This is a genomic window from Bordetella sp. (assembly GCF_057362025.1).
In genome coordinates, this window is the sequence record NZ_JBMQQZ010000077.1 from 1 (window position 1) to 105,718 (window position 105,718).

A 105,718-nucleotide genomic window follows, 5' to 3' on the forward strand; every position below is an offset into this window, starting at 1 on the left:
CGCGCTGCCAGGACCGGATGCGGCCCCCGTCATGGCAGCCGTGCGCGGGCCCGGCGCGATGGGCAGCGGCGAACGCAGGGATTTGAACGCCAGGACACGAACGCCGGGACAGGAACGCCAGGACAAGGCGTGCCCGTGCCGGGCCATACCCATCGTCAACCAGGAGGAGAGGAACGACGCGCGGATACGCGCCCGTACCGGAGCATAAGATGAACGACAAACAGGATGCCCATTTCCACGCCTATGCGCCACGCCTGCCCTCGCGCCGCGCGCTGATCCGCGGCCTGGCGGCCGCCCCCTTCGCCGCACTGGCCTGGCGTGCGGCCCGCGCGGACGACTTCGCCGGCAAGCCCATGCGCCTGGTGATACCGTTTCCCGCCGGCGGATCCTCCGACACGCTGGGCCGGGTCGTCGCCAATGCGCTATCGCAACAGCTCAAGCAGTCGGTGATCGTGGAAAACCGCGGCGGCGCGGGCGGCAACATTGCCGCCGATTACGTCGCCCGCGCGCCCGCCGACGGCCACACGCTGTTGATGGCGGGCCAGGCCATCATGGCCATCAACCAAAGCCTGTACAAGCACCTCAGCTACGATCCCGCCACCTTTCCCTATATCGGCATGATGGGCGACAACGCCAACGTGCTGCTGGTCAATGAACTGACCCTGCCGGTCAGGAGCGTGGCAGAACTGGTGGAACGCGCCAAGGCCAAGCCGCGCGAGATTCCCTTCGGCTCCAACGGCGTGGGATCGCTCAGCCACTTGACCACGGAATTGCTGGCCAGCTCGGCGGGCGTGAAGTTCCTGCACGTGCCCTACCAGGGCGCGGCGCCGCTGGCCACCGATCTGCGCGCCGGGCGCATCGCTTTCTGCTTTACCGGATCGACCCTGGCGGTGGCGCTGGCCAAAAGCGGAAACCTGCGTCCCCTGGCCGTGACGACCGCCGTTCGCCTGCCGCAGTTGCCTGATGTGCCGACCCTGGTTGAATCCGGCTACCCCGCGCTGGACGCCCCGTCGTGGTGGGCGGCCGTCGCCACGCCAGGCACGCCGCCGGCGACGGTGGCCATGCTGCAAAAGGCCTTCGCCGCCGCCACCGGCACGCCCCAATACCAGGGCGCGCTCAGGCAGCAGGCCACGCTGCCGCATTCGATGACGCCGGAAGCAGCCCGTGTTTTCCTGGCCGCCGAGCGCAGGAAATGGGCCGCCGCGGTGAAGTCGAGCGGCGCGTCCGTGACGTCGTAGGGAATGTTCGCGTGAAGACCACTCGGAAGAGGAGCTTTCCGTTTATGGCTAAACCGGGCCCACGTCCTCTCCGAGCTTGGCCGATTGCGCCTTTTGAAAGTATTGCTGCAGGCGAGTCAGGATGGGCACAAGTTCGCGAATGTGAAGACCCAGTACGTTTGCCGGCGACGAATCTCGGCGACGATTGCCGTGTTGAATTGCATACTGCTCCCGATTAGAACTTGCCATCCTCTGGCAATACGTCAGGAATCAACAAGGGGGCGAGCGTGTCTGTCTCGATCTGTTTGCGAATCGCAGCCCCAAATCCAAAGGGGTCGTCGTCCTCAGTCGCTGGACGCAACCGCAACTCGCCAGCTATCTTCTCGACTTCTATGCCTTGGCTGAAGTCCAAGCCTTCAAGAAGAGACTTAGGAAACAGGATGCCCTGTGAATTCCCGATTTTGCGGAGTGTTAGCCGCGTGATGACGCGCTCCAAAGTTTCAGACATGGCCTTCTCCTTCTCGTGCAATTCGGACCTTTACGGCAGGGCCAAGAATTTAACGCGTTGGAACATGGACAGGGAAGCCATAGGTCGGAGTCAACCCTGTCTCGCCCGCCGCGGAAAGGCTCCCCCTTCGTACCAAGGGTCGCGTAGCATTGGCCGCCACGCTCAGGTTTCGCTCCATTCCCGCAGCAGGTTGTGATAACAACCCACCAGTTTGCTGCGGGCGACGGGGTCGCCCTGGGTCTGGTTCAGGCGCTGGATGGCATTGTCCAGGTCGTACAGCATGCTGCGCCGGGCGTCTTCGCGGACCAGGCTTTGCACCCAGAAGAAACAGCCCAGGCGCGTGCCCCGCGTGATCGGCGTGACCTGGTGCAGGCTGCTGGCCGGATACACCACCATGTCGCCCGCATCCAGCTTGACGCTGTGCAGGCCATAGGTATCGTGCAACTGGAGTTCGCCGCCGTCATATTCCGAAGCATCGCTCAGGAACAGCGTGATGGAGACATCGGTGCGCACCTTGCGTCCGGTATGCGGATGGATGCGCACGCCGCCATCCACGTGCGCGCCGAACGTCATGCCCACGCCGTAGCGGTTCACCATGGGCGGATAGGCCACGTTGGGCAGTACCGCGCTGATGAACGCGGGATTGCGCTCCACCGCGCCCAGCACGATGTCCTGCACGCGATGGGCGACGCCGGACTGCTCGTCGATCTGCTGGTTGAACTTGACGGCCGCGCCCTGGTAGCCGGCCGAGACCTTGCCGTCCACCCACGCGGGGCCCGCGTTATCCAGCAGATCCCGCAGGGCGCGCACCTGCACGTCATTCAGAACCTTGGGTATGGTGATCAGCATGGTCGATCCGGCGGCCGCGCCGGCCTATTGAAGGTGGTACGAAAGGGTCAGCATGGCGGTACGGCCCGAACCGGGCACCGCGCGCCCGCCGTCCGAGGGGATCAGCGCATCGTAGTAGTGCTTGTCGAAGAGGTTGAACAGGTTCAGGCGCACGTCGTATTTGGGCTGGTGCCAGGCCACCATGCCGTCCCACCGCGTGTATCCGCCGACCTCCACCGCATCGGTGTTGGCGGCATAGCGGGACGACGTGTACACCGGGCCGCCGCCCACTTCCCAGTCCTTCAGGAACTGGTATGTCGTCCATAGGTTGAACGTGTTCTTCGGCGTGTTGGCGGGCGTGTTGCCCTGGGTGCCGTCCGCCGCTTCGGTGATTTCGGCGTTCAGGTAGGTATAGGCGGCGTAGACCTGCCATTGCTTGGTCAGGCGGCCGGAGGCCCCGGCGCGCACGCCGTTGACGCGGACGGTGCCGTCCAGCTCGTAGACGCCCGGGCTGATCTGCGTGCGCGCGTTTTCTTTCTTGATCTGGAAGATGGCCGAGTTCAGCGAGAGGTTGCCGTCCAGCAGGTCCCACTTGCCGCCCAGTTCGTACGATTTGTTCGTTTCGGGTTGCAGGTTGTCCTGTCCCACCGTTGCCGTCAGTTGCTCCAGCGAGGGATTGAACGAGGTGCCGTACGAGATGTAGTAGGACTGCCAGTCGCTGGGCTGCCAGATCGCGCCCGCGCGCACGCTGGTGTAGTGCACGGTCTGGTCCGCCTCGGACGGCGTGGTGCTGCGCGGCATGGAGTTGGTCACGGTGGCCTGGTAGCGGTCCCAGCGCAGGCCGCCCACCAGCTTGAACTGGCGCGTCAGTTCGATCGTATCGTTGGCATAGACGCCGACCGTATTCGCGGAGCCGGTGGCGAAATTGCCGGGTACCTCGGCCAGGTCCGCCGAGGTATGTGTCGGGTCCACCATGGGCGTGCATCCGACGAAGCCGCTGTTCAGCGTGAAGCCGTCGCAGGTGCCGGTACGCGCATAGGCCTGGTTGCTGTAGTGGTCGTGGCCGAGTTCGATCCCGGTCAACAGCTTGTGCTTTATCGAGCCGGTGTCGAACTTGGTGGTGAGTTCGGTCTGGTTGAAGATGGACTCGTCATGGATGACGCGGTCGTGGCTTTGCTGCAGTATCCACAGGTCATCCAGCGGCAGATCGGTGACGTTGCCGGCGGGCAGCTGCTGGAAGCCCCTGGGCCCCAGGGTGCCGATGGCCTGCGGTGCGGTTTCGCGCGCGTCGGTACGCACGTTGTTGTACTGGGTCTGGTTACGCAGCACGACGTCGGGCGTGAACTTGTGCTGCACCGATGCGTTGACCATCGCGATATCCTGCATCGTTCGGTCGTCGTGGAAGCCATACGCGGTGTTGCGTCCGACCCCGGCGGGATGGCCGTTGACCGACTGCACGCCGTAGTCCGCCATGTCGTCGTTATGCTGCAGCAGGGCCGACAACGTCACTTCCGTCGGCGTACCGATGCCGAAGCGGAACGAAGGCGCGGCGCCGAAGTCCTTCACATGCGATTGGTCGCGCGTGGTCGCGTCGCCGTTCTGCGCCATGCCATTGAAGCGGAACGCCGACGTGTCCGACAGCTGCATGTTGGTATCGACGGTGGATCGCGTCAGGCCATTGGTCGTGACCGATGCGCTGACGTCGGTGAAATCGGCCAGCTTGGGCTTCTTGCTGACCTGATTGATGATGCCGCCCGTGGAGCCGCGCCCGAACAGCATGGAGGACGGTCCCATCAATACCTCGACTTCGTCCAGGTCGAAGGTGTCGCGGTAGTACTGGCCGCGATCGCGGAAACCATCCAGATAGATGTCGGTACGCGCCGAGAAGCCGTTCAGGTTGATGTTGTTGCCTATCGTGCCGCCCTCTGCCGCGCCCAGCGTGATGCCGGCCACGTTGCGCAGCGCGTCCTGCAGGGAATGCGCGCCCTGGGATTGCATCAGCGCCTTGTTCACCACGGTCACGGATTGCGGCACGTCGTGCAGGTCCACCCCCAACCGGGGCAATGAGGATTGCTGCGTATTGAAGTCATCCGACGGTGCGGCGCCATTGACCTGGACCGTGTCCAGCGTGGTGACCGGCGTGACGGCGGCACTCGTCGGCGCGGCGGCCGCGGCCTGCGCGTAGACCGGGACGGGACTAGCGAATACGGCCAGGACGGCCGCGGCAATCGGTGTCAGCTGCTTCATGGAAAAGGCGTGGCGCAAAGTGTCGGAACCTGGCGGCCGCGCTTCTCGCGACGAACTCCAGGGCGTTTAATTTCCGCGAATGCTAACCATTCCTAATTCCATTATCAAAATCTTTTTCAAATCTGTCGGAAGGCTTTTCCTGCGCTGTCTGCATGCTGAATGCGGGGAGAGAAAACGCGCCTTTATGCCTCGAACAGGCCGCGCTCGTCGGCGAATAGCCGGATCAGGTAATCGACCACGGTGCCGACCGCCGGGTTCTTGCGGTCCTGCCGGCGCGTCAGTATCCATATGCCGCGCGGCGGCATGGCCGGATCCAGGCGGCAGAGGCGCAGCGCGGGGTCCTGTCGTCCGATGTAGTGCGGCAGCATCGCCAGGCCCACGCCAGCCCGCGCGGCGATGGCCTGGGCAACGTGGTTGTTGGCGCGGAACGCCACCCGCGCCTGCGGATACTCGCGGGCCAGCCAGGCCGCGTCGGGCAAATCGGCATTGATCTCGTCGAAGCCCACCAGCACCGGCGCCGCGCCGTCCTCGACCTGCTTGCAGGCGTCCGGCGTGCCGTAAAAGCCATACGCCATCGTCCCCAGCGGTTTGGCGATGAAATCGCCATCCTGCGGACGGTCCACGCGGATGGCGATATCCGCCTCGTGCCGTTCCAGGCTGACGGCGCGCAGATCCGTGGCCAGGTCGATGTCCAGTCCGGGGTAAAGCACGGGCAGCGCCGCCAGCCGGCCGATCAGGAAGCCCAGCGACAGGGCCGGCGAGGCATTGACGCGCACCCGTCCCTTCGGCGTTTCGTCCGCGCCGCCGCGTGCCAGCGTTTGCACCGCCGCTTCCATATCGCCGGCCGCCGCCAGGGCACGCGCACCCGCCGGGGTCAGGATGTAGCCCTCCGGCCGGCGCTCCACCAGCTTCTCGCCCAGCGTGGCCTGCAGGGATTCGACGCGGCGCGCGATGGTGGCGTGGTTGACGGACAAGGCGCGCGCCGCGGCCGACAGGCTGCCGTGACGGCCCAGCGCCAGGAAGACGCGCACGTCCTCCCAATCGACCTCTGTGCGTTTTTTCTCAGCCATTGCGCGCGAATAGCGGATTCCGCGAAAAAGGTCACAAGCTTAGGCTACGTCCCATGCCGAATCAATACGGAGCCAGCCCGACACGGGCGCCCCGCATCCGGTCGGCACACCGACAACCCACGCAAGGAAACATCATGGATACCCAGCAAAAAGTCGCCATCGTCACCGGGGCGTCGCAAGGCATCGGCGCCGGCATCGTCCAAGCCTATCGGGCGCAAGGCTATTCCGTCGTAGCGAATTCGCGCAACATCGAGGCGGGCGCCGACGAGGGCGTCATCGCCGTCCCCGGCGACATCGCCGACCGTGCCGTGGCGCGGCGGGTGGCGGACACCGCGATCGAGCGATTCGGCCGCATCGACACGCTGATCAACAACGCCGGCATCTTCATCAGCAAGCCTTTTACCGACTACACGGCGGAGGACTTCGACAAGGTCATCGGCGTGAACCTGGGCGGCTTTTTCCACATCACGCAGTTCGCCCTGGCGCGGATGCTGGAGCGCGAGCACGGCCACATCGTGCAGATCACGACTGCGCTGGTCGAACAGCCGCTGGCCAATGTGCCGGCCGGCCTGGCCAGCCTGACCAAGGGCGGCCTGGCCGCGGTGACACGCGGCCTGGCCATCGAGTACGCCGGCCGGGGCATCCGGGTGAACGCCGTCGCGCCCGGCATCATCAGGACGCCGATGCATCCGCCGGAAACCCATGCCTTCCTGAACGGGTTGCATCCGGTCGGCCGCATGGGCGATGTCCAGGACATCGTCGATGCCGTTCTATATCTGGAGCGGGCCGGCTTCGTCACCGGTGAAACGATCGACGTCGACGGCGGCCAGCACGCAGGCCGCTGGTAATCCAGCGTATCCATGCAGCCCCGGCGCCGCCGGCCGGGGCACATTCCGGAGACCCGCCATGCCATACGTGAATATCAAGGTGACCCGCGAAGGCACCGCCCCGGGAGCGACCGCCACGACGGCGGAACAGAAGGCCGCGCTGATCAAGGGCGTGAGCGAACTATTGCTCGACGTCATGGGCAAGCCCTTGAACAGTACATTCGTCGTGATCGAGGAAGTCGAAATGGAAAACTGGGGCGTGGGCGGTGTGCCGACGCCCGAGTATCGCAAGCGCCTGCGGGAGCAGGAACGACAGGGAAAATAAGCCCCGGACGCGCGGGTCCGGAGCCTGCCCGCGCAACGCGCGCCGCCCCGCGCGCTTATTCGCCCTTGATGCCGGCCTTGCGGATCACATCGGTCCACTTGTTCATTTCGGCGTCGATAAACCTGGCGAACGCGGCGGCGTTGCCGGGGTGCGGCTCCATCCCCTGCGCCAGCAGCTTGCGCTGTATGTCCTGATCCTTGAGCGCCGCGTTGATTTCCGTATCCAGGCGGTTGACGATGGGCGCGGGCACGGCGGCCGGCGCCATGAAACCGTACCAGCCGGACGCGACCACATTCGGCAACCCCTGCTCGCGCAAGGTCGGTGCCTGCGGATAGATTTTGCTGCGCGTCTCCGACGCGACGCCCAGGACGCGCAGGCGGCCGCTCTCGACATGCGGCAGCGCCGCCGTGATGGCGGTCAGCGTGGCATCCAGCCGGCCGGCCAGCAAATCGGTATAGGCCATGACGTCGCCGCGATACTGCACCGACAGGCCCTTGACGTTGGCATCCCGCAGGAAAAGCTCCGCCGCCAGATGCGGCAGGGATCCCGTACCGGGCGTGCCGAAGGTCAGCCCATGCGGCTGCGACTTCCCATAGGCGATCAGCTCCTGCGCGGTCTTGGCCGGAGATTGCGCATTGACCACCAGGAACAGCGGGACGGTCGCGGCCATGGCGATGGCCTGCAAGTCCTTGCGCGGGTCGTAGCCCAGCTTGCCGTACAGGGCTTCCAGCGTCGAATAAGGCGCCGCCGCATACAGCAGGGTATAGCCGTCGGCCGGCGCATGGGCGACGTACTCATTGCCCAGCCGGGTGCCCGCCCCCGCCTTGTTCTCGACGATGAAGGACTGCCCCAGCCGCCGGCCCAGGTATTCGGCGAACAGCCGCGCCGACAGGTCGTTGGGACCGCCCACGCCATAGGGCGAGATGATCCTGACGGGACGGGCAGGCCAGCCGTCCTGGGCGAATACGCGCGGTGCCGCGCCCGCGCACAGGCCTGCGGCCGCCGCCCCCAGCAGCGTCCGTCGGGTCATTTTCATGGATGTCTCCTGCGTTTTCGAATAGGAATCGCGGCCCGCCCGCCATCGGGACGGCGGGGACGGGACGCCAGCTTGGAGAGGCGATGATAGAGGCCCGAATCTATTAGGACAATTTTCATTTTCTTGATGACTTAAAGGCTAAAGTTATAAATTGCGCGAGTCGCGCCACAGTCATGCGAAGGAGGCCCCATGGCGATCGAGGTAACGCTGCGCCAGCTGCGCGCATTCCTGACGGTGCTGGAATGCGGCAGCTTCTCGGAGGCGGCGGAGAACATGCATTTATCGCAGGCGGCACTGAGCGGCCTGGTGAAAGAACTGGAGAGCCGCCTCGGCGTGCGTCTGCTGGACCGCAACACCCGCAGCGTCGGTGCCTCGGAGGTCGGCGCCGCGTTCGAACCCATGGTGCGCCGGGTGCTGGCCGACCTGGACGAGGCCCTGGAAGGCGTCAGCAATCTGAAGGAACTGCGGCGCGGTCTCGTGCGCGTCGCAGCGCCGGAACCCCTGTCGTGCACGCTGCTGCCCGAATTGATCTCCAGCTATGGCGCGAGCCATCCGGGCGTAGAGGTGCGATTCGACGACGTGCCCATCGAGCAGGTCCTGGCCAATCTGCATAACGGCGGCGCGGACATCGGCTTCGGGCCGGCCGGCGTACTGGCGGACGAGGCCATCGAGGCCCACGTCATCCGCGCGGACCCGCTATGGGCCGCGCTGCGCCGCGACGATCCGCTAGCGAACGACGACACCGTCAGCTGGAAAGCCCTGCGCGACCGGCCGCTCGTCAACTATATGCCCAACCTGGCGGTCAATGTCCTGAGCAATGTGCCGCCGCGCCACCATCCCCGCGACATCGTGCCCGTGCATCGGGTCAACACCGCGCTTTCCCTGCTGCGGGTGCGGCCGGGCTACGTGATCTGTCCGTCGATGGCGCGGTCGCTGGTGGAAGGGTTCGGCCTGGAGTTCCGGCCCATACGCCAGCCCACGGTCACGTGGCGCATCGCGATTTTCGTCCGGCCCCGCGCCTCGCTGTCGCCGGCGGTCGAGCGCTTCCTGGACTTCACCCTGGAAAGCGCGAAAAGCTGGGACGAGGGCAAAGCGTAGACACCCCGGCAAGCGCCTCCGGCTGCGCCGGCACAGGCGCGTAATTAATAAGATCAACTTATAGAAAGTTCGGAAAACTCAGTTTGCCTGATAAGAATCGGGCAGGTATCTTGGCCGGTCCCCGGGATGTTCCACAGGCATCCCCAGCCGCGCCGCGCAGGCGGCGCGCCCTGTTCGACGCCACGCTGCCCATGACTTCGCCAGACCTCGATTCCTTCCTGTCGCCCCGCTCCATCGCCATCGTCGGCGCTTCGACCCAGCCGGACAAGATCGGCGCGGTACCTGTCCGCTACCTGATCGAACACGGCTACGCCGGCGATATCTTCCCGATCAACGCCCGCGCGGAGCAGGTGCAGGGCCGGCGCGCCTACCCTTCGCTGCGAGAGGTCGGCAGTCCTATCGACCTGGCCATTTTCGCCATTCCGGCATCCGGCGCGATGGCGGCGCTGGACGACGCCATCGCCGCGAAGGTGAAAAACATCGTCATGTTCTCCGCCGGCTTCGCCGAGATGGGCCCGCAGGGGGAACAGGCGCAACGCGAGTTCGCCGGCCGCGCGCGGGCGGCCGGCATCCGTGTGCTGGGACCGAACTGCCTGGGCTTCATGAATGTCGCCCGCTCCGTCTTCGCGACTTTCTCTCCCGTCGTGTCGACCGGCCTGGTCGAATCCGGCAAGGTCGGCATCGTCAGCCAGAGCGGCGCCTTCGGGGCCTATGCCTACGCCATGGCGCGCGAGCGCGGCATCGGGCTGTCGGCCTGGGTTACCACCGGCAATGAATCGGACATCGATGTGGCCGATTGCATCGCGTGGATGGCGCGCGACCCGGCCACGCGCGTGATCATGGCTTACCTGGAAGGATGCCGCGACGGCGCCAGGCTGCGCCACGCGCTGGACCTGGCAAGGGCCGCCGGCAAGCCGGTAGTGGCCGTCAAGGTGGGCCGCACCGCGCTGGGCGCCATGACGGCGGCCTCGCATACCGCCGCGCTGGCCGGCGATGACGCCGTGTATGACGCGCTGTTCCGCCAGCACGGCGCTTATCGCGCGCGCTCGATAGAAGAGTTCTTCGATGTCGCACACGCACTGGCGGTCGCGGGGCTGCCCCCCAACACGCAGGTCGGCTTGTTGACCGTGTCCGGCGGCGTGGGCGTGATGATGGCCGACGACGCGGCCGAGGCCGGCCTGGACGTCGCGGAGCTGCCCGCCGCGGCGCAGGTGCGCATTCGCACCCGTGTACCGCTGGCGGCCACCCGCAACCCCGTGGACATCACCGGCCAGGTGACCACCGAACCGGATCTGCTGGAGGCCACCGCCAGGACGATGCTGGAAGCGGGCCATGGCAGTTTGCTGATCTTCCTCGCGGCCTTCGGCGGCACGCCGGCCATGCAGCCCTTGCAGCGGCAGTTGGCGCGCGACCTGCGGCGCGATTTCCCCGGACGGCTGGTGATCTTCAGCACCTTGTCCGACGCCGCTCAGCAGCGCGCGCTGGAAGCCGAGGGTTGCCTGGGTTTCGCCGACCCGGCCCGGGCGATCCGGGCGATGGCCGCGGCCTGTTTTTTCTCCGCCGCATTCGGATCCGCGACCGCCGCTGGACCCGGGGTGGAAGCCGACGGCAGCGCCGCCGCGGCGGCCGCGATATCGACATCGACATCCGCAACGGTATCGGCAACGACGGCCACGATCAGAGGCACGAAATCGCTCGCCCTGCGTCCGGGCGCCTACAACGAGGCCGACGCGCTGGAACTGCTGCGCGACGCGGGCATCCCGACCGTCCCGTTTCATCGCGCACGCAGCCGCGATGAGGCGGTGGCCGGCGCACGCGCGCTCGGCTTTCCGGTTGCGCTGAAAATCCTTTCGGCCGACATCACGCACAAGAGCGATATCGGCGGCGTGATCCTGAACTTGCGCGATGGCGAGGAAGCCGGCGCCGCCCACGCCCGCATCCTCGCATCGGCGGCTGCCGCGGCGCCCGGCGCACGGGTCGACGGTGTGCTGGTCGCGCGCATGATCCATGGTGGCGTCGAGTGCATACTGGGTGCGCGCCGCGATCCGGCCCTGGGCGTGGTGGTGATGCTGGGCTCGGGCGGCGTGAACGTCGAACTATTGGGCGACGTCGCGCTGCGGCTGGCGCCGATCGGCCTGGACCAGGCCCGCGGCATGATCGACGAATTGAAGACCTCGCAATTGCTGCGAGGATTCCGCGGCGCGCCGCCCGCGGACGTCGACGCCCTGGCCCATGCCATCGTCCGGCTTGCCGATTTCGCGCTGTCCGCGGGCGATACCCTGGCGTCGGTCGAGCTGAATCCTTTCGTCGTCCTGCCCCAGGGCCAGGGCGCCCTCGCGCTGGATGCGGTCCTGCTTACCGCGCCCTCGGCGTCCGAGGCCGTGCGCCAGAGCGTCACGATGACCCTTCCCCTGTTCGAGATGGCGCGCATGCGCGCCGCGAACACCGCGCGCAAGCATCCCGTGCAGGGCTACGCCGGCGACAACCCGGCCTCGCGCATGCGCTGGGTCAACCAGTTCACGCACACCCGGCGCCTGCGCGGGCCGGACGACAAGGAAGTGGTCACGCCGAACAACGACACGCTGTTCACCAATGCCTGGCTGGATCTTTCCGCCGGGCCGCTGGTCATCGACGTGCCGGCGATGGGCGGCCGTTACTGGGTGCTCGGTTTCCTGGACGCGTGGACGAATCCCTGGGCCTATGCCGGCCGGCGGACCACCGGCGGCGAAGCACAGCGCCTGTTCGTGCACGGGCCCGGCTGGCAGGGCGAAGCGCCCGCCGGCATGCATGTCATCGCCGCGCCCAGCGACGACGTCTGGGTGATCGGGCGGATCCTTGTCGATGCCAACGCGCAGGATCTGGCGGCGGTGCACGCGCTGCAGGACCGCTTCGCCATCACGCGCCTGGACGGCACGCCCGCGCTATCGCGTGTCGATACCCTGATAGAGGATCGTGGCGCCGGCGTGCCGCGCGCGGAAGAATACCTGCGCGTGCTGGAGACCATGCTCGTGCGCAATCCCTCCGCCCACCCCCTGCCGGCCTGGCCCGTGCCCGCCGACGTGCTACAGGCCGCGCTGACGCAGGTCTATACCGAACTGCGGGATGTCGCCCAGGCCTCCGAACTGGGCGGCGGCTGGACCACCGCCGTCAGCGTGCGCCGCAGCTTCGGCGATGACTTCACGACGCGCGCCCGCGTGGCGCGCAACTGGATCGGGACGCTGGGGATCGAAGAGGCGATGTACATCATGGCCGAAGTCGACGACAGCGGCTCGGCCTTGAGCGGCGCACATCGTTACGTCCTGCGCTTCCCGCCGGGCGGCCTGCCCAAGGTCGGCTCGTTCTGGTCCATCACGCTCTATCGCCGCAGCGACTGCCTGCTGGTGGCCAACCCGATCGGCCGGCATTCCATCGGCGACCGCACGCCAGGCCTGCAGCCGGACGCCGACGGCGGGCTTGCCATCCACATCCAGGCCGACGACCCCGGCCCGGGAAAGAACTGGCTGCCCGCGCCGGCCGGGGAAGGCTTCTACCTGACGCTGCGCCTTTACCAGCCGGACCGGGCCCACCTGGACGCCACATTCGATTACCCGCCGGTACGGCGCATCGCCTGAACCGCAGGAGACCCCGCATGCACAAAGACGTTTATGTCGTCGCCGCCGTCCGCACCGCCATCGGCGGCTTCGGCGGCACCCTGAAGAACACGCCGCCCGCCGAGCTGGCGACCCTGGTCGTGCGCGAAGCCGTCGCGCGCGCCGGCGTCGCGCCGGAAACGGTGGGACATGTGTCGATGGGCACGGTCATCACCACTGAGCCGCGCGACATCTACATGAGCCGCATCGCGGCGCTCGACGCCGGGCTGCCGCAAAGCGTCTCGGCGTTCAACATCAACCGCCTTTGCGGTTCGGGCCTGCAGGCCATCGTTTCCTCGGCGCATGCCGTCGCCGCGGGGGATTGCGAGGTCGCGGTGGGAGCAGGCGCGGAATCCATGTCGCGCGCCGGCTACCTCGCGCCGTCGATGCGCTGGGGCGCGCGCATGGGGGATGGCGTCATGCTGGACCTGATGCTCAACGCGCTGCACGACCCCTTCGACGACATCCATATGGGGATCACTGCGGAGAACGTCGCGCAGCGCTTCGGCATCACGCGCGCGATGATGGACGAGCTGGCGGTCGAGAGCCATCGACGCGCCGCCGCCGCGATCCAGGCCGGCCGCTTCAAGGACCAGATCGTTCCCGTGCGGATCGCGACCCGACGCGGCGACATTCTTTTCGATACCGACGAACACGTGAAGCCCGACACCACGCTGGAGGTGCTGTCCGCGATGACGCCGGCCTTCAAGCGCGACGGCGGCACCGTCACGGCGGGCAATTCGTCGGGGATCAACGACGGCGCGGCTGCCCTGGTATTGGCCAGCGCCGATGCCGTGAAAGCGCAGCAGCTGGCGCCGATGGGCCGCCTGGTCGGCTACGCCTACGCGGGCGTGGAGCCGGCCATCATGGGCACCGGCCCCATCCCGGCCACCCAGGCGGTATTGGCCCGCACGGGGTTGAAGGTTGCCGATATGGACGTCATCGAGTCCAACGAGGCCTTCGCGGCACAGGCCTGCGCGGTCATGCGGGCATTGGATTTCGATCCCGCCAAGGTCAATCCGAATGGCTCGGGCATATCGCTGGGACATCCCATCGGCGCCACCGGTGCCATCATCGCCACCAAGGCGCTATACGAACTGCAGCGTATCCGCGGCCGCTACGCGCTGGTCACCATGTGCATCGGCGGCGGCCAGGGCATCGCCGCTATCTTCGAGCGGGTGTGATCCAATCGGCCGGCCGATAACGAACCAAGGGAAAAGCATGTCGAACGGATTGCAGCAACGGGTAGCCATCGTGACCGGTGCCGGTGGCGGCTTGGGACGCGCGCACGCCCTGGAGCTGGCGCGGCACGGCGCCCGCGTGGTGGTCAACGACCTGGGGGAATCCGCCGGCGCCGTGGCCGAGGAAATCCGCCGCGGCGGCGGGCAGGCCATCGCCCACGCCGGCGATGTCAGCCGGTACGAGGACATGGAGGCGATGGCCGCCGCTGCCGTCGCCGCCTTCGGACGCATCGACATCCTGGTCAACAACGCGGGCATCCTGCGCGACCGGACGTTCGCGAAAATGTCGCTCGACGAGTTCCGCCTGGTGCTGGACGTCCACGTCATGGGCGCCGTGAACGCCACCAAGGCCGTCTGGGCCGGCATGCGCGAACAGAACTACGGGCGGATCGTCATGACCACGTCGTCCTCCGGCCTGTACGGGAACTTCGGGCAATCCAACTACGGGGCCGCGAAGATGGCGTTGGTCGGCCTGATGCAGACCCTGGCGCTGGAAGGGGCCAGCCGCAACGTGCGGGTGAATTGCCTGGCGCCCAGCGCCATCACCGCGATGACCGAAGGCCTGCTGCCGCCCGAAGCGACCGCGGTCCTCACGCCGGAACGCGTCAGCCCCGGCCTGATCGCGCTGGTGGGCGAGGACGCGCCCACGCGCATGATCCTGCTGGCGGGCGGCGGCAGCTTCGAATGCGCGCACATCACCATGACGCAAGGCATCCATATCGCCGATGCGGAAGATCCGGCGGGCACGCTGGGCGCCCGGCTGGACGAGGTGCGGGCGCGGACGGAGCAGGCCGTGCCCGAATCGGGTTGGGAACAACCTCGCCACGAATTGGCGAAGGCCCAGGCCCGGCGGGGCTGAACCTCAGGCGCGAACCAGCCCGGTCATGGGCCGCGGCGCGCCGGCCCGTCCGAACAGCGCGCTTGCCGCGCGCTGCGGATCCAGCGCGAGGCTTTCGGCCGCGACGCCGGCAATCAGCGCATCCAGCGGCGTCGTCGGTTTCAGATCGCGGCCTTCGTACAGATCGCCCGGCGCCAGTCCCGGCCAGTCCGCCACCACGCGGCCGCCCGCCAGCGCCCCGCCGGCCAGCATGGCGACGGCCCCCTGCCCGTGATCGGTGCCGCCGGTGCCGTTGGCGGCCGCCGTGCGGCCGAACTCCGTCGCCACCAGCACCGTGGTCTCGCGCCAATGCGGGCCCAGGCCATCCCGCAGGGCCGCCAGCAGCGTATCCAGCGCCTTCAACTGGGCGGCCAGGCGCGGCGCCTGCGCGCTATGGGTGTCCCAGCCGCCCGTTTCGATCATCGCGATGCGCGGCCCGTCGGGACGCGCGAGGAACTCCGCGGCAAGCTTGCCCAGATGGGCCGGATCCTGCCGCGCGCCCGCATCGCCGGCCAGCCCGCGCGTCTGCATGGCTTGCGCCCACAGCGGCCCCAGTTGCGCATCGTGTTCGTACAGGCCCGACACGCGCGTCAGCAGATCGTCCGGCGCCGGCGGCAATGCGGATGGCGCATAAGACGTGGCCTGCACGGCACCGCGCAAGGCGGCGGGGATCGTCGTCGCGAAGGCAATGGCCTTCTCCCGGGTGGCAGGCAGCATGGCCGCCAGGCGGTTCAGCCAGCCGTCCTTTACCTGGTAGGGCGCGGTACCGCCGGTTTCCAGCACATTCTGGCCATCGAAGTGCGACCGATCGCGATAGGGCGATGCCACGGCATGAACGAATAGGGCCTGCCCGGCCGCATACATGCGCGCGGTGTGCGCCAGCGCCGGATGCAGGGCGAACATCCCGTCCAGGCGCGTCGCCGCCGCGGCATCGATTGCCAGGTCGCCCCGCAGGCCGGCATAGGCGGGATCCGCGTACGGCACGACGATGTTCAAGCCATCGGCCGCGCCGCGCTGGATGACGAACACGAATCGGCGTTCGGTCGCGACGTTGGCGAAAACGATACGCGGCGAGGCAATCAGGGTAGCGGCGCCCAGGCCGATAAAGTGGCGGCGGGTCAGCATCGTCTTCATCTCCGTTGGAAATCCGGCGAAACGAGCAGCAGCGCGATCGCGGTCTGGACGCTTTCGGCGCGCCCCACGGCCATGGCTGTAGCGGGACTGATGGATCCGGCCAGCAGCGTGCGCCCCAGCGCGCGCGGGTCCACCTGGCCGCCCACGCGGGCGGCCAGGCGCTGCGCGACGTCGACGCGGCGGACCAGTGCATCGGGCGCGGCCCAGCTGGCCGCGATATCGTCGTAGCCCGCCGGCGAACCGGGGCGCCAGACGGGCTGGCCGAGCTGGGCGAGCAGCGGCGCGGGACGCAGCTTGCCGGGACTTTGCCAGCCCAGGCCCCGCATGCAGGAAATCGTCCATTCCCAGGGCGTCTTGAATTTGGCGGCGGCGGGCGACCACGCCCGCGGCTCGTCGATCAAGGCGCGGTAGACCGCGGCCAGATCGCCGCCGCCGCTCAGATAGGCGGCGGCCAGGCGGTCCGTTACGTCGGCCGGCGGATCGTCGGCCACGAAATGGCGGGCCAGCTTGAAAGCGATATGGCGCGCCGTCGCGGGCGAAGCGGCAAGATCGTGCAGGACGGCCAGCGCCTGCTGTTCGCCTTGCTGCGGATAGCGGCGCCCCATGACGACGCGGACGCCGGGCTCGTGCAGCCCGGGGCGGAACACGAATGCGCCGGCGCCCGCGCCGTCCGTCCGCTGCTCGCGGACGCCCGCGATGCTCCAGCCGGTCAACGCGCGGGCGAACTCGGTCACGTCGGCCTGGGTATAGCCGGTGCGCGCGCCCAGCGTGTGCAGCTCCATGATCTCGCGGGCAAGGTTCTCGTTCAAACCGCGCCGGCGCGCCGGGTCGCGCCGCGCCGCGCGTTCGGCGGCCTTGCTGTCGGGACCCACCGACCGCGTCTGGTCCAGGAACAACTGCATGGCCGGATGCCGCTCGACGGCCACCAGCATGTCCTGGAAGCGGCCCAGCACATGCGGCCGTATCGCCTCTGCCTCGAAGGAGCCCGCCAGCGCGGCCACGGCCGGCTTCTCGGCGGAGACCGCGAAATGGTTGGCCCAGAAATGCACCAGGCGTTCGATGAACGGCGTCGGTGTCGCCAGGGCGCTATCGACGCGCGCGGCGACCGCATCCTGGTAGGTGTCGCGCACATCCATGTTCAGGGACCGGCGCGCGGCCTGCTTGTCGCCGGACGGCGCCTGCGCCACCGCCATGCGCCGCCGGGCCAGGTCGGCGGCCAGCACGGCCGACGCCGGCAGCGGCGCCCAGGCGGCGGGCCGCGCCTCGTAGCGGTCGAACTGGGCCAGCAGCCACGCCTTGGGATCGGCCGGCGGCGCGTCGTCGGCGCGCGCGCCCAGGCCGAAGCGGTTCAGGGCGATCGCCGCCGCATTCGGCTGCCTTGCCTGGGATTGCGCGGGGTCGGCCATGGCGGCGTCCTCGATTACGGATTGACCGGCCGGCGCCGCGCCGCCGCGGGCTCGCGCCACTGGCCCCGCTGCCGCAAACCGTCGACGAACTTCAGGCGTTCTTCCGGGGACAAAGTCGCGGCGAAATCCGCCACGGCGTTCTCCACCTGGGTGCGCAGCGCCGCATCCGCCGCGCGCGTCCTGGCCAACGCCGCATCCAGCGCCGCGCGATCGAGCTGCGGCGCGGCCAGCAGATCCAGCACCTCGCGGCGGGCTTCGCGCCCGCCCCGCGCGTCGTCGCGGCCCTGCCGCCGCGCCTCCCTGATCGCATCCAGGAACTGCCGCTGGCGTTCGGGGGAAAGCCGATCCGCGGCGAAACGCAGCGCGACCCGCGCCGCGGGCGCGGCTTCCTGCACGCGCTGCGTCGCGAACCACTGATAGGCACCGCCCGCGATGCCGCCCACCAGGAAAGCGTTCAGGACCAGGGATCCGACCAGGAAGAACTTCCAGCCGCGCCCGTTCATTCTTCGCTCCAATCGGCCAACGGGCTGCCGAAACCCGTCTCCAGCCAGGGCGCGTCATGGTGCTGTGGCGGCGCCGCCGCGACCATCATGGACAAGGAGACCGCGCAGGCGCCGGCGAACGCGCCCGCCGCGCCGACACCGGCGAACACCGCGCTGGACCACCAGACCCGGCTGCGCCGCCAGAACGGATGGCGCGCCGGCGCGCCCGCCACGATGCGGTCGAACATGGCCCGCGCGGGCGGCGCGACGGCGTGGCTGTCCAGCCACGCATCCAGCGGAGCCGCCTGCGCCAATATCCGATCGGCCTGGATCCGATGCGCCGACGCCCATGCCTGCGCCGCCGCGCGCTCCGCCTCGGGCCACCGGCGGACGTCGGCGCCATAGGCATCCACGATGGTGCGAAATCTTTCAGGTGTCATGACGTGTCTTCCCAATATCGCCAGCGGCCAGTCTTTCCCGCAAGCCGCGCCGTGCCCGCGCCAGCAGGCTTTCCAGCGCGTCCACGGTGATGTCCATCACCGCGGCGGCCTCGATGTTCGACAGCTCCTGGTAGTAAGTCAGGACCAGCGCCTCGCGCTGCCGCGGGGCCAGCGCCGCCAGCGCGGCCTGGATCTGCATATCGCGCGTCCTGGTCTCCACCATCGCATCCGGCCCCGGCCCGGGGTCGGGATGATCCGGCCATTCGTCGACCGGCTCCTCGCGGCGGGCGCGCAGCCGGTCATAGCAAAGATTCATGGCCACGCGATGCAGCCAGGTGTCGAATCGCGCCTCGCCTTCCTTCCAGCGCGGCGCCTGCTTCCATATCCGCACGAACGCTTCCTGCGCGACGTCCTCGGCTTCCATGCGGTCGCCCAGCATACGCGTCGCGAGCGCCAGCAGGCGCGGCAGCTTGCGGGCGACGAGCTCGCGCACGGCCGACGGGTCCTGCCTGCCGACCCGGGCAAGCAGGCCGGCATCGGGGTCGCGTTCGCGTTCGCTCAAAGTGCGGTTTGTACCGTGATAAGAGTCTTCAATAAACGTACACCGGCCGGACGTGGACCGGCCGTGCCGGCACCACGACGCAACCGCTCAACGTGGCGGCGGCCACCAGCAGGATAGCGAGGGTTTTGATCATTTTGGAATCTCCAGGTTCGGCATCCGGCGCGGGTATCGCGCGACGGACGCAGTGTCGATGCGGCGCGGCCTAGGCCCAATGGCCAGGGATCCAATGCCAATTGGGCCCACGCGCCGCCCAGTGCCCAGGCACCCAATGGTGCCCCACGCGCACGGGCCGCCAATGGCCGGCCATCCACACGTAGCCCCCATGGTCCCAGCGCCAATGCCCGCCGTCCCAGACATACCCGGCGCGCGGCGCAGGCACCACTTCCACCCGGGGAGGCGGCGGCGGGGCCGTGGGCTCCACGATGACCAGCCGGGCGAACGCGGGCGACGCCGCCGCGAACGCCACGGTCGCGATAAGCGTCTTCAGGGGAACTGCAGATTTCATGTCGGGCTCCCGGAGCTTCGAATCCAGGGCAAATCGCCCTGTTTCCCGTTGAACGGATAGAAGTGGGAAATCCCGTCGCCGGCATTTGTAAAAGTGAGTAATGCCCGACCGGCCGGAAATGCGCATTGCCGGGGACTATATCGATTTCCGCTTTTGCCGATAAGCTGAATTTTCTCGATCCGCTTGCCAGGGGGCATGAGTCCTCGATCCCGGCACATGGACGCGCGCAAGACCCGATTGACTGGCCTAACGCCCGATACGACTCACCTGCCGGATACCCACGGCGGCGATCAGGCCCATGATGGCCGCGACCACCGCCAGCGCCACGCGCAGGGTGGAATGGTGCGTAATGCCGCCGATGATCGCCGGCCCCAGCAGCATGCCGGTATAGGCCCATCGCGCGATCGCGGCGACGCCTTGCGCCGGGCTCAGTCCGGGCAGCCGCGCGCCGGCCAGGAAGAAGAACGGCATCAGGTTCGCGACGCCCAGGCCCATCAGCAGCAGGCCGGCCAACGTCCAGGCGGGTTGCGGCAGGCACACGGCGAGCGCAATGCCGGCAAAGCCCATCCACGCGCTGATTGCCAGCGTGCGGCTATCGCCGATGCGACGCCGCAGCGGATCGGCGGCGAAGCGTCCGCAGGCCATGCCGGTGGAAAACGCCGCATAGCCGTAGCTGGCCAGTTGCGGCGCGGCGTGGGCGACATCGCGCAGATAAACGCTGGCCCAGTCGTACATCGCGCCTTCGCAGATCAAGCCCAGGAAGGCGAAAAAGCCCAGCACCCACAGCGCTGCCGGAACGTGGCCACGTCCCGGCGCCGCCGCGTGTTCGTGCGTGGGCGCATCGTCGAGCAGCCGCGGCGTGCCGATGGCGATCGCCGCCAGCGCCATCGCGGCGATGCCGCAGGGATACACCCAGTGCGGCAAGGCTGCCAGCGCGGCCAGGCCGCCCAGGCCCGCGCCCACCATGCCGCCGACGCTGAACATGCCGTGCAGGGTGGACATGATGGGCTTGCCGCCACGCGTTTCCACGGCGGCCGCCTGCACGTTCATGGTCACGTCGAAGCCGGCCATCGCCATCCCGAACACCAGCAACAGTCCCAGCAATGCGGCGTAGTCGGGCATCAAGGGCACCAGGGCGGTCCCCGCCGCGTAGACGATGCCGCTGATCGTCAGCGCCCGCGCGCTACCGATACGCGTGGCCCAGCGGCCGATCGGCCCCATCGCGATGATGGCGCCGCCCGCGACGACCAGCATGGCGAACGACAATACGAAATCCGACAGCGCGAATCGCGACTTGATATCCGGAATCTGCACGCCCCAGGCGGCGAAGGCGGCGCCGTTAACGAAGAACTGCGCCATCACCGCGCGGGTCGCGGCGCGCATGCGGGCGGCTTCCAACGGGGCCGCTCCGCGGGAAGGTATGACGTTTACTGAGTCGGACATCGTGTCGGTACCATCGGTTATGCATTAGACGGTGAGGAATCGCGCGCCGCGTTCCCGCGTCTGGGTCTCCAGCACGGGCGCCAATTGCCGCACGGTACGCCGGAACTGCTGCGCCACCGGGCCCAGCGGTATCGCGCGGCGCCGGAGCAAGCCCAGGGTGCGCGTGACTTCCGGGCTGGTGAGCGCGCGTATCGCCAGTCTGGCATCGGGGGAATCCGGCAGTGCGGACAACGGCACCACGGATATTCCCAGGCCGGCCTCGACCAGGCCCAGCGCGCTGGTCAGGTGATCGATTTCCACCAGGTGGTCGCGTTGCCACCGCCACTTGCACAAAGCCTGTTCCAGCACCGCGCGGTTGCCGCTGCCCGGCTCCGACACGATCAAACGATAGGGCTTCAAGTCGTTCCAGCTGACACGGCCGCGGTCGGCCAGGGGATGATCGGCGGGGCACGCCAGCAGGAAGGGCTCGGTCAGCAAGGCATCGAAGGCCAGCCCTTCGGCGGTCCGCGTTTGCAGCGTCACGCCGAAATCCACGGAGCCGTCCCGCACGGCGGACATCACGCCGGCGACGTTGGCTTCGACGATACGGATGCGGGTTTGCGGCCGCTGGTCGTGGAAAGCGCGCAGGATATGCGGCAGCAGAAGCCGGGTGGCGGTCGGAATGCAGGCCAGGCTGAGCTGGCCGCTGCGGCTGGCCAGCCGGTCGTCGATCGCCGACAGCGCCTGCTCCAGGTCGTCCAGGATGCCGCGCGCGCGCGGCAGCAGCAGTTCGCCGATGGGGGTCAATTGCACGCGCCGCGTCGTCCGTTCGAACAGGGGCGCGCCGATGGCCGTTTCCAGGCGTTGAATGCGCCGCGTCAGCGCCGGCGCCGAAATATTGAGCTCGCCGGTTGCCAGTTGGAAACTGGCATGCCGGGCCACCGCGACGAAGCCGCGCAAGCCTTCGAGATCGATCGCGTTCAAGGAAGCCATAAGGGCATGGGAGGACAGCATCGGCAGGCGGCAGGATATGGCCCCGGCGCCTGGGGCGGCATGCGGCGTAAAGAAAAAAGCAAGACAACGCCGGCCACGAATTATTCCACTTCACGCAATAATAACGGCGCAATCGGCAATTCACAATGCGCCCGCGCCCGCCCGATACTTGCCGGATCAATGCCAATCGCCAGATTACTCAGGCAGCCTATCCCGGAGACAGCCATGGGCCACGCGCCAGCCACCGACGAAGTCCAGAATCCCTATACGCGAGGCATCGCGGAGTTCATCGCCACGTTGAAGTACGAGGACATCCCGGACCCCGTACGGGAACGCATCAAGTTGCTGATCCTGGACTCCTTCGGCTGCGCGATCTTCGGCGCCGAACTGCCCTGGAGCAAGATCCTGCTGGAAACGCTTTTGGCGGAAGACCACACCACCACCACGCCGGTCTGGGGCACCGACAAACGCCTGTCGTCGCCGCATGCGGCGCTGGTCAACGGCACGCTGGTGCAGGGTTTCGAAATCGACGACGTGCATCGCGTGGGCGTGCTGCACGTCGGCGCGGTCACGCTGCCAGCGGTGCTGGCGGCGGCAGGCAACCGCCCCGGAATGAGCGGCCGGGATTTCCTGCGGGCCTGCGTGGCCGGTTATGAAATCGGTCCGCGCGTGGGCATGTGCATGGGCCCGGAACATATCGCGCAAGGCTGGCATTCCGGCGCGACGGTGGGCGTGTTCTCCGCCGCAGCCGGCGCGGCGGCCGCGCTCGGCCTGTCCGCCGAACAGGCGGTCCACGCGCTGGGCATCGCCGGCACACAGTCCTCGGGCCTGATGGCGGCGCAATTCGGCGCCATGGTCAAGCGCATGCATGCCGGCCGCGCTTCGCAAAGCGGCCTGTACGGCGCCCTGCTGGCCGCGCGCGGCTTTACCGGCATCGTCGACGTATTCGAGAACCCCTACGGCGGCTTTTGCAGCACCCTGTCGCGCTCCACGGACCGCTTCGACCTGACCAAGCTGACCGCCGGCCTGGGCACGCAATTCGAGGTCATGCGCATCGCGCTGAAGTTCTATTCCTGCGTGGGCAGCAACCATACGACGCTGGATGCGCTGCGCACCATGCGCGCGCGCAAGCCCTTCGGCGCCGACGACGTCGAGGAAATCGTCGTGGAGGGATCGCGCGTGACCGTCGACCATGTCGGCTGGAAGTATGTGCCGCAGGGCCTGACCTCCGCGCAATTGAACCTGCCTTACTGCGTGGCCACGCTACTGCTGGACGGCGACGTTTTCGTCGATCAGTTCACGGAAGCGGACGTCACCAACCCGGACCGCATCCGCGTTTCCCAGAAGGTGAAGGTGCTCGAAGACCCCGCCATTACCGCGCGGGGCGCGGTCTATCGCCACATGGTCAATGTGAAGCTCAAGCTGAAGGACGGCACGCGGATGGAAGAAACCGTCGAGGCGCCGCGCGGCAGTGAGCATTCCTTTGCGTCGGCCGACGATGTCATCGAGAAGTTCGTCAAACTGGCGTCGCGCCGCATCGCGCGGCAGCAGGTCGACCGCGTGGTCGACACCATGATGAATATCGAGAAGCTCGACGACATCGGCACGCTGGTCGACGCGCTGACGGTCAAGCGCTAAGCGCCGCCAGACGACACGGGGCCCGGCATGCGCATGCCGGGCCCCGGTTTTTTCTGGGCTTTACGCGGTGACGTGCAGCTGCGTGCCCACCATGCCGTAGGTCGACAGCTGGGGCGCCACCGAACCGATCAGGCTAAGAATGGTCTGCGACTGGCTGTCCAGGGTCTTGCGCAGCAAAACGTTCTGCGCTTCCTGCATCGCGTTGGCCTGCTGCAGACCGACGGCGGCGCCAACGGTGGCTTCGATCGAGGAACTGTCCATGGTGGGTAGCCCGATTAGGAAAGATTCCGAAGCATACAGTATGAATACGTTATGTGGGCGGCAGTGGAGCTACTCGACAACGCCACCCCGCAAAATGTAAGCCAAACCGTACTTTCCGCTCTAAAAGATCCAAAATGTCAGTTAAAACATACACATAGATGACAGGCCTCACATAACTTATGTATGGTTAAGCTAACATTTTTGTCGAAACGAGTAGAAATGTCGGCTTTCGCATACTTTCCTGCTGCGGTTCTCCCTGCCCAGTTCGGTGCCAAGTTTCAGCGCGAGCGTAAACAGCGCAAACTCAGCCAAGCCGAACTCGCCGTAAAGGCAGGGCTCTCCAGGCAGACCATCATCCAAATCGAAAAAGGCGAAAACGTCGGGCTCCATCCGATCATGAGGGCACTGGGCGCCCTGAATTTGGGGCTACGTATCGATACCGTGACACTCAACTACGACGATGTCGGAAGGATGGACGAGGAGGAGCGCAAAGATGAAGGCGGCCGCTCTTCCGTGGCACCGCCGATGCGCTTCAATTCCCGATAGCTATGCATACCGTGCGCGCGCAACCAAGGCCAGGTACACCAGCCCGGCCGCCACGCTGGTGTGGCCGCTATAGCTGACCAGACCCAACCCCCAGCCCTGCCCGGCGACGACGATTTCGAATGCCAGGGCAAGCACGCCCCATCCCGCCAGGCGCAAGGCCCGCGTGCCGCGCGCCGGCAAGTGCCGGCCGAACACCGCTTCCTGCTGCCGTTCCGTCGCCAGCGCCAACGCGGTAAAGCCCGCGGTGCAGCACAGCAGAACCCACAGATGGATCATCGGACGGCCTCGCGGCGCGGCTGGCGATTGCCCGGCACAGGGCCCTTCCTGCGCATGGTCCGCCATGCCAGGGCCGCATGCAGGATCGCGAACGCCCACATCGTCAGGTCGAACCCCGCGTAGACCCAATCCCCCGCCGCCACGCTATGCCACAGCGGCCGTTGCGTGGTCAGCGCATTCAGCACGGGCAGCAGCGCCAGCAGGCCGGCTGCCAGCCACAGCAGCTCGATCCATGCCCGCCGGGCCGGCCGTGCCAGGGCGTACAACAGCGTCGCGGCCCAGGCCAGGAAGAACAGGTTGACCTCCGCACCGGCGCGGGCGGCCAACCCCACCGGCAGCAGCCGGTTGCCCCACAGGAAAGCCGTCATCGCCACCGACAGGCCGGCAATGGCGGCGATGTTCAGGCGCTCCACCAGGGCGAAGCCGAAATAAGGCCGCAGCGGGTCCGCCAGTTTCTGGCGGCGCTTGACGGTCCACATGACCAGCCCGGTGCCCACCATCGCCGTACCGGCCAGGCTGACGATGAAATACAGCCAGCGCATCTGCAGATCGCCGAAGCGTCCCCTGTGCAAGGCGAACATCACGCCCCGTACTTCGGCCGCGGCGCCCACGCTATCTCGGGCTTCCAGCAGTTTCCCCGTGGCACCCTCGAACAGCAGATATTGCGGGCTGGTGGACACACGGCCGGATTCGCCGCGCGTGACGGCGACGCGCGCGGCAGCGTCGCCCGGCAAGGTAACGGTGACCCGCCCGACGTTGTCCTGGCCCCAGCGCGCCTGCGCCTGGCGCACCATCGGCCCCAGCGGTGCCAGCGCGGCCTTCTGCCCGCTGGGCTCGCCCGGCTGTATGAAGGCGCTGATCTGGGACCGCAGTTCCTGGCGCTGTGCCGGTGTCTGCAATGCAAGGTCCTGGCCCCATGGCATGTACATGGCCATCAGCGTCACCAGGCCGGTATAGGTGATCATCAAATGGAAAGGCAGGCCGAATACCGACAGCGCGTTGTGTGCGTCCAGCCACGATCGCTGGCCCTTGCCCCCTCTGAAGGTAAAGAAATCGACGAAGATTTTCTTGTGCGTGATAACGCCGCTGACGATGGCCACCAGCATGAACATCGCGCACAGGCCCGCCACCCAGCGGCCCCACAGCGCCGGCATGTAGTAGAACTGGAAGTGGAAACGGTAGAAGAACTCGCCGCCCAGCGTGCCGCGTGCGGCAACGCGGTGTCCGGTGGCGGGGTCGAAGGTGGCGGACTGGAACGCGCGCCGGCCCGGCGCCTGTTGCGGCAGGCGCCAGAAGACGTCGACGGCGTTGCCGCGTTCCGTGGGCAGCTGCATGCTCCATTGGGTGCTGCCGGACGCGACGGTGCCCAGCTCATCGGCGATGCGCTGCGCGACGTCGGCCGCGTCCGGCCGATGCGCCCGCTCCGACAGCTCGGGCCGCATCCACTGCGATATCTCGTCCTTGAAATAGCTGACCGTGCCGGTCAGGAACATGGCGTACAACACCCATCCTGCCAGCAGGCCGGCCCAGGTATGCAGGTCCGACATGGACTGGCGGATGCCCCGCCCTGTGTGCGTGGCGAATACCCATATCACCGCGCCCGCATACACGGCAAAGCTGGCCAGCATGCCGGTCAGCACCGCCTGCGGCCGGCTGATCGGCAGCGCCAGCGCCGCCACGCTGGCCAGCGCGGCCAGGGCATAGCCGCCGGCCACGGCGGCGAAGATGCGTATCACGAGCGGTCCGACGCGTCCGATCCGGACCATGGCTCCCTCCCTTTCATTCGCTAGAAATCGATCTGCGCCGACAGCAGCACGGTGCGCGGCGCGGCGACCGTCGCATAGGTACCGCTGACCAGCCAGTAGTCCTTGTTGAACAGGTTCTCGATGTTGGCGCGGAACACCACCGATTTGCCCATGACGTCGGTCACGTAGCGCGCGCCGATGTCGTAGCGCGTCCAGGCAGGCACCTTGATGGTGTTGGCCGCGTTGAAGTACGTGGACGCCGTATGGATGACGCGGGCATTCAGGCTCAGGCCGCGGATCCACGGCGTATCCCAATCGACGCCCAGGTTGAAGGTGTTGCCGGGCACGCCATTGGCATCGTTGCCGTCGTTCACGCCGCCGGCGGTGCGCTGCAGCGTCGCATCGTAGAAAGTCGTGCTGGCCATCACGCGCAGACCGCGCGTCATCTCGCCATAGGCCGACAGTTCCAGCCCGCGGTTGCGTTGCTCGCCGTCGAAACTGTAGATGTTGGTCTCGGGGTCCGTTATCGCGTTGGGCCGGTCGATCTGGAACACCGATGCGGAGGTGATCACGCTACCCCAGTCGACCTTGACACCGGCCTCGTATTGCTTGGACTTGTAGGGTGCGAACACCTGGCCCGCGTTGGCGGCCGTGGCGGGCGCGATGCCGCCGCGCGTCAGTCCCGAGGTGAAGTTCCCGTACAGGGACACATTGGACAGCGGCTTGAAGACGATGCCCGCCAGCGGCGAGACCGCGCTCTCGTCATAGGAAGAGGTCTGGGCGCCCGTGGCGGTGGAATAGTTATCCAGGACCACGCGCTGCTCGCGCACACCGGCCGTGATCAACAGCCGCCCGTCCGCGAACGACAGCGTATCGGTCAGCGCAACGCTGGTCAGCGCGGTTTCCGATGCCTTGGCCGGCGATTGCCGGTCGCCCGTCACCGGCGGCAGCGGCGCCGGATGGTAAATGTTCGAAGCGGCGCGGGTCGCCGAGGTCACGTAGGCATTGCCCGCTTCCTGGTCCAGGCGGGTGGCGCCCAGGGTCAGGGTATGGCCGACGCCCCAGGTATCCAGCCGCACCCGCACGCCGACGTCGCCGGTCGTGGTCTTGCTGTACGAATCGTAGTAGGCGTTGGTGACCGTGAAGTTGCCTTGCTGGTCCACCGGCCCCGAGGGGAAGGTCTGGTCCGCCGACCCGTAGCGGTAGCCGACGGCGCCATAGACGGTGACGCGATCCGTCACGTCGTACTCCATGCGGGTGGCGATGGTGGAATCCTGCAGCTTCAGCCTGGTGCCCGGATAGAAGTTGCGATGCCCGGACGGCGGGTCCGGCAAGGATGTGACGGACGACTGGAATCCGACCTGCGGCCGGAAGTTATCGGTATCCTCGCGCTGGTCGTAGGCATCCAGCGACCAACGCAGCCGGGTCCCGCGGTAATCCAGGCCGACGGCGCCCACGGTCTGCTGCTGGTTGCCGTTGTCGATGGCCGTCGCGCCGTCGCGATAGACGCCGTTCACCCGGATGCCCCAGGCATTGTCCTCGCCGAAGCGGCGGCCAACGTCGAACTGGCCGCCCAGTTGCCCCTTGCTTTGATAGGTGGTGGTCAGGCGGGTCAGCGGATCGTCGCCGGCGCGCTTGGTGACGATGTTGATGCCGCCGCCGATGCTGCCGTTCGGGCTGATGCCGTTCATCAGGGTACCCGGCCCCTTCAGGACCTCCACGCGCTCCATGATCGCCACCGGCATGCGGCTGGCCGATGCCAGGCCGTACAGGCCGTTCAGGCCCACATCGTTACTGGCCACGGTAAAGCCGCGGATCTGGAAGTCTTCGCCGAAGCCGTTGCTGGCGGTCAGCATGCGCACCGACGATTCGTTCTGCACGACGTCGGCCAGCGTCCTGGCCTGCAGGTCCTCGATCGCTTCCGAGGTGTAGTTGGTGGTGCTGAAAGGCACGTCCATGGCGTTGGACGTACCCAGGATGCCCAGGCTGCCGCCCGTGGCGATCTGCCCGCCCGCATAGGCCGGCGGCAACCCGTTGTCGGCGGCCGTGCTGACCTTGACGGTCGGCAGTTGCACCGCGTGCGCGCCGGTATTCGCCGGCGGGCGCAGCACATAGCTGCCGTTGGCCTGCCGCCCGGCGTGGATGCCCGTATTGGCCAACAGGGTGTCCAGGCCGCCCTGGATGGTGTACGCGCCCTTCAGGCCGTCGCTGCGCCGGCCTGCGGTGACCTCAGGCCTGAATGACAGCATGATCCCCGACTCGCGTCCGAAGCGGCTCAGCGCGTCCTCCAGCGTCCCCGCGGGAATGTCGTACTCGCGGACCTGGACCGCCTGTGCCTGCGCCTGTGCCGCGGGCGACGCGGCAAGAAAAGCCATCGCGCCGATGGCGCCATGGGCGATGCGCGCGGCCGCGCATGTCAACGCGGCACGCCGGGTTAGCAATGTGAAGGGACGCTCGCGTCCGCGGACCTGATGCATGTGTGGCCTTTTGTCTGGAGTGAGGATGCGTTCTCACTTCCATGACCCGCGAAACATGAAAACGGCTCATCCGGATCCTCCCGCGGCCGGCACCAGGCGTGTCAGGCGGTGCACCCAGAACCGTGTGCGGATTTCCAGCCGCGCGCCCACCGTCGTGCCGACGGTGCGCAGGACCTCGTCGATATCGCGCAGCGGGAAAGAACCGGACACGCGCAGCGCGGCGATGGCGGGATCGCAGGACAGCGATTCGGCGCTATACCGCCCCAGTTCGGCGATGAAGTCGTCCAGGCGCATGCCGCGCGCAACGATGAAGCCGTCTTTCCAGGCCAGGCTGGACGCCTGCACCTGGCGCGGCGGCGCGATGGCGCTGGCCGTATAGGTGGCGGCGTAGCCGGCCGGGATGTCAACCGCACGGCCGTCGCCGCCGGGCCGGATGCGTACCGCGCCCGCGAAGACGGCGATTTCGGTGCCGCCGTCGCGCCGCCGGACGGTGTATTGCGTGCCCAGCGCCTGCGCCGTTCCCTCGGCGGTTTCGACCAGAAAGGGCCGCTTGGCCGGTGCGGCATCGGCGGCGGTGGCAATGAATATCTCCCCGCTCAGCAGGCGGATCCGCCGCTCGCCGGCGGTGTACCGGACGTCGATGGCGCTTCCGGTGTTAAGCACCAGCCGCGTGCCGTCGGCCAGGACCAGCGCGCGGCGTTCGCCCACCGCGGTGCGATAGTCGGCTGTCCATACACGCCAGGGCGCATCTTCCCGAAGGCCCCACGCGGCACCGCCGGTGAACGCCAGCGCCGCCAGCGTCTTGACGGCCCGGCGCCGCCCCGTCGCCGCCGGCGGCGCCAGAGACGCCCGCGCGATGGCGGCGTTCGGCGCCGACGCCAGCGGCCGCAGCCGGCCGTTGACGGCCTCGATGCGCTGCCATGCCCGCTCGTGATCCGGGTGGGCGCGGCGCCAGCGATCCCATTGCACCCGGACCTCCGCGGACACGGCATCGCCCTGCAGCTCGACCAGCCATTCCAGGGCGCGCTCGGCTACCTCCGGAGCGATGCCGGCGGCGTCGGGAGTATCGCGATACCAGGGCGAGGCGGACAAGGCGGCGTCAACCCGTAAAGGACAGGTCGGCGAAGTAGCAGCGCTGCAGGGCTTTGACGATATGGCGCTTGACCGTCGCGATCGAAATGCCCAGCGCTTCGGCGACCTGCCCATGCGTATACCCGTCCAGCTGCGACAGCAGGAAGGCCCGTCGCACGATAGCCGGCAGGCCGTCCAGCAGCCTGTCCAGCTCGACCAGCGTTTCCAGCACGATGGCACGAGCCTCCGGCGACCATGCCGTCGCCGCCGGCGCGTGGGCGAGCGCCTCCAGGTAGGCTTTCTCCAGCTTTTCGCGGCGCCAGTGATTGGAGACCAGGCGCTGGGCCACCGTGGTCAGGAAGGCGCGCGGCTCTTCGATGGCCGGCGGCACCCGGTCGCTACTCAGCAGACGGATGAAGGTGTCGTGCGCCAGATCCGCCGCCTGGTCGGCGTTGCCCAGGCGCCGGTGCAACCATCCCTTCAGCCAGGAATGGTGGTCGCTGTAGAGCGCTTCCACGGTGATGGGGAAGAAATATCCCGAGGTACCCAAGATCGAGCCTTTTTCGTCGGCCGCCCCATCCCGCCGGGCCGGCGGCAGCCAGTGCACATTCGCAAATAGTAATCGTTACCATTATCAAGTGTACACCGGCCGCGCGGCCGACATCGCGGCGTCCAGCCCCCGTGTCCCGGAATCGCCGCGCCGGGCGTGACGCTCCACCGGCATCACGGCTCCGTTATCCCGGTTTCGGCCCCGCGGGTCACGCCCCCGGGGCCGGCGCTGCTAGCCGCCCAGAGCGCCCAGGTTCAGCGCGTGGCTGCGCCCGATCCACATCGCCCTGTCGCGGTGGTCCGCCAGGGCATCCCCGGTATTGGGGTGGAGGAACACATCCAGCCCGTCGTGGTTCAGCGTCAGCCACGTCGCCACGCGGGCGAGTTCGGCCGGCGCGAAGGCCAGTTGGTAGCTCCACCGGGGATGAGGCCCGACCGGGCGCTCATGGAAGCGCCCCATGGCGACGCTATCGCCGAATACTTCGACGATGCGCTGGCGCAGCGCATGGGCGGCGTCGCGGGTGGCGGCGTCGAAATACACATGCGCGTGCCAGCCGTCCACCACGGACAAGTCGTCCTGGCTCATGACTGCGCACCGCCGGCCTGCTGCAGCTTGTCCTGCGTGCGGGTGTCGAAGTCCGTGGCGTCGTGCCGCTCGTGCAGCTGGCTGGCGGGATCGCCGTTGACCCGGTTGACCATTCTGCCCCGCCGCACCGCCGCCCGCTCGCCGATGGCATCGGCCCAGCGCCGCACATGCTTGTAGTCCTGCACCGACAGGAATTCGCCCGCGTCATACACCAGGCCCTTCGCCAGCGCGCCGTACCACGGCCAGATGGCGATGTCGGCAATGGTGTAGTCGGCGCCCGCGATGTATTCGCTCTCTGCCAGGCGCTTGTCCAGCACGTCGAGTTGCCGCTTGGCCTCCATGGCGAAGCGGTCGATCGCGTATTCGATCTTGACGGGCGCGTAGGCATAGAAGTGGCCGAAACCGCCGCCCAGATAGGGGGCGCTGCCCATCTGCCAGAACAGCCACGACAGGCACTCCGCGCGCCCGGCCGGATCGGCGGGCAGCAAGGCGCCGAACTTTTCGGCCAGGTACAGCAGGATCGCGCCGGACTCGAATACGCGGATGGGCCGCGGACCGCTGCGGTCCATCAGCGCCGGAATCTTGGAATTGGGATTCGCCTGCACAAAGCCGCTGCCGAACTGGTCGCCATCGCCGATGCGGATCAGCCACGCGTCGTACTCGGCCCCGCGATGGCCCAGCGCCAGCAGCTCCTCCAGCATGATGGTCACTTTCTGGCCGTTCGGCGTGGCCAGCGAGTACAGCTGCAAAGGGTGACGGCCGACGGGCAGTTCCTTTTCGTGCGTCGGTCCGGAGACCGGGCGGTTGATGCTGGCGAAATGGCCGCCATTGGCCTTGTTCCAGGTCCAGACTTTCGGCGGCACGTATGCGGATGAATCGCTCATTAACAGCTCCACGTAAGGGTCGGTCATGTCGATGACCGGTATTCGGATAAACAATGCCTCGCGCCGCTACCCCGGGGGGGCGCGCGCGGCCCATGCATTCGTATAGCACCCGCCGGACGCGCACCGGCCCAAACCCACACCCGGCGTGCGGTCAAGCCGCCTGCGTTACGTTATTCTCCCGGCAGTCAGTCAAACGCAAGTGGAGCAGACGTGGCGCACATCATTCCGGACGGCTGGGAACGCCAGCCGCGCAGCGGCCCGGCACAACGCGAGCTGGATACCCTGGCACGCCTGAAAGCCGGCCTGCCGGACGACTATACGGTCTACCACGCCGTGCACTGGACCAATGTCGAGGGACGCCACGCGATCTACGGCGAGATCGACTTCGTCATCGTCAACCGCGCGGGCGACCTGCTGGTCATCGAACAGAAAACCGGCGCCCTGGACGAAACGCCGGATGGCCTGGCCAAGCGCCACGAAGGCAAGGCGCGGCTGATCTCGGTACAGATGGCGCGCACCGCCGAAAGCCTGCGGGCCAAGCTGGCGCGCAGCCTGGACGGTGCCGACATCCATCTGGACTACCTGCTGCACTGTCCCGATCATCGCGTGGTCGCGCCCACGACGGCCGGGCTGGTGCCCGAACGCATCGTCGACGCCGGCCGGCGCGATCGCCTGTGCGCCATCATCCAGGAAATCCTGCCGCCCGGCGCGCCCTCGCCCCTCGCCGCGCGCGTCGATCGCTTCCTGCGCGACATCATTCGCCTGGAAGTCGACGTCAGTGCCCTCATCGGCCAGACGCGCACGCTGGTCACCCGGCTTGCCGGCGGCCTGGCGCATTGGGCGCGCCAGCTGGACATCGACCCCTATCGCCTGCGCGTCACCGGCACTGCCGGTTCGGGCAAGACCCAGCTGGCGCTGGCCGAATACCGCGACGCGGTCGAACAGGGCAAGCGTCCGCTGTACGTCTGCTTCAATCGCCCGCTGGCCGACCACTTCAACCGCATCGCGCCATCGGGCGGCCTGATCTGCTCCTTCCATATGCTTTGCGACCGCCTGCTGCGCGCGGCCGGCCGCAAGCCGGATTTTTCACAGCCGGACGCTTTCGCCCGGCTGGTCGATGAAGCCGCGGCGCAACCGGTGCCCGAAGACTTCCTGTTCGATACCGTGATCGTCGACGAGGGCCAGGATTTCGACACGCATTGGCGTGACATGGTGCTGCGCCTGGCACGGCCCGCGGCGCGTGTCCTGTGGCTGGAGGATCCGCTGCAAAACCTGTACGGCAATACGCCGCCGGAGCTGCCCGGCTGGGTGCGCTTGCGCGCGCAAAGCAACTTCCGCAGTCCGCGTCCGGTGGTCGACTTCCTGCACACCATCCTGCCCGACGATACGCGCATCGACGCGCAGGCGCCGGTGCTGGACGCCGACGTGGAAGTCCTCTCGTATCACGACGAAGAGAGCCTGGCGCGGGCCGTCAAGCAAGGCATACGCAAATGCTATTCGGACGGCTTTCGCCAGGAAGACGTGGCGCTGCTCAGCTACCACGGCCACAAGACCTCGCAGGTCCTGCGCAAGGACAGGCTGGGTCCGCACACGCTGCGCCGCTTCACCGGCCGATACGATCTTTTCGGCCAGCCCGAATATTCCGCGGGCGAAGTCCTGGCCGAATCCGTCTACCGCTTCAAAGGCCAATCCGTGCCCGCGGTCGTCTTTGCCGAGATCGATTTCGACACGCTGGACGAACAGGCCGTGCGCAAACTGTTCGTCGGTGCCACCCGGGCCACGCTCAAGCTGATCCTGATCGCGGCGGAACCCGCGGCTACGGCACTGCGGAACAAGCTGGACTGACCCGCCGCGAAGGCGGTGCGGCCGTATAGGCCGCGACCCGCAACGTCGGCGATTTCCGGCCGTGCGGCGGTCAATTTCGACGATGTTGATGTCTTCGTGCAGCGCCCCCCTGGACGCGGGCGTCAAGAGCCTGTATACTTTCCGTCTTTGCCGATGCGCCGATTGCTTTTTTTGCAACCTTTTGGGCAACCTTTTGGGCAAACGGCCGGCAGCAAAAAAAAACGATTCCACGCGTTCAATGGCGGCCTTTCCGCGGGTTCGCTTCGTTACGCGGCGTTCGCTTCGGTGACCACCGCCGGCGATGTCGACGGTCCATGCCCCGATGCCGCCACTGCGATCACGCTGCGTGATCGCAGGGATAGATCCAAGCCGATCCATTCCTCTGAACGCTCCTTCGGTTCCGACCGATCGCATGCATGGCCGCATCCGCCGCGCATGCAGGGTCCGGCATTGCCATGTCGCGCCCAAGAACCTGCACGGAGGCCCAGGCATGAACATCCGGCTGGCAAAGTACGCCGCCACGCTCACCGTCATCGCGATCGCGGTCCTGCTGCTCGCGCACGCCATCGGCGCGCAGGCATGGCGGCAGTACAGCGGCGACCTGCGCTACTACGCCGGACGGCATCTGATCCTGGTGGGCTATTCGATGGCCCTGGCCCTGGCGGTCGGCGTCCCCGCCGGCGTACTGCTGAGCCGGCGCCGCGCCGCCCGCTACGCCGAGCGGCTGATGCAGGTCTTCAATGTGGGCAACACCATTCCCTCGCTCGCGGTGCTGGCCATCGCCCTGGGGATATTCGGAATCGGCGAACCGCCGGCCGTCACCGCGTTGTTCCTGGCGTCGCTGCTGCCCATCGTGCGCAATACCTATGAAGGCGTGAAGAACGTCCCGGCCGCCATGCTGGAGGCCGCGCGCGGCATCGGCATGACGCCATGGCAGGCGCTGCTGCGTGTCGAGCTGCCCAACGCGCTGCCCATCATCGTGGGCGGCGTTCGCACCGCGCTGGCCATCAACGTCGGCACGGCACCGCTGGCCTACCTGATCGGCGCGGACAGCCTCGGCACCCTGATTTTCCCCGGCATCTACCTGGACAACACCCCGCAGATGCTGCTTGGCGCCGCTGCCACGACGGCGCTGGCGCTGGCCCTGGACGGCATCGTCGCGGCCGCCAGCCGGTATGCCCTGGCCTGGCGCGCCACGCCCGCCTGAACGACATTCCGCGCGCACGGGCACCGGCCCCCGCGTGACACTTTCGCCGGCCGCTTCGCCTTGACCGGTGTGGGCCGACCCCGTCTTGCCGCCCGATGGCGGAAAAGGAGAACCTCGTACGATGCAGCGATCCCTCCGCAGGACATGCCGCCTGCCACGCGCGCCGATGCGCGCCCTGTTGCTTGCCCTGGCGTGCGCCATCCTGGCGCCGGGGGCCGCCCACGCCGCGAACACCCTGCGGGTCGGCGCCAAGAATTTCACCGAGCAATACGTCCTGGCCGAAATCACGGCCGATTATCTCCGTGCCAAGGGCTATGGCGTCGATGTCCGGGCGGGCCTGGGCAGCACACTGATGCGCAGCGCCCAGGAAAATGGCCAATTGGACATCGTCTGGGAATACACCGGCACCGCCGCGCTGGTGTATCTGAAGATCCCGGACGCCGTAAAGCTCGACGCCCACGCGCTCTACGAAAAAGTCCGGCAGCTCGACGCCCGGAACGGATTGGCATGGCTGGACGCCTCGCGCCTGAACAACACCTATGCCCTGGGCGTGCCGCGCCAGGTCGCGGAAAAGTGGCAGGTGCGGACCATCTCGCAATTGTTCGCGAAAATGCGCGCGGACCCGCATGGCAGGCATGTCTTCGCGATGGACGCCGAATTCGCCAATCGCCCGGATGGCCTGCGTCCCCTGGGCGCCGCCTACGGCATGCAGTTCGATCGCGCGGACATCAAGCAGATGGACCCAGGACTGGTCTACACGGCCCTGCATAACGACCAGGTAACGGTCGGGCTGATCTACACGACCGACGGCCGCGTGCGCGGCTTCAATATCGTCCCGCTGGAAGACGACAGGCACTACTTCCCCAACTACAACGCAACGCCGGTGGTACGGCGCGAGGTGCTCGATCGCAACCCCGCGCTGGCCGGCCAGTTGAATGCCTTGTCGGCCGCGCTGGACAACGACGCCATGCTGGACATGAACAAGCAGGTGGATATCGACGGCCGCTCCGTGCGCGACGTGGCGGCGGATTTCCTGCGTACCCACAGGCTGCCCTGAAGGAGACGCCATGACTCTCTACGACTACCTGTCGGCCAACTGGACGGATCTGCTCGCGCTGACACTGCAGCATATCTACCTGGTCGGGAGCGCCGTCGGCTGCGCCATCCTGGTCGGCGTGCCGGCCGGCATCCTGGTCAGCCGCCACGAATGGCTGGCCGGGCCGCTGCTGGGCATCGCGACCGTCGTGCTGACGCTGCCTTCCATTGCCCTCTTCGGCCTGATGATCCCGCTGCTGTCGAGGTTCGGCGCCGGCATCGGCGCGGTGCCGGCCGTCATCGCCGTGTTCCTGTATTCGTTATTGCCCATCATGCGCAACACCTACCTGGCGCTGCACAACGTCAGCCCCGGGATCAAGGAAGCCGGCATCGGCATCGGCATGACGTTCTGGCAGCGGCTGCGGCTGGTGGATCTTCCGCTCGCGGTACCGGTCATCCTGGGCGGCGTGCGTACCGCCGTGGTCATGAACATCGGCGTCATGACCATCGCCGCGGTCATCGGAGCGGGCGGGCTGGGCACGCTGATCCTGCGTGCCATCGGCCAGAGCAACATGATGAAACTGCTGGTGGGCGCCGTGCTGGTCAGCCTGCTGGCCATCGCCGCCGATTTCGCGCTGCAGGCCTTGCAGCGACTGCTGACTTCGAAGGGGTTACAAAAGCCATGATCGAACTGGACAAACTGACCAAGACTTTCATCCAGAAAGACGGCAAGCCGTTCAATGCGGTCGACGCGGTCAGCCTTAACGTCGAGGAAGGCGAATTCTGCGTGTTCCTGGGCCCCTCCGGCTGCGGCAAGACCACCACGCTGAAGATGATCAACCGCCTGATCGCACCGTCGTCCGGCCGCGTGCTGGTCGACGGCCACGACACCATGGCAATGGATGAGGTCGAGCTGCGCCGCCACATCGGCTACGTCATCCAGCAGATCGGCCTGTTCCCCAACATGACGATAGAAGAGAACATCACCATCGTCCCCCGCCTGCTGGGCTGGGACCGGAAACGCTGCCGCGAACGCGCGGCGGAACTGATGTCCATGGTCGCGCTGGACCCGAAAATCTACATGAAGCGCTATCCCCGCGAGTTGTCCGGCGGTCAGCAGCAGCGCATCGGCGTGATCCGCGCCCTGGCCGCCGATCCGCCGGTAATGCTGATGGACGAGCCGTTCGGCGCGGTGGACCCGATCAATCGCGAATCCATCCAGAATGAATTTTTCCAGATGCAGCGCGCGTTGAAAAAGACGGTGATCATGGTCAGCCACGACATCGACGAAGCGATCAAGCTGGGCGACAAGATCGCGGTCTTCCGGCGCGGCAGGCTGGTGCAGTACGACCATCCCGATACCCTGCTGGCACACCCGCGGGATGAATTCGTCGGCGCTTTCGTCGGCCAGGACGCCACACTCAAGCGCCTGCTGCTGGTCAAGGCGGGCGACGCCGCCACGCAGCCCGGCACCGCGCACGCCGAGACGCCGCTGGCCGATGCCTATCGGGACATGGAAGAGAACGACAACGGGCACCTGACCATCGTCGGCGCCGACAATCGCGCACTGGGCTTCGTGCAGCGTCGCGTCGCGCGCGGCGGCCAGGGGACCTGCGGCCAGCACCTTCGCGACTTCTCGGCCACGGTCGCGCCGGACGACAATCTGCGGGTGGTGCTGTCGCGGATGTACCAGTACAACTCATCCTGGATGCCCGTGATCGACGCGGACAACGGCTACGTCGGCGAGGTCACGCAGGATTCGATCGCGAATTACCTGAGCTCTGGCCGGTCGCGCCATCGGACGGGGCAGATCGCCACCTCCTGGCAGACCTCGGCGCAGGCGTAGCGGCGGGCTCAATGCGCGCTGGCTCGCGCGTAGAAGCCTTCCCTCGCCAGCAGCGCTTCATGCGTGCCGGCCTGGGCCAGCCGCCCTTCCTGCAATACCAGGATCAGGTCGGCCTCGCGGATGGTGGACAGGCGATGAGCGATAACCAGGGTCGTGCGATGCTGCATCAGCAGTTGCAGCGAGCGCCGTATGCCCAGCTCCGACAGGGTATCCAGATGCGAGGTCGCCTCGTCGAGGATCAGCACCGGCGCATTCTTGAGGAAGGCGCGCGCGATGGATATCCGCTGGCGCTGGCCGCCCGACAATTGCATGCCGCGTTCGCCCACCCTGGTCGCCAGGCCGTCGGGCAAGGCGCGCACGAAGTCGGTCAGGGCAGCCTGTTCCAGCGCCGTGCGCAGGTCGTCATCGCTGGCGTCCGGCCGCGCGAGCCGGATATTCGCTTCCAGCGTGTCGTTGAACAGATAGGTGTCCTGGGTGACCAGCGCCACGCACTCGCGCAAACCGTCCAGCTCCAGTTCGCGCACGTCGACGCCGCCCACGCGTATCGTCCCTTGAACGGGATCCCAGAAACGCAGCAGCAGGCTGGCGACCGTGCTCTTGCCGGCGCCGGATGGGCCGACGATGGCCGCCATGGCGCCCGCCGGCACGTTGAAGCCCAGATCCTTCAAGGTGTACTCCCGCATGCCGGGATAGGCGAAGCTGACGTGATCGAATTCCAGCGACAGGCCCGCGGCGGCCCGGGGCGCGGGACGCGGACCGTCGCGAACCGGCTCGGGCTCATGGTTGACGACGTGCAGCCGGCGTGACGCGGCGATGGTGTCCGCCAACTGCCGGCTGACCTGTGAGATCTCGGACACCGGCAGGAAGGTGGCCAGCGATATCAGGATCAACAGCGGCAGCATGCCGGCGTCCAGCGTGCCGGCCGCCACCTGCATCGCACCCACGACGGCGGCCGCAAGACCGCCCAGGCCCATCGCGACCTCGAAGCGTGCGGCTTGCCCCGAGAGATCGCGCAGGATGTCCAGACGGCGCCGGCCATAGCGTTCGGCCAGCGCCAGGAATTCCGCCCGTCGCCGCGCGGTGGCCTGGAACGCCGTCAGCTCGCCCAGGCCCTGGATGGTGTCGGTGGCATGCGCGCTCATTTCACCCAGCGCGGCGCGGGCCTTGTCGCCCAATGCATCCACGTGGCGGCGGCCGCGCACGGGGGCGAACAAGGCGTAGGCCAGGAAGGGGAGCAGCGTGAAGGCCACGGGCCAACTGAAGGCGAACAGGAAACCCAGCACGGTCAAGGGAACCAGCACCGCGACGATGGCCGGGGCGATGGTGTGCGCGTAGAAGTACTCGATCATCTCCACGTCCTGGGTGGCCAGCGCGACAAGGTCGCCGGAGCGCCGGCGCAGCAGATACGCGGGCGCGAGCCGTTCCAGCTTGTCGTAAAGGTTCACGCGCATGTCGCCCAGCAGGCGATAGGCCATGGCATGGGCGAGCCAGGACTCCAGCCAGTGGAACAGCGCGGCCAATGGCGCGGCGATCAGCAGCGCGATGATCAGGGTGCCGGGATCCCGGCCGTCGCGCACAGCGGCCACGACCAATGCGCTCAGCACACCGACGCCGATATACGCCGCCACGCGGGCGACGCCAAGCACGATGGTGGTGGCCAGCGTCCCGCGCCAGGGCCGCACGACGGCCAGCAGGGTGGCCACGGTCGCGCGCCAGCCGACGTGCCGCGCGTCTTCGTCGAGCGCGCGCGGTTCCGGGGGCGATTGCGTGACCGTGTTGTTCTGCGGCGCGGTGCCGGCCTGCGGGCCCGCGTCCGGGCCGGGACGAGCCGTGATGCTCGCCGCGCCGCTCCTTGCCGCCGATTCCTTCTGACGGCGCGCCTCGTCCTGTTCGCGCATCAGCGCGTAGTACAGCCCGCCCCGCGCCATCAGTTCGGCATGCGCGCCCCCTTCCGCCACCTTGCCGGCATCCAGCACCAGGCAGCGGTCCGCGCCCAGCACGCTTGCCAGGCGATGCGCCAGGATCAGCGTGGTCCGGCCGGCCATCAGACGGTCCAGCGCCTGCTGGATGATGGCTTCGTTCTCGGTATCCACCGACGATAGCGCCTCGTCCAGGATCAGGATGGGCGCATCGCGCAGCAGCGCGCGCGCGATCGCCAGGCGCTGGCGTTGGCCGCCCGACAGTTGCAGCCCACGCTCGCCGATGTGCGTGGCGTAGCCGTCGGGCAGCGCCATGATGAAGTCGTCGATATTGGCGGCGCGGGCCGCGGCGCGGACCTGCTCGGGCGTGGCGTCGTGCCTGCCCAGCCGCAGGTTGTCGTCCAGCGTGCCATGGAACAGGGTGATGTCCTGGCTGACCACCGCGATGCGCGACAGCAGGGCCTGCGGGTCCAGATCCCTTACGTCGTGGCCGCCCACGCGCACGGCGCCGTGCTGCGCCACGCATTCCCGCAGCAGCAATCGCACGATCGTCGACTTGCCGGCGCCGCTCGGACCGACGATCCCCACCCGCTCGCCCGCCGCGATGCGAAAGCTCAGGCCGCGATGCGCGGCGCGCTGCGGCGTATAAGAAAAGCTGACGTCATCGAACTCGATACTGGGGCGTAAGTCCGCCGCGCCGATACCCGCGCCGCCGGCTTGCGCCGCGGCGGAGCCGGCATTCGACGCGGCCAGGGCCGTTGCGCCGGATTCCGCATCCGTCAGGGCGTGGATGCTGGCAGCCGCCGATTGCCCCAGCATGCCCCGGTGCAACACCGCCCGCAGATCCCGCAGGGGCCGGAAAATCTCGGTACCGGCCATCAGCACGATCAGCAGCGCCTCCACGCTCATCGTGCCATGGCCGACGCGCCACGCGCCCAAGGTCAGCGCCAGCGCCGCGCCCAAGGCCACGCCCAGATCGCTGATCCCGCGCGTCAGCAGGCTCACCGACAGCACCCACATCGTGCCGTCGGACAAGCGGCGCGCCCGCTCGGCCAGCCGGCGCCCCCAGGACTTGCCCTGGCCGAAGGATTTCAGCGTGGGCAAGCCCTGCACCGCATCCAGGAAATCCTCGCCGAAATCCTGCAGCGACCTGGCGCGCTCGAGGCTGGCGCGCCGGTCCAGCATATGCACCGCCATGGGCCCCACCAGGGCGAAGATCGCCGCCGCCAGCAGCACCAGCGCCGTGGGGACGTCCCAGAACGCGATGACGGCGAAGATGGCGAAGGGCGCCGCGGCGGCGATCGCCACTTGCGGAAGATACTGGCCGAAAAAGGTCTGCAACTGCTCGACGCCATCGACCACCGTCAGCATCACGCCGCCGGTGCGCTGGTTGGCGAACCATGCCGGCCCCAGCGCAACGATGCGGTCATACAGCTTCGCGCGCAGCACCTGCTGCACGGTGGCGGCGCAGCGGTTGGCCTGGACGGTACGGCCATGGTCCAGCACAGCGCGCAAGAGCACCAGCGCCGCGGCGGCGGCAGCCGGCCGGATCCAGCTTTGCCACGGATCGCCGGCGAACACGCGCGCCAGCATCTGGCCCAGGAACACGTAGCGGCCGATGCCGGCGGCCAGCGCCAGCAGGCCCAATAGGATGCCGCCGGCCAGTTGCGCCCGCATACCGCGCGTCAACCGCCACAACCGAAAATCGAAATACATCGCGCCCGCCCCTTTCCCTTGCTCTTCACGTACCGGGATTGTGGCTTTGCCCGGGGGTACTGGACTAGTGATAGTTTTTCGATCCTGGGTAGAGTTAAATTACACCCATGTCGAACCTGCCTTTCCGCACCCCACCGCTGGCCGCGCTGCGCGCCTTCGAAGCCGTCGCCCGGCTGGGCAGCCTGAGCCGCGCGGCGGCGGAATTGAACGTGACCAAGAGCGCCGTGAGCCATCAGCTGCGCGGGCTGGAAGCCGATCTGGGGGTGGTGCTACTGCGGCGCGGGGGCACCACCCGCCGCGCGGAACCCACCGAGGCGGGCGCGGACCTGTTGGCCGCCGTGCAACAGGCCCTGACCCTGCTGTCCACCGCGTGCCGCAACGTACGGGCCACGTCCCTCGGACGGCAGGCGCATCGCGTGAACGTTTCGGCGAACCCTTCGCTGGCCGCGCTATGGCTGGCGCCGCGCATCGGCCGCTTCGCCGAGCTGCACCCGGAGATCGACGTGCAGGTGTATCTGCACGCCAACCACGATCCGGCATGGCAAGAACAAGGCATCGATCTCGCGTTTCTTCATGTCGGCGACGAAGGACCGAACCGTCCGGCGCCTGGCGACATCCCTCTGATCAGAGAGACCGTGATACCGGTGTGCAGCCCGAACCTGATCCCCGAGGCGCAGCGCGATGACCCCGCGGTATTCGCGCGCCATCGCTGGCTGGAGGAAAAACACGTTGCCAGTCCCGAGACCAGCTGGCGCACCTGGCGCAAGCGTTTGAAGCTGAACCGCGCACAATGGCAGGATCCGCTGATCCTGAGCGGGCTCAGCACGGTGGTGTCCGCCGCCGTGGCGGGCGCGGGCATCGCGCTGGGCAGATCGCCGCTGATCGATGAAGAGCTCGCGCGGGGCGGACTGGTGCCTTTGGCGCCGGCGCTGCGCATGGCGGGATCGTGGGGCTACGTGATGCGCATGCGGCCAGATCGACGGGACGATGCCGCGCTGCCGGTGCTGGTGGAGTTCCTGCTGAACGAAGGGCGACAACCGGCATTTTGCCCACCATGGCCGCGGGAATGACGGTTGCGCCCCATCCGGTGTCCCTCACCAACGATATGGAGCACCGCCATGACTGACGATCGTCCCATGGAAGATCCCACCCGCACCGCGCCCCCCGAGCCTTCCACGAAAAGCCAGGTCGACATCGCCAACGATGTGCAGGACGGTTTGCGCGAATCCCAGGACAGGACCAAAGGCCGCGCGCCGACCGCCGGCGGCAAGGCGACACAGTTCGACGGCAATCCCAACCCGGAAAGCGACGGCGAAGGCAGCGTGTTCAGTCCGCCGGACGACACCCCTTCCGTACTGCCCAAAAAAGAAGGCACCTGACGCTGCACGATGAGCAGGCGCCGCGCACAGTGCCTGCTTTTACGCGGCGCGCCACATCCCTGCGCTGATGCCTACCCCATCCTGACGGTATTCACCTCCGGGATTCATTGGCAGACTCACGTCGCCCACGCGCGCCCGACGGCATGCCGCTTGCGCCCACCGCGGCGCGTAACGTCCACACACTGCATGGGAGACCGCAATGCGCGCACTACGCTGGCATGGCAAGCACGACATCCGCTGCGACACTGTCCCGGATCCGCAGATCGAACACCCGCGCGATGCCATCGTGAAGGTGTCGTGCTGCGCCATCTGCGGCTCGGACCTGCACCTGTTCGACGGCTTCATGCCCGGCATGAAGCACGGCGACATCATGGGGCACGAATTCATGGGCGAGGTGATGGAAGTCGGCACGGAGAACAAGGCGCTCAAGCCGGGCGACCGCGTCGTCGTCCCTTTCACCATCATCTGCGGCGAATGCGACCAATGCAAACGCGGCAACTTTTCCGTTTGCGAGCGCAGCAACCGCAACAAGGCCCAGGCCGACAAGCTCTTCGGCCACACCACCGCGGGCCTGTTCGGCTACACCCACCTGACGGGCGGCTACGCGGGCGGCCAGGCGGAATACGTGCGCGTGCCTTTCGCCGACAGGACGCATATCCGGATTCCCGACGGCTTGAGCGATGAGCAGGTGCTCTTCCTCGGCGATATCTTCCCCACCGGATGGCAGGCGGCCGCGCAGTGCGATATCGAACCCACGGATACGGTGGCCATCTGGGGCGCCGGCCCGGTGGGACAGATGGCCATCCGCAGCGCGGTCCTGCTGGGCGCCAGGCAGGTGGTCGCCATCGATCGCGTGCCGGAGCGTCTGGCGATGGCTCGCGCAGGCGGCGCCATCACGATCGACTTCGACGAGGAAAGCGTGCTGGACCGCCTGCGCGACCTGACGCAGGGCAAAGGCCCGGAAAAATGCATCGACGCGGTGGGCATGGAATCGCATGCCACGCGTTCCATCGACGCCATGTACGACCGCGCCAAGCAGGCCGTCATGCTGGAAAGCGACCGGCCGCACGTCCTGCGCGAGATGATCTACGTCTGCCGGCCCGCCGGAGTACTGTCCATCCCGGGCGTGTACGGCGGGCTTATCGACAAGATCCCCTTCGGCGCGGCGATGAACAAGGGCCTGACCTGGCGCATGGGCCAGACTCACGTCAATCGCTGGACGGACGACCTGCTCAAGCGCATCGCCGAAGGACAGATCGATCCGTCGTTCGTGATCACGCACCGCGTCAGCCTGGAAGACGGACCGGACATGTACAAAACCTTCCGCGATAAAGAAGACGGTTGCATCAAGGTGGTGTTGAGGCCCTGACGCCGGATGGCACGCGTCCTCAACGCGACGACACCGCCCCCGCGCCGCCGGCCGCTTCCCATCCTCCGCCCAGCGCCTTGTACAGCGCCACGAGATCCGTCGTGACGCGCACCGTCGCGTCCGCCATCTGGATACGGCTGTTGGATAGCTGGCGTTCCGTATCCAGCACATCGATGAAGCTGTTCAGGCCGTTCACATAACCGTCGCGCGCAAGATCGAAGGCGCGCCGGTTCGCATCCAGCACGGTCGATAGCGTGTCCCGGCGTGCCTGGTCGGTGCGGTACCTGACCAGGGCGTTATCGACGTCGTGCAGCGCCGACAGCACCGTCTGCCGATAGGCGAGCACGGCCGCCGCCTGGTCGGCGCGCGCCATGGCGATCTGCGCCCGCAGCGCCCCGCCCTGGAAGATCGGCAGGCTGACCTGCGGCCCGATCGAATAGAAATGGCTGGCCCAGCGCGTCAGATAGCTGGCCTCGGTCGCGCGCAGGCCGATGCTGCCGGTCAGGGATAGATCGGGAAACAGTTGCGCGATCGATGCGCCGACCTGGGCCGTGGCCGCATGCAGGTCCGCTTCGGCGCGGCGGATGTCGGGGCGGCGGCGGGCCAGGCTGGCCGGCAGCCCCACGGGTACGGCAGGCGGCACCGGCGGCACCGCCCCCGGCGTGGAAAGCTCGGCGTCCAGCGTGCCCGGCGGTGCGCCGATCAACAGGGCCAGGCCGTTCAGCGCCGTCGTGGCCTGCTGCTCGTACAAGGGCAACTGCGACCGCGACGCGCCCAATTGCGCCTGCGCGCGCTCCACATCCGTCTGGCTGGCAAGTCCGGCCCGTTGCCGGCTGCGTGTCAGGTCCAGGACTTCCTGGTCTTCGCGGATCTGGTCGCCGACGATGCGGGCCAGCAGCTGCGCGCCGCGCAGCTGCGCATAGGTCTGCGCGACTTCGGCCTCCAGCGAGACCAACGCATCGTTGCGCGCCTCGATCGCCGATTCGGTTTGCGCGTTCGCGGCCTCGGCCGTGCGGCGCACGCGGCCGAACAGGTCCAGTTCCCAGCTGGCATCGAAGCCGATCTGGTACAGGTTGACGGGGTCCTCGATCTTGTCGATCAGCGATTTCCCGGCGGCGCTTGCCGCCGCGCCGGCCCCCGGCGCCACACTGTCCAGCGGGGATCCCGGCGCCCCCAGGCGATCGAGCTTCTGCGGCACGCCGCGCGATTCCAGCATGCCTTTGGCGCCGAGCTGCTGGTAGGTGTAGCTGCCATTGGCATTCAGCTGAGGCAGGGCTTGCGCGCCGGCGACGCGGGCCTGGGCACGCGATGCCGCGATGCGTTGCACGGCCTGCTGCAGGTCGAGATTACCCGCGATGGCGCGGTCGATCAGCGCATCCAGTTGCGCGTCGTTGAAACGCCGCCACCAGCGCGGATCCGGATCCGCATCGTCCACGACGGAGGCTCCCTCGGCCGCGTGCACGCGGCCACGATCGGCGTAGGCCGCCGGCACCTGGGGATCCGGCTCGTGGAAATCGGGCCCGACGGTGCAGGCGCTGCATAACAGTACCGCCCCGATGGCAAGTAAGCCCCGCATCAATGCCCTCCCGGCTTGCCCGACGCACGGGTTGGCGAAAACAAAAAGGTCAATGGAATAAAGCACCACGCGAATATTCCGCAGATGGCGAATACGTCGATATAGGCCAGTATCGTGGCCTGCGAAACGAACATCCGGTACATCTGCCCGGTGGCCGCCTGCGCCGCGTCGCCCGCCACCCCGGCGTAGTCGCGCAAAGCCCGCGCCACGTGGTCCAGCGTGTCCTGGTAAGGCTGGTACAGGGGCGTCATAGTGTGGGAAAGGTGTGCCATGCGTGCCTGCGTGCGCTCCCGTATGCCCGCCGTCGCCAGCGAGATTCCGATCGACCCGGCAATATTGCGGAACATGGTGAACAACGCAGCGGCATCGTCGTTCATTGCCTGCGGCAGGCTGACGTAAGCCAGCGTGCTGGTGGGCACGAACAGGAATGCCAGCGCGAACGACTGCGCCATGCGCATCAGCACCAGGGTGTTGAAATCGATTTCCGGCACCAGGTGGCGCGAATAGAACAACGCCGCGCCCAACAGCAGGAAGCCGACCGCGATAAGGTGCCGCGTCTGCACCAGCGGCATGATCTTGCCCACCACCGGAATCATGAAAGTAATCAGCAAGGCTCCCGGGGACAGCAGCAGGCCGGCCAGGGTCGCCGTATAGCCCAGGTGCTGCTGCGCCAGCTGCGGCAATAGCACCGAACTGCCGTACAGGACGCCGGCGAAGGCCGCGATGGTGATGCATCCCAAAGCGAAATTGCGGTCCTTCATGACGCGCAGGTCCACCACCGGCCGGCGCGCGGCCAGCAGCCAGGCGATGGCACCCGATATGCCCAGGGCCGCCAGCACGGCGAACACGCGGATGAAGCCGGAGCTGAACCAGTCTTCGTCCTCGCCGCGATCCAGCATTACCTGCAGGCAGCCCAATCCCAGCGCGATCAGGCCGATGCCGGGCAGATCGATATGCAGTTTCGATAGGGGCGTCGGCTTCTGCCAGGGCGGGTCCTCCACCACCTGCATGACCGCCAGCGCGGTAAGGATGCCGACCGGCACGTTGATCAGGAAGACCCAGCGCCAGGAAAAATTGTCGGTGATCCAGCCGCCCAGCGTGGGCCCGAGCACGGGCGCCACCACGATCGCGACGGCCGATACCGAGAACGCCCGGCCGCGCTGCGAGGGTTCGAAGGTATCCAGGATGATGGATTGCTGGCTGGGCTGCAAACCGCCGCCGAAGAAGCCTTGCAGCATGCGGAACACGATCAGTTCGCCCAGGTTCGTCGCCACGCCGCACAGGAAGGAACAACAAGTGAAGGCGACGATGCAGATCAGGAAGTAGCGCTTGCGTCCCAGGGTGCGCGCCAGGAAACCGGAAATCGGCAGGACCACGCCGTTTGCCACCAGATACGAGGTCAGCGTCCAGGTCGCTTCGTCATAGCTGGCCGACATGGTGCCGGCGATGTGCGGCAGCGATACGTTGACGATGGTGGTGTCCAGCACCTCCATGAAAGCCGCCAGCGTGACCGACACCGCGATCAGCCATGGGTTGGCGCTGGGACGCCAGGTCGAGGCGGATGCCGTGGCGCCGCTCATTTCACGTGCACCGTCGGTGTGACCGACAAGCCCAGCGGCAAGGGAAGCGAGGGGTCCAGGCCGTCGTCGATGACGATCTTGACCGGCACGCGCTGGACGATTTTCACGAAGTTGCCAGTCGCGTTCTCGGCCGGAAAGGCGGAAAACCGCGAGCCCGAGCCAAGCTGCACGCTATCGACATGGCCGCGCAGCCTCAGCTGCGGGTAAGCATCCACCTCGATCTGCACGGGATCGCCCGGACGTATCCGCTCCAGCTGCGTTTCCTTGTAGTTGGCGGCGATCCACACCGTGGAAGGCACCAGCGCGAACAGCGACATGCCGGCCTGCACCAGCTTGCCCTCCTGCACGTTGCGCCGGGTCACCCAGCCGTCGACCGGCGCGCGCACCTCGGTATACGACAGGTTCAGTTCAGCCTGTTCCAGCTGCGCCTGGGCCGCGCGCACCTGCGCCTGCCGCGATTCGACCAGGGCGCGGGCCTCGGCGATCTGCTGCGGGACCACGCTGGCCGCCTTGACCTCCGACCGCGCCCGCGCCACGTTCGCCAACGCGGTACGCATCTGCGCCGTCGCCGTATCGACGTTCTGCTGGCTGGTGGCGCGCGGGTCCACGTTGTGCTGGCGCCGGTAGCTGGCGCGCGCGTTGGTCAAATCGGCCTGCGCGGCCTGCTCCTGCGCCTGGGCCTGTGCAAGCTGCGCGGGGTATTGGACCTCTGCCAGCGCCAGCTGGGTCTGGGCCTGGTGCAACTGCGCGTCGGCCAGCGCCCGTTGCGCGCGCGCCTGGTCGCGCGCGGCGATGTAATCGCGCGGATCGATGCGCAGCAGCAGGTCGCCGCGATGCACGCGCGTGTTGTCGCCTACGCGCAGATCGACGACATAACCGCCCACCTTGGGCGCGATGGTGACCGCATCCCCCTCCGTGTAGGCATCGTCGGTGGAAATATCGTTACGGGTCAGGAACCACCATATGGCCCCCACGATGCCCAGGAGCACGACAACGACGATAAGAATGATCAGCGGCTTCCTGCTGCGGTGCCGCTGGCCATCTGCTGTCCCGCCGTGTCCGTCCCCGCCCTGGCGGGAATCGTCGTCCTTGCCGTTCGCTCCTTCCTGGGCGCTTTTGCTTTTTGCGCCGTTTTTGCCGTTTTCGCCTGCTTCGCCGCCCTCGGCGGGCGCGCGTGCTTCACGTCCTTGCTGGGATGGATCTGTCATACGGAATGTGCCATGGGTTGAGCACGCCGCGATAGCAAGGACCGTGCCTTTCGCGCCCAACTTTTCCCGTGGCATGATAGGCGCCTCGCATTCGACAGCGCCTATCCCTTTCCGATATGTCCAACCTGATCGTGCACGGCGGCCTTCCTCTACGCGGCGAGATCGTGCCGTCCGCCAACAAGAACGCCGTCCTGCCCATCCTGTGCGCCACCCTGCTGACCGACCGGCCCCTGCGTCTGGTCGGGGTACCCGAGATCACCGACGTCAGGAAGATCCTGGATATCTTCCGCACGCTGGGTAGCGACGTGTCCGTCGACTTCGCCACCGGCATCCTCGACCTGCATCACCGCGCGACCGCATTCGATCCGGCGGTGCACAAGCTGCCGGAGGAAATGCGTTCCTCCATCATGCTGGTGCCGCCGCTATTGGCTCGGTTCGGCGTGGCGCGGCTGGAGAACGACGTAAAAGGGTGCACGCTCGGCGTGCGAGAGATCGACCCGCACGTCGAGGTGTTCGAGCGCTTCGGCGCCACCATCGAACGGACGCCGGATTCGCTCATCGTGCGCGCGGCCGGCCGCATGGTGGCCAATCATCATTGGCTGGACTATGCGTCCGTAACGACCACCGAAAACTTCGTGCTCTGCGCGGTATCCGCCGGCGGCACATCGACCCTGGTCAACGCGGCATCCGAACCGCACGTGCAGGAGTTTTGCCGTTTCCTGTCGATGCTGGGCGCCTCCATCGATGGTATCGGCACATCTCGCCTGGCCGTGGAAGGCGGCAGCGGGCTGGGCGGCGGCGAATTCCGCTTCAGCGAGGACTTCCACGAAATCGCGACCTTCCTGGCGCTGGGCGCGATTACCGGCGGCGATATCGCCGTCAGGAATACCGCACCCGAACAGTTCCCGCTGATCGACCGGACTTTCGCGAAGTTCGGCGTGGACGTGGAGCATCGCGATGGCTGGTCGCACGCCCGCCGCGAAGGCCCGTTGCGCGTACGCAAGCCCTTCACGCAGAACATCCTGACCAAGGTCGAGGCGGCACCGTGGCCCTACCTGCCGGTCGACCTGCTGCCGATTTTCATTGCGCTGGGCGTCCAGGCCGAAGGCAGCGCGATGTTCTGGAACAAGGTATACGACGGCGCCATGGGATGGTCCGTCGAGCTCTCCAAGTTCGGCGCACACGTTTTCCTGTCCGACCCGCACCGCCTGATCACCTTCGGTGGACTCCGCCTGAGTCCGGCCAAGGTCGAAAGCCCTTACATCATCCGCGTTGCCATCGCGCTGCTGATGGTCGCCGCGAGTATCGAGGGTCGTTCCGAAATCACCAATGCGCTGCCCATCCGGCGCGCCCATCCCGACTTCGTGGAGAACCTCAGGTCAGTCGGGGCGAATGTCGAATGGACCAAAAGCGAATAAGACGGGTATTTCCGCAGAACGCCAAGCGGGCCGCCCGCGTCCATGCCGGCGCGGCGCCGGCTCCGGTGGCCCGCATCGCGAGGCCGTGCTGAACCGGCAAGCCGGTTCAGCCCTGGAACGGCATGTTGTCGGTGTCGCCGAATTTCATGTGCGCCAGCCCGCTCGGATCGCCATCGGCGCCCGCCGCCATATTGGGTTGGGCTGCATTGCTTTCCTTTTGTGCCGTGAAGGGCCGGTTATCCATTTCTTCGTTGCTGTTCATTCCCGCGGCGCGGGCTGCGCGCAGCTCCTGCACCACCTGATCGCGGGTCACATTGCTGTATTGCTTGCCGTAGACGCCCTGGAAGGGTGTGGTCTGCGCCTGCGCGACGCCCATGGCGGCGGCCGATAGAATCAAGGCGGAAACAATAGTCGTGGCTTTCATGGCGTACTCCTCGTCCGGTTGGGTCAGCGATGACCCTGCGGCGGTGCCGATGCGGTTCGCTGCCCTTCTGTATGGCGAGGATTCTGCGCGCGCGCGGCCCCCGGATAAACCCTAGCAGCGCAAATCAATTTTTCACAAAGCGGGGTAATCCGGCCGCGCGATGACAACGCCGTGAAACGTCATCGGCGCGCGGGCCCGCCGCCCGATTTCCTGCCACCGGGAAACGCGGCGCGAAGCGCCGCATGCACGCTGTCCAGCGGCCTGCGTCCATCGTCCCTGGGCCGCACCGCGTCGGCCATCCAGGGATGGGCGAGCGCCACGACATCGGCGCCCGATTCATACGCGGCGTCGGCCGCCAGCGCCGTACGGGCCAGCGCCGCCGGCACATCGCCCTGCAGGTACAAATCCCATATTTCAGGAATATGAAGGACCGTCACCGTCGACCCGGCGGCGGGCGCGTGGGCTTCGAACAGGCGCCGGACCGCATCCACGGCGGACGCGGCGGCGCAGATCACCGTGACGTCGCCGCCCTGCTCCATCGCGGCTTGCGCGAGCGATTTATCGGCGCGTATGACCGGCACGCCCATGGTCGCCGTTTCATCGACCGCGCTCCCGAGCATGGCGCACGTCACGATAACGGCGTCGGCCTGGGCGGCCAACGACCGCAGGCAAGCCTGGATCCGCGCCCGCGGCGCCTGCCCACCCTCGCGCTGCATGGCCTCGCGCAAGTCGACGCGGATCTCATGCCGCAATGCGAGGGCTGATGGCCCAAAGGTGGCGGCGACACGGTCGAATACCGCTGGATTGGTCTCGATACTGTGCAAAAGGGCGATGCGCATTGCGGACTATCTCCTTGACGATGGCAGGCGCGTGCCGCCAGCACGCGCGCCGGGGCCCGACATTCTTTTGCATCGTTGCCGCGCCAGCAAGATGAGCGGCGCTACCGGTACCCGCAGTACCCCCATGTCATCCCGGGCGCCATTCGCCATTGCAGGCCGAGGCCAGCGTGCAGGTTCCGCGCATGCGGCGGATGAAGGACAGGGTTTCGGGATCAATGGATTAGTTTTCTATCGGGAAACAGTACACAGAGGCCGAACGCCGGCGGCCAAGTGGGGCGGGGATATCGCCGGAGGCACCGTTGTAGCCCCTGGTACGCGCACCAAATCCGTGCAAAACCGCGTTATTTCGATGCAGCCGCAGGCGCTCCGCTTCCTCGCCATCGGAGAATGGCAGTGTGCGCACGCGTGGAAAAAACTGGCACACGCATTGCTTAATGGGAAACTTGTAGGAAACTTTTGGGAAACCAACCTGGGAGCACCATCGTGAGCCAAACCGCAGCGGTCCCACCCTTATCCAAGAACGCATCCCGTTCATCCGAGCTTACCCGTGTCGTCTTCGCAAGCTCCATAGGCACGATCATCGAGTGGTACGACTTCCTCATCTACGGCACGGCGGCGGCGCTCGTGTTCAACAAGCTTTTCTTCCCCCCCGCCGATCCCTTCGTGGGCACCCTGGCCGCGCTGGGCAGCGCCGCGGTGGGCTTCTTCGCCCGCCCCTTCGGCGGCGCCCTGTTCGGTTACATGGGCGATCGCCTGGGCCGCAAGTCCATGCTGCTGCTTACCCTGGCAATCATGGGCCTGGCGACCTTCGCCATCGGCCTGCTGCCAACCTACGACAGCATAGGCATCTGGGCGCCCATCCTGCTGGTAACGCTGCGGGTCGTCCAGGGCATAGGCCTGGGCGGCGAATGGGGCGGTGCGGCACTGATGGTGGTGGAGCATGCGCCGGCGCATCGGCGCGGCCTGTGCGGCAGCCTGGTGCAGACCGGCTTCCCGGTCGGCCTGATCCTGTCCACCGCCGCCTACAGCGCCATTTCCGCCCTGCCCGAACAGGCGCTGCTGTCCTGGGGATGGCGCATACCCTTCCTGGCCAGCATCGTGCTGGTGGCCATCGGCGCCTTCATCCGGCACCGCGTCAGCGAATCGCCGGTATTCCTGGAAATGAAAGCGCGCAACGAAATCTCGCGCAATCCGCTGGCCGAAGCGATAGGCCGCAACCGCAGGGAGTTCGTGGTCGCCGTCGGGCTCAAGCTGTGCGAGGTTTCCTGGGTTTACCTGCTGACCGTTTTCCTGGTGGTCTACGCGACCACCCACCTGGGCTTGTCCCGCACATCCATGCTGAATGCCATCCTGCTTGCGTCCATCATCGAAGTGGCGGCCATTCCCTTCTTCGGGCATCTATCCGATCGCATCGGCCGGCGCCCCATGTTTTTCATAGGCACCGCATTTACCATCGTGTTCGCCTTCCCGCTTTTCTGGATGATGGACACAAAGGATCCGACATGGGTCTTCTGCGCGGTGGCCATGGGCTTGATACTGGGCCAGGGCATGATGTTCGGCGTCGAAGCCACCTATTTCCCCGAATTGTTCGGCGCGCGCTCGCGCTACACCGGCGCCTCGTTCGGCTTTCAGGTGTCCGCGGCCATAGGCGGCGGGCTCACGCCGGTATTCGCGACGCTGCTGGTCGAGAAGTTCGGCGGCACCACCGGGGTTTCCGTGCTGCTGATCGGCGTGGCCCTGATCACGCTGGTCGCTGCGCTGTTCGCGCGGGAAACGAAAGGTGCGTCCATCGGCCACGGCTAGCATGCGCGACCGCGGCCAGCCCGCAACGTGCAGCCTTTTTCCCGCTACACTAGAGTTTCCCCACAGGAAACTTTCGCCGGTACAATTCGCCTTTCCATCCCCTCAGACCTCAAAGGAATAAGCCGCCATGACCCAGCCGCTTCCCCTGCAGACCGCCGAGGCGCCCGCCGCGGTGGGCCCCTACGCCCAGGGCGTACGCCTGAACGACCTGGTGTTCTGCTCGGGCCAGTTGCCCATCGATCCCGCGACCGGCGCCATCCCCGACGGGGTGCAGGCCCAGACGCGGCAATCGCTTGCCAACGTCCAGGCCGTCCTGCACGCCGGCGGCGCTTCGCTGGCCAGCATCGTCAAGACGACCGTGTTCCTGAAGGACATGAACCAGTTCGCCGCGATGAACGAGGTCTACGCATCGTTCTTCGCCGGCGCCGTACCCGCGCGCTCCACGATCGAAGTCGCCCGCCTGCCGCGCGACGTACTGGTCGAGATCGAGGCCATCGCCGCGGTGTCGAACCAAGAGAGGACCTGACAATGACGACATGGACGGGCGGCCGCCTGTTGCACATTCATATCGCCCCCGCGGCATCCTATGAAATGGAGGAGCTGCAGCGCGCCGAGCTCATCGCGGGCAAAGGCATCGTCGGCGACCGGTATTTCCTGGGAACCGGCACCTACTCGCCCAAGCCGGACATCCGGGAGGTGACGCTGTTCGCGGCGGAGGTGCTGGACGCGCTGGCGCGCAACGATCCGCCGCTGCAGGCGGGCCCCATCATCCTGAAGCCCGAAGAACACCGCCGCAACCTGACGGTCAGCGGAGTGCCGCTGGACCACTTGGTCGGCAAGCGCTTCCGCGTGGGCAATACCATCCTGCGCGGCGGCCGTATGAACTTTCCGTGCAAATATCTGGAAGAGCTCCTGGGCATGCCGCTATACCTGCCGCTTTACAACCGCTCCGGACTGAATTGCGCCATCGAACAAGGCGGCTGGATCGCCCCCGGCGATGCGATCGAACCGCTGGATTGACCGGAGAGCCGTCCATGTCTGCCCGCATCATCATGAAGCTGCAGGTGTCCGAGGTGTCGCAAGACGCCGCGGGCGTCAAGATCATCCGCTTCGTCCACCCGCACCGTCCCACCCTGCCGTCGGCGCCGGCCGGTGCGCACGTGGACGTGCATATCCCGGGCGGCAAGATCCGCCAGTATTCGCTTTGCGGCGATCCACGGCAGACCGCGCACTACACGATCGCGGTCAAGCGCAGCGACACCGGCCGCGGCGGATCGCGCTGGCTGCACGAGCACGCCGAGCCGGGGCTGGTACTGCCCGTCAGCGCGCCGCGCAGTAATTTCCCGCTGGCGGCCGAGGCGAGGCGCCATGTTTTCGTGGCTGGCGGCATCGGCATTACGCCTTTCATCTCGCTGGCCTGGCAGGCACGTGCCCAGGGCCAGGATTTCCTGCTGCATTACTGCGCACGGCAGCGCACGGCGGCACCGCTGCTCGACACGCTGCAAAGCCTGTGTGGCGATACCGGCCTGGCTACCTGGTTCAGCGGCGATCCCGGCGGGAGCCGCTTCGATGCCGCCACCCTGGGCGATCCCGCCGATGGCACCCACGTCTATTGCTGCGGACCTGCCAGCCTGATCGCGGCAGTACGTGCAGCCACGGCGCACTGGCCTGAATCCCAGGTGCACTTCGAGGTGTTCGAAGCCGCCCTGGACGAGAACTTCAAGCCCGAGCCTTTCGACATCCGCATTGCCTCGACGGGGGCGATGCTGCGGGTGCCGGCGCACGAGTCAGCCCTGGATGTCCTTCGGCGACAGGGCCACGCCTTGCCCTCTTCCTGTGAAATGGGCGTGTGCGGCGCCTGCGTCTGCGCCTACACCGACGGCACGGTGCTGCATCGCGACGCGTTCCTGAGCGCATCCCAGCGGCAGGAAAAAATGGCCCTGTGCGTGTCGCGGGCGCGCGTCGGCGTCACACTCGATCTTTGACGGGAAACATAGGCGGTAAACTCCGGTACCAGGCAGTAAACATGACTTCAGGCCAATGAAACCGGTTCGTCGACCATCGTCCCGCCGCAAAGCTAGCCCGAATAGCGACCTTCCCCTCGAGCAGGACACCGCTGACGCCGAAACCCCGGCGCACATCGCGCTGGGTGAACGCATCCGCGGCCTGCGCCAGCAAGCCAAGCTGACATTGGCGGAAGTGGCCGAACGAGCGGGTTTCGGCAAGGCCTATCTGTCGCGCATCGAAAACGGCCAGAAGGTGCCGCCGCTGGCCACCTTGACCCGCATCGCGGAAGTACTGGGCGTGGAGGCCGCCGGCCTGCTGACCGACAATGCGCCGGTGCACGACTGGCGCGGGGTCAGCCTGGTGCGCAGAAACGAAAGGCGCCCCACGGTGCTGGGCGGCACGGCCTTCGGCTACGACTACCTGTCGGTATCCAACGCCACACATGGCAGGGCGCTGCAGCCGTTTCTGTTCACGTTTCCCGATCAGATCGACAAGTACGTTTTCTTCGAGCACGACGGCGAAGAACTCATCCACATTCTGTCCGGCCGCGTCGAATGGCAGATCGGCATGGACAAGTTCATGCTGGAAGCCGGCGACACGCTGCATTTCGACTCGCGCATGCCCCATCGGGGACGCAGTCTGGGGGGGCCCGCCACCGCATTGGTGGTGATGTACGCGCCGCCCCACGGTACGGGCGAACTCGCCTAGCCGCCACCGATGAGCAGGCCCCGGCGCGCCCTCCTGGCACGCCCGTTGCAGGCCATATCCGCCCAAGGAACGGTCAGGCAAGGAGGCATCATGAGCGACAGCACGGCATCGCAACGTGAAATGGTCGAACGCCAGCTCCGGTCACGCGGCATCGAGGACGAGCGCGTGCTCGCCGCGATGATGCGGGTCCCGCGCCAGGCCTTCGTCCCGCAGGCGCTGGCCGAATTCGCGTATACCGATGCGCCTCTGCCCCTGTCGTCCGGCCAGACGATCTCCCAACCGTACATCGTCGCGCTGATGGCGCAGGCCGCCCGCCTGCATCGGTCGGACCGCGTGCTGGAAATCGGTACCGGTTCCGGCTACGCGGCGGCCATACTGGCGGAACTGGCCGACCGCGTCGATACGATGGAACGCCTGCCGGAACTGGCGGACAAGGCGCGCGCCACCCTGGCGTCACTGGATTACGGTCGCGTGCGGGTCCATACGGGCGACGGCACGCTCGGACTGCCCGAGGCCGCGCCCTTCGACGCCATCGTGGCCGCCGCCGCGGGGCCGGAGGTACCGTCCGCCTGGCGCGAACAGTTGGCGATCGGCGGACGCATCGTCATGCCGCTCGGGGCGCGCCGCGGCAGCCAGCGGCTGGTCCGGATCACCCGCGTCGGCCGCGACGAGTACGACGAAGAAGACCTGGGCGGCGTCGCCTTCGTGCCCCTCGTCGGCGCGCAGGGATGGACCGAGGACGCGGATGCCGGAGACGGCAGCCCGGGCGGCCCGGAACCGTCCCGGGTCTCTGCGGCGGCGCCGTCCCATGGGAAGCGCGCGGCCCCCGCCGGTATGGACATGCCTTCGGACCCGGCCTCCGAAGCCATCTGGGAGGCCGCCGAGGCCTTGCCCGATATCGACGACGCCCTGTTCGCGCCTTTGTTCGACCGGTTCGCGGATAAGCGTGTGGTCCTGCTCGGCGAAGCCAGCCACGGCACCAGCGATTTCTACCGCGCGCGCGCCGCGATCACGCGCCGGCTGGTCGAAGCGCACGGTTTCGACATCGTGGCGGTGGAAGCCGATTGGCCGGACGCCGCCGCCATCGACCGCTACGTCAGGCATCGCGGGCCAGGCAAGGGCGAGACCTCGGCCTTTCGCCGTTTTCCCACCTGGATGTGGCGCAACACGGACGTCGAGGCGTTCGTCGAATGGCTGCATGCCTACAACGGTGTCCTGGAGCCCGATGAACGCGCCGGCTTCTACGGCCTGGACCTGTACAGCATGTCGGCGTCGATCGCGGCGGTGCTGGCCTATCTGGACCACCGGGACCCGGAGGCGGCCAGCGTCGCGCGCGAACGCTACGGCTGCCTGATGCCATGGCAGAAAGACCCCCGCGTTTATGCGCGCGCCGCCGCCAGCAGGGGATTCCGCCAATGCGAGGAGGCCGTGCTGCGCCAGTTGCGCGACCTGCTGGACAAGCGGCTCGACTACGCACAGGAGGACGGCGATAACTTTCTGGACGCGACGCAGAATGCCCGGCTGGTGGCGTCGGCCGAACGCTACTATCGAATGCTGTACCAGGGCCCCGCGCAAAGCTGGAACCTGCGCGATACCCATATGTTCGAAACCCTCGCGCAATTGCTCGACGCGCGCGGTCCGCAATCGCGCGCGGTGGTATGGGCCCACAACTCGCATATCGGCGATGCATCGGCGACCGAAATGGGGCGCGTGCGCGACGAGATCAATATCGGCCAACTTTGCCGCCAGCGCTATGGCAACGACGCCGCGCTGGTCGGCTTCGGCACCTATGCCGGCACGGTCGCCGCGGCCGACGATTGGGACGGCCCAATGCGCCTGATGCGGGTGCGCCCGGCGCGCCCGGACAGCTACGAATACATCATGCACCGCACGGGGCAGACACGCTTTCTGCTGGACTTGCGGCCCGGCGTGCACGACGACCTTCGGCTCCTGCTGAAAGCGCCGCGGCTGGAACGCTATATCGGCGTGATCTACCGTCCGGACACGGAGCTGCACAGCCATTACGCGGACGCCGCGCTGTCCGACCAGTACGACGCCTACGTCTGGTTCGATGAAACCGAGGCGGTCACGCCCCTGCCCGTGAATCCCCGCGCCGGCATGCCCGAGACTTACCCTTTCGCCGTTTGACGCCTCCGGCGGCCTCAGCGCGCGGATCTGGCGGGTAGCGGGGCCTGCTGTCGATAGGCCACCTTCAGCCGTTCGGTCAGGAAATCCAGCAGTACGCGCACGGCGGGCGTCATACCGTGGCGGGACGGGTAGATACAGTGCAGGATGCCGATGGGCGAGTGCCAGTGCGGCAGCACCTGCACCAGCCTGCCCTGGCGGCGCTCCTCATGCGTGGCCATGACCGGCAGCAGTGCGATGCCGCGGCCGCGCAGCGCGGCTTCCACCAGGACAGTGAAGTCGTTGCACACCAGCGCGGGTTTGATGGCCACCTCCGCTTTCGCGCCTTGGTCGTCCAGCAGCGTCCAGGCGGCCGCCGTGCCGGGCTCGCCGAAATGCACGGCAGGATGGTCCGACAAGTCCGCGGGCGCGGCCGGGTAGCCCCAGCGCTGCAGATAGGCTGGACTGGCCACCAGGCAGCCTGAACTCTGGCCCAGGTGCCGCACCACGAATTCCGCCTCGGTATTCAGTTGTTCCCGTACCCGGATGGCCAGGTCCACGCCTTCGGCGATCAGATCCACCCGCCGGTTCGTCACCACCAGTTCCACCGTGATATCGGGCCAGGCATCCAGGAATTCGGGCAAGACCGGCGCCAGCATCCATTGGGCCACCGCCACCGGGCAGCTGACACGCACCGGCCCGGAGGGCGCTGCCTTCAAATGCTGCATGGCCTCGTGCGCCGCGCGCGCCGATGCGGATATCTCGCGGCAGTACTGCAGGAAGCGTTCGCCGGCCATGCTGGGCCGCACGCGCCGCGTCGTGCGCTGCAGCAGCCGCACGCCCAGTGCGGATTCCAGCTCGGAGATGCGCCGCGACAGACGGGACTTGGGGATATTCAGGGCGCGCGCGGCGGCGCTGAAGCCGCCGTATTCGATCACCTGCGAGAAGTAATAAAGGTCGTTCAGGTCCTGCATGGCGGCACCCGATTGTTCTATCGATGGAACGTAGCGTTCATCTTAACCCCCTTTTTAGGGTGAATGAGGCTGCGTAAAGTGCAGTGCATCGCAACGCAAACCCGACACCGACATATCCCGGAGATCCGCCATGAACATGCTCGTTATCCAATCCTCCATCCTGGGCAGCAACTCGAAGTCGCGCCTGGTGGCCGAACAACTGGTCAATCGCCTCGCGCAGGCCGAACCGGGCATGACCATCCGCACTCGCGATCTGGGCGCCGCCCCCTTGCCCTATGTGGATGCGGGGCACATCGGCGCCCTGTTCACCCCCGCCGGGGAGCGCAGCCCCGAGCAGGCCCGCCTGGTGGCGCTGGCCGACGAACTGATCGCCGAAATCGTCCAGGCCGATCGCGTGGTGATCGCCGCGCCCGTGTACAACTTCAGCATCCCGGCGCAACTGAAAACCTATATCGACTACATCGCCCGCGCCGGCGTCACCTTCCAATACGGCCCCGACGGCAAGCCGCGCGGCCTGCTGACGGGCAAGAAGGTTTACGTCGTCACCGCGCGCGGCGGCAAGACGGTGGGCACCGCCCTGGACCAGGCGACGTCGTACCTGACGACCATCCTGGGTTTCCTGGGGATGGACGACGTGGCTTTCATCCACGCCGAAGGGCTGAACATGGGCGCCGATGCGGCGGCCGCCGGCCTGGAACACGCCCGCGGCCAGATCGACCTGCACGCCGGCGAACTGGCTCCGGCCTGACGCGCGCGCAATGCGCCCCCCTATGCCACGATGCTGGCGGGCAGATCCAGCGCGTCGACCAACGCCTCGCGGAATAACGCCAGGGGCCGCGCCAACTGGCCCGCGGGCGGCCGGTGCAGCAGCCACGCCCGCACCTGAGGCGCGAAGGTCGGCGTGTCGATGATCCGCACATCGTCACGCCCGGGATTGGCGGCGAAGGCGGCGGGCGTCACGATGCCGATTCCCATGCCGCGCGCGACCAGGGACAGGCGCAGCTCCGCGCTCTGCACCTCCGCCGCGATATCCAGATGCAGTCCCTGCGCCTCGAAGCGGTTGCGGATATAGGAGCGGAAGCCGCAGCCATTCTCGTTCATGACCCAGGGGTAGTTGGCCAGCATCGCCAGATCGGCCGGGTTGGGTACGTCCAGCGACGCCGCCGCGACCAGCAGCACGCGCTGCACACCCAGCTCATCGCCGGCAAGCCCGTCGGGCACGGGTGCGCCATCCGGCAGGCAAACCACCGCGGCATCCAGCGCGCCATGCGTGACCTGTTCCACCAGGCAGGGAGACCAGGCCGACATCATGCGCAGGGACAGCTTGGGATAGTCGCCGCGCAGCCGGTCCAGCGGCCCCACCAACGCGGTTTCCGATAGATAAGGCACGACGCCGATCCGCAATTCGCGCCGCAGTTCGCCGCCGGGGGAAACGCCCGCCATCAGATCGCCCAGCGAACGCAGCACCTGCCGGCCATGCTCATAGGCCTGCCGGCCAGCCGTTGTCGGCTTCAGCGGCTTGGATTGGCGGTCCAGCAAGGTCGCGCCCAGGCGCTCCTCCAGGTTCTGGATGCGGCGCGTGATGCCCGGCTGCGTAACGTGCAGACGGGCCGAGGCTCCGACGATCGAGCCCGTTTCCACCACCGCCAGAAAGGCTTCAAGGTCCCGGATATTCATGCGGACTCCGCATAATCTCTATTTCGATAATTCAATTGTATTAGGATGCGCCAAACGCATAAAGTCTCAATAAATATTGCTCATTCTTTATTTCTTGAGGCCTCATGTCCCTATCCCCACCTACGGTGGCCGGCGCCGCGCTACCGCATGAACCGCCCCATGCGATCACTCCCCGGCTGACGCTGCTGTTCGCCGCCTCGGTCGCCGTCATCGTCCTTAACCTGTTCGCGCCCCAAACCCTCGTCGGGCTGATCGGCCCGTCCCTGGGGTTGCAGCCCGCGCAGAACGGCTTGGTCGCCATGGTGACGCTGCTCGGCTATGCGAGCGGCCTGTTCCTGCTGGTGCCCCTGGCCGACCTGGTGGAAAACCGCCGCCTGATCGTTACGCAATTGATCGTCGCCATCGCCGCCGCGGCGGCCGCGATGTTCTGCACCGGCGCCGAGGCCCTGCTCGCGGCCTTGTTCGTGCTGGGCGCGGCCTGCTCGGCGATCCAGGTACTGGTTCCGATCGCGGCGCACATGGCGTCGCCGGCGCGGCGGGGGCAGGTCATCGGCGACGTGATGGGCGGACTGATGGTGGGCATACTGCTGTCGCGGCCGCTGGCCAGCCTGATCGCCGACGCCTGGGGTTGGCGCGCCTTCTACGGCATCAGCGCGCTGGCCATGGCGCTATTGGCCGCGGTGCTGGCGGCGCGCCTGCCTGCCCGGCAGCCCGCCGCCAGCGCCTCCTATCCGGCGCTCATCGGTTCGCTCTGGCGCCTGTTGCGCGAAGAAAAAGTACTGCGGCGCCGCGCCCTGTCGGCCAGCCTGGTCATGGGCGCGTTCAGCCTGTTCTGGACGGCCGTCGCGCTGCGCCTGGCGCAGCCGCCCTTCGGATTGGGCCAGCGCGGCATCGCCTTGTTCGCGCTGGCCGGCGCGGGCGGCGCCATTGTCACTCCGCTGTTCGGACGACTCGGCGATCGCGGCTGGACACGCGGCGCGACATTGGCGGCGCACGCGGTGCTGCTGGGCGCGCTGGGGCTGGCCGCCTGGGCCGGTATGGCTGCGCCCGCGCCACATGCCGCATGGTGGCCGCTGCTGGCGATGGGAGCCGCCGCCGTACTGCTGGATGTGGGGGTAACGGGCGACCAGACCCTGGGTCGGCGCGCGATCAATTTTCTGCGGCCCGAGGCGCGCGGGCGCATCAACGGCATTTTCGTCGGCGTGTTTTTCCTGGGTGGTGCGGCGGGTTCGGGCCTGGCGGGCGCGGCCTGGGCCCTGGGCGGATGGAACGCGGTATGCGCCGCCGGCGCGCTGTTCGCCCTGGGGGCATTCATGACGGCCGTATCGGGGCGCGACGCGCCCCTCGGATAACATGACGGCCCGCAAGCAATCCAGGAAAAAACCATGACCTCCGTGATCCAGCCGTCCCACGTTTTCAAGGACAATCTGCGTCAATTGCCCCCTATCGACGGGATCGGCTCCATCGACCTGATCGACGCCCAGGGCAAGGTGGTGGCCAGCATCGAAAACCAGCCGGGCAAGCAAGGTTCATTGGCCGTCTACCACTACCTTTCGCACGCCTTCGGCACCTTGGACGCCAAGGCCGCGGAACACGGACTGGCCGTATTCGCCGAACACACGGCCGATGCGCGCAACCGCCCTGGCGCCCATCCGAACGTCGATCGCCTGCTGGCGACCGCCGCCGGCGGCGAAGCACTGCGCATCGACGTCAAGGCCGCCGGCTAAGCCACACGCGCGCCGCGTCCGGCCGCCGCCTACCGGCCGGCAGCCGAAAAGAATCCCCCCGCCCGCGCCGCGCGATCGACGGCGCGGCGATGCGCCCCACCGATCGCATCCCCGGGGCTACGCGCCCCATCCCTTGGTGACCGACCGCACCGTCCCCGTGCAATGCACAGGGACGGTGCCCGGCACGCCCCTTCCTCGTGCGCGCCCGCCTGCCGAAGCACCGCCTTCCCAGGCACGGCAAATTGGCATGCGCCTTGCTTAACTTGTACACAAGTTTGGATATCTATTGAGCCATCGCCGCCATGCCGACTCCTTCGCCTGACTATCCCACCCTGCCGGACCTGCCGGCGGCGACGTCCGATCCGGCGTGGATACGCAGGTTCACGGCTATCGCCGGTGCTTCGGCCGATGGGCCGTTGTCCGGCCTGCGCTTCGCCGTGAAGGACAACATCGATGTCGCGGGCCAGCCCACCACGGCCGCCTGCCCCGACTTCGCCTACGTGCCCCGCGAGCACGCCGCGGCCGTCGAACGCCTGCTCGCCGCCGGCGCGGTCCTGACCGGCAAAACCAATATGGACCAGTTCGCCTGCGGCTTGAACGGCACGCGTTCGCCGTATGGGGCCGTACCCAACGCCTTCAACGCGGCCTACGTCAGCGGGGGCTCCAGTTCCGGATCCGCCTATGTGGTCGCGGCGGGCGAGACGGATTTCGCCCTGGGCACCGACACCGCAGGTTCAGGCCGTGTGCCGGCGGGGCTGAACAATATCGTCGGACTGAAGCCCAGCCGGGGGTTGATCTCCGCATACGGGGTACTGCCCGCCGCGCAAAGCGTGGACTGCGTGTCCATCCTCGCGCGCACCGTGGCCACCGCGGTGAAGGTACTGGAAGCAGCCTGCGGCCACGACCCACGGGACCCCTACTCCCGCAAGCTGCCGATGGCCACGACCCCGCTGCCGGTGAACTTCCGCGTCGGTGTCCCGGCCCGGCCGGAATTCTTCGGCGACGCCTTGTCCCAGGCCGCATGGCAGCAGGCCCTGCGGCAAATGCAGGCGCTGGGCGGCACGCTGGTACCGATCGACTATGCGCCGCTGGCCGAAGCCGCGGCGATGCTTTACGACAGCGCGCTGGTGGCCGAACGCTATGCCGCCGTCCGGGAGTTCTTCGACATGCATCCGGATGCGGTCATCCAGCCGGTACGCGACATTCTCGCCGCGGGCCGGCGCTACGACGCGGCGGATCTCTACCGCGCACAGCACCGGCTGCGCGGCTTGGCGCAGCGCACGGACGCCATGTGGACGGATATCGACCTGCTGTGCGTGCCTACGGCGCCGACCCATTGCACCATTGCCGCGATGCGGGCCGAACCGGTCGTGCGCAACCGCGAGCTGGGCCACTACACGAACTTCGTCAACCTGCTCGACTATGCCGCGCTGGCGGTGCCGGCGAGCCTGCGTGCGGACGGCCTGCCCTTCGGCATTACGCTGATCGGCCCGGCGGGCAGCGACTGGCAACTGGCCGAGCTGGGCCAGCGCTTCCACCATGGCACGGAGCTGCCGCAAGGGGCGACCGGGACGCCGCTGCCGGCGCCCGAACCCATCGCGGCCCTGCTGCCGGGCCCCGCCACCCACCTGCCCCTGGCCGTGGTGGGCGCGCATCTTTCCGGCATGCCGCTGAACGCGCAATTGACCGAGCGGGGCGCCCGCCTGGCGGAAACGACCAGGACGGCGCCGCGGTATCGGCTGTACGCCCTGAACGGCACCGTGCCGGCCAAGCCGGGACTGCGGCGTGTGGCGCACGGCGGGGTCGGCATCGACATCGAAGTCTGGCAAGTGCCCTTGGCCGCGCTGGGCAGCTTTCTGGCGCTCGTACCGCCGCCGTTGGCGCTGGGCAGCCTGGAATTGGCCGACGGGCGCTGGGTACACGGTTTCGTATGCGAGGACCACGCGTTCAGCGGCGCCCAGGATGTCAGCACCTATGGCGGCTGGCGCGCCTACATCGCCGCGCGCGCGACGCCGCCGGTTTAGGACCTGATAACACGGGCGGGACGCGCCCGCTGATCGATCGACATTGCACCACCACAAACCGACCCAGGGGAATTCCATCATGCGCAACACCCTATCCATACCCGCTCCCGCAACGGTCGACGGCGGCCGCCGTCGACTGCTGAAGTCAGGCGCCGCCGGCATGCTGGCCATGCCGGCGATCGTGCGCGCCCAATCGACGCCCAAAATCCGCATCGGCTTCTGGCCGGTCGCCGCCGGCCTGCCTTTCTTCGCCGGCGTGGATAAAGGCTATTTCAAGGAAGCCGGGCTGGACGTCGAAGTGCTGAAGTTCGCCGGCGCCCAGCAGGTGATGGAAGCCATGCTGTCGGGCCGATGCGACGGCAGCGCCAACGGCACCGGGTCGGCCAACCTGGCCATCGGCGAGATCGCGCAGCCGGGCCTGTTCAAGATCTTCTGCACCAATCCCAGCAATGCCCGCAATGTGCTGGAAGAATTCCTCGTCGCGAAGGACAGCCCCATCAAGACCGCGGCCGACTTCAAGGGCAAGAAGATCGCCTCCGGCCCTGGCATCCAGAACGTGACGCTGGCCAAGACCATGCTGGAACGCGCGGGCGCCACCGGCGCGACGGTCATCGAACTGCCCATCGGCCAGCATGTCGCGGCCGTGGCGACCGGACAGGTGGACGGCTGCTATACGCTGGAACCCACGGGTACGGTGGGCCGGCTGAATGGCACGACGCGCGTGCTGGAAGCCGGTGTCGTCGCCCATTACGTGCTGGGCGATCCCATGGCGCCCTGGCATGGCGGTGCGGCCAGCCTGACCACCGAATTCATCCAGAAGCACCCGGACGCCGCCAAAAAATTCATCGCCGCCTACCGGCGCGGCGTGGAGCTGGTGCGCACCCAGCCTGGCGAAGCGCGGCAATACATGAAGGGCTACACCGCCATCGAAGGGCCGCTGACGAACGAGGTGCCGCTGGCCGCCTACATGATGTACGACGAATTCAAGCAAAGCGACGTCGCCTATTTCCAGAAGTTCTATGACCTGTTCACCGAGAAGAACATCTTCTCGAAGAAGGTCGATGTGGCGCCCCTGATCTACAAGGCCTGAGCCATGGACAAGCCCAGCTCTTCCGCCGGCGCCGCCGGCGCGCCAGCCTGGTCAGCGCCCGCGTCCACGGACGCGGTGCCGCGCACGCCCCTGCGCGAACGGATGCTGCCCTTTGTCGGGCCGATACTGCTGTTCGTCATTTGGGATGCGGTCGTACGCGCCGGCCTGATCAAGCCCATCCTGCTGCCCAGCCCCGCCGATACGCTGGTCGCGCTGGCCACCGGGCTTGCCGGTGGGAACCTGCTGACGGACTTCCTGGTCACGGTCAGCCGGACGCTGCAGGCCTTCGTGATCGCCGCGGTGGTCGGCATGCCGCTGGGCGTCCTGCTGGGAAGCAACGAGCGCGCCTATCGGACGGTGGAATTCCTGGTGGACTTCTTCCGCTCCACGCCCTCGTCCGCATTGATCCCCTTGTTCCTGCTGATCTTCGGCGTCTCGGATATCAACAAGGTGGCGATCGCTGCGTTCGGCGCATTCCTGATCGTGGTATTCAACAGCGCCTACGGCGTCATCAACGCACGCAAGCAGCGCGTGATGGCGGCGCGGGTCATGGGCGCGTCGCGCTGGCGCGTCTTCAAGGACGTGCTGGTCTGGGAAAGCCTGCAGCCCAGTTTCGTCGGGCTGCGCTCGGCGGTGTCCATGGCGCTGGTCATCGTCATCGTGGCCGAAATGTTCATCGGATCCGAAAACGGCCTGGGCCACGCCATCATCGATGCCCAGCAGGTGCTGAACGTCAAAACCATGTACGCCGCCATCCTGGCCGCCGGCGCCCTGGGCTATGTACTGAACATCCTGTTCCTGATGCTGGAACGCCGCGTGGTCCACTGGAGCGGAAGGTAGAACCCATGAGCACCGTCCTGAACAGCCCCGCCCATGCCGATGTGCCGCCGCCGCGCTTCCACCCGGGCCCGGCCGGCACGCACATCACGATCCGCGGCCTGACCAAGTATTTTGCCGGCTGGCCGTTGTACGAGAATTTCGACCTCGACATCCCCAAGGGAAAAATCGTATCGGTCTTCGGACCCAACGGCTGCGGCAAAAGCACCCTGATCAACATGGTCGCCGGCCTGATTCCCGTGGACCGGGGCGAGATCCTGTTCGATGGCAAAACGCTGCGCGATACGCGCATCGGCTATGTCTTCCAGAACTACCGCGAAGCCTTGTTCCCCTGGATGCGCACGATCGACAATATCGCCTATCCCCTGCTGCTCGAAGGCAAGGGCAAGGCAGAGGTCGATCGGCGCATGGAAGAACTGATCGACTCCTTCGGCGTCAAGTTCGACCTGAAGCGATACCCGTACGAGCTGTCCGGCGGCCAGCAGCAGACCGCATCCATCATGCGGGCGCTGGCGCCTCGTCCCGAGGTGCTGTTCCTGGACGAACCCTTTTCCGCGCTGGACTTCGAGATGACGCTGTTCATCCGCGAGAAACTGCAGGAGGTCTTCATGCAAACCGGTACCACCATGCTGCTGGTGTCGCACGATCTGGAAGAAGCGGTCTACCTGGCCGACCAGATCCTGCTACTGACCAAGCGCCCGACCCGCGTGGCGGAAATCCTGGACTACACCGACGCACGCCCCCGGACGGTGGAAACACTGTCGCAAGCCAGCTTCGTCGCGGCCAAGAAGCAAAGCCTGGAGATTTTCCAGCGCGAGGTGCGCCGATGAACGAAGAGATCGCCCTCGCCTACGTGCGGGCCAGCGCGGCGCTGCTGGACCTGGCCCTGGACGAGCAGCAGGTGCGGCGCGTGGCCGTCCACCTGGCGCGGACCGCCGACATCGCCCGCGCGCTCGACGATATCCCGCTGGAGCCCGAGGACGAACCCGCCGCCCTCTACTGCCCGGCGCCCTTTCCGGACACGCTGCCATGACGGCCATCCCCTCTCCCCCGTTCTCTGACAGCAGCGCGCGCCTGGACGCCATTGCGCGCGGCGAAGACAGCGCGCGCGACTGGCTGCAAGCCTGCCTGTCGCGCATCGAGGCCACCGATGGCGCCATCAATGCGTTCACGGCGCGCACGGCGGCCCGCGCGCGCGCCGAGGCCGATGCGATAGACGCCATGCGCGCGGCGGGCCGCCCGCTGCCTCCCCTGGCAGGCTTGCCGTATGCCGTGAAGAATCTGTTCGATATCCAGGGCGAAGTCACGCTGGCGGGGTCGAAGATAAACCGCGACCGCGCACCCGCGGCGGCGGACGCGGTGCTCGTGCAGCGGATGCGCGCGGCCGGCGCGGTGCTGGTGGGCGCATTGAATATGGACGAGTACGCCTACGGCTTCACGACCGAGAACAGCCACTACGGCCCCACGCGCAACCCGCACGACCCGGCGCGCATCGCCGGCGGATCCTCCGGCGGATCCGGCGCCGCCGTGGCGGCCGGACAGGTCCCCGTATCGCTGGGCTCGGACACCAATGGCTCGATACGCGTGCCGGCGTCCCTGTGCGGCGTCTGGGGCCTGAAGCCGACCTTCGGCCGCTTGTCCAGGCGCGGCAGCTTCCCCTTCGTGCACAGCATCGACCATCTCGGCCCTTTCGCCGATTCCGCGGCACTGCTGGCGCGCGTCTACGATGCGCTTCAATATCCGGATGCGGAGGATCCCGGCTGTCACGCGCGCGCCGTGCAGCCCGTGCTTCCCCGCCTTGCGTCAGGCATGCAAGGCCTGCGCATCGGCATCCTGGGCGGCTATTTCGACGCCAACGCCACCGAACCCGCGCGGGCCGCCGTGAGCGCCGTCGCCGACGCCCTGGGCGCCCGCCGGACGGTCGAATGGCCCGACGCCGCGCTGGGCCGCGCGGCCGCGTTCATCGTCACCGCTTCCGAAGGCGGCAGCCTGCATCTGCCCGCCCTGCGGCGCCGCGCCGCCGACTTCGAACCGCTCTCGGTGGACCGCTTCATCGCCGGCGCCCTGCAGCCGGCGCACTGGCTGGCCCGCGCGCACCGCTTTCGCCGGCGGTACCGGGAACGCGTGCATACCTTGTTCCAGGATTGGGACCTGCTGCTGGCGCCGGCCACACCCGTCCCGGCTCCGATCATCGGCACCGAGTGGCTGGACATCAACGGTACGGCTCATCCGTGCCGGCCGGCCATGGGCCTGCTCACGCAGCCGATTTCCTTCGCCGGATGCCCGGTGGCGGTCGCGCCGGTGTGGCCGGAACTGGCGCAAGGAATGCCGGTCGGTGTACAACTCATCGCTGCGCCGTGGCGCGAGGACATCGCGCTGCGCGCGGCCGTGGCGCTGGAACGGGCAGGTATCGCGCGCGCCCGTTGCCCCAATTCCCAGGATCTATTGCCGTGATGGAAATCAATCTGCCGGACGTGCTTGCCGAAGTCCAGGTGCAATTCGCGCGCTATGAAAAAGCGCTGACCGCCAACGATGTCGCCGTGCTGGACGAATTGTTCTGGGACAGCCCGCATACCCTGCGCTATGGCGCGACGGAAAACCTCTACGGCTATGCCCAGATCCGCGACTTCCGCGCGGCGCGGCCCGCGCAGGGCCTGGAACGCGAGGTCCTGCGTACGGCCATCACCACCTACGGCCGCGATTTCGCCACCGCCAATATCGAATTCCGCCGCGACGGATCGGCCCGCGTCGGCCGCCAGAGCCAGACGTGGATGCGCACGCCCGCGGGATGGCGCGTCGTCGCGGCCCATGTCAGCCTGATGGCCTGAACGGTAATGCCCAAGGCCACCGCGGTTTCCGATCTCTCCGCCCACGCGCCGCCGGCCCGCACGTCGCGCGCGGACGATGTCTATCGATTGCTCAAGCGCGACATCGCCGAGTTCCGCCTGGTCCCCGGCGATCGCTTCACCGAGGGCGAAGTCAGCGACCGGCTGGGCGTATCGCGCACGCCGGTACGCCAGGCGCTCTTCCGCCTGCAGCAGGAGGGCTATGTAGAGGTGCTCTTCCGCAGCGGATGGCGGGTGCTGCCTTTCGACTTCGATCAATTCGAGCAGCTATACGACCTGCGCCAGGTGCTGGAATCCGAGGCGGTACGCCGGCTGTGCGCGGGCGCCCCCCAGATCGACCGGCATTTGCTGGACGGGCTGGCGGATATCTGGCTGGTTCCCGCCGAGGCGCGCAGCGACGACATGGCCCAGGTCGGCATCTGGGACGAGGCCTTTCACTGCACCCTGGTCACGGCCGCGGGCAATGCGGAAATCACCCGCGTGCATCGCGAGGTCACCGAACGCATACGCATCATTCGCCGCCTCGATTTCACCAAGCGGCCGCGCGTCGACGCGACCTACGAGGAACACGGCCGAATCCTGCGCGCCGTGCTGGCCCAGCGCGCGGACGAGGCATGCCGCCTGCTGGCCGCGCATATCGCCGCCAGCCAGGCAGAAGTACGGAAGATCACGCTGCACGAGATCTACCTGGCGCGGCAGGCACACGCGGCGGACCACTAGGTTCTGTCACGACGGCGGGCGCTTCGAATCGGTACGGCGGTCAATTCACCTGAATGTCGGCGCTGCGGATGATCTCGGTCCAGCGCGCGGTTTCTTCGTTCGAGAGTCTGGCCAGGTCCGCGCTCGTGCCGGGAAAGGGCAAGGCGCCCTGATCGGCCAGGTGCGCGATCATGGCCTTTTCCCCGGCGATCCCGATGATGGTGTCCTGCAGCTTGCGGATCACCTGGGGGCTGGTGCCCGAGGGCGCCATGACGCCATACCAGGATTCGACCTCGGCGCGCTTCACGCCCGCCTCTGCGAAGGTCGGGACATCGGGGATCGCCGGGCTGCGCTTGTCGCTGGCGATGCCCAGCACGCGGACCTGCCCGGCCTTGATATAGGGCAGGACGTTGGGCAGATTGGCGAACAGAACCTGCACCTGTCCGGACAGCAGGTCCGCCGTCGCCGGCCCCGCGCCCCGGTAGGGCACATGCGAGAACCGGACACCCGACCGGAACATGAACAGTTCGCCGGTCAGATGGTTCACCGAGGCGATGCCGGCCGATGCCATATTGAGTTTGTCCGGATTTTCCTTGGCATACGCCACCAGCTCCGCGATATTCCGGGCGGGCGTGCCGGTCGAAACGGCCAGCACATTCGGCACGGTAGAGAACAAGGCGACCGGCGCGAAATCCTTCGCGGGATCGTAGGGCAGCGTCCTGGACAGCAAGGGCTGGATCGATTGCTGTCCCATGGTGGCCAGCAACAGCGTATAGCCGTCGGGCGCGGCCTTTGCCACGAAGCTTGCCCCGATGCTACCCCCGGCCCCGGGCTTGTTTTCGACGATGACAGGCTGGCCCAATACCTCCGTCATGCGCGTGGCGAGCAGGCGTCCCATCAGGTTCACGGTGCCCCCCGGCGCGAACGGCACGACCAGCGTAATGGGCTTGCCCGGATAGGTCTGGGCCTGTGCGCCCAGGCAGATCCCCAGCGCGGCAGCGAGTACGGCGACGACTTTCAGCATGATTGGATTCCCCTTGCATTGATAGTGTGAGTCAGGCGCCCTGCAAGTCCGGCGCCGTGGATTCGGAAGAGACGAGCGCGCGCATGCGCCGTTGCAGCAATGCCCGCGCGTCGCCGATGCGCCGCACCGTCGCATCGATGATTTGCCGCTTCGCGCCCAGCACGCTTTTCTGCTCGTCGATACGCCCCAGCACCAGCTCGGGCGCGGGGCCGCCTTGCGATCGACGTGCGGCGACATTGCGCACGGGATCCAGGCAATCGCCGATATCCGCGTCCCGCAAGACGATCTCCCTGCCTGTCTGCGCGGCGGCGGCGGCCTGGATCATCGCCGGGGTGATGTCCTTCGCGGGTATCCCTCGATCCAGCGCGTCGCGGACGACCGCGCCTATGATGTGATGCGCGTCCCGGAACGAGGCGCCCGCCTTGCGCACCAGCAGGTCGGCCAGGTCCGTGACGGTCGAAAAATCGTCCGCGGCGCGAGCCGCCATGCGGGCCTGGTCCGGCTCGACTTTCTCCACCAGCAGCTTCATCAGCGCCAGCGCTTTCAGGGATTCTTCGCAGGCCTCCCAGCAGGTCCGGGTGCTTTCCCGGCTGCTGTCCCCCGAATGCGTGAAATGCGTAGACTTCACCGTCGCGAAGGCGGCCGACGTCATGCCGATCACGTGCCCCGTTTTCCCGCGCAGATATTCCAGCACGGCCGGGTTCTTCTTCTGCGGCATGATGCTGGAGGTGCTGGCGACGCTGTCGGGAAACACCAGATAGCCGAACTCGGGCGTCGACCAGATGTAGAAATCCTGCACCATCCGGCTGCAGGTAATCATCATGATGGATAGGGCCGCACTCAGCTCCAGCGCGAAGTCCCGCGACGCGACGCCGTCCAGCGCATTGGCCAGCGGCCGGGTAAAGCCCAGCATCGCGCTGGTGGCGGCGCGGTCGATGGGGAACGACGTCCCCGCCAGCGCGCAGGCGCCCAGGGGCGAGCCGTCCGCGGTTTCCAGCACGTGCAGCAGCCTGTCGATATCCCGCGACCACGCCTCGACCAGCGCGGACAGGTAATACCCATAGGTGATCGGCTGGGCCGCCTGCATGTGCGTATAGCCCGGCATCACGCAATGCGCGAACTTCCCGGCCTGCGCCAATGCGGCCTGCGCGACATCGATCAGGGCCTGGCCGATGCGCGTGGCAAAATCCCGCGCCCGGATGCGATCGATGGTGGCGCCCATGTCGTTGCGGCTGCGGGCGGTGTGCAAGCGCCCGCCCGTGTCCGCGCCCACCATGCCGATCAGATGCGCCTCGTAGTTGAAGTAAGCCTCTTCGCGCGCGGCATCGAGGGCCACCGCATCGGGACCGTCCGCCTGTATCTTGAGCAGCGCCCCGGCAAGCCGGACCGAGGTATCCGCATCGAGGATGCCCTGCTCGTGAAGCATCAGCAGATGCGCGAAATTGATGTGATTCAACATCTCGAAATTGGCGAAGAACTCCCGGTTCAATCGTGGCAGGAAGACGTAGTCGATCACTTCCTGCGCCAGGGGTTGCTTCAGGCGGCTGCTAACTTTGGATTCCATCGCGGGCTCGGGTGCAAGCAAGAAAACCGCAGTCTCCGTCCGCCGCCATCCATACGTCAAATCAGTTTCTTATAGCTATGAATACATAAATGATATGCTTCACGGCGATCGCGCCTTAGGATTCCTTCCATGAATTTCAAGCAGGTAGAGGCTTTTCGCGCAGTGATGATGACGCGCTCGATGACCACGGCGGCCGGCCTGCTGCATACCTCGCAGCCGAATGTCAGCCGCTGGATAGCGCTGCTGGAAAAGGCCTTGGGCTTCGTGCTCTTCCAGCGGGTCGGCACCAGGCTGATCCCGACGCCCGAAGCGGATGCCTTCTATGCCGACGTGGAGCGAGCCTTCATCGGCCTGGAGTCCTTGAACGACAGTGCCAGTTCGATCCGGCGCAGGGGCACGGGCTTGCTCAGGATCGGCGCCGTCGGCTCCATCACCCAATGCGTGATGCCGGACGCCATCCGCATGTTCCGCGAGCAAGTCTCGGACATCCCCGTCGTGGTCAATACCGGCGGCTCCGATGTGGTGGCGAAGTGGGTGGCGACCGGGTTCTGCGATATCGGTTTCAGCTCCATCCACACCGATGTCCCCAGCCTGCGCTACCAGCGCATCAATACCGCCTGCGGTGTCGGGGTCGTCGCCACATCGCACAGGCTGGCCGCCAGGAAGGTATTAAAACCCGCCGACTTCGACGACGAACCCTTCATTTCCTTGCCGGCCGGAAGCTTCAACAGGGCGGCGATCGACCGGCACTTCCCGCACGACTCCAGGATTCTCTCCATCGAGACCCCTTACGCCACCACCATCTGCACCATGGTAGCCAAGGGCCTGGGCGTGTCGATCGTGAATCCGATCGTATCGCGGGCGCTGCGCCTGGCCGAGGTGCGTGAAATCCCTTTCTCCGAGAAGGTCGACTTCTACAGCTACGCGGTCACTTCCGGGCACTTCCCGGTCAACGCCCTGGCCAGGCGGATGGAGGATTGCGTACAGCGGGTGTTCGCCGCCCTGGATACGCAGGACACCGTCAAACCCGGCCGCCGCGTCCGCAAGGCCATCGGCAGGAAAGCATGAGCACGCCATCCGCGCCGACGACAAGAGCGAGCTGTGACGCCGCGCGACCCGACCCATCTCCCTAGGCGGCGCAGAGCGCTTCCGCCAGCGACCAGAACAGGTTCCGCTCGCTGAAATCCAGGCGCCCGGTTCCCACCCACCTGGCGCCGCTGCTCTTCAGGTAGGTGAACTCGATATAGAACTCCGGCCCCTCTTGCGCGGCCGCGGCCGCGCTGTACGTCCCTCTCCACGCCTGCACCGTGTTGTCCGTGGCCATGGTCAGGTCCGCCGCGCCCTTGACGATACTGGCCAGCGTCACGCCGCCGCCGGCCACCTGGCCCAGATTGTGCCGTGGCATCACCCCGGCGACCGTGCGGTCGACGGCGCCGTCCGCCATAATGCCCACGCCCGTCTTGAACGTATCGATCAGCGCCTTGGCCATGCCATGGCCGGCGGCCAGTTCCTTGAATCGCTCGCCGGGACGGTAACGCGCGGCTTTGACATGGATCGCCGGAAGATCCGGAATCGAATTCACGATTCCATATCGCGATTCCCTGCGGAAGAACTCGTCGATCTCCGGCAAGGTGCCGATCAGGACCAGTGGCCTGGCGCCCATCGCCGTGTCCTCGAAGTGGTAGTAACTGCTCCCCGAAGACCTCGACGCTGGCGCGCACGCACCCTTGTCCTCTACGAAGTTGCTGCCCATGCCAAGCCGGCCGTTCATCCACGCATGCTTGAACGCATGCACCTGCCCCGCATACCTGCGCATCATTTTTATTTGCCGCATCCACTTCCTCATCGCAATCGGTGCGCACCGCGCGCCGCGATAAGAATCATGGCAGGGGGAATTCCCGTCAGGAACCCGACATTTCTGAGCGCGACATCGCCGGACACGTGGAAGTTCCGCCACGAAGGACCGGCCCGCAAGCCGAAGTCCCGCGCGAAGCCGTTTTCCCTCCCGCCCGGCGATCAGGCACCGCCCTGGCGGTCCCTGCGCAACGAGATCAGCTCGCGGGCCTCCTTGTCGGAGTCCACGCCCAACCGAACGAGCATGTCGACCTCGTCCACGCCCTGCGACTTCGCGTAGTCGGCGATCTCCTGCTCGATCTCCGCTTCATACAGGGCGATCCGCTTTTCCTCCGCCCCACCGGCCTTGGCCGTGGCGCGCGCATCGGCATTGCGGGCGAGTTCCGGCTCGGCGGCCAGAAGCCGCTCCCGGCCCTTGGCGATCGCCACGTCCAGGCGTTTCTCGGCCGCTTTCGCGTTATCTACCATGTTCAGCTCCTTTGGCACGAGGCCGTCAGTCTTTGGACGAGGCGGATACGCAAGCCGCGTGCGCCCCGGCTGCTGCGAGGATAGCGCGCCTCGCAGTCGTGCGGCACTGCAACCAAATTGCTGCTCTGCAACTAATATTGCATCTGTAAAATTACTGCAATATATTTTGCATAACATCCCTCGCCAACGCTCGATCGAGCACTTACCCGGATACCCAGGATGCGGTTCGAAGAACTCGTCGCGGAAAAACAGGACACCCTGACCGGTTCCGACCGCAAGCTGGTCGATGTCCTGCTGTCCGACACGACCGTGGGCAGCTTCATGCCCGCGCACAAAATCGCCGAGCGTGCGGGCGTCCATCCGTCGACGGCGGGCCGCCTGGCGCGCAAGCTGGGATTCGACTCCTACCGTGCCATGCGCGAAGCGATGGTGTTCGACCTGGACGCATCGGCCCGGGTACGCAACCGCATCGACAACGCCACGGGCGGCACGCTGCTGGAATCGCTCGTCGCCGGCGAAATCGGCGCGCTCAGCCGGCTGGCTGAGCAGGTCGGCCAGAAAGACATCGCCACAGCCACCGATTGGCTGCGGCGCGCGCGGCACATCATCGTCGTCGGTGAAAGCCATGCCGGCAGCCTGGCCGAACTCTTCGCGCGGCGCCTGAAGCGTTCCGGCTACCACGCCGTGGGCCTGTCGCATGCCGATTGGCAGGCAGCGGATGAACTGATCAGCCTGACGGACAAGGATCTGGTGTTCGGCATGATCTTCCGTCACGACAGTCCCGGGGTGGCGCAGGCGTTGAAGCTCGCGCGCGAAACCGGCGCGGGCAGCGTGTTGCTCACCGACCTGACTCTCGCCCCGATGGCGCAGCTGACGATGACCGCGCGCCGTGGCGAACCGGGGGAGTTCCACTCCCTGACGGTACCCATGGCGATATGCAACACGCTGATCCTGGAACTTTCCCGCGTCGATCACGGCCGTTCGCTCGACGCACTGGGGAAGCTGGAAGAGCTGCGGCTCAGTTTCGAAAGATCCGTCACGCCGCCTCGCCGGCGCTGATCTGCCTATCCACTCATCGATTCACGACGCGCGGGAGACAAACATGTTCGAACCAAACCGGTATGCCGCCAAGGGCGTGCTGTGGTGCATGGCGGTGCTGGGCGTCGCGCTGGCTCCCGGCGCGGCGGTGGGTGCCCAGGCCACCGCCGACACACGGCCCGTCCTGACGGTCGCGGTCAACGAACTGGCCCGCACGCTGGACCCGGCGGCCGGTAACGGCAACGTCGACGTCCGTGTCTATTACTCCATCTACGACACCCTTATCCGGCGCGACTTCGATCATCCGGACGCCGACGGCGGCGCCAGGCTGGAGCCGGGGCTGGCCACCAGCTGGACCTGGACCACGCCGACCACCTTCGACGTGAAGCTGCGTCCCGGCGTCGTTTGCCACGACGGCAATCCCTTCAACGCCGACGACGTACTGGCGACGTTCTCGCCGGAACGATTATGGGGACCGGACGCCTATTACGCGGAAGGCCCGGCCTACTTCGGTAATTTGACCAAGGTCGAAAAGCTGGACGATATGACGGTGCGGTTCACCACCGCGCAGCACGATGCCGCGATCGAACAACGCCTGTCCAGCTATATGTCTTTCGTCATATGCGATGAAGCCTGGAACAAGTTCAGGAAGGACGGCGTGCCCGCCAGGACGTGGATGGACGAAGCCGCGAAGGCGCTGCGCTTCAATCCCGTCGGCACCGGTCCCTACAAATTCGCCAGCTACCAGAAGAACGACCACATCACGCTGCAGGCCTTCGACCGCTACTACGGTGGCAAGCCCGCCGCCCGTACGGTCACCTTCAAATCGGTGCCGGAAGTGGCGGCACGCATCGCCGGCGTGGTGGCGGGCGACTACGACATCGCCGCGGAAATCCCTCCTGACCAATGGGATGCGCTGGCGGGCTACAAGGATCTGACCTTGAAGACCGTACCGCTGGAAAACAGCCACGTCGTGGTCTTCAATACCCGCGATCCGCTGCTTTCCGACAGGAACCTGCGTCAGGCCCTCAGCCTGGCGATCGACCGCAAGGCCTTGATCGACGCCTTGTGGAAAGGCAAGACCTTCGCTCCGAACGGCTACCAGTTGCCCAGCTTCGGCAATCTGTACGACAAGGACCGTGCCGGCTACCGGTACGACCCCGAACAGGCGAAGAAGCTGTTGAAGCAAAGCCGCTACAAAGGCGAGGAAATCTCGTACCGCCTGATTCCCAACTACTACCTCTACAACGTCGAAGCCGCGCAGATCATGCAGGAGATGTGGCGCGCGGTCGGCATCAACGTACGCATCGACTTCGCCGATAGCTTCAAGGACGTCCGCAAGCCCGGCGTGCAGATGTACGCGTGGTCCAACACCTATCGCATCCCGGACCCCACCGGTTCGCTGCTGATCCTCTGGGGCCCGAACTCCGAGATACAGAAAACACAGAAGTTCTACACGCCGGATCCCGCGTTCAACGCGCTTGCGCTATCCCTGTACACGGCCACCGATCCGGCCCAGCGGCGCGCCACTTACCGCCAGGTGCTGGACATCTTCGAGAACGACATGCCCATGACCATGCTGTACAACCCCGTCACGGGCTATGCCATGAAGAAAAACGTCCAGTGGCAGCCGTACTCGCAGTACTACATGGACTTCCGGCCTGACAACCTTTCCTTCGGATCCCGGTAAGTGCCGCCCCTCCTTTCCGTCCAGGGCCTGAGCGCCGGATTTCACACCGCCGCGGGTTACGCCGGCGTGCTGCACGAAGTCAGCTTCGACGTCGGCCCCGGCCGCACGCTATGCATCGTCGGCGAAAGCGGCAGCGGCAAGAGCATCACCTGCCAGGCCATATTGGGCCTGCTGCCGCGTAATGGCCGCTTGACCCGCGGCCGCATCCTCTTCGACGGACTGGATCTTGCCGTCCTGCCCGAACGCGAACTGCGCCGCGTGCGCGGGGCGGGCATCGGCATGGTGTTCCAGGACCCGCTGGGCTCGCTCAACCCCGTGCACACCGTGGGAAACCTGCTGGACGAAACCCTGGCCCTGCACACGCCGCTTACCCGGGCACGGCGTGCCGTCCGCGCGGCCGAGCTGCTGGAAATGGTGGGCATTCCGGAGCCGGGGCAGCGGCTCGCATCCTATGTGCACCAGTTCTCTGGCGGCATGGCGCAACGCGTGATGATCGCCATGGCGCTGGCTTGCGGTCCCCGGCTGCTGATCGCCGACGAACCCACCACGGCATTGGATGTGACCATCCAGGCCCAGATACTTGATCTGCTCGACCGCCTGCAGGCCGAACTCGGCATGTCGCTGCTTTTCATCACGCACGACCTGGGCGTCGTCGCCGAGATGGCGGATGACGTGGTGGTGATGCGCGATGGCTGCGTCGTGGAAAGCGCGCCAGCGGCGCTGCTGTTCCGGCAGCCCCGCGAAAACTATACGCGCGAGCTGCTGGCCGCCATGCCGCGCCTGGATACGCGGGCACCGGTCTACCGTTGGCGCGAGGAATGGGCATGACAGCGCCTGCCCCATCCGCCCCCCTGCTGGAAGTCAGCGAGCTGCGCCGCTATTTCGGCGGCGGACGCACACTATTGCGGCACGCCCCGCGCATTCACGCCGTCGAAGACGTCTCCTTTCACCTGCGCACGGGCGAAACCCTGGGACTCGTCGGCGAAAGCGGCTGCGGGAAGTCCACCACGGGCCGCATGATCGTTGGCCTGGACCGCCCCACCCGGGGTGCCATTCGCTTTCGTGGGCAGGATCTGTCCGCCCTGACCGAGGCGCAATGGCGCGGCCGGCGGCGCGATGTGCAGATCATCTTCCAGAACCCGCTGTCCGCGCTCGACCCGCGCCTGCCGATAGGCCGGCAGATCCGGGAACCGCTGGACCTGCACGCCATCGGCCCCGTCGCGGAACGCGATGCCGCGGTAGACGCATTGATGCACGCGGTGTCCTTGCCCGCATCCCTGCGCGACCGCTTTCCCCACCAGGTAAGCGGCGGACAGGCACAACGCGTCGTCATCGCGCGGGCGCTGGCGCTCAAACCCAGCCTGATCGTCTGCGACGAACCGGTATCGGCGCTGGATGTTTCCGTACAAGCCACCGTCGTCACCCTGCTGGAAAAACTCCAGCACGATCACGGCATCGCCTATCTGTTCATTTCCCATGACCTGCGCGTCGTGCGGCGGCTATCGCATCGCGTCGCCGTGATGTACCTGGGCCAGATCGTCGAAGAAGGCCTGACCGACGATTTATACGAACAGCCCCTGCATCCCTACACCCGAGCGCTGCTTTCGGCCATTCCCGATCTGTCGGCCACCGGTTCGCGCGAAGGCACGCGGCGCATCGTCCTGAAGGGCGATCCGCCCAGTCCGGCGCGGCCGCCCGGTGGATGCCGCTTCCACACCCGATGCCCGCATGCGCGGGATCGCTGCTCGGCGGAAATGCCCGCGCTGCGGACCATCCATGACGGCCGTGCGGTGCGCTGCCATTTCGCCGGACAACTGGACCTCTAGGGCCTGCCAGGAACAGGAAGGAGACCCCGCATGCATACGCCCTTGATCATTGCCCATCGCGGCTATTCGGCGCGCTATCCGGAGAACACGGAATCCGCGTATCGGGGCGCCATCGCCATCGGCGCCGATATCGTCGAAAGCGACGCCCGGCTCTCGCGCGACGGCGTCGTCCTGGCTTGCCACGATGCCACGCTCGACCGTATCGCCGGCGATGCGCGCGCCGTCGCCGACATGACGGCGGCTGAACTCCAGGCCGTCGCCCTGGACGGCGGAGCGCGCCTATCGTTCCTGCCGCGGACATTGCTGGACATCGCCCCATTGCGGCCGGTACTGATCGACGTGAAAACGCCCGACCTGGCGCTGATGGAAGCGATCGTTCGCGACATACGGGGCTGCGATGCCGCCGACAAGGTCTGGATAGGCGCGCGCGATCCCGCGCAGGTGGCCCTGGCGCACGCCCGGCTGCCCGGCGTCCGCCTGCTGGCACTTCTGCCCGACTACACGCTCGCCGATGAGTTCGCGCGGGCGGGGGCTCAGGCGTTTCGCGTATGGGAAGGCCAGGTGGACGACCCGGCCGCCGCGCGGGTACTGCGCGAGCGGCCGGCCTGGGTCACGATGGGAGGCAGGAATACGCCGTGCGAAGTAGGCGATACCACGCCTGATCGCCTGGCGAGCATCCTGGCCCGGGGACCGCGAGGCGTCCTGCTGAACGATCCCGCCCTGATGACCGGCCCACGGGCGCCGCGGCGGGAGGCGGCATGAACACACGCCTGTTGATGCGCAAGCTGTCGCGCGGCCTGTTGACCGTATGGATCATCGTTACCTTTACCTTCGTCGCCCTGAACCTGTCGGGCGACCCCATCGAAGCGCTGGTGGGAGACCAGGCGTCGCCGGAGGTCGTGCAGCAGTATCGTGCCAGGTTCGGCCTGGACCGCCCGCTCTGGGAACAATACGTTTCGTACCTCGCCAATCTCGCACGCGGGGATTTCGGCCTGTCGCTGTCGGAGCAGCGGCCTGCCACGCAGCTCATCGCGGCAGCGCTTCCCTACACGCTGCGCCTGGGGCTGACGGCTTACGGATTCGGTCTGGTGCTGGGCCTGACGCTGGGCATCGTGGCGGCGTTGAACCGCAACCGGCCCGTCGACCGCTTCGTCATGAGCTTCGCCGTCCTGGGCTTCAGCCTGCCCAACTTCTTCCTGGGCATCCTGTTGATCCTGCTGTTTTCGCTGCGCCTGCGGCTGTTGCCCAGCGCGGGCGCCGACACCGCATGGCATCTCGTCCTGCCCGCCATTACGCTGGGCACGCACTTCGCCGGCGTCTTCGCGCGCTTCACGCGTTCGGCGATGCTGGAAGTACTCAACCGGCAATACATGGTCGCGGCGCGCGCCAAGGGGGTGCCCGATTTGCGGCGTGTCGTCTGGCACGCGCTACCCAATGCCGCCATACCCATCGTGACCATCGCGGGCCTGAAGCTGGGCGACCTGGTGGCCGGCTCCATCATCGTGGAGACCGTATTCGGATGGCCGGGCGTCGGACGCCTGCTGGTCGGATCGGTCACATCGCGGGACTTCGCCGTGGTCCAGGCGATATTGATATTGACCGCGGTGACGATGGTCCTGACCAACCTCGCCGTGGACTTCATCTACACGTTGCTCGACCCGCGCATGCGCACGGTGCGCAAGGAAGGCTAGCCCTATGTTGTCCGCATTGTCCTGGCGCAAGGAAAAGCCGGCGGGTCGCGGCGCCCCCCGGCGTTATCCCACGCTGGTATTGCTGTCTCTGCTGTTCATCGCGCTGCTGTTCGGCGTGTCGTGCCTGGCCGACGTGCTCGCGCCGTACGACTATCGCACACAAGCGCTCCGGCTGCGGCTGGCGCCGCCATTCTTCCTGGGCGGCAATAGCGCCCACTGGCTGGGCACGGACGAACTGGGCCGCGACATACTCAGCCGCCTGCTTTATGCGATCCGCTTCAGCGTGCTGGTGGCCCTTGGGGGCACTGCCATCGGCGCGGCGGTGGGCACCACGCTGGGTTTCCTGGCGGCGCATTTCCGCGGCTGGGTCGAAGAAGCGATCATGATGCTGACCGATGTGCAGGCTTCGCTGCCCTTCATCCTGATCGCGCTGGCCTTGATCGCCGTCTTCGGCGGCAGTTTCATGCTCTTCGTTTTCATCATGGGCTTCTATGGCTGGGAGGTCTTCGCTCGCCTGACGCGGGGCGTAGTGATCTCGGCCAACAACCAGGGCTATGCCATGGCGGTCAGGGCGCTGGGCGCCCCGCCCTGGCATATCTATGCCAGGCACATCCTGCCCAACATATTGAGCGTGCTGATCGTGCAATTCACCCTCAATTTCCCGCAGGTGATCCTGCTGGAAACTTCGCTCAGCTTCCTCGGCCTGGGAATACGCCCGCCTTTGACCAGTCTGGGGCAAATGCTGGGATCCGGGCGCGCCTTCCTGACAACGGCATGGTGGATCGCAATCTTCCCGGGCGCCATCATCTTCCTGACCACGATGTCCATTTCCATCCTGGGCGACTGGATACGCGACCGGCTGGATCCGGCGCTGCGCGACGCCAGATAAAAAAAACCCTCCGCGAGGAGGGTTTACGCAAATGCCGGCAAGGAGAGACCGGCGACGGCACGTAATCAATCGGCCTGTGCTGCAGGCTGGGCGGTGGCCTGGGCAGCCGCAAGGCCGGCGGCCTTGCGCTGGCGGTTCTTGCGGACGAAAGCCGCCAGTTGCCACACCACGATCGCGCCGATCACCGCAAACAGCGTACCGCTGATCGGCCGCGACACGAAGATGCCGAAATCGCCGCGGCTGAGCAGCATGGCGCGGCGAAAGTTTTCCTCCAGCATGGGGCCCAGGATAAAACCCAGCATCAGCGGCGCGGCTTCCATGCCCAGGCGCATGAACAGGTAGCCGATGAAGCCGAAAACCGCCGTGATATAGACATCGTCCAGGCTGTTGTTGATGCTAAAGGTTCCCACGCAGCAGAAGAACAGGATCGAAGGGAAAAGCACGGTATAGGGAATCTTGAACACCGACAGCCAGTAACGCACCAGCGGCACGTTCAGGATCAGCAGGAAGCAGTTGCCGATCCACATGCTGGCCACCAGGCCCCAGAACAGATCCGGATGGTTGGCGATCATGTTGGGGCCGGGTTGCACGCCTTTGACGATGAAGGCCGCCAGCATCAGCGCCATCACGGCGTTTTCAGGTATGCCGATGGCCATCAAGGGAATAAAGCTCGTCCGCGCGGCCGCCTCGTCGGCCGCCGCCTGCCCGGCCACGCCCTCGATGGCGCCCTTGCCGATTTCATCGCGGTACTTGCTGAAACGCTTGTCGGCGGCATAAGCGGCAAACTGCGCGATCGTCGGTCCGCCGCCGGGCAGGATGCCCAGCACCGAACCGATGACGCTCCCGCGCAGCGCGCTGGGAATGATGCGCTTGAACTCCGTCCAGTTCGGCATCAGCTTGATCTTGCCGTTGAAGGGCGTAAGCGTATTGCGGGCGTCCAGGTTCTTGACGATCTCGGCAATGCCGAAGCAGCCCAGCGCGATGCTGATCAGGCCAACGCCATCCTGCAGGAACATCAGGTCCATGGTGTAGCGCGCCATGCCGCTGTTGACGTCCGTACCGACCACGCCCAGCAGGATGCCGATCATCGCCATGGCCAGGCCGTTGAGCAGGCTGCCGCTGCTGACGAAACTGACGCAGAAGAATCCCAGCATCATCAGCGCGCAGTAGTCGGCGGGGCCGAACAGCATGCCGACTTCGCCCAGTGCCGGCGCCATTGTCGACAGCACCACAATGGCCACCGTGCCGCCGATGAAGCTGGACATGCCCGCCGTGAAGAGCGCCAACCCGGTCTTGCCCTTCAGGTTCATCTGGTATCCGTCTATGCATGCCACGATACTGCTGGCATGCGGGATCTTCATCGTGATGGCGCTGACGCTGTCGCCGTATTGCGCGCCGTAGTAGATGCCCGCCAGCATGATGAGCGCGCCGCCCGCGGGGATGGAGTAGGTGATCGGCAGCAGCAGGCTGATGGTCGACAGCGGACCGAGGCCCGGCAACAGGCCGATCAGGGTACCGACCGTGCAGCCCAATGCGCAATACATCAGGTTTTCCAGGGTCAGCGCCTGTTCGAAACCGAACGAGAGGTTGTGCAGGATATCGATCATAGTAGCGGCAGGCTCAGGCCCAGCAGGAATTTGAAAGCACACGCCACCGCGATCAGGCCGGCGGAGATCTTGACGTTGCGTGCGACCGAATACGAAGTCCCGGCGAGTGTCGAACAGAACACCAGGAACACGATGCCCAGCAGCATGTTCAGGAAGTGCGACACGAGCACGAAGCCCACCAGGCTGGCCATCACGATCGCGATATTGCGAAAGCTGTAGTTCAGCGGGACGGGTTCGACGAAGTAGGCCCGCACGACGGTGACCAGGCCCACGAGCAGCAGGCAGCCGCATATCAGCAGCGGGAACAGTCCCGGACCGAAGCGGGCCAGGGTACCCAGGGGATAGGTTGCGGCGACGCCGCCGAACACCAGGGCGAAGGCCATCAGGAACAGGCCTCTGACGAAATTGCGGTTGTTCATGTTCATGGCCGGTGCTCTCCCGGCCGGGCCGCGTGTCTGCGGGATGTCATTCCCCTCTCCTCATCGCGTTATCGACGCATCGCACGGGCTTGCACGATGCTGAACGGGATTGTGGAGAGCAGCACTTTCAGCTTGCTGTCGGTTTCCCCGGATACGCGTATACACCTAGGGTGCAAAAGCAACAGCGAGCTGAATGAAAGCCAACCAAAAGCTGAACGTGATATGACAATCCGCTGAACGATACCGGGCACCTGGGCGCCCTCCCGCGGCCCCATCCGGGGGGCGAATGTCCCGCTATCCCGGGCAGCACACGCCCCTTCCACCGCCTGCCGCCACCCCGGGCGAACTTGGCACGGCGGCCGGCTTGTCCGATGATCCGATCTTCGACACAAAAAAATAAAGGAACCCCATGCCTTTCGCATTCAATGGCGCCACGCGCATCTATTGGCGCAGCGACGGCTCCCGCGCGCTGCCCGTCCTCGTGCTGGGCAACTCGCTGGGCACGGATTTCTCGCTATGGGATCCGGTCCTGCCGCGGCTGATGCGGCATTTCCGCGTGATTCGCTTCGACATGCGGGGACACGGCGCCTCCGACGCCCCGGATGGCGACTACACGATGGACCAATTGGCCGGCGATCTGGCCGCCGTCGTCCACGCGGCCGGGCTGGACAAATTCCATTACTGCGGCGTATCCCTGGGCGGGATGGTCGGCATGGCGTACGCGCAGCGGCCGGACCATAAGCTGGACAGGCTGGTCCTCTCGAACACCGCCGTGCAGTTCCCGCCGGATGTCTGGAGCACCCGCATCGACAACGTGCGGCGTGGCGGCATGGCGGCGATCGCCGACGGCGTGCTGGGCCGTTTCTTCACGCCGCCCTTCCTGGCGCTGGAGGATCCGCGCGTCGAACGCGTGAAGGAAACCCTGCTCTCCCTGGAGCCGCATGGCTACGCCGGCTGCTGCGCCGCCATCCGCGACATGCGGATCGCCGACGGGCTGTCCTCGATCCAGGTCCCCACGCTCGTGGTGACCGGCGCGCACGACCAGTCCACGCCCCCCGAGCGGGGGATGGAGATCGCCGGCGCCATCGCGGGCGCCACCGTGACCGCGCTGCCCGGCGCCCACATCCCAATGGTCGAGCTGCCGCTGCAATGGAGCGACGCCCTGCTCGATTTCCTGGCGCCGGAAGGCCAGCTCGCGGAAAGCGAGCGTTACGCGCTGGGCCTGGAGCGACGGCGCGACATCCTCGGCCGCGCCTACGTCGACGCGCGGCTTGCCGCCCGCACGGCGTTCAACACCGGGTTCCAGGAAATGATCACCCAGCTCGCATGGGGCAAGATCTGGACATCCACCCGCGTCGACGACGCGACACGCCGGATCGTCGTCATGGCCATCACCGCCGCGCTCGGCCGCTGGGAGGAATTCGAGCTCCATATCGAGGCGGCTTTGCGCGCCGGCGTGGAAAGCCGCCTCATCGAAGAGGCCCTGTTCATGGTCAGCGTCTATGCCGGCGTACCGGCCGCCAATACCGGCTTTGCCATCGCGGGGAAGACGCTGAAGAAGTTCGCGGAGATCGGGTAACGTGCCTACACCGTCGTCTTGGCGATAGCGCGATATTTCTCCACCGCTTTCTTCAGTGTCGCGCCGAAGGCATCCGGGGTGGGGTCGATCTTTACCTCGACGCCCTGCCTGGCCAGTTGCGCCGTCACCTCCGGACGCTGCAGCGCCTTCGCCACGGCGTCGCGCAGCTTCTGCACGACGGGCGCCGGCGTGCCGGCAGGCGCCAGGATCGCATTGAAAGTATCGTCCTCGAAACCGGGCAGACCGGCTTCGGCGATGGTGGGAACGTCCGGCAGCAGCTTCGACCGCGTGGAGGTGGTCACCCCCAGGGCATGCAGCTTTCCGGAAAGTACGTAAGGGCCCGACGTGCTGACCTGATCGAACATCACGTTGACCTGGCCGCCGATCAGATCGGTCAGGGCCTGTGCGTTGCCCTTGTATGAAACGGCCAGCATTTTGATGCCCGCCTGCTTGCTGAACAACTCTGCCGCGATATAGCCAGTCGAGCCGATCCCGGACGATCCATAAGAGATTTCGCCAGGATGCGTCCGCGCCCGCTCGATCAAGGCCTTTACGGTGCGCTGGGGCACAGCCGGATTCGCCACCAGGACCATCGGGATCTGCACGGTCTGCGTGATCGGCGCGAAATCCTTGATGGGGTCGTACCCTGCATTGGGTACGAACTCCGGTACCGACACGAAAGTATTGGCCACCGCCAGCAACGTATAGCCATCCGGCTCCGCGCGCGCGACTTCGCGGGTGCCAAGCAGGCCGCTGGCGCCTGGCTTATTTTCCACGACCACGGATAGTCCCAGATCTTCCGTCATGCCCTTTGCGACCAGGCGGGCGACCATATCGACGGTACCGCCCGGCGATACCGGCACGACGATGCGGATGGGCTTGCTGGGATAGCGATCCTCGGCCCGCGCGGGCGAGGCCATACAGGCAACACCGACGGCCACGGTGGCCGCCTGCAACAGGAATCTGATAGGACGCGCGGTGTGTCGGCGGATGTTCATCGATGTCTCCATTTTTGTAGTCAAGCTAATATGCCGCTTCTCTCGGCTTCAGACGCCTTGAACGCCGTCACCGGGGCAGGCAGCCCATCTTAGGCACGCCTGCGCGGATGCGCCATCGAGAATATTTCGCCACATCATCAAGAAAACTAATATTTGGCATCGCATACGGAGACCCCCGACCATGAATCCGCAACTGCCGCCGCTGAATCCGCTGCGCGTGTTCGAAAGCGTGGCTCGCCATGCCAGCTTTACCGCGGCCGCACAGGAACTGCACATCACGCAAGGGGCGGTCAGCCACCAGATCAAGGCGCTCGAAACCTGGCTGGGCTTCGCGCTGCTGGAGCGAGGCGGGCGGCGCCTGCGCCTGACGCGCGGCGGCGAAAGCTACGCCGCCGCACTGACCGGCGCATTCGCTCAGATCACGCGGGCGACGCGGGAACTCGTGTCCACGGGCGCCAAGCAGGTATTGACGGTGCGCGGCCATACGACCTTGTTCATCCGCTGGCTGATCCCTCTCGTGCCGGCCTTCCAGGCCGCCCATCCGGACATCAACGTCAAGCTGTCTTCCAGCGTGGAAGGCGTGGACTTCACGCGCGAAGAGGCCGACATGGGGATTGTCTACGGCGACGGGCCCTGGCCGGGTTTGCGCAACGACCTGCTGTTCAGCGATGCCCTGACACCGGTCATGGCGCCGGAAATGGCTGCCCGCCTGCCGCGCCCCTGTAGCGCCGAAGCCCTGTTGCGACTGCCGCTTCTGCATTCGAACCGCCGCCCCCAGCACTGGCCGGATTGGATCCGGCTGGCCGGCGCGCATCGCGGAATGGCCGTGGGCGATATGTACTACGAAGACCTGAGCATTATCTACCAGTGTGCGACGGAAGGCCTGGGCGTTGCGCTGGGCCAGTTGCGCTACGTGGAAAAGGATCTGGCCGAAGGACGACTCGTGGCGCCTCATCCGCTTGTCCTGCGCCGCCCGCGCGGCTACCACCTGGTCTGCCCGGCGCAGCATGCGGACGATCCGAAGATCGCCCGTTTTCGCGTATGGCTGCTGGACCGGATTCGCGACGCCGGGCAGTAGCGCAGGACGACGCCGGGACCCAGTCCTCAGCGCCGCGCGGCAACGATCAAATCGGCCGCATCGATGGGCTGCCCTCGCAGCAGCCGCTGCATATTGCCGAAGGCGCGCGACGCGACATTTCCCACGTTGTCCATCACCGCGCCGCCGCTGTGCGGCGACACGACCACGTTGTCCAGCGTGAACAGCGGATTTTCCGCCTGCGCCGGCTCTTGGTCGAAAACGTCCAAGCCGGCGCCGGCCAGTTTGCCATCGACCAATGCCCGGTACAGCGCCGACTCGTCCACGATGCCGCCGCGCGCGGTATTCACGATGACGGCGCCGTCCTTCATGCGGGCCATGGCGTGTTGATCGATCATTCCCCTGGTCTGGTCCGTCAGCGGTACATGGATGCTCAGGATATCGCTGCCGGCCAGCAGTTCGTCCATGTCCACGTAACGAACGCACAAGGCGCGCTCCGTGTCGGCATCGGCGCGCCGCCGGCTGGTATAGCAGACGTCCGCATCGAAGCCGCGCAACCGGCGCGCCAACATCCGCGCAATATTCCCGAACCCCAACAGGCCTATGGTCTTGCCGGCGATCTGGTAGCAGACCGAACGCATTTCCGACTTGAGCCATATGCCTGCGCGGGTGGAACGGTCCGCCAATGGCAGCCGGCGATAAACGCCGAGCATCAGGGCGATGGCGTGCTCCGCGACGGGACCGGCGTTGGCTCCGCTGGTAATGGCGACGGCAATCCCTCTGCGCCGTGCCGCATCCAGGTCGATTTTCTCGTAGCCGATGCCCCATTTGTGGATCATCCGCAGCCTGGGCGCCTGGTCGATCATCCCCGCCGTAACGGGTTGCCAGCCGGCAAGGATGAAATCCGCATCCCGCGCCAGCGCCGCCTGTGCAGCGGCATCGCCGCTGCCGGCGAACCGGATTTCGAACCCCGCGGGCGCCGCCGCGGCGATCGCGCTTTGCACGGGCGCGGCCATGACATCCAGGAACGCCACGATGTACATACCCTCAGGCCTCCGTATGCCGGGCTCGATGATCGGTCAGAAGTCGTAGAGCCGCGCCGGGTTGTCCACCAGCAGCTTGCGCACGCGGTCGTCTGTTCCTGCCCATTGCATGCAGCGCAACAGCGCCTGGGCGTTGTCCTCTGGCCGGAACGGCGTGACGGCGTCGACCGCCAGCGGTGCGCCGGCCGCGGAACCGGGATGCGGCCAGTCGGTGCCCCACAGCACGCGGTCGGGATTTGCATCGATCAGCGCGCGCGCGATGGGCGCGGCATCGGCGTAGCCCGGCGAGCCGGAAATCCGATAGGGCGCGGATAGCTTGACATAGACGCGGCCGGTCGCAAGTGCCGACGACAAGGCGCCAAAGCCTTCCTGCGCAACGCCGGCGGCGCCTTGGGCGCGTCCGAAGTGGTCGATGACCAGTGTCACCGGCAGCTCCGCCAATGCACTGCCCAACGACGATATCGTCGCCAGGTTCGTATACGTCTGCACGTGCCAGCCCAGCGGCGCGACACGCCGGGCCGCATGCAGCAGTTTGGCGTGCGCCACGCCGGGGTCGTGCTGTCCGGCGGTTTCCAGGTTCACGCGTACGCCGCGCACGCCTGCACGGTGCATGTCGGCCAGCGCTTCATCGGAAGTGCCGTCATCGATCACCGCAACGCCGCGGCCGCGCCCATTCAGCTGCGCCAGCGCATCCAGCAGGCAGCGGTTATCGCTGCCGTAGGGGCTGGGCTGCACGATAACGGTGCGCTCGATGCCAAGCTCGCGGTGCATGGCGACCAGCGCATCCAGTGGCGCATCGCCCGGCGTATAGGTGCGCGCCGGATCGAAACGGTATTCCGACGCGGGGCCGAATACATGTACATGGCAGTCGCAAGCGCCCGCGGGCGGCCTGGCGGAAACATTCGTCATGAAGCATTCTCCTGTGGCAGCCCGGGGTCAGCTTTTATAGGAGGGATAGCCGCCCGGCTCGGCATCGAGCAGGCGCAGCATGGCATGCCATTCCAGCTCGCCGTACGGACGTCGGGTTCCGGGCTGATACAGATGCGCCGACCGCTGCAGGATCTCCTCGCTGGGCAGCCTGACCTGTTCCATACCGCCCGACATGGCGTCTACCTGCGTCCGGCACGCCATCTCCAACTGATACATCAGGTTGAAGGCCTGAGGCACGGAAGCGCCGCAGACCAGCAAGCCATGGTTGCGCAGGATCATGGTGTTGTGCGGACCCAGGTCGGCCACCAGGCGTTCCTGCTCGGCGAGGTCGACCGCCGGCCCTTCGAATTCGTGGTAGCCGATGTGGCCATGAAAGCGCGAGGCCGTCTGCGTGATGGGCAACAGTCCGTCGCGCATCGCCGAAACCGCCATGCCGGCGCGCGTGTGCGTATGGATGACGCAGTGAACGTCCGGACGGGCACGGTGTATGCACCCGTGGATCACATAGCCCGACTTGTTGATGCCGTAGTCGGTGTCCGGCTTGCGGCAGATATTGCCGTCATAGTCGATCTCGACCAGGCTCGACGCGGTGATCTCCTTGTACAACAGGCCGTACAGATTGATCAGCAAACGGCCCTGCTTGCCCGGTATCTGCGCGGTAACGTGGTTGTAGATCATGTCGGTCATGCCATAGCGCTCCAACAGCCTGTAGCACGCCGCAAGGTCTGTCCGGCTCTTCCATTCCGCCTCATCGACGACACCTTCCAGACTCGGAAAGTCGGTGCTGTATCGCATATTCACCTGATGCTCCTGTTCCGCCACGGGATCAGCCATGGCTGAGATGGCCTGCTCGCGTAGCGAAGGCGAATCTGTTTCGCGCGCGCAGGCCGATGACTGACGGGCTACTGCGCCCGGATATCCTGTTCCTTGATAATGCGGCCCCACTTGGCGCTTTCGGCACGGATAAGTTCGCCGAACGCCTGTGGCGTGTCGCCGGCCGGGTCCGCGCCCATCTTCGCCAGTGCCTGCTCGACCTCCGGCTGGGCCAGCACTTTGCGTACGTCGGCGTTCAGTTTCCGGATACGGTCCGCGGGCACGCCGGCGGGCGCGACCAGGCCGAACCAGTTGGTGAATTCATAGCCCGGCACGCCGGCCTCGGCCAGCGTGGGAACGTCCGGAAGCAGGCTGGAGCGCTTGGCGCCCAGCACACCCAGGGCCCGCAACTTGCCGCCCTGAATGTAGGGCAAGGATTGCACCAGACTATCGAAGGTGACCGGCACCTGCCCGCCTATCAAATCCGTGAAACTGGGCGCGCTGCCCTTATAGGGGATGTGCGTGAGCTTGACGCCGGCCATCTCGTTGAAGAGCTCGCCGGCAAGATGCGGCGCGCCGCCCACCCCCGATGAAGAAAAGTTGATCTGCCCCGGCTGGCGCTTGGCCATGTCGATCAAGTCCTGCACCGACTTCGCCGGGAAGGCTGCGTTGGCAACCAATACGAAATTGACGTCGACCACGTTGGAAATGGGCGCCAGATCCTTCATGGGATCCACGTTCATCTTGTACAGATGCGGATTGATCGACAAGTTGCCCAGCGTCGCCATGAAAATGGTGTAGCCGTCGGGCGCGGATCGCGCCGCGATCTCGGTGCCTATCACGCCACCGGCACCGCCGCGGTTGTCGACGATCACCTGTTGCCCCCACAGGGCAGTCAGCCGTTCCGCGATGACGCGCGCCACGATGTCGGTACCGCCGCCGGCGGGAAACGCCACGATCATTCGTACAGGTTTGTCGGGAAACGTTGCGGCACACGCGTTTCCCATCATGAGGCCGGCTGCTGTCATGGCCAGGCCCGCGCGGCTGAAAATTCGAAAGGCCCTGCGCCGCGCCGCGTTCATCGCGCGGTCCCGGTGCTTGGCGTCTGCGTGGCGAGATAGGCCTTGGCCGTATCTTCGTCCAGCAGCGGGAACACCTCGAAGTGCGCCGGAATGATATCCGACCACTCGTTCATCAGGCGGTGCAGCGTCTCGTTGGAATCGACGTCGAACAGGGCGACGGCGCCACGGCCGACACGCGCATGCACGGAACGGGACAGGCCGGACTCAAGAAGAGGACGCATCCAGTCCCAGTAACGGCTACGCGAATCGATCAGGGTCGTCGGGCGCTCGGGGCGGGGGGTGCTGATGACCAGAAATAGCATGGTGTCTCCTACCATCGTCGTCGGATATTTGTTGTCCGGGGATGGTAGCGACACGTCGCCGGTTTTCACAGCGACGATATTTCATGCAAGCATTACATCCGCTAATGAGCGCGGCCGGCGCCAGGGCGGGCTGGCGTAGCCCGCCCCACGATGAATCGAGCAAAGTTTGATCGAGATCAGGGCCGCCGCCTGACCGCCCGATAGAATTTTCCGCGAAGGCACCGGATCGGGCCGGTGCGGGAAATACGGGTAAGCCATGGACGCATCTCAGCGGACGGGAAGGGTTATATCGGTGCGCGGCGCCGTCGTGGATGTCGGCTTCCACGGCGCGGCGCTTCCGCCGATAAACGCGGCCCTGGCCGTTCAATGGGACCGGCCGGAACCGCTATTGCTCGAAGTCCATAGCCACGTCGATCCGGAGACCGTCCGCGGCATCGCTCTGCAGGCGACCGCCGGGCTGGCGCGCGGTACGACGGTGCGCGCGCTGGGTACGCCCATCACGGTACCGGTCGGAGATGCAGTGCTGGGTCGCCTGCTCGATGTCGTCGGCACGCTGCGCGATCGCGGGCCGGACCTGCCGCCCGACACGCCGAGGCGACCGATCCATAACCCCCCCCCGGCGCTCGAAAGCGCAACCGCGACCAGCACGCTTTTCGAAACCGGCATCAAAGTCATCGACCTGCTCGCGCCTCTCGCGCGCGGCGGCAAGGCCGCCATGTTCGGCGGCGCCGGCGTCGGCAAGACCGTGCTGGTCATGGAGCTTATCCATGCCATGGTCGAGAAATACCAGGGGATATCGGTCTTTGCCGGCGTCGGCGAGCGCTCCAGGGAAGGCCATGAGCTTCTGGCGGACATGCAGGGTTCCGGCGTCCTCTCGCGTACGGTGCTGGTATACGGGCAAATGAACGAACCCCCGGGCGCACGCTGGCGCGTGCCGCTTACCGCGCTGACGATCGCGGAGTTCTTCCGCGACCGGAAGCACCAGAACGTCCTCCTGCTGATGGACAATGTCTTCCGTTTCGTCCAGGCGGGCAGCGAGCTTTCCAGCCTTCTGGGGCGCCTGCCCTCGCGGGTCGGCTATCAGCCTACACTGGCCACCGAGGTAGCTTCGCTACAGGAACGGATCGCTTCCATAGCGGGGACCGCGGTTACCGCCATACAGGCCGTCTACGTCCCCGCGGACGACTTCACCGATCCCGCCGTCACCGCGATATCGAGCCATACCGACAGCATGATCATGCTGTCCCGGGCGCTCGCCGCCGAGGGTTTCTACCCCGCCATAGACCCGCTGGTTTCGTCGTCCGTGCTTCTCGACCCCCTTATCGTCGGCGAGGAACACTACCGTATCGCGGAGCGCGCACGCGAGGCGATCGCCCGATTCAAGGACTTGCAGGACATCATCGCGCTGCTCGGCGTGGAAGAACTGGGCGCGGACGACCGGCTGCTGGTGAAGCGGGCCCGCCGCCTCCAGCGCTTTCTCAGCCAACCTTTCGCGGTGACGGAAGCCTTTACCGGCCAACCCGGCCGTAGCGTCACCCGCGCCGATACGCTCGCCGGATGCCGTGCCATTCTCGATGGCGAAACCGACGACTGGGCGGAGAGCTCGCTCTACATGGTGGGCACATTGCAGGAGGCCCGGCAAAAAGAGGCGGCCTCCGCGGAAGCGAAGGCGACCTCATGAGGCTGCGTATCGTCACTCCGCTCGAGATCGTCGTCGACGAGGATGGCGTATCGGCCGTGCGCGCGGAGGATGCGACGGGCAACTTCGGCATCCTGCCGCATCACGCCGATTTCCTCACCAGCCTGTCGATTTCGGTCGTCGACTGGAAAAGCAGCGGCGGATCCAGGCGCTACTGCGCGGTTCGCCGAGGCGTTCTTGCCGTTCAAGCCGGCCACGACATTACCATCGCGACCCTGGAGGCGGTACCCGGCGACGATCTTGCGACCCTGGACGAGACGGTGCTCGCCCGCTTCCGGTCCGACGTCGAGATGGAACGCACGGTGCACGTCGAAAGCACCCGGCTCCATCTTGCCGCCATTCGACAGATCATGCGCCATCTGCGGCCCGGCGCCGGGAACGGCGACAGGATGCTTTCATGACCGCCCACGGCATGGGGCCGACACCCGAACCCGGCGGGGAGCGCGACGAACAGGACCCGCTCGTCGATGAGATCCGCATCAGGGGAAAGCGCCATCGACGCTGGCTGCGCGAGGGCGACCCCTCCGTCGCCCGCCGGCTCGCGCAAGTCGGTGTACTCGGCTGGATGGTCGTGACGCCCACGCTGCTGGGGATGTTCGCCGGCCGCTGGCTGGACGAGAAATTCGGTTCCGACCTGTTCTGGACGGCGCCTCTTCTGATGCTTGGCCTCGCAATCGGCTGCTGGTCCGCATGGAAATGGATACAACGCGCATGACACCGTTTCCGGACAGCTTCCCGATCGACGGCGTCCGATTGCTCGCGTCCGGAGCGTGGCTCGGGACCGGCATTGCATTGGGCCTGCTGCATTTCGGCGGGCTGCGCCGGACGGTGTCCAAGCTGGCCCGCGGAGGCAGCGCGTTCGCCGCGATCTGCTGGACGATCGGCCGCTTCGCCCTGCTCGGCGGCGGCTTGTCCCTGGCGGGCCGCCAGGGCGTACTTCCCTTGCTATGCATGGCGGGCGGCGTGCTGGCCGGGCGCATCATCGCCACCCGGGAACCGAAGGAGAACCCCACGTGAACTCGCCGCTGGGCAGCAGCCCGCTTTTTCACCTGGGCCCGATCCCCATCGCTTCCGCCGTCGTGGTGACATGGGCGATCATGGCCTTGCTGGTGCTGGGCGCCGTGGCGGCCACGCGACGACTCGCGCTCGTGCCATCGACATTGCAGTCCTGCCTGGAGTTGATCGTGCAGACGGTCGACAGCCAGATCCTGGACACCATGCGTGCCCAACCCGCGCCCTACCGGGCGTTCATCGGCACGCTGTTCGTCTATATCTTCGCCGCCAATTGGTCCTCGCTGGTGCCGGGCGTCACCCCGCCGACGGCGCATATCGAGACCGATGCGGCGCTGGCCCTGCTCGTCTTCCTCGCGGTGATCTGGTTCGGCGTCCGCGCGGGCGGGGTCGGCGGCTATCTGGCGACCTTCGCCTCGCCCAATCCGATCATGATTCCCCTCAATTTCATCGAAAGTCTGACGCGGACATTCTCCCTGGTCGTGCGGCTGTTCGGCAACGTAATGAGCGGGGTCTTTGTCATCGGGATCATATTGAGCCTGGCCGGACTGCTGGTTCCGATCCCACTGATGGCGCTCGATCTGCTGACGGGCGCCGTGCAGGCCTACATCTTCGCGGTGCTGGCCATGGTCTTTATCGCCGGCGCCATCGAAGAAAGCCGGCCCGCAACCGAATCCGCCCATAAGGAGAATGCGCAATGAACTGGTTATCCATGGTCAGCATCGTTTCGGCCGCCGTGGCGGTATGTTTCGGGGCCATCGGGCCCGCTCTCGCGGAAGGACGCGCCGTGGCGGCCGCCATGGACGCGATCGCGCGGCAGCCCGAATCCGCCAATACCATCTCCCGGACGCTCTTCGTCGGCCTGGCCATGATCGAAACGATGGCGATCTACTGCCTCGTCATCGCCCTGCTGCTGCTGTTCGCCAACCCATTGCTGAAGTAGACCGATGGCCATCGATTGGTGGACGCTTGGCATCCAGGCCGTCAACGTCCTTATCCTGATCTGGCTGCTGGGACATTTTTTCTGGCGTCCGGTCGCGGCCATGGTCGAGCGGCGGCGCAAGGCTGCGCAGCAACTGCTGGCCGATGCGCAAGCGTGTCGCGACCAGGCAACCGCCGCGCTCGCCGAGATCGAACGGACCCGCCAGGGCTTCGCCCAGGAGCGGGACGGAATCATCGCCGGCGCGCGGGAGGCCGCCGAAAAGGCGCGGGCCGGCATCCTCGCCGCGGCTGCCAGCCAGGCCGCCGCGATCGAGGCGTCCGCCAGGACGGCAATCGAGAAGGAACGCCATTCCGCCGACAAGGCATGGGCCGAGCGCGCCAATCGACTGGCGGTACAGATCGCCGGCCGGCTTGCCGCACGCCTGGCGGGCAGTGCCGTCGATGCCGTCTTCCTGGATTGGCTCCTGCAGGAAATCGGCAGGCTTGCACCCTCCGCCCGGGACACGATCCGCACCAACGGCGCCGCTTTCGAGGCGGTCAGCGGCACACCGATCGAACCGGCCGATCAAGAGCGCTACCGTCACCTGATCGGCGAGGCACTCGGATTCCAGCCCCCGATCACGTTCAAGGTAGACCCCACCCTCATCGCCGGGCTTGAACTGCACGGGGCGCACCTGAGCATCACCAACAGCTGGCGCGCCGACCTTGCCAACATCCTCGCGGATCTCGACCATGACGTCTGAACTCGTCCAACCGGCGGATCGACCGGCCGGCGACTGGCTCGACCGCGGGCAGTCCCGGCTGGACAACTTGACCCTCGGACCGAGGACAGAGCAGATCGGCCGGGTAGAGGAAATCGGGGATGGCGTTGCCCTGGTGTCCGGCTTGCCGGACGCACGGCTGGACGAACTGCTGCGTTTCGAACGAGGGCAGTTCGGATTCGCGCAAGTGCTCGACCGCGACCGGATAGGCTGTGTCCTGCTCGATGACGCAAGCGCGGTGGAGGCGGGCGATGCCGTCCGAGGCACGGGCGATGTCGTGCGCACGCCGGTAGGGCCAGCCCTGCTCGGCCGCGTTATCGACCCGCTGGGCCGCCCGCTCGATGGCGCGGGTCCGGTCGTCGCTGAAGCGCGGGAGCCGATCGAACGCCCGGCGCCCGCCATCATCGACCGCGATCCCGTCACCCAGCCCGTCCAGACCGGCCTCGTCGTGATCGACGCGCTGTTCGCCCTTGGCCGGGGACAACGTGAACTGATCATCGGAGACCGCGCCATCGGCAAGACGTCGATCGCGATCGATACGATCATCAACCAAAAAAACAGCGACATGATCTGCATCTATGTCGCGGTGGGCCAGAAGACGTCGAGCGTGCGGCGTGCCATTGACGCCATCAAAGACTTCGGGGCGCCCGAACGCTGCATTGTCGTCGTCGCCGGCGCGTCGGCTTCCGCGGGTTTGCAATGGATCGCGCCCTTCGCCGCATTCACGATCGCCGAGTATTTTCGCGACCGTGGGCAGCACGCGCTCATCGTGATAGACGATCTGAGCAAACATGCCGCCAGCCACCGCGAACTCGCGCTGCTGACGCGCCAGGCTCCAGGCCGGGAAGCCTACCCCGGCGACGTCTTCTACGTTCACGCACGGCTGCTGGAGCGGGCCGCGCGGCTATCGAAGGAGAACGGCGGCGGGTCCCTCACCGCGCTTCCTATCGCCGAAACCGACGCCGGCAATCTCAGCGCCTATATTCCGACCAACCTGATCTCGATCACCGACGGACAGATCGTCCTCGACGCACGCCTTTTTCATGAGGGGCAGAAACCGGCCGTGGATGTCGGTACAAGCGTAAGCCGGGTTGGAGGCAAGACGCAGGCACCCGTGCTGCGCAACGCCGCGGAGACCCTGCGCCTGGACTACGCGCAATTCCTGGAACTCGAGACCTTCACGCGATTCGGCGGGATGCCGGATACGCGCGTGCGCGAACAGCTCACCCGTGGCGCGCGGATACGGGCAATACTGGAGCAGTCGCAACATTCTCCCCTGCGACTCGCGGACGAGGTGGGGCTGGTACTCGCCGTCCAGGCCGGCCTGCTGGATGCGCTCGAGTTATCGTCCGTGGCCGCGTTTCGCCGCGACCTCGGCTCAATGCTCGATCGTGAAGTCCCGGACCTCGTCCGCCAGATCCAGGCATCGGGAGAACTGGACGATATCGGCAAGCAGGCGCTGATCGAGTCCTTGCGCCGGTATGCGGCCTCACTGGCGCCGCCGGCGTCCTCCGTGACGGCGGGACGAGCATGACGGAACGACTTGCCGACCTCGGGGCGCGTATCGACGGAATCCGCCAACTCGGCGCGGTGGTGGGCGCGATGCGGGGGATCGCCGCCGCTCGCGCCCAACAGGCGCGCAATCAGCTGGCGGCGGTGGACAGCTATGCCGACACCATCGCCCGGGCCATCGGGCGGACACTCGCGCTGGTCCCGGCGGCGCCTCCGGCGACAAACGGACCCGCGCGGCGCGCGCTCGTACTATTCTGCGCGGAACAGGGATTTGCCGGAGCCTTCAGCGAACATGTACTCGATGCCATACCGGACGGATTGCCCCCATCCTGCTTGTTCCTGGTCGGCACGCGCGGTCGCGCGGTCGCTTCGGAAAGGCATATCGTTCCGGGCTGGAGCATAGCGGTTCCATCGCATTCGCCCGGTATTCCAAAACTTGCCGACGGCATCGCCGATGCCCTATATGCCCGCATTTCCAAGGGAGAAATCGACCAGCTCGATACGATCTTCGGCCAATGGGAAAGCGGCCACGGCCTGCGAATCGAACGGCGCCGGCTATTTCCGCTCGACCTGGCGGCGTTTTCCCTTCCGGCCGAGCAGAATGCGCCACTGCTCAACCTGCCGCCCGAAGCGCTATTGGTCGAGTTCACCTCGGCCTACCTGCGCGCGCAACTCTGCAACGCCGCCCTGCATGCCTTCGCCGCGGAGAACCAGGCCCGCATGGAAGCGATGGCCTCCGCGCACCGTCACATCGAGCGCCAGCTTGCCGGATTGCGGGCCACGGAGCGCATCCTGCGGCAAGAGGAGATCACCGCCGAAATCATCGAGCTCGCGGCGGGCGATACGGCGAGCCGGGCGGCCCCCTAAAGGGACACTGTCCGAGACCGGACGGCCGCGCGGCCGCGCAGCGCCGCCGTCTGCCTGAGGCATTGCATCAGCTGAGTCGCCACCGGCGTCGGCATCACTTCGCGCAGCGCGATGATGCCGACGCTGGGCAGCTCCAGGTCTACCCGCAGGCGCAGTACCGAAAGCAGGCCCGATTGCTCGAACTCCCGCGCCGCGCTTTGCGCCATGAAGCCGACCGCGCCGCGCCGCCGCACGAAAACCGACACACCCAGGTAGGAAGACGATTCGACGACGTCCTCCGGCGGCTCCACGCCGTGGCGAAGAAACTGCTGTTCCAGCTTGACCCGCAGCGACGCCCATGGCGGCGGCATCACGCAGGGCGTGGCGGCAACCTGCGTCCAATCCGGTTTGCGCCGCCGCGCCAGCGGATGCCCGGGTGCCACCACGGCCACCATGGGCTCGGCGTACAACGCTTCGGTCGTGAGGTCCGGAGAAGCGTAGCCCGGCTCCAGCCGCCCCACGAACAGGTCGATTTCGCCCAGGCGCAGCTTGGGAAGCAGGTGGGTCAGGTCCCCTGTCTCTACCAGCACCGTCGCGCGGGTGGATTGCTGCTTCAGCAGGACCACCGCGTCAGCCAGCAACGGCGACAGCGCCACGCCCATCGCGCCGACTCGCACGCGCCCCACCGCCCCGCTTTCCAGGGCGCCGATCTCGTCGCGCGTGCGTTCGTATTGCGCGAGCACGGATCGCGCGAAACGCACCATCGCCTTGCCGGCCTGTGTCGGCTCGGTGCCGCGCGTGGATCGCAGGAACAGCACTTGGCCCAGCATCGCCTCGATCTCCGTCAGCATGCGCGACACGGCGGGTTGGCTGACGGACAGGAACTCCGACGTCCGGCCCAGGTGCCGGAACTGATCCAGCGCCACCAGCAGCTGCAGGTGGCGCAGCTTGATATTGCTGCGCAAGACACGGTCGAGTTGGGCCATGCGCGAAGTTTACTTAACCAAAATGGTATGTAGCAATGACGATATTCGAATGGAATGTTATGTAGTGGCTGACCCACAATGCGAGGCAAGTCCGGGCGGCAGACCCGGGCGGAAACCGAAAGCGAGGAGACCATGAAAAAACAGCCTGCCATCCAACCACTGCGCCGGGCATTGCTGCTGGGCGGCGCCGCCGCCGTGGGCACCGCCCTGCTGCCCCGAGGTGCCCGGGCGGCCGGCTTTCCCAACCGGCCCATTACCTTTATCTGTCCATGGGCGGTGGGCGGGACGGCCGACCAATCCATGCGTGTGCTGTGCCAGGCGGCCGGCAAGGTGCTGGACCAGACCATCGTGGTGGAAAACCGCGCGGGCGCATCCGGGATGATCGGCGCGAAGGCGCTCGCCAGCGCGAAGCCGGACGGCTACACCATCGGGCAGATTCCGATTTCCGTGACGCGCTTCTCGCAGCTGGGCATGCTGGCGGCGGACCCGCGCACCGATTTCACCTACATTGCCCGGACGTCGGGACAGACCTTCGGCATCGTGGTCAAGTCGGACTCGCGCTTCAAGACGCTGGCGGATATGGTGCAGTACGCGAAAAGCCATCCCGGCGTCGTGACCTACGGCCATGCCGGCGTGGGCGGGGCGACGCACGTCGGCATGGAGCAGTTCGCCATGGCCGCCGGCATCCGACTCAATGCCATCGCCTACAAGGGCGGGGCGCCCGCCCTGCAGGATCTCCTGGGCGGACAGATCGATATGCTGGCCGACTCCAGCTCCTGGGCGCCGCAGGTCGAATCCGGCCATCTGCGCCTGCTTGCGACGTGGGGCGCGCAGCGTACGCCGCGCTTCAGCGGCAGCCCCACGCTGAAGGACCTGGGCTACGACCTCGTCGTCGACGCGCCCAATGGCATCGGCGCGCCCAAGGGCCTGGATCCCGCCGTCGAACAGGTGTTGCGCGATGCCTTCCGCAAGGCGGTCGCCAGCAGCGAGTTCAAGCAGGTCGCCGACAGGCTGGATGCGCCGGTCATGTACCTGGACGGGCCGGACTACCAGCGCTACGTCGTCCAGGTCTATGGCCAGGAAACGCAATTGATCGAACGCCTGCACCTGAAGGCGATGCTGCAACAAGGCTGAACCGTGACGTCTTCCCCGCTTATCCGTCTGCATCCCGCCGACAATGTATTGATCGCGCGCGACAGCCTCACGCTGGGGCAGGCCGTTCCCGGGCACGATCTGCGCATACGGGCGCAGGTACCGGCCGGCCACAAAATCGCGGCACGGCGGATCGCGCGCGGCGAAGCGGTGCGCAAGTACGACGTGATCATCGGCGTGGCCGGCCGCGACATCGAGGCAGGCGATCACGTACATACGCACAACGTCGAATTGGCGGATTTCCAGCGCGACCCGGCCTTCGGCCAGGATGTCGTGCCGGTCGCCTATGTGCCGCCCGCCCGGCAGGCCCGCTTCCTGGGCTACGTCCGCCCGGACGGGCGCGTGGGCACCCGCAATTTCATCGGCATCCTGTCCTCGGTGAACTGTTCGGCGACGGTCATCAAGTCCATCGCCGCCCATTTCAATACGGAACGCCTGGCTGCCTATCCCAATGTCGACGGCGTGGCGGCCTTCGCCCATACCAGCGGCTGCGGCATGTCCTCGCCCAGCGAGCATTTCGACGTGCTGCGGCGCACGCTGGCCGGGTATGCCCGGCATCCCAACCTGGCCGGGGTATTGATCGTGGGGTTGGGCTGCGAGCGCAACCAGGTGGACGCGCTGGTCGATACGCAGGGCCTGGCCAGGGATCCCCGCGTGCGCACCCTGGTCATGCAGGACGCCGGGGGCACGCGCGCCACGATCGCCGCCGGGATTGCCGCCATCCAGGCCATGCTGCCCGCCGCCAACGAATGCCGCCGGACGGAAGTGCCCGCGAGCCACCTGAAGATAGGCCTGGAATGCGGAGGATCGGACGGCTTTTCCGGCATTACCGCCAATCCGGCGCTGGGTGTCGCCATGGACATCCTGGTGCGCCACGGCGGCACCGCCATTCTCTCGGAGACCCCGGAGATCCATGGCGTCGAATACCTCTTGACCCGCCGCGCGGCCAGCCGCGAAGTGGGTGAGAAGCTGCTGGCCCGGCTTGCCTGGTGGGAACGCTACACCGCCGGGCAGAACGCGCAGTTCAACGGCAAGGTGGGCCACGGCAACCAGCAGGGAGGCCTGGCGAACATTTTCGAGAAATCGCTGGGATCGGCGATGAAGGGCGGCAGCACGCCGCTGCAGGCCGTATACGAATATGCCGAACCCATCGACCGGCCGGGCCTGGTCTTCATGGATTCCCCCGGTTACGACCCCGTCGCCGTCACCGGCCAGATCGCCAGCGGCGCGAACCTGATCTGCTTCACCACCGGACGGGGATCGATGTTCGGCTCCAAGCCGGCGCCCACGCTCAAGCTGGCCAGCAACTCGTCCATGTACCGGCGGGTGGAGGAAGACATGGACATCAATTGCGGATGCGTGCTGGACGGCGAGCTCGGCATCGAAGAAATGGGACAACGCATCTTCGAACGCATCCTCCTGGCGGCGTCCGGCGCGCGCACCAAAAGCGAGTTGCTGGGGCTGGGAGACCACGAATTCGTACCCTGGCATCTCGGCGTCGTCAGTTGAAGCCGCGCGTACGCTCCGATTTTTTCATCGTCCATTCCGAGTCGCATCCATGCCTGCCCTGAATCCCTTCAAATCCGCGCTGGCGTCGGCGACGCCGCGCATCGGCCTGTGGCTTTCCATGGCCGATCCCTATCTGGCGGAAGTCGCGGCGACCGCCGGCTTTCACTGGCTGCTCGTCGATGGCGAGCATGCACCGAACGACCTGCGCAGCACGCTGCACGCCCTGCAGGCGGGTGCCGCCTATGCGTCGCATCCCGTCGTGCGGATACCCGATAGCGATCCGGCGCGCATCAAGCGCCTGCTCGACGTCGGCGCGCGCACGCTGCTGGTGCCGATGGTCGACACCGCGGAACAGGCGCGCGCCCTGGTCGCGGCCACGCGCTACCCGCCGCGCGGCATCCGCGGGGTGGGCAGCGCGGTGGGCCGGGCCTCGCAATGGAGCCAGCGCGCCGATTACCTGGCGGTCGCCGACGACGAGATCTGCCTGCTCGTACAGGCGGAAACCACGACCGCCCTGGAGAACCTGCCGGCGCTGTGCGCCACCGAGGGCGTCGATGGAATATTCATCGGACCGGCCGACCTGGCCGCTTCGATGGGACACCGCGGCAACCCCGGACATCCGGACGTCCAGGCGGCCATCGAAGCGGCGATGCGGACGATCGTGGCCTCGGGCAAGGCGGCCGGCACATTGACCTCCGACCCCGCCCTGGCGCGGCGCTATCTGGACCTGGGATGCACCTTCGTCGCCACCGGCGTGGACATCCTGATCTTCGCCAACGCGGCGCGCAAACTCGCGCGCGACTTCGCCTGCTGACGCCGCCGCACAGCGGGCATCCCCAAGGATTCCGATATGACAACGAAGACCTGGCGCATCGCCGTGATTCCCGGCGATGGAATCGGCATGGAAGTCATGCCCGAAGGGCTGCGCGTGCTGGAGGCCGCCTGCCGGCGCTTCGGCATTGCCCTGGAGTATCGCCACATTGCCTGGGCGTCCTGCGAGTATTACGCGGCGCACGGCCAGATGATGCCCGACGATTGGAAGGACCCGCTGCGCGACTGCGACGCCATCCTCTTCGGTGCCGTCGGCTGGCCCGCCACCGTGCCGGACCACATTTCCCTCTGGGGCTCATTGCTGAAGTTCCGCCGCGAGTTCGACCAATACATCAACCTGCGTCCCGCGCGCCTGTTCGAGGGCGTTCCCTGCCCGCTGGCCAATCGCAAGCCGGGCGACATCGACATGATGATCGTCAGGGAAAATACCGAAGGGGAATACTCCGCCGTCGGCGGCACGATGTACGAAGGAACGGACCGCGAAGTGGTCATGCAGCAGGCGGTTTTCTCGCGGCTTGGCACCGATCGCGTGCTGCGCTTCGCCTTCGAGCTGGCCGCGCGCCGGAGTGGGACCCTGACGGCCGCCACCAAGAGCAACGGCATATCCATCAGCATGCCGTGGTGGGACACGCGCGTGGAAGATATGGCGCGGCAATATCCTTCCGTGCGCTGGGACAAGCAGCATATCGATATTCTCTGCGCGCGCTTCGTCCTGAATCCAGACCGCTTCGATGTCGTGGTCGCCTCCAATCTGTTTGGCGATATTCTTTCCGACCTGGGACCGGCCTGCACCGGCACCATCGGCATCGCGCCGTCCGGCAACCTGAACCCGGATCGCCGCTTTCCGTCCCTGTTCGAACCGGTGCATGGCTCGGCGCCGGACATCGCCGGACGCGGCATCGCCAACCCCATCGCCATGATCTGGTCGGCCGCGATGATGCTGGATTTCCTCGGCGACGGCCAAGGCGTGATGCGACAGGCGCACGACCTGATCCTGGACGCCATCTCGACGGTGCTCAGGCACGGCCCGCACACCGGGGATCTCGGCGGCAAGGCGGGCACCATCGAAGTGGGCAAGGCCGTGGCCGCGCTGGTCGAATCGGGCGCACGATAATGGAGAGTTCCCGCATGGACAGCAAGGCGACCCACCCGCAAGCCGGGCCCCTCATTCGCCCGCACAACTTCATCGACGACCGCTGGACGCCCGGCCTTGACGGCCGGGGCTTCGCGGTCACCGACCCCGCTACCGGCCTGCTTATCGCCGAGGTGCCCGACAGCGGCCCGCAAGATGCCCGTGCCGCCGTGGACGCGGCCGCGAAGGCGCTGCCGTTGTGGCGCGCGCGGCTGCCGCGGGAACGGGCCGCGCTGCTGCGGCGCTGGCATGCGCTGATCCTCGAGCGGGAGGAAGACCTGGCCACGCTGATTTCCCGCGAACAGGGCAAGCCCCTGGCCGAAGCCCGCGGCGAAGTCGCGTACGGGGCGTCGTATGTGGCCTGGTTCGCCGATGAGGCCAACCGCATCTATGGCGACATCATCCCGGACCAGCAGCGCGGCAAGCGCATGACGGCGATCAAGGAGCCCATCGGGGTCGTGGCCGCGATCACACCCTGGAACTTTCCCCTGGCCATGATCGCGCGCAAGATCGCGCCGGCGCTGGCCGCGGGCTGCACCGTCGTGGCCAAGCCCGCGGAAGACACGCCGCTGACCGCGCTGGCGCTCGCGCTGCTCGGGCAAGAGGCCGGGTTTCCGAATGGCGTGCTGAACATGGTCACCGCATCGCGCGCGCGGGCGGCCGAGACCGTCGATGCCTGGCTGCAGGACGGCCGGGTGCGCAAAATAAGCTTCACCGGATCGACGCCGGTCGGCAAGCACCTGGCGCGGGAATCCGCGGCAACGTTGAAGAAGCTTTCGCTGGAACTCGGCGGCAATGCGCCCTTCCTGGTATTCGAGGATGCGCAGCTGGAAGCCGCCGTCGACGGTGTCATGGCGGCCAAGTTCCGCAATGGCGGCCAGACCTGCGTCTGCCCGAATCGCGTCTATGTGCAATCGACGGTCTACGATCGCTTCGCGGGCCTGCTGCGCGACAGGGTGGCCGCCTTGCGCGTGGGGCCCGGCTCCGATCCCGCCACCCACGTCGGGCCCATGATCAATGCGCGCGCCGTGGGCAAGATCGCCCGCCATGTCGACGATGCGCGCCGGCACGGCGCCACCGTGCTGGTCGGCGGAAAGCGCCTGGAGGCGCTGGGGCCGAACTATTACGCGCCCACGGTATTGGGCGACGCCAATGCCTCGATGGACTTGTGCGCCGAGGAAACCTTCGGCCCCGTCGTGCCGCTATTCCGCTTCGACGAGGAAGCGCACGCCATAACCGCAGCCAACGATACGCCCTTCGGACTGGCCGCGTATTTCTACAGCCAGGACCTGCGGCGCATCGAACGCGTATCGCGCGCCCTGGAATCCGGTATCGTGGGCATCAACGAAGGCGCGCTGGCATCGGAGGCCGCGCCTTTCGGCGGCATCAAGGAATCCGGCTACGGCCGCGAGGGCTCCCGCTACGGACTGGACGACTACCTGTCGATCAAGTACCTGTGCCAGGGCGGGCTGGCGTAGCCCCGCCCCACGGCCTCATTTGAACGCCGCGCCCGGGTCGTCCCCGCCGCCGCCATACACGCCGGTACCGTAGCCGCCCTGCACGTCGATCTTCACCGTTGAAGGATCCACCTTGGACTGGTCGCCCTTATAGTGCATCACGATTGCCGGCACCAGCATCACCGTCGCCACCATGACCAGCTGGATGACGATGAACGGGATCGAGCCCTGGTAGATCTGCCCTGTCGTCACCGGCGCGATGGTGCGCCC

At 66.8% G+C, this 105,718-nt stretch carries 102 protein-coding genes and 1 pseudogene; 60 read left to right on the forward strand and 43 right to left on the reverse strand.

Annotation, left to right across the window (positions count from 1 at the left end):
* Positions 1-208, forward strand: a 208-nt coding sequence (locus tag ACO1P8_RS15035; protein ID WP_486296692.1) for a hypothetical protein, incomplete at its 5' end; no start/stop codon positions are given.
* 1 nt (position 209) lies between these two features.
* The gene (locus tag ACO1P8_RS15040) at positions 210-1,238 is read left to right on the forward strand and encodes a Bug family tripartite tricarboxylate transporter substrate binding protein (RefSeq protein WP_486296693.1); all 1,029 of its coding nucleotides are present in this window, start codon (positions 210-212) and stop codon (positions 1,236-1,238) included.
* Between the two features lie 214 nt (positions 1,239-1,452).
* Here ACO1P8_RS15040 and ACO1P8_RS15045 read toward each other — a convergent pair whose 3' ends face one another.
* The 4 genes from ACO1P8_RS15045 to ACO1P8_RS15060 all read right to left on the reverse strand — a co-directional run bounded on the left by ACO1P8_RS15045 (position 1,453) and on the right by ACO1P8_RS15060 (position 5,870).
* Positions 1,453-1,725, reverse strand: coding sequence for an AbrB/MazE/SpoVT family DNA-binding domain-containing protein (locus tag ACO1P8_RS15045; protein ID WP_486296694.1), 273 nt, complete (start codon positions 1,723-1,725; stop codon positions 1,453-1,455).
* Positions 1,726-1,887: 162 nt separating this feature from the next.
* Positions 1,888-2,574: a Fe2+-dependent dioxygenase gene (locus tag ACO1P8_RS15050; RefSeq protein ID WP_486296695.1), complete on the reverse strand. Its 687-nt coding sequence runs from the start codon at positions 2,572-2,574 to the stop codon at positions 1,888-1,890.
* Between the two features lie 24 nt (positions 2,575-2,598).
* Positions 2,599-4,800, reverse strand: coding sequence for a TonB-dependent receptor (locus ACO1P8_RS15055; protein WP_486296696.1), 2,202 nt, complete (start codon positions 4,798-4,800; stop codon positions 2,599-2,601).
* A gap of 182 nt (positions 4,801-4,982) precedes the next feature.
* Positions 4,983-5,870: a LysR family transcriptional regulator gene (locus tag ACO1P8_RS15060; protein ID WP_486296697.1), complete on the reverse strand. Its 888-nt coding sequence runs from the start codon at positions 5,868-5,870 to the stop codon at positions 4,983-4,985.
* Between the two features lie 134 nt (positions 5,871-6,004).
* Between ACO1P8_RS15060 and ACO1P8_RS15065 the strand changes: the two genes are divergently transcribed.
* Both ACO1P8_RS15065 and ACO1P8_RS15070 read left to right on the forward strand, forming a co-directional pair.
* Complete coding sequence (locus tag ACO1P8_RS15065) at positions 6,005-6,718, forward strand: SDR family NAD(P)-dependent oxidoreductase (RefSeq protein WP_486296698.1); 714 nt, start codon at positions 6,005-6,007, stop codon at positions 6,716-6,718.
* Positions 6,719-6,776: 58 nt separating this feature from the next.
* Positions 6,777-7,022 (forward strand): tautomerase family protein, encoded by a 246-nt coding sequence (locus ACO1P8_RS15070; RefSeq protein ID WP_094840096.1) that lies wholly within the window; start codon positions 6,777-6,779, stop codon positions 7,020-7,022.
* A 55-nt stretch (positions 7,023-7,077) separates the two neighbouring features.
* On the opposite strand, the gene ACO1P8_RS15075 is transcribed toward ACO1P8_RS15070, so the two are convergent.
* The gene (locus ACO1P8_RS15075; RefSeq protein ID WP_486296699.1) at positions 7,078-8,058 is read right to left on the reverse strand and encodes a Bug family tripartite tricarboxylate transporter substrate binding protein; all 981 of its coding nucleotides are present in this window, start codon (positions 8,056-8,058) and stop codon (positions 7,078-7,080) included.
* 189 nt (positions 8,059-8,247) lie between these two features.
* Between ACO1P8_RS15075 and ACO1P8_RS15080 the strand changes: the two genes are divergently transcribed.
* The 4 genes from ACO1P8_RS15080 to ACO1P8_RS15095 all read left to right on the forward strand — a co-directional run bounded on the left by ACO1P8_RS15080 (position 8,248) and on the right by ACO1P8_RS15095 (position 14,885).
* Positions 8,248-9,156, forward strand: coding sequence for a LysR family transcriptional regulator (locus tag ACO1P8_RS15080; RefSeq protein ID WP_486296700.1), 909 nt, complete (start codon positions 8,248-8,250; stop codon positions 9,154-9,156).
* 191 nt (positions 9,157-9,347) lie between these two features.
* The gene (locus ACO1P8_RS15085; RefSeq protein WP_486296701.1) at positions 9,348-12,767 is read left to right on the forward strand and encodes an acetate--CoA ligase family protein; all 3,420 of its coding nucleotides are present in this window, start codon (positions 9,348-9,350) and stop codon (positions 12,765-12,767) included.
* 17 nt (positions 12,768-12,784) lie between these two features.
* Positions 12,785-13,969 carry an acetyl-CoA C-acyltransferase family protein gene (locus ACO1P8_RS15090; protein ID WP_486296702.1) on the forward strand — a complete coding sequence of 395 codons (1,185 nt, stop codon included), beginning with the start codon at positions 12,785-12,787 and terminating at the stop codon, positions 13,967-13,969.
* A gap of 37 nt (positions 13,970-14,006) precedes the next feature.
* Positions 14,007-14,885 carry an SDR family NAD(P)-dependent oxidoreductase gene (locus ACO1P8_RS15095; protein WP_486296703.1) on the forward strand — a complete coding sequence of 293 codons (879 nt, stop codon included), beginning with the start codon at positions 14,007-14,009 and terminating at the stop codon, positions 14,883-14,885.
* Positions 14,886-14,888: 3 nt separating this feature from the next.
* Here the strand turns inward: ACO1P8_RS15095 and ACO1P8_RS15100 are convergent, their stop codons facing one another.
* The 8 genes from ACO1P8_RS15100 to ACO1P8_RS15135 form a co-directional block, all read right to left on the reverse strand.
* Positions 14,889-16,037 carry a DUF1501 domain-containing protein gene (locus ACO1P8_RS15100; RefSeq protein WP_486296704.1) on the reverse strand — a complete coding sequence of 383 codons (1,149 nt, stop codon included), beginning with the start codon at positions 16,035-16,037 and terminating at the stop codon, positions 14,889-14,891.
* Entirely contained in the window at positions 16,034-17,443 is a 1,410-nt protein-coding gene (locus ACO1P8_RS15105) for a DUF1800 domain-containing protein (protein ID WP_486296705.1), read from the reverse strand. Before ACO1P8_RS15105 ends, ACO1P8_RS15100 begins: the two co-directional genes overlap by 4 nt.
* A 14-nt stretch (positions 17,444-17,457) precedes the next feature.
* A complete protein-coding gene (locus tag ACO1P8_RS15110; protein WP_486296706.1) occupies positions 17,458-17,946 on the reverse strand; it encodes a periplasmic heavy metal sensor in 489 nt (162 codons plus the stop codon).
* Entirely contained in the window at positions 17,943-18,365 is a 423-nt protein-coding gene (locus ACO1P8_RS15115) for a hypothetical protein (protein ID WP_486296707.1), read from the reverse strand. Before ACO1P8_RS15115 ends, ACO1P8_RS15110 begins: the two co-directional genes overlap by 4 nt.
* Positions 18,355-18,960, reverse strand: a complete 606-nt coding sequence (locus ACO1P8_RS15120) for an RNA polymerase sigma factor (protein WP_486296786.1) — start codon at positions 18,958-18,960, stop codon at positions 18,355-18,357. Before ACO1P8_RS15120 ends, ACO1P8_RS15115 begins: the two co-directional genes overlap by 11 nt.
* Before the next feature lie 169 nt (positions 18,961-19,129).
* Complete coding sequence (locus ACO1P8_RS15125) at positions 19,130-19,432, reverse strand: YXWGXW repeat-containing protein (protein ID WP_486296708.1); 303 nt, start codon at positions 19,430-19,432, stop codon at positions 19,130-19,132.
* Between the two features lie 246 nt (positions 19,433-19,678).
* The gene (locus ACO1P8_RS15130) at positions 19,679-20,815 is read right to left on the reverse strand and encodes an MFS transporter (protein WP_486296709.1); all 1,137 of its coding nucleotides are present in this window, start codon (positions 20,813-20,815) and stop codon (positions 19,679-19,681) included.
* Positions 20,816-20,899: 84 nt separating this feature from the next.
* Positions 20,900-21,847, reverse strand: coding sequence for a LysR family transcriptional regulator (locus ACO1P8_RS15135; RefSeq protein ID WP_486296710.1), 948 nt, complete (start codon positions 21,845-21,847; stop codon positions 20,900-20,902).
* A 225-nt stretch (positions 21,848-22,072) separates the two neighbouring features.
* On the opposite strand from ACO1P8_RS15135, the gene ACO1P8_RS15140 reads away from it, so the two are divergent.
* Positions 22,073-23,485 (forward strand): MmgE/PrpD family protein, encoded by a 1,413-nt coding sequence (locus ACO1P8_RS15140; RefSeq protein ID WP_486296711.1) that lies wholly within the window; start codon positions 22,073-22,075, stop codon positions 23,483-23,485.
* Positions 23,486-23,545: 60 nt separating this feature from the next.
* Here ACO1P8_RS15140 and ACO1P8_RS15145 read toward each other — a convergent pair whose 3' ends face one another.
* Complete coding sequence (locus ACO1P8_RS15145) at positions 23,546-23,746, reverse strand: hypothetical protein (protein ID WP_486296712.1); 201 nt, start codon at positions 23,744-23,746, stop codon at positions 23,546-23,548.
* Positions 23,747-23,965: 219 nt separating this feature from the next.
* Here ACO1P8_RS15145 and ACO1P8_RS15150 point away from each other — a divergent pair, with 219 nt between their 5' ends.
* Positions 23,966-24,292 (forward strand): helix-turn-helix domain-containing protein, encoded by a 327-nt coding sequence (locus tag ACO1P8_RS15150; protein ID WP_486296713.1) that lies wholly within the window; start codon positions 23,966-23,968, stop codon positions 24,290-24,292.
* On the opposite strand, the gene ACO1P8_RS15155 is transcribed toward ACO1P8_RS15150, so the two are convergent.
* The 7 genes from ACO1P8_RS15155 to yghU all read right to left on the reverse strand — a co-directional run bounded on the left by ACO1P8_RS15155 (position 24,293) and on the right by yghU (position 31,880).
* Positions 24,293-24,568: a DUF3325 domain-containing protein gene (locus ACO1P8_RS15155; RefSeq protein ID WP_486296714.1), complete on the reverse strand. Its 276-nt coding sequence runs from the start codon at positions 24,566-24,568 to the stop codon at positions 24,293-24,295.
* Positions 24,565-26,334: a PepSY-associated TM helix domain-containing protein gene (locus ACO1P8_RS15160; RefSeq protein ID WP_486296715.1), complete on the reverse strand. Its 1,770-nt coding sequence runs from the start codon at positions 26,332-26,334 to the stop codon at positions 24,565-24,567. The genes ACO1P8_RS15155 and ACO1P8_RS15160 overlap by 4 nt, the downstream gene beginning before the upstream one ends.
* Positions 26,335-26,354: 20 nt before the next feature.
* Positions 26,355-28,790: a TonB-dependent siderophore receptor gene (locus ACO1P8_RS15165; protein WP_486296716.1), complete on the reverse strand. Its 2,436-nt coding sequence runs from the start codon at positions 28,788-28,790 to the stop codon at positions 26,355-26,357.
* Between the two features lie 66 nt (positions 28,791-28,856).
* On the reverse strand, positions 28,857-29,882 hold the full coding sequence (locus ACO1P8_RS15170; protein WP_486296717.1) for a FecR family protein: 1,026 nt from the start codon (positions 29,880-29,882) through the stop codon (positions 28,857-28,859).
* Between the two features lie 7 nt (positions 29,883-29,889).
* The gene (locus ACO1P8_RS15175; RefSeq protein ID WP_486296718.1) at positions 29,890-30,411 is read right to left on the reverse strand and encodes a sigma-70 family RNA polymerase sigma factor; all 522 of its coding nucleotides are present in this window, start codon (positions 30,409-30,411) and stop codon (positions 29,890-29,892) included.
* Between the two features lie 231 nt (positions 30,412-30,642).
* Positions 30,643-30,996 (reverse strand): DOPA 4,5-dioxygenase family protein, encoded by a 354-nt coding sequence (locus ACO1P8_RS15180; protein WP_486296719.1) that lies wholly within the window; start codon positions 30,994-30,996, stop codon positions 30,643-30,645.
* Entirely contained in the window at positions 30,993-31,880 is an 888-nt protein-coding gene (gene yghU / locus ACO1P8_RS15185) for a glutathione-dependent disulfide-bond oxidoreductase (protein WP_486296720.1), read from the reverse strand. The genes ACO1P8_RS15180 and yghU overlap by 4 nt, the downstream gene beginning before the upstream one ends.
* 210 nt (positions 31,881-32,090) lie before the next feature.
* Between yghU and ACO1P8_RS15190 the strand changes: the two genes are divergently transcribed.
* The 5 genes from ACO1P8_RS15190 to ACO1P8_RS15210 all read left to right on the forward strand — a co-directional run bounded on the left by ACO1P8_RS15190 (position 32,091) and on the right by ACO1P8_RS15210 (position 37,813).
* Entirely contained in the window at positions 32,091-33,725 is a 1,635-nt protein-coding gene (locus tag ACO1P8_RS15190; RefSeq protein ID WP_486296721.1) for an ATP-binding domain-containing protein, read from the forward strand.
* A 490-nt stretch (positions 33,726-34,215) separates the two neighbouring features.
* Positions 34,216-34,932 carry an ABC transporter permease gene (locus tag ACO1P8_RS15195; RefSeq protein ID WP_486296722.1) on the forward strand — a complete coding sequence of 239 codons (717 nt, stop codon included), beginning with the start codon at positions 34,216-34,218 and terminating at the stop codon, positions 34,930-34,932.
* A gap of 121 nt (positions 34,933-35,053) precedes the next feature.
* Positions 35,054-35,989 (forward strand): glycine betaine ABC transporter substrate-binding protein, encoded by a 936-nt coding sequence (locus ACO1P8_RS15200; RefSeq protein ID WP_486296723.1) that lies wholly within the window; start codon positions 35,054-35,056, stop codon positions 35,987-35,989.
* 10 nt (positions 35,990-35,999) lie between these two features.
* Positions 36,000-36,653, forward strand: a complete 654-nt coding sequence (locus ACO1P8_RS15205; protein ID WP_486296724.1) for an ABC transporter permease — start codon at positions 36,000-36,002, stop codon at positions 36,651-36,653.
* Positions 36,650-37,813, forward strand: a complete 1,164-nt coding sequence (locus ACO1P8_RS15210) for an osmoprotectant ABC transporter ATP-binding protein OsmV (RefSeq protein ID WP_486296725.1) — start codon at positions 36,650-36,652, stop codon at positions 37,811-37,813. The genes ACO1P8_RS15205 and ACO1P8_RS15210 overlap by 4 nt, the downstream gene beginning before the upstream one ends.
* An 8-nt stretch (positions 37,814-37,821) precedes the next feature.
* Here the strand turns inward: ACO1P8_RS15210 and cydC are convergent, their stop codons facing one another.
* Positions 37,822-41,448 carry a thiol reductant ABC exporter subunit CydC gene (cydC, locus tag ACO1P8_RS15215; protein ID WP_486296726.1) on the reverse strand — a complete coding sequence of 1,209 codons (3,627 nt, stop codon included), beginning with the start codon at positions 41,446-41,448 and terminating at the stop codon, positions 37,822-37,824.
* Positions 41,449-41,555: 107 nt separating this feature from the next.
* Here cydC and ACO1P8_RS15220 point away from each other — a divergent pair, with 107 nt between their 5' ends.
* The 3 genes from ACO1P8_RS15220 (at position 41,556) to ACO1P8_RS15230 (ending at position 44,196) form a co-directional block, all read left to right on the forward strand.
* A complete protein-coding gene (locus tag ACO1P8_RS15220; RefSeq protein ID WP_486296727.1) occupies positions 41,556-42,518 on the forward strand; it encodes a LysR substrate-binding domain-containing protein in 963 nt (320 codons plus the stop codon).
* A 48-nt stretch (positions 42,519-42,566) separates the two neighbouring features.
* Complete coding sequence (locus ACO1P8_RS15225; protein ID WP_486296728.1) at positions 42,567-42,827, forward strand: hypothetical protein; 261 nt, start codon at positions 42,567-42,569, stop codon at positions 42,825-42,827.
* Between the two features lie 199 nt (positions 42,828-43,026).
* Positions 43,027-44,196, forward strand: a complete 1,170-nt coding sequence (locus ACO1P8_RS15230; RefSeq protein ID WP_486296729.1) for a zinc-dependent alcohol dehydrogenase — start codon at positions 43,027-43,029, stop codon at positions 44,194-44,196.
* A gap of 19 nt (positions 44,197-44,215) precedes the next feature.
* Here the strand turns inward: ACO1P8_RS15230 and ACO1P8_RS15235 are convergent, their stop codons facing one another.
* Genes ACO1P8_RS15235 through ACO1P8_RS15245 form a run of 3 tightly spaced genes read right to left on the reverse strand, consistent with a single transcriptional unit; the run spans position 44,216 to position 48,560 of the window.
* Entirely contained in the window at positions 44,216-45,772 is a 1,557-nt protein-coding gene (locus ACO1P8_RS15235; RefSeq protein WP_486296730.1) for an efflux transporter outer membrane subunit, read from the reverse strand.
* On the reverse strand, positions 45,772-47,352 hold the full coding sequence (locus tag ACO1P8_RS15240) for a DHA2 family efflux MFS transporter permease subunit (RefSeq protein WP_486296731.1): 1,581 nt from the start codon (positions 47,350-47,352) through the stop codon (positions 45,772-45,774). Before ACO1P8_RS15240 ends, ACO1P8_RS15235 begins: the two co-directional genes overlap by 1 nt.
* Entirely contained in the window at positions 47,349-48,560 is a 1,212-nt protein-coding gene (locus tag ACO1P8_RS15245) for an HlyD family secretion protein (protein ID WP_486296732.1), read from the reverse strand. Before ACO1P8_RS15245 ends, ACO1P8_RS15240 begins: the two co-directional genes overlap by 4 nt.
* A gap of 116 nt (positions 48,561-48,676) precedes the next feature.
* On the opposite strand from ACO1P8_RS15245, the gene ACO1P8_RS15250 reads away from it, so the two are divergent.
* Positions 48,677-49,978, forward strand: coding sequence for a UDP-N-acetylglucosamine 1-carboxyvinyltransferase (locus tag ACO1P8_RS15250; protein ID WP_486296733.1), 1,302 nt, complete (start codon positions 48,677-48,679; stop codon positions 49,976-49,978).
* Between the two features lie 106 nt (positions 49,979-50,084).
* Here ACO1P8_RS15250 and ACO1P8_RS15255 read toward each other — a convergent pair whose 3' ends face one another.
* Together ACO1P8_RS15255 and ACO1P8_RS15260 are read right to left on the reverse strand one after the other, a co-directional pair.
* Positions 50,085-50,402 carry a DUF4148 domain-containing protein gene (locus ACO1P8_RS15255; RefSeq protein WP_486296734.1) on the reverse strand — a complete coding sequence of 106 codons (318 nt, stop codon included), beginning with the start codon at positions 50,400-50,402 and terminating at the stop codon, positions 50,085-50,087.
* 179 nt (positions 50,403-50,581) lie between these two features.
* On the reverse strand, positions 50,582-51,241 hold the full coding sequence (locus tag ACO1P8_RS15260; protein WP_486296735.1) for an arylsulfatase: 660 nt from the start codon (positions 51,239-51,241) through the stop codon (positions 50,582-50,584).
* A 483-nt stretch (positions 51,242-51,724) separates the two neighbouring features.
* Here ACO1P8_RS15260 and ACO1P8_RS15265 point away from each other — a divergent pair, with 483 nt between their 5' ends.
* The 6 genes from ACO1P8_RS15265 (at position 51,725) to ACO1P8_RS15290 (ending at position 57,907) form a co-directional block, all read left to right on the forward strand.
* Complete coding sequence (locus ACO1P8_RS15265) at positions 51,725-53,044, forward strand: MFS transporter (RefSeq protein ID WP_486296736.1); 1,320 nt, start codon at positions 51,725-51,727, stop codon at positions 53,042-53,044.
* Positions 53,045-53,171: 127 nt separating this feature from the next.
* Positions 53,172-53,570, forward strand: a complete 399-nt coding sequence (locus tag ACO1P8_RS15270; protein ID WP_486296737.1) for a RidA family protein — start codon at positions 53,172-53,174, stop codon at positions 53,568-53,570.
* A 2-nt stretch (positions 53,571-53,572) separates the two neighbouring features.
* Entirely contained in the window at positions 53,573-54,064 is a 492-nt protein-coding gene (locus tag ACO1P8_RS15275) for an MOSC domain-containing protein (RefSeq protein ID WP_086063304.1), read from the forward strand.
* 14 nt (positions 54,065-54,078) lie between these two features.
* Positions 54,079-55,029, forward strand: coding sequence for a PDR/VanB family oxidoreductase (locus tag ACO1P8_RS15280; RefSeq protein WP_486296738.1), 951 nt, complete (start codon positions 54,079-54,081; stop codon positions 55,027-55,029).
* A gap of 55 nt (positions 55,030-55,084) precedes the next feature.
* The gene (locus ACO1P8_RS15285; protein WP_486296739.1) at positions 55,085-55,759 is read left to right on the forward strand and encodes a helix-turn-helix domain-containing protein; all 675 of its coding nucleotides are present in this window, start codon (positions 55,085-55,087) and stop codon (positions 55,757-55,759) included.
* 90 nt (positions 55,760-55,849) lie between these two features.
* Positions 55,850-57,907, forward strand: a complete 2,058-nt coding sequence (locus ACO1P8_RS15290) for a protein-L-isoaspartate(D-aspartate) O-methyltransferase (protein ID WP_486296740.1) — start codon at positions 55,850-55,852, stop codon at positions 57,905-57,907.
* Between the two features lie 14 nt (positions 57,908-57,921).
* Here the strand turns inward: ACO1P8_RS15290 and ACO1P8_RS15295 are convergent, their stop codons facing one another.
* Positions 57,922-58,857, reverse strand: a complete 936-nt coding sequence (locus tag ACO1P8_RS15295; RefSeq protein ID WP_486296741.1) for a LysR substrate-binding domain-containing protein — start codon at positions 58,855-58,857, stop codon at positions 57,922-57,924.
* 130 nt (positions 58,858-58,987) lie between these two features.
* Here ACO1P8_RS15295 and ACO1P8_RS15300 point away from each other — a divergent pair, with 130 nt between their 5' ends.
* Positions 58,988-59,605, forward strand: coding sequence for an FMN-dependent NADH-azoreductase (locus ACO1P8_RS15300; protein WP_486296742.1), 618 nt, complete (start codon positions 58,988-58,990; stop codon positions 59,603-59,605).
* A 20-nt stretch (positions 59,606-59,625) separates the two neighbouring features.
* On the opposite strand, the gene ACO1P8_RS15305 is transcribed toward ACO1P8_RS15300, so the two are convergent.
* Positions 59,626-60,534: a LysR family transcriptional regulator gene (locus tag ACO1P8_RS15305; protein ID WP_486296743.1), complete on the reverse strand. Its 909-nt coding sequence runs from the start codon at positions 60,532-60,534 to the stop codon at positions 59,626-59,628.
* Positions 60,535-60,638: 104 nt separating this feature from the next.
* Between ACO1P8_RS15305 and ACO1P8_RS15310 the strand changes: the two genes are divergently transcribed.
* The 10 genes from ACO1P8_RS15310 to ACO1P8_RS15355 all read left to right on the forward strand — a co-directional run bounded on the left by ACO1P8_RS15310 (position 60,639) and on the right by ACO1P8_RS15355 (position 69,778).
* On the forward strand, positions 60,639-61,886 hold the full coding sequence (locus ACO1P8_RS15310; protein ID WP_486296744.1) for an MFS transporter: 1,248 nt from the start codon (positions 60,639-60,641) through the stop codon (positions 61,884-61,886).
* Between the two features lie 42 nt (positions 61,887-61,928).
* Positions 61,929-62,261, forward strand: a complete 333-nt coding sequence (locus tag ACO1P8_RS15315) for a DUF2322 family protein (protein WP_486296787.1) — start codon at positions 61,929-61,931, stop codon at positions 62,259-62,261.
* A 302-nt stretch (positions 62,262-62,563) separates the two neighbouring features.
* Positions 62,564-64,285 carry an allophanate hydrolase gene (gene atzF, locus ACO1P8_RS15320; protein WP_486296745.1) on the forward strand — a complete coding sequence of 574 codons (1,722 nt, stop codon included), beginning with the start codon at positions 62,564-62,566 and terminating at the stop codon, positions 64,283-64,285.
* Between the two features lie 79 nt (positions 64,286-64,364).
* Positions 64,365-65,375 carry an ABC transporter substrate-binding protein gene (locus ACO1P8_RS15325; protein ID WP_486296746.1) on the forward strand — a complete coding sequence of 337 codons (1,011 nt, stop codon included), beginning with the start codon at positions 64,365-64,367 and terminating at the stop codon, positions 65,373-65,375.
* A 3-nt stretch (positions 65,376-65,378) separates the two neighbouring features.
* Complete coding sequence (locus ACO1P8_RS15330; protein ID WP_486296747.1) at positions 65,379-66,215, forward strand: ABC transporter permease; 837 nt, start codon at positions 65,379-65,381, stop codon at positions 66,213-66,215.
* Between the two features lie 5 nt (positions 66,216-66,220).
* Positions 66,221-67,042, forward strand: a complete 822-nt coding sequence (locus tag ACO1P8_RS15335; protein ID WP_486296748.1) for an ABC transporter ATP-binding protein — start codon at positions 66,221-66,223, stop codon at positions 67,040-67,042.
* Complete coding sequence (locus ACO1P8_RS15340) at positions 67,039-67,245, forward strand: AtzG-like protein (RefSeq protein WP_486296749.1); 207 nt, start codon at positions 67,039-67,041, stop codon at positions 67,243-67,245. The genes ACO1P8_RS15335 and ACO1P8_RS15340 overlap by 4 nt, the downstream gene beginning before the upstream one ends.
* Entirely contained in the window at positions 67,242-68,666 is a 1,425-nt protein-coding gene (locus tag ACO1P8_RS15345; RefSeq protein ID WP_486296750.1) for an AtzE family amidohydrolase, read from the forward strand. The genes ACO1P8_RS15340 and ACO1P8_RS15345 overlap by 4 nt, the downstream gene beginning before the upstream one ends.
* Entirely contained in the window at positions 68,666-69,040 is a 375-nt protein-coding gene (hpxZ, locus tag ACO1P8_RS15350) for an oxalurate catabolism protein HpxZ (protein ID WP_486296788.1), read from the forward strand. Before ACO1P8_RS15345 ends, hpxZ begins: the two co-directional genes overlap by 1 nt.
* A gap of 6 nt (positions 69,041-69,046) precedes the next feature.
* Positions 69,047-69,778, forward strand: coding sequence for a GntR family transcriptional regulator (locus ACO1P8_RS15355; RefSeq protein WP_486296751.1), 732 nt, complete (start codon positions 69,047-69,049; stop codon positions 69,776-69,778).
* Between the two features lie 40 nt (positions 69,779-69,818).
* Here ACO1P8_RS15355 and ACO1P8_RS15360 read toward each other — a convergent pair whose 3' ends face one another.
* Both ACO1P8_RS15360 and argH read right to left on the reverse strand, forming a co-directional pair.
* On the reverse strand, positions 69,819-70,781 hold the full coding sequence (locus tag ACO1P8_RS15360; protein ID WP_486296752.1) for a Bug family tripartite tricarboxylate transporter substrate binding protein: 963 nt from the start codon (positions 70,779-70,781) through the stop codon (positions 69,819-69,821).
* 31 nt (positions 70,782-70,812) lie between these two features.
* Positions 70,813-72,345, reverse strand: coding sequence for an argininosuccinate lyase (gene argH / locus ACO1P8_RS15365; RefSeq protein ID WP_486296753.1), 1,533 nt, complete (start codon positions 72,343-72,345; stop codon positions 70,813-70,815).
* A 129-nt stretch (positions 72,346-72,474) separates the two neighbouring features.
* Between argH and ACO1P8_RS15370 the strand changes: the two genes are divergently transcribed.
* Positions 72,475-73,413 carry a LysR substrate-binding domain-containing protein gene (locus ACO1P8_RS15370; RefSeq protein ID WP_486296754.1) on the forward strand — a complete coding sequence of 313 codons (939 nt, stop codon included), beginning with the start codon at positions 72,475-72,477 and terminating at the stop codon, positions 73,411-73,413.
* A 61-nt stretch (positions 73,414-73,474) separates the two neighbouring features.
* Here ACO1P8_RS15370 and ACO1P8_RS15375 read toward each other — a convergent pair whose 3' ends face one another.
* Complete coding sequence (locus ACO1P8_RS15375; RefSeq protein ID WP_486296755.1) at positions 73,475-74,164, reverse strand: hypothetical protein; 690 nt, start codon at positions 74,162-74,164, stop codon at positions 73,475-73,477.
* A 197-nt stretch (positions 74,165-74,361) separates the two neighbouring features.
* Positions 74,362-74,667: a hypothetical protein gene (locus ACO1P8_RS15380; protein WP_486296756.1), complete on the reverse strand. Its 306-nt coding sequence runs from the start codon at positions 74,665-74,667 to the stop codon at positions 74,362-74,364.
* Between the two features lie 219 nt (positions 74,668-74,886).
* Here ACO1P8_RS15380 and ACO1P8_RS15385 point away from each other — a divergent pair, with 219 nt between their 5' ends.
* From ACO1P8_RS15385 to ACO1P8_RS15415, 7 genes are read left to right on the forward strand one after another with little or no spacing between them, the layout of a single operon-like run.
* Positions 74,887-75,726: a MurR/RpiR family transcriptional regulator gene (locus tag ACO1P8_RS15385; RefSeq protein WP_486296757.1), complete on the forward strand. Its 840-nt coding sequence runs from the start codon at positions 74,887-74,889 to the stop codon at positions 75,724-75,726.
* 43 nt (positions 75,727-75,769) lie between these two features.
* A complete protein-coding gene (locus ACO1P8_RS15390) occupies positions 75,770-77,395 on the forward strand; it encodes an ABC transporter substrate-binding protein (protein ID WP_486296758.1) in 1,626 nt (541 codons plus the stop codon).
* Positions 77,396-78,223: an ATP-binding cassette domain-containing protein gene (locus ACO1P8_RS15395; protein ID WP_486296759.1), complete on the forward strand. Its 828-nt coding sequence runs from the start codon at positions 77,396-77,398 to the stop codon at positions 78,221-78,223.
* Positions 78,220-79,221 carry an ABC transporter ATP-binding protein gene (locus ACO1P8_RS15400; RefSeq protein WP_486296760.1) on the forward strand — a complete coding sequence of 334 codons (1,002 nt, stop codon included), beginning with the start codon at positions 78,220-78,222 and terminating at the stop codon, positions 79,219-79,221. Before ACO1P8_RS15395 ends, ACO1P8_RS15400 begins: the two co-directional genes overlap by 4 nt.
* A gap of 30 nt (positions 79,222-79,251) precedes the next feature.
* Positions 79,252-79,983: a glycerophosphodiester phosphodiesterase gene (locus ACO1P8_RS15405; RefSeq protein WP_486296761.1), complete on the forward strand. Its 732-nt coding sequence runs from the start codon at positions 79,252-79,254 to the stop codon at positions 79,981-79,983.
* Positions 79,980-80,912, forward strand: a complete 933-nt coding sequence (locus ACO1P8_RS15410) for an ABC transporter permease (RefSeq protein WP_486296762.1) — start codon at positions 79,980-79,982, stop codon at positions 80,910-80,912. The genes ACO1P8_RS15405 and ACO1P8_RS15410 overlap by 4 nt, the downstream gene beginning before the upstream one ends.
* Before the next feature lie 4 nt (positions 80,913-80,916).
* Positions 80,917-81,801 (forward strand): ABC transporter permease, encoded by an 885-nt coding sequence (locus tag ACO1P8_RS15415; protein WP_486296763.1) that lies wholly within the window; start codon positions 80,917-80,919, stop codon positions 81,799-81,801.
* 65 nt (positions 81,802-81,866) lie between these two features.
* On the opposite strand, the gene ACO1P8_RS15420 is transcribed toward ACO1P8_RS15415, so the two are convergent.
* Together ACO1P8_RS15420 and ACO1P8_RS15425 are read right to left on the reverse strand one after the other, a co-directional pair.
* The gene (locus ACO1P8_RS15420) at positions 81,867-83,405 is read right to left on the reverse strand and encodes a tripartite tricarboxylate transporter permease (protein ID WP_486296789.1); all 1,539 of its coding nucleotides are present in this window, start codon (positions 83,403-83,405) and stop codon (positions 81,867-81,869) included.
* A complete protein-coding gene (locus ACO1P8_RS15425; RefSeq protein ID WP_486296790.1) occupies positions 83,405-83,827 on the reverse strand; it encodes a tripartite tricarboxylate transporter TctB family protein in 423 nt (140 codons plus the stop codon). The genes ACO1P8_RS15420 and ACO1P8_RS15425 overlap by 1 nt, the downstream gene beginning before the upstream one ends.
* A gap of 409 nt (positions 83,828-84,236) precedes the next feature.
* Here ACO1P8_RS15425 and pcaDC point away from each other — a divergent pair, with 409 nt between their 5' ends.
* Positions 84,237-85,406 carry a bifunctional 3-oxoadipate enol-lactonase/4-carboxymuconolactone decarboxylase PcaDC gene (pcaDC, locus tag ACO1P8_RS15430; RefSeq protein WP_486296764.1) on the forward strand — a complete coding sequence of 390 codons (1,170 nt, stop codon included), beginning with the start codon at positions 84,237-84,239 and terminating at the stop codon, positions 85,404-85,406.
* 5 nt (positions 85,407-85,411) lie between these two features.
* Here pcaDC and ACO1P8_RS15435 read toward each other — a convergent pair whose 3' ends face one another.
* Positions 85,412-86,404 (reverse strand): tripartite tricarboxylate transporter substrate binding protein, encoded by a 993-nt coding sequence (locus ACO1P8_RS15435; protein WP_486296765.1) that lies wholly within the window; start codon positions 86,402-86,404, stop codon positions 85,412-85,414.
* A gap of 181 nt (positions 86,405-86,585) precedes the next feature.
* On the opposite strand from ACO1P8_RS15435, the gene gcvA reads away from it, so the two are divergent.
* Entirely contained in the window at positions 86,586-87,482 is an 897-nt protein-coding gene (gene gcvA / locus ACO1P8_RS15440) for a transcriptional regulator GcvA (protein WP_486296766.1), read from the forward strand.
* 26 nt (positions 87,483-87,508) lie between these two features.
* On the opposite strand, the gene ACO1P8_RS15445 is transcribed toward gcvA, so the two are convergent.
* The 5 genes from ACO1P8_RS15445 to ACO1P8_RS15465 all read right to left on the reverse strand — a co-directional run bounded on the left by ACO1P8_RS15445 (position 87,509) and on the right by ACO1P8_RS15465 (position 91,610).
* Complete coding sequence (locus tag ACO1P8_RS15445) at positions 87,509-88,483, reverse strand: 2-hydroxyacid dehydrogenase (RefSeq protein WP_486296767.1); 975 nt, start codon at positions 88,481-88,483, stop codon at positions 87,509-87,511.
* 36 nt (positions 88,484-88,519) lie between these two features.
* Positions 88,520-89,392 (reverse strand): amidohydrolase family protein, encoded by an 873-nt coding sequence (locus ACO1P8_RS15450; RefSeq protein ID WP_486296768.1) that lies wholly within the window; start codon positions 89,390-89,392, stop codon positions 88,520-88,522.
* A 27-nt stretch (positions 89,393-89,419) separates the two neighbouring features.
* The gene (locus tag ACO1P8_RS15455; RefSeq protein WP_486296791.1) at positions 89,420-90,208 is read right to left on the reverse strand and encodes a class II aldolase/adducin family protein; all 789 of its coding nucleotides are present in this window, start codon (positions 90,206-90,208) and stop codon (positions 89,420-89,422) included.
* A 107-nt stretch (positions 90,209-90,315) separates the two neighbouring features.
* A complete protein-coding gene (locus ACO1P8_RS15460; RefSeq protein ID WP_486296769.1) occupies positions 90,316-91,188 on the reverse strand; it encodes a tripartite tricarboxylate transporter substrate binding protein in 873 nt (290 codons plus the stop codon).
* A 116-nt stretch (positions 91,189-91,304) separates the two neighbouring features.
* On the reverse strand, positions 91,305-91,610 hold the full coding sequence (locus ACO1P8_RS15465) for a DUF3303 domain-containing protein (RefSeq protein WP_486296770.1): 306 nt from the start codon (positions 91,608-91,610) through the stop codon (positions 91,305-91,307).
* A 256-nt stretch (positions 91,611-91,866) separates the two neighbouring features.
* On the opposite strand from ACO1P8_RS15465, the gene atpD reads away from it, so the two are divergent.
* From atpD to ACO1P8_RS15510, 9 genes are read left to right on the forward strand one after another with little or no spacing between them, the layout of a single operon-like run.
* Complete coding sequence (atpD, locus tag ACO1P8_RS15470; protein WP_486296771.1) at positions 91,867-93,291, forward strand: F0F1 ATP synthase subunit beta; 1,425 nt, start codon at positions 91,867-91,869, stop codon at positions 93,289-93,291.
* Positions 93,288-93,710 carry a F0F1 ATP synthase subunit epsilon gene (locus tag ACO1P8_RS15475; RefSeq protein ID WP_486296772.1) on the forward strand — a complete coding sequence of 141 codons (423 nt, stop codon included), beginning with the start codon at positions 93,288-93,290 and terminating at the stop codon, positions 93,708-93,710. The genes atpD and ACO1P8_RS15475 overlap by 4 nt, the downstream gene beginning before the upstream one ends.
* Positions 93,707-94,024: an AtpZ/AtpI family protein gene (locus tag ACO1P8_RS15480; protein ID WP_486296773.1), complete on the forward strand. Its 318-nt coding sequence runs from the start codon at positions 93,707-93,709 to the stop codon at positions 94,022-94,024. Before ACO1P8_RS15475 ends, ACO1P8_RS15480 begins: the two co-directional genes overlap by 4 nt.
* Entirely contained in the window at positions 94,021-94,326 is a 306-nt protein-coding gene (locus ACO1P8_RS15485; protein ID WP_486296774.1) for an ATP synthase subunit I, read from the forward strand. The genes ACO1P8_RS15480 and ACO1P8_RS15485 overlap by 4 nt, the downstream gene beginning before the upstream one ends.
* Positions 94,323-95,021, forward strand: coding sequence for a F0F1 ATP synthase subunit A (locus ACO1P8_RS15490; protein WP_486296775.1), 699 nt, complete (start codon positions 94,323-94,325; stop codon positions 95,019-95,021). Before ACO1P8_RS15485 ends, ACO1P8_RS15490 begins: the two co-directional genes overlap by 4 nt.
* Positions 95,018-95,263, forward strand: coding sequence for a F0F1 ATP synthase subunit C (locus ACO1P8_RS15495; protein WP_486296776.1), 246 nt, complete (start codon positions 95,018-95,020; stop codon positions 95,261-95,263). Before ACO1P8_RS15490 ends, ACO1P8_RS15495 begins: the two co-directional genes overlap by 4 nt.
* Positions 95,264-95,267: 4 nt before the next feature.
* Entirely contained in the window at positions 95,268-96,005 is a 738-nt protein-coding gene (locus ACO1P8_RS15500) for a F0F1 ATP synthase subunit B family protein (protein ID WP_486296777.1), read from the forward strand.
* Positions 95,995-97,557, forward strand: a complete 1,563-nt coding sequence (locus ACO1P8_RS15505; RefSeq protein ID WP_486296778.1) for a F0F1 ATP synthase subunit alpha — start codon at positions 95,995-95,997, stop codon at positions 97,555-97,557. Before ACO1P8_RS15500 ends, ACO1P8_RS15505 begins: the two co-directional genes overlap by 11 nt.
* Positions 97,554-98,402, forward strand: a complete 849-nt coding sequence (locus ACO1P8_RS15510; RefSeq protein WP_486296779.1) for a F0F1 ATP synthase subunit gamma — start codon at positions 97,554-97,556, stop codon at positions 98,400-98,402. The genes ACO1P8_RS15505 and ACO1P8_RS15510 overlap by 4 nt, the downstream gene beginning before the upstream one ends.
* On the opposite strand, the gene ACO1P8_RS15515 is transcribed toward ACO1P8_RS15510, so the two are convergent.
* The gene (locus ACO1P8_RS15515) at positions 98,399-99,367 is read right to left on the reverse strand and encodes a LysR substrate-binding domain-containing protein (protein WP_486296780.1); all 969 of its coding nucleotides are present in this window, start codon (positions 99,365-99,367) and stop codon (positions 98,399-98,401) included. The two genes, ACO1P8_RS15510 and ACO1P8_RS15515, sit on opposite strands and share 4 nt — an antisense overlap.
* 132 nt (positions 99,368-99,499) lie before the next feature.
* Between ACO1P8_RS15515 and ACO1P8_RS15520 the strand changes: the two genes are divergently transcribed.
* The 5 genes from ACO1P8_RS15520 to ACO1P8_RS15540 are packed head-to-tail and all read left to right on the forward strand — an operon-like array spanning position 99,500 to position 105,469.
* Complete coding sequence (locus ACO1P8_RS15520; RefSeq protein WP_486296781.1) at positions 99,500-100,501, forward strand: Bug family tripartite tricarboxylate transporter substrate binding protein; 1,002 nt, start codon at positions 99,500-99,502, stop codon at positions 100,499-100,501.
* A 3-nt stretch (positions 100,502-100,504) separates the two neighbouring features.
* Positions 100,505-102,028, forward strand: coding sequence for a UxaA family hydrolase (locus ACO1P8_RS15525; protein WP_486296782.1), 1,524 nt, complete (start codon positions 100,505-100,507; stop codon positions 102,026-102,028).
* 49 nt (positions 102,029-102,077) lie between these two features.
* Positions 102,078-102,842 (forward strand): aldolase/citrate lyase family protein, encoded by a 765-nt coding sequence (locus tag ACO1P8_RS15530; protein WP_486296783.1) that lies wholly within the window; start codon positions 102,078-102,080, stop codon positions 102,840-102,842.
* Between the two features lie 36 nt (positions 102,843-102,878).
* Positions 102,879-103,973, forward strand: coding sequence for a tartrate dehydrogenase (locus ACO1P8_RS15535; RefSeq protein WP_486296784.1), 1,095 nt, complete (start codon positions 102,879-102,881; stop codon positions 103,971-103,973).
* Positions 103,974-103,987: 14 nt separating this feature from the next.
* The gene (locus ACO1P8_RS15540; RefSeq protein ID WP_486296785.1) at positions 103,988-105,469 is read left to right on the forward strand and encodes an NAD-dependent succinate-semialdehyde dehydrogenase; all 1,482 of its coding nucleotides are present in this window, start codon (positions 103,988-103,990) and stop codon (positions 105,467-105,469) included.
* Between the two features lie 15 nt (positions 105,470-105,484).
* Here ACO1P8_RS15540 and ACO1P8_RS15545 read toward each other — a convergent pair.
* Positions 105,485-105,718 (reverse strand): annotated as a pseudogene (locus ACO1P8_RS15545) (C4-dicarboxylate ABC transporter); the annotation flags it as partial.

What these genes read in the sequence shown, in the direction of transcription:
- ACO1P8_RS15040 (WP_486296693.1), top strand. Translation starts at nt 210, where the DNA reads ATGAACGACAAACAGGATGCCCATTTCCACGCCTATGCGCCACGCCTG.
- ACO1P8_RS15045 (WP_486296694.1), bottom strand. Translation starts at nt 1,725, where the DNA reads ATGTCTGAAACTTTGGAGCGCGTCATCACGCGGCTAACACTCCGCAAA.
- ACO1P8_RS15050 (WP_486296695.1), bottom strand. Translation starts at nt 2,574, where the DNA reads ATGCTGATCACCATACCCAAGGTTCTGAATGACGTGCAGGTGCGCGCC.
- ACO1P8_RS15055 (WP_486296696.1), bottom strand. Translation starts at nt 4,800, where the DNA reads ATGAAGCAGCTGACACCGATTGCCGCGGCCGTCCTGGCCGTATTCGCT.
- ACO1P8_RS15060 (WP_486296697.1), bottom strand. Translation starts at nt 5,870, where the DNA reads ATGGCTGAGAAAAAACGCACAGAGGTCGATTGGGAGGACGTGCGCGTC.
- ACO1P8_RS15065 (WP_486296698.1), top strand. Translation starts at nt 6,005, where the DNA reads ATGGATACCCAGCAAAAAGTCGCCATCGTCACCGGGGCGTCGCAAGGC.
- ACO1P8_RS15070 (WP_094840096.1), top strand. Translation starts at nt 6,777, where the DNA reads ATGCCATACGTGAATATCAAGGTGACCCGCGAAGGCACCGCCCCGGGA.
- ACO1P8_RS15075 (WP_486296699.1), bottom strand. Translation starts at nt 8,058, where the DNA reads ATGAAAATGACCCGACGGACGCTGCTGGGGGCGGCGGCCGCAGGCCTG.
- ACO1P8_RS15080 (WP_486296700.1), top strand. Translation starts at nt 8,248, where the DNA reads ATGGCGATCGAGGTAACGCTGCGCCAGCTGCGCGCATTCCTGACGGTG.
- ACO1P8_RS15085 (WP_486296701.1), top strand. Translation starts at nt 9,348, where the DNA reads ATGACTTCGCCAGACCTCGATTCCTTCCTGTCGCCCCGCTCCATCGCC.
- ACO1P8_RS15090 (WP_486296702.1), top strand. Translation starts at nt 12,785, where the DNA reads ATGCACAAAGACGTTTATGTCGTCGCCGCCGTCCGCACCGCCATCGGC.
- ACO1P8_RS15095 (WP_486296703.1), top strand. Translation starts at nt 14,007, where the DNA reads ATGTCGAACGGATTGCAGCAACGGGTAGCCATCGTGACCGGTGCCGGT.
- ACO1P8_RS15100 (WP_486296704.1), bottom strand. Translation starts at nt 16,037, where the DNA reads ATGAAGACGATGCTGACCCGCCGCCACTTTATCGGCCTGGGCGCCGCT.
- ACO1P8_RS15105 (WP_486296705.1), bottom strand. Translation starts at nt 17,443, where the DNA reads ATGGCCGACCCCGCGCAATCCCAGGCAAGGCAGCCGAATGCGGCGGCG.
- ACO1P8_RS15110 (WP_486296706.1), bottom strand. Translation starts at nt 17,946, where the DNA reads ATGAACGGGCGCGGCTGGAAGTTCTTCCTGGTCGGATCCCTGGTCCTG.
- ACO1P8_RS15115 (WP_486296707.1), bottom strand. Translation starts at nt 18,365, where the DNA reads ATGACACCTGAAAGATTTCGCACCATCGTGGATGCCTATGGCGCCGAC.
- ACO1P8_RS15125 (WP_486296708.1), bottom strand. Translation starts at nt 19,432, where the DNA reads ATGAAATCTGCAGTTCCCCTGAAGACGCTTATCGCGACCGTGGCGTTC.
- ACO1P8_RS15130 (WP_486296709.1), bottom strand. Translation starts at nt 20,815, where the DNA reads ATGCGCGCCGCGACCCGCGCGGTGATGGCGCAGTTCTTCGTTAACGGC.
- ACO1P8_RS15135 (WP_486296710.1), bottom strand. Translation starts at nt 21,847, where the DNA reads ATGGCTTCCTTGAACGCGATCGATCTCGAAGGCTTGCGCGGCTTCGTC.
- ACO1P8_RS15140 (WP_486296711.1), top strand. Translation starts at nt 22,073, where the DNA reads ATGGGCCACGCGCCAGCCACCGACGAAGTCCAGAATCCCTATACGCGA.
- ACO1P8_RS15145 (WP_486296712.1), bottom strand. Translation starts at nt 23,746, where the DNA reads ATGGACAGTTCCTCGATCGAAGCCACCGTTGGCGCCGCCGTCGGTCTG.
- ACO1P8_RS15150 (WP_486296713.1), top strand. Translation starts at nt 23,966, where the DNA reads ATGTCGGCTTTCGCATACTTTCCTGCTGCGGTTCTCCCTGCCCAGTTC.
- ACO1P8_RS15155 (WP_486296714.1), bottom strand. Translation starts at nt 24,568, where the DNA reads ATGATCCATCTGTGGGTTCTGCTGTGCTGCACCGCGGGCTTTACCGCG.
- ACO1P8_RS15160 (WP_486296715.1), bottom strand. Translation starts at nt 26,334, where the DNA reads ATGGTCCGGATCGGACGCGTCGGACCGCTCGTGATACGCATCTTCGCC.
- ACO1P8_RS15165 (WP_486296716.1), bottom strand. Translation starts at nt 28,790, where the DNA reads ATGCATCAGGTCCGCGGACGCGAGCGTCCCTTCACATTGCTAACCCGG.
- ACO1P8_RS15180 (WP_486296719.1), bottom strand. Translation starts at nt 30,996, where the DNA reads ATGAGCCAGGACGACTTGTCCGTGGTGGACGGCTGGCACGCGCATGTG.
- yghU (WP_486296720.1), bottom strand. Translation starts at nt 31,880, where the DNA reads ATGAGCGATTCATCCGCATACGTGCCGCCGAAAGTCTGGACCTGGAAC.
- ACO1P8_RS15195 (WP_486296722.1), top strand. Translation starts at nt 34,216, where the DNA reads ATGAACATCCGGCTGGCAAAGTACGCCGCCACGCTCACCGTCATCGCG.
- ACO1P8_RS15200 (WP_486296723.1), top strand. Translation starts at nt 35,054, where the DNA reads ATGCAGCGATCCCTCCGCAGGACATGCCGCCTGCCACGCGCGCCGATG.
- ACO1P8_RS15205 (WP_486296724.1), top strand. Translation starts at nt 36,000, where the DNA reads ATGACTCTCTACGACTACCTGTCGGCCAACTGGACGGATCTGCTCGCG.
- ACO1P8_RS15210 (WP_486296725.1), top strand. Translation starts at nt 36,650, where the DNA reads ATGATCGAACTGGACAAACTGACCAAGACTTTCATCCAGAAAGACGGC.
- cydC (WP_486296726.1), bottom strand. Translation starts at nt 41,448, where the DNA reads ATGTATTTCGATTTTCGGTTGTGGCGGTTGACGCGCGGTATGCGGGCG.
- ACO1P8_RS15220 (WP_486296727.1), top strand. Translation starts at nt 41,556, where the DNA reads ATGTCGAACCTGCCTTTCCGCACCCCACCGCTGGCCGCGCTGCGCGCC.
- ACO1P8_RS15225 (WP_486296728.1), top strand. Translation starts at nt 42,567, where the DNA reads ATGACTGACGATCGTCCCATGGAAGATCCCACCCGCACCGCGCCCCCC.
- ACO1P8_RS15230 (WP_486296729.1), top strand. Translation starts at nt 43,027, where the DNA reads ATGCGCGCACTACGCTGGCATGGCAAGCACGACATCCGCTGCGACACT.
- ACO1P8_RS15235 (WP_486296730.1), bottom strand. Translation starts at nt 45,772, where the DNA reads ATGCGGGGCTTACTTGCCATCGGGGCGGTACTGTTATGCAGCGCCTGC.
- ACO1P8_RS15240 (WP_486296731.1), bottom strand. Translation starts at nt 47,352, where the DNA reads ATGAGCGGCGCCACGGCATCCGCCTCGACCTGGCGTCCCAGCGCCAAC.
- ACO1P8_RS15245 (WP_486296732.1), bottom strand. Translation starts at nt 48,560, where the DNA reads ATGACAGATCCATCCCAGCAAGGACGTGAAGCACGCGCGCCCGCCGAG.
- ACO1P8_RS15250 (WP_486296733.1), top strand. Translation starts at nt 48,677, where the DNA reads ATGTCCAACCTGATCGTGCACGGCGGCCTTCCTCTACGCGGCGAGATC.
- ACO1P8_RS15255 (WP_486296734.1), bottom strand. Translation starts at nt 50,402, where the DNA reads ATGAAAGCCACGACTATTGTTTCCGCCTTGATTCTATCGGCCGCCGCC.
- ACO1P8_RS15260 (WP_486296735.1), bottom strand. Translation starts at nt 51,241, where the DNA reads ATGCGCATCGCCCTTTTGCACAGTATCGAGACCAATCCAGCGGTATTC.
- ACO1P8_RS15270 (WP_486296737.1), top strand. Translation starts at nt 53,172, where the DNA reads ATGACCCAGCCGCTTCCCCTGCAGACCGCCGAGGCGCCCGCCGCGGTG.
- ACO1P8_RS15275 (WP_086063304.1), top strand. Translation starts at nt 53,573, where the DNA reads ATGACGACATGGACGGGCGGCCGCCTGTTGCACATTCATATCGCCCCC.
- ACO1P8_RS15280 (WP_486296738.1), top strand. Translation starts at nt 54,079, where the DNA reads ATGTCTGCCCGCATCATCATGAAGCTGCAGGTGTCCGAGGTGTCGCAA.
- ACO1P8_RS15285 (WP_486296739.1), top strand. Translation starts at nt 55,085, where the DNA reads ATGAAACCGGTTCGTCGACCATCGTCCCGCCGCAAAGCTAGCCCGAAT.
- ACO1P8_RS15290 (WP_486296740.1), top strand. Translation starts at nt 55,850, where the DNA reads ATGAGCGACAGCACGGCATCGCAACGTGAAATGGTCGAACGCCAGCTC.
- ACO1P8_RS15295 (WP_486296741.1), bottom strand. Translation starts at nt 58,857, where the DNA reads ATGCAGGACCTGAACGACCTTTATTACTTCTCGCAGGTGATCGAATAC.
- ACO1P8_RS15300 (WP_486296742.1), top strand. Translation starts at nt 58,988, where the DNA reads ATGAACATGCTCGTTATCCAATCCTCCATCCTGGGCAGCAACTCGAAG.
- ACO1P8_RS15305 (WP_486296743.1), bottom strand. Translation starts at nt 60,534, where the DNA reads ATGAATATCCGGGACCTTGAAGCCTTTCTGGCGGTGGTGGAAACGGGC.
- ACO1P8_RS15310 (WP_486296744.1), top strand. Translation starts at nt 60,639, where the DNA reads ATGTCCCTATCCCCACCTACGGTGGCCGGCGCCGCGCTACCGCATGAA.
- atzF (WP_486296745.1), top strand. Translation starts at nt 62,564, where the DNA reads ATGCCGACTCCTTCGCCTGACTATCCCACCCTGCCGGACCTGCCGGCG.
- ACO1P8_RS15325 (WP_486296746.1), top strand. Translation starts at nt 64,365, where the DNA reads ATGCGCAACACCCTATCCATACCCGCTCCCGCAACGGTCGACGGCGGC.
- ACO1P8_RS15330 (WP_486296747.1), top strand. Translation starts at nt 65,379, where the DNA reads ATGGACAAGCCCAGCTCTTCCGCCGGCGCCGCCGGCGCGCCAGCCTGG.
- ACO1P8_RS15335 (WP_486296748.1), top strand. Translation starts at nt 66,221, where the DNA reads ATGAGCACCGTCCTGAACAGCCCCGCCCATGCCGATGTGCCGCCGCCG.
- ACO1P8_RS15340 (WP_486296749.1), top strand. Translation starts at nt 67,039, where the DNA reads ATGAACGAAGAGATCGCCCTCGCCTACGTGCGGGCCAGCGCGGCGCTG.
- ACO1P8_RS15345 (WP_486296750.1), top strand. Translation starts at nt 67,242, where the DNA reads ATGACGGCCATCCCCTCTCCCCCGTTCTCTGACAGCAGCGCGCGCCTG.
- hpxZ (WP_486296788.1), top strand. Translation starts at nt 68,666, where the DNA reads ATGGAAATCAATCTGCCGGACGTGCTTGCCGAAGTCCAGGTGCAATTC.
- ACO1P8_RS15355 (WP_486296751.1), top strand. Translation starts at nt 69,047, where the DNA reads ATGCCCAAGGCCACCGCGGTTTCCGATCTCTCCGCCCACGCGCCGCCG.
- ACO1P8_RS15360 (WP_486296752.1), bottom strand. Translation starts at nt 70,781, where the DNA reads ATGCTGAAAGTCGTCGCCGTACTCGCTGCCGCGCTGGGGATCTGCCTG.
- argH (WP_486296753.1), bottom strand. Translation starts at nt 72,345, where the DNA reads ATGGAATCCAAAGTTAGCAGCCGCCTGAAGCAACCCCTGGCGCAGGAA.
- ACO1P8_RS15370 (WP_486296754.1), top strand. Translation starts at nt 72,475, where the DNA reads ATGAATTTCAAGCAGGTAGAGGCTTTTCGCGCAGTGATGATGACGCGC.
- ACO1P8_RS15375 (WP_486296755.1), bottom strand. Translation starts at nt 74,164, where the DNA reads ATGATGCGCAGGTATGCGGGGCAGGTGCATGCGTTCAAGCATGCGTGG.
- ACO1P8_RS15380 (WP_486296756.1), bottom strand. Translation starts at nt 74,667, where the DNA reads ATGGTAGATAACGCGAAAGCGGCCGAGAAACGCCTGGACGTGGCGATC.
- ACO1P8_RS15385 (WP_486296757.1), top strand. Translation starts at nt 74,887, where the DNA reads ATGCGGTTCGAAGAACTCGTCGCGGAAAAACAGGACACCCTGACCGGT.
- ACO1P8_RS15390 (WP_486296758.1), top strand. Translation starts at nt 75,770, where the DNA reads ATGTTCGAACCAAACCGGTATGCCGCCAAGGGCGTGCTGTGGTGCATG.
- ACO1P8_RS15400 (WP_486296760.1), top strand. Translation starts at nt 78,220, where the DNA reads ATGACAGCGCCTGCCCCATCCGCCCCCCTGCTGGAAGTCAGCGAGCTG.
- ACO1P8_RS15405 (WP_486296761.1), top strand. Translation starts at nt 79,252, where the DNA reads ATGCATACGCCCTTGATCATTGCCCATCGCGGCTATTCGGCGCGCTAT.
- ACO1P8_RS15410 (WP_486296762.1), top strand. Translation starts at nt 79,980, where the DNA reads ATGAACACACGCCTGTTGATGCGCAAGCTGTCGCGCGGCCTGTTGACC.
- ACO1P8_RS15415 (WP_486296763.1), top strand. Translation starts at nt 80,917, where the DNA reads ATGTTGTCCGCATTGTCCTGGCGCAAGGAAAAGCCGGCGGGTCGCGGC.
- ACO1P8_RS15425 (WP_486296790.1), bottom strand. Translation starts at nt 83,827, where the DNA reads ATGAACAACCGCAATTTCGTCAGAGGCCTGTTCCTGATGGCCTTCGCC.
- pcaDC (WP_486296764.1), top strand. Translation starts at nt 84,237, where the DNA reads ATGCCTTTCGCATTCAATGGCGCCACGCGCATCTATTGGCGCAGCGAC.
- ACO1P8_RS15435 (WP_486296765.1), bottom strand. Translation starts at nt 86,404, where the DNA reads ATGAACATCCGCCGACACACCGCGCGTCCTATCAGATTCCTGTTGCAG.
- gcvA (WP_486296766.1), top strand. Translation starts at nt 86,586, where the DNA reads ATGAATCCGCAACTGCCGCCGCTGAATCCGCTGCGCGTGTTCGAAAGC.
- ACO1P8_RS15445 (WP_486296767.1), bottom strand. Translation starts at nt 88,483, where the DNA reads ATGTACATCGTGGCGTTCCTGGATGTCATGGCCGCGCCCGTGCAAAGC.
- ACO1P8_RS15450 (WP_486296768.1), bottom strand. Translation starts at nt 89,392, where the DNA reads ATGACGAATGTTTCCGCCAGGCCGCCCGCGGGCGCTTGCGACTGCCAT.
- ACO1P8_RS15455 (WP_486296791.1), bottom strand. Translation starts at nt 90,208, where the DNA reads ATGCGATACAGCACCGACTTTCCGAGTCTGGAAGGTGTCGTCGATGAG.
- ACO1P8_RS15460 (WP_486296769.1), bottom strand. Translation starts at nt 91,188, where the DNA reads ATGATCGTGGCGTTTCCCGCCGGCGGCGGTACCGACATCGTGGCGCGC.
- ACO1P8_RS15465 (WP_486296770.1), bottom strand. Translation starts at nt 91,610, where the DNA reads ATGCTATTTCTGGTCATCAGCACCCCCCGCCCCGAGCGCCCGACGACC.
- atpD (WP_486296771.1), top strand. Translation starts at nt 91,867, where the DNA reads ATGGACGCATCTCAGCGGACGGGAAGGGTTATATCGGTGCGCGGCGCC.
- ACO1P8_RS15475 (WP_486296772.1), top strand. Translation starts at nt 93,288, where the DNA reads ATGAGGCTGCGTATCGTCACTCCGCTCGAGATCGTCGTCGACGAGGAT.
- ACO1P8_RS15480 (WP_486296773.1), top strand. Translation starts at nt 93,707, where the DNA reads ATGACCGCCCACGGCATGGGGCCGACACCCGAACCCGGCGGGGAGCGC.
- ACO1P8_RS15485 (WP_486296774.1), top strand. Translation starts at nt 94,021, where the DNA reads ATGACACCGTTTCCGGACAGCTTCCCGATCGACGGCGTCCGATTGCTC.
- ACO1P8_RS15495 (WP_486296776.1), top strand. Translation starts at nt 95,018, where the DNA reads ATGAACTGGTTATCCATGGTCAGCATCGTTTCGGCCGCCGTGGCGGTA.
- ACO1P8_RS15500 (WP_486296777.1), top strand. Translation starts at nt 95,268, where the DNA reads ATGGCCATCGATTGGTGGACGCTTGGCATCCAGGCCGTCAACGTCCTT.
- ACO1P8_RS15505 (WP_486296778.1), top strand. Translation starts at nt 95,995, where the DNA reads ATGACGTCTGAACTCGTCCAACCGGCGGATCGACCGGCCGGCGACTGG.
- ACO1P8_RS15510 (WP_486296779.1), top strand. Translation starts at nt 97,554, where the DNA reads ATGACGGAACGACTTGCCGACCTCGGGGCGCGTATCGACGGAATCCGC.
- ACO1P8_RS15515 (WP_486296780.1), bottom strand. Translation starts at nt 99,367, where the DNA reads ATGGCCCAACTCGACCGTGTCTTGCGCAGCAATATCAAGCTGCGCCAC.
- ACO1P8_RS15520 (WP_486296781.1), top strand. Translation starts at nt 99,500, where the DNA reads ATGAAAAAACAGCCTGCCATCCAACCACTGCGCCGGGCATTGCTGCTG.
- ACO1P8_RS15530 (WP_486296783.1), top strand. Translation starts at nt 102,078, where the DNA reads ATGCCTGCCCTGAATCCCTTCAAATCCGCGCTGGCGTCGGCGACGCCG.
- ACO1P8_RS15535 (WP_486296784.1), top strand. Translation starts at nt 102,879, where the DNA reads ATGACAACGAAGACCTGGCGCATCGCCGTGATTCCCGGCGATGGAATC.
- ACO1P8_RS15540 (WP_486296785.1), top strand. Translation starts at nt 103,988, where the DNA reads ATGGACAGCAAGGCGACCCACCCGCAAGCCGGGCCCCTCATTCGCCCG.